Source organism: Streptomyces cavernicola (assembly GCF_029968035.1).
Lineage (GTDB): Bacteria > Actinomycetota > Actinomycetes > Streptomycetales > Streptomycetaceae > Streptomyces > Streptomyces cavernicola.
On the sequence record NZ_JASCIQ010000040.1, the window covers coordinates 1 to 81,645 of the forward strand.

General features: G+C 71.2%; 77 protein-coding genes. 44 read left to right on the forward strand and 33 right to left on the reverse strand.

What is annotated here, in order from left to right; all coding sequences use genetic code 11:
- Positions 1-221 precede the first annotated feature (221 nt).
- The 4 genes from QIS96_RS29965 (at position 222) to hutH (ending at position 5,592) form a co-directional block, all read left to right on the forward strand.
- On the forward strand, positions 222-1,346 hold the full coding sequence (locus tag QIS96_RS29965) for an adenylate/guanylate cyclase domain-containing protein (RefSeq protein WP_282545938.1): 1,125 nt from the start codon (positions 222-224) through the stop codon (positions 1,344-1,346).
- Between the two features lie 156 nt (positions 1,347-1,502).
- Positions 1,503-2,297: an enoyl-CoA hydratase/isomerase family protein gene (locus QIS96_RS29970; RefSeq protein ID WP_282545939.1), complete on the forward strand. Its 795-nt coding sequence runs from the start codon at positions 1,503-1,505 to the stop codon at positions 2,295-2,297.
- A gap of 531 nt (positions 2,298-2,828) precedes the next feature.
- On the forward strand, positions 2,829-4,010 hold the full coding sequence (locus QIS96_RS29975) for a GGDEF domain-containing protein (protein ID WP_282545940.1): 1,182 nt from the start codon (positions 2,829-2,831) through the stop codon (positions 4,008-4,010).
- A gap of 43 nt (positions 4,011-4,053) precedes the next feature.
- The gene (gene hutH / locus QIS96_RS29980; RefSeq protein WP_282546006.1) at positions 4,054-5,592 is read left to right on the forward strand and encodes a histidine ammonia-lyase; all 1,539 of its coding nucleotides are present in this window, start codon (positions 4,054-4,056) and stop codon (positions 5,590-5,592) included.
- Between the two features lie 22 nt (positions 5,593-5,614).
- Here the strand turns inward: hutH and QIS96_RS29985 are convergent, their stop codons facing one another.
- Positions 5,615-5,932 (reverse strand): hypothetical protein, encoded by a 318-nt coding sequence (locus QIS96_RS29985; RefSeq protein ID WP_282545941.1) that lies wholly within the window; start codon positions 5,930-5,932, stop codon positions 5,615-5,617.
- A 108-nt stretch (positions 5,933-6,040) separates the two neighbouring features.
- Between QIS96_RS29985 and QIS96_RS29990 the strand changes: the two genes are divergently transcribed.
- Positions 6,041-6,439 carry a hypothetical protein gene (locus QIS96_RS29990; protein ID WP_282545942.1) on the forward strand — a complete coding sequence of 133 codons (399 nt, stop codon included), beginning with the start codon at positions 6,041-6,043 and terminating at the stop codon, positions 6,437-6,439.
- A 182-nt stretch (positions 6,440-6,621) separates the two neighbouring features.
- Positions 6,622-7,887, forward strand: coding sequence for a L,D-transpeptidase (locus tag QIS96_RS29995; RefSeq protein ID WP_282545943.1), 1,266 nt, complete (start codon positions 6,622-6,624; stop codon positions 7,885-7,887).
- A gap of 97 nt (positions 7,888-7,984) precedes the next feature.
- Here the strand turns inward: QIS96_RS29995 and QIS96_RS30000 are convergent, their stop codons facing one another.
- Positions 7,985-8,887 (reverse strand): helix-turn-helix transcriptional regulator, encoded by a 903-nt coding sequence (locus tag QIS96_RS30000; protein WP_282545944.1) that lies wholly within the window; start codon positions 8,885-8,887, stop codon positions 7,985-7,987.
- Between the two features lie 127 nt (positions 8,888-9,014).
- On the opposite strand from QIS96_RS30000, the gene QIS96_RS30005 reads away from it, so the two are divergent.
- From QIS96_RS30005 to QIS96_RS30015, 3 genes are all read left to right on the forward strand, one after another.
- A complete protein-coding gene (locus QIS96_RS30005; RefSeq protein ID WP_282545945.1) occupies positions 9,015-10,064 on the forward strand; it encodes an NAD(P)-dependent alcohol dehydrogenase in 1,050 nt (349 codons plus the stop codon).
- A gap of 390 nt (positions 10,065-10,454) precedes the next feature.
- A complete protein-coding gene (locus QIS96_RS30010) occupies positions 10,455-12,587 on the forward strand; it encodes a bifunctional polysaccharide deacetylase/glycosyltransferase family 2 protein (RefSeq protein WP_282545946.1) in 2,133 nt (710 codons plus the stop codon).
- 4 nt (positions 12,588-12,591) lie between these two features.
- Positions 12,592-13,815: an LCP family protein gene (locus QIS96_RS30015; protein WP_282545947.1), complete on the forward strand. Its 1,224-nt coding sequence runs from the start codon at positions 12,592-12,594 to the stop codon at positions 13,813-13,815.
- A gap of 142 nt (positions 13,816-13,957) precedes the next feature.
- Here the strand turns inward: QIS96_RS30015 and QIS96_RS30020 are convergent, their stop codons facing one another.
- The 3 genes from QIS96_RS30020 to QIS96_RS30030 all read right to left on the reverse strand — a co-directional run bounded on the left by QIS96_RS30020 (position 13,958) and on the right by QIS96_RS30030 (position 15,503).
- Entirely contained in the window at positions 13,958-14,368 is a 411-nt protein-coding gene (locus QIS96_RS30020; RefSeq protein WP_282545948.1) for a VOC family protein, read from the reverse strand.
- Between the two features lie 69 nt (positions 14,369-14,437).
- Positions 14,438-14,785: a YciI family protein gene (locus tag QIS96_RS30025; RefSeq protein WP_282545949.1), complete on the reverse strand. Its 348-nt coding sequence runs from the start codon at positions 14,783-14,785 to the stop codon at positions 14,438-14,440.
- 70 nt (positions 14,786-14,855) lie between these two features.
- Complete coding sequence (locus tag QIS96_RS30030; RefSeq protein WP_282545950.1) at positions 14,856-15,503, reverse strand: CatB-related O-acetyltransferase; 648 nt, start codon at positions 15,501-15,503, stop codon at positions 14,856-14,858.
- A 167-nt stretch (positions 15,504-15,670) separates the two neighbouring features.
- Between QIS96_RS30030 and QIS96_RS30035 the strand changes: the two genes are divergently transcribed.
- Entirely contained in the window at positions 15,671-16,597 is a 927-nt protein-coding gene (locus tag QIS96_RS30035; protein ID WP_282545951.1) for a LysR family transcriptional regulator, read from the forward strand.
- 67 nt (positions 16,598-16,664) lie between these two features.
- On the opposite strand, the gene QIS96_RS30040 is transcribed toward QIS96_RS30035, so the two are convergent.
- The 4 genes from QIS96_RS30040 to QIS96_RS30055 are packed head-to-tail and all read right to left on the reverse strand — an operon-like array spanning position 16,665 to position 19,802.
- Positions 16,665-17,273, reverse strand: a complete 609-nt coding sequence (locus QIS96_RS30040) for a DUF3885 domain-containing protein (protein WP_282545952.1) — start codon at positions 17,271-17,273, stop codon at positions 16,665-16,667.
- Positions 17,270-17,941, reverse strand: a complete 672-nt coding sequence (locus tag QIS96_RS30045; protein WP_282545953.1) for a hypothetical protein — start codon at positions 17,939-17,941, stop codon at positions 17,270-17,272. Before QIS96_RS30045 ends, QIS96_RS30040 begins: the two co-directional genes overlap by 4 nt.
- A gap of 10 nt (positions 17,942-17,951) precedes the next feature.
- On the reverse strand, positions 17,952-18,617 hold the full coding sequence (gene msrA, locus QIS96_RS30050) for a peptide-methionine (S)-S-oxide reductase MsrA (protein ID WP_282546007.1): 666 nt from the start codon (positions 18,615-18,617) through the stop codon (positions 17,952-17,954).
- Positions 18,618-18,674: 57 nt separating this feature from the next.
- On the reverse strand, positions 18,675-19,802 hold the full coding sequence (locus tag QIS96_RS30055) for a hypothetical protein (RefSeq protein ID WP_282545954.1): 1,128 nt from the start codon (positions 19,800-19,802) through the stop codon (positions 18,675-18,677).
- A gap of 65 nt (positions 19,803-19,867) precedes the next feature.
- On the opposite strand from QIS96_RS30055, the gene QIS96_RS30060 reads away from it, so the two are divergent.
- Entirely contained in the window at positions 19,868-21,049 is a 1,182-nt protein-coding gene (locus QIS96_RS30060; protein ID WP_282545955.1) for a cystathionine gamma-synthase, read from the forward strand.
- Positions 21,050-21,377: 328 nt separating this feature from the next.
- Here the strand turns inward: QIS96_RS30060 and QIS96_RS30065 are convergent, their stop codons facing one another.
- From QIS96_RS30065 to QIS96_RS30075, 3 genes are all read right to left on the reverse strand, one after another.
- On the reverse strand, positions 21,378-21,626 hold the full coding sequence (locus QIS96_RS30065) for a hypothetical protein (RefSeq protein WP_282545956.1): 249 nt from the start codon (positions 21,624-21,626) through the stop codon (positions 21,378-21,380).
- On the reverse strand, positions 21,623-22,057 hold the full coding sequence (locus tag QIS96_RS30070) for a sigma factor-like helix-turn-helix DNA-binding protein (RefSeq protein ID WP_282545957.1): 435 nt from the start codon (positions 22,055-22,057) through the stop codon (positions 21,623-21,625). Before QIS96_RS30070 ends, QIS96_RS30065 begins: the two co-directional genes overlap by 4 nt.
- Before the next feature lie 68 nt (positions 22,058-22,125).
- Positions 22,126-22,629, reverse strand: a complete 504-nt coding sequence (locus tag QIS96_RS30075) for a MarR family winged helix-turn-helix transcriptional regulator (protein ID WP_408907282.1) — start codon at positions 22,627-22,629, stop codon at positions 22,126-22,128.
- A gap of 134 nt (positions 22,630-22,763) precedes the next feature.
- On the opposite strand from QIS96_RS30075, the gene ilvA reads away from it, so the two are divergent.
- The 3 genes from ilvA (at position 22,764) to QIS96_RS30090 (ending at position 26,107) form a co-directional block, all read left to right on the forward strand.
- On the forward strand, positions 22,764-23,993 hold the full coding sequence (gene ilvA, locus QIS96_RS30080; protein WP_282545959.1) for a threonine ammonia-lyase: 1,230 nt from the start codon (positions 22,764-22,766) through the stop codon (positions 23,991-23,993).
- A gap of 246 nt (positions 23,994-24,239) precedes the next feature.
- Positions 24,240-25,247, forward strand: a complete 1,008-nt coding sequence (locus QIS96_RS30085) for an ATP-binding cassette domain-containing protein (RefSeq protein ID WP_282545960.1) — start codon at positions 24,240-24,242, stop codon at positions 25,245-25,247.
- Between the two features lie 5 nt (positions 25,248-25,252).
- Positions 25,253-26,107, forward strand: coding sequence for an ABC transporter permease (locus tag QIS96_RS30090; RefSeq protein ID WP_282546008.1), 855 nt, complete (start codon positions 25,253-25,255; stop codon positions 26,105-26,107).
- Between the two features lie 75 nt (positions 26,108-26,182).
- Here the strand turns inward: QIS96_RS30090 and QIS96_RS30095 are convergent, their stop codons facing one another.
- Positions 26,183-26,458: a hypothetical protein gene (locus QIS96_RS30095; protein ID WP_282545961.1), complete on the reverse strand. Its 276-nt coding sequence runs from the start codon at positions 26,456-26,458 to the stop codon at positions 26,183-26,185.
- Positions 26,451-27,311 (reverse strand): mycothiol conjugate amidase Mca, encoded by an 861-nt coding sequence (mca, locus tag QIS96_RS30100; protein ID WP_282546009.1) that lies wholly within the window; start codon positions 27,309-27,311, stop codon positions 26,451-26,453. The genes QIS96_RS30095 and mca overlap by 8 nt, the downstream gene beginning before the upstream one ends.
- A gap of 162 nt (positions 27,312-27,473) precedes the next feature.
- Here mca and QIS96_RS30105 point away from each other — a divergent pair, with 162 nt between their 5' ends.
- The gene (locus QIS96_RS30105; protein WP_282545962.1) at positions 27,474-27,878 is read left to right on the forward strand and encodes a DUF4307 domain-containing protein; all 405 of its coding nucleotides are present in this window, start codon (positions 27,474-27,476) and stop codon (positions 27,876-27,878) included.
- Between the two features lie 164 nt (positions 27,879-28,042).
- Positions 28,043-28,540 carry a transcription elongation factor GreA gene (gene greA / locus QIS96_RS30110; protein WP_282545963.1) on the forward strand — a complete coding sequence of 166 codons (498 nt, stop codon included), beginning with the start codon at positions 28,043-28,045 and terminating at the stop codon, positions 28,538-28,540.
- Between the two features lie 97 nt (positions 28,541-28,637).
- Here greA and QIS96_RS30115 read toward each other — a convergent pair whose 3' ends face one another.
- Together QIS96_RS30115 and QIS96_RS30120 are read right to left on the reverse strand one after the other, a co-directional pair.
- Complete coding sequence (locus QIS96_RS30115; RefSeq protein WP_282545964.1) at positions 28,638-31,856, reverse strand: tetratricopeptide repeat protein; 3,219 nt, start codon at positions 31,854-31,856, stop codon at positions 28,638-28,640.
- 320 nt (positions 31,857-32,176) lie between these two features.
- Entirely contained in the window at positions 32,177-34,207 is a 2,031-nt protein-coding gene (locus QIS96_RS30120; RefSeq protein WP_282545965.1) for a thioredoxin domain-containing protein, read from the reverse strand.
- 255 nt (positions 34,208-34,462) lie between these two features.
- On the opposite strand from QIS96_RS30120, the gene QIS96_RS30125 reads away from it, so the two are divergent.
- Positions 34,463-35,098, forward strand: a complete 636-nt coding sequence (locus QIS96_RS30125; protein ID WP_282545966.1) for a hypothetical protein — start codon at positions 34,463-34,465, stop codon at positions 35,096-35,098.
- Between the two features lie 75 nt (positions 35,099-35,173).
- Here the strand turns inward: QIS96_RS30125 and QIS96_RS30130 are convergent, their stop codons facing one another.
- Together QIS96_RS30130 and trhA are read right to left on the reverse strand one after the other, a co-directional pair.
- Positions 35,174-35,797, reverse strand: coding sequence for a TetR/AcrR family transcriptional regulator (locus QIS96_RS30130; protein ID WP_282545967.1), 624 nt, complete (start codon positions 35,795-35,797; stop codon positions 35,174-35,176).
- Positions 35,798-35,827: 30 nt separating this feature from the next.
- Positions 35,828-36,538, reverse strand: a complete 711-nt coding sequence (gene trhA / locus QIS96_RS30135) for a PAQR family membrane homeostasis protein TrhA (RefSeq protein WP_282545968.1) — start codon at positions 36,536-36,538, stop codon at positions 35,828-35,830.
- 289 nt (positions 36,539-36,827) lie between these two features.
- On the opposite strand from trhA, the gene QIS96_RS30140 reads away from it, so the two are divergent.
- Positions 36,828-38,711, forward strand: a complete 1,884-nt coding sequence (locus QIS96_RS30140) for a phosphoenolpyruvate carboxykinase (GTP) (protein WP_282545969.1) — start codon at positions 36,828-36,830, stop codon at positions 38,709-38,711.
- Positions 38,712-38,944: 233 nt separating this feature from the next.
- On the opposite strand, the gene QIS96_RS30145 is transcribed toward QIS96_RS30140, so the two are convergent.
- From QIS96_RS30145 to QIS96_RS30160, 4 genes are all read right to left on the reverse strand, one after another.
- Positions 38,945-39,379: an SCO4983 family protein gene (locus tag QIS96_RS30145; protein WP_282545970.1), complete on the reverse strand. Its 435-nt coding sequence runs from the start codon at positions 39,377-39,379 to the stop codon at positions 38,945-38,947.
- 101 nt (positions 39,380-39,480) lie between these two features.
- Positions 39,481-40,692, reverse strand: a complete 1,212-nt coding sequence (locus QIS96_RS30150) for a pyridoxal phosphate-dependent aminotransferase (RefSeq protein WP_282545971.1) — start codon at positions 40,690-40,692, stop codon at positions 39,481-39,483.
- A gap of 273 nt (positions 40,693-40,965) precedes the next feature.
- Entirely contained in the window at positions 40,966-42,576 is a 1,611-nt protein-coding gene (locus QIS96_RS30155) for an N-acyl-D-amino-acid deacylase family protein (protein WP_282545972.1), read from the reverse strand.
- 321 nt (positions 42,577-42,897) lie between these two features.
- Complete coding sequence (locus tag QIS96_RS30160; RefSeq protein ID WP_282545973.1) at positions 42,898-44,208, reverse strand: amino acid deaminase; 1,311 nt, start codon at positions 44,206-44,208, stop codon at positions 42,898-42,900.
- A 236-nt stretch (positions 44,209-44,444) separates the two neighbouring features.
- Here QIS96_RS30160 and QIS96_RS30165 point away from each other — a divergent pair, with 236 nt between their 5' ends.
- The 5 genes from QIS96_RS30165 to QIS96_RS30185 all read left to right on the forward strand — a co-directional run bounded on the left by QIS96_RS30165 (position 44,445) and on the right by QIS96_RS30185 (position 48,779).
- The gene (locus tag QIS96_RS30165; protein ID WP_408907284.1) at positions 44,445-45,485 is read left to right on the forward strand and encodes a sugar kinase; all 1,041 of its coding nucleotides are present in this window, start codon (positions 44,445-44,447) and stop codon (positions 45,483-45,485) included.
- Positions 45,482-46,240 (forward strand): IclR family transcriptional regulator, encoded by a 759-nt coding sequence (locus QIS96_RS30170; protein WP_282545975.1) that lies wholly within the window; start codon positions 45,482-45,484, stop codon positions 46,238-46,240. The genes QIS96_RS30165 and QIS96_RS30170 overlap by 4 nt, the downstream gene beginning before the upstream one ends.
- 69 nt (positions 46,241-46,309) lie before the next feature.
- A complete protein-coding gene (locus QIS96_RS30175) occupies positions 46,310-46,729 on the forward strand; it encodes a RidA family protein (RefSeq protein WP_282545976.1) in 420 nt (139 codons plus the stop codon).
- A 141-nt stretch (positions 46,730-46,870) separates the two neighbouring features.
- A complete protein-coding gene (locus QIS96_RS30180; protein WP_282545977.1) occupies positions 46,871-48,355 on the forward strand; it encodes a GntP family permease in 1,485 nt (494 codons plus the stop codon).
- A 73-nt stretch (positions 48,356-48,428) separates the two neighbouring features.
- Complete coding sequence (locus QIS96_RS30185) at positions 48,429-48,779, forward strand: hypothetical protein (protein ID WP_282545978.1); 351 nt, start codon at positions 48,429-48,431, stop codon at positions 48,777-48,779.
- Between the two features lies 1 nt (position 48,780).
- Here QIS96_RS30185 and QIS96_RS30190 read toward each other — a convergent pair whose 3' ends face one another.
- Positions 48,781-50,118, reverse strand: coding sequence for a M14 family metallopeptidase (locus tag QIS96_RS30190; RefSeq protein ID WP_282545979.1), 1,338 nt, complete (start codon positions 50,116-50,118; stop codon positions 48,781-48,783).
- Positions 50,119-50,356: 238 nt separating this feature from the next.
- Here QIS96_RS30190 and QIS96_RS30195 point away from each other — a divergent pair, with 238 nt between their 5' ends.
- Entirely contained in the window at positions 50,357-51,658 is a 1,302-nt protein-coding gene (locus QIS96_RS30195; RefSeq protein WP_282545980.1) for an Nramp family divalent metal transporter, read from the forward strand.
- A gap of 721 nt (positions 51,659-52,379) precedes the next feature.
- Here the strand turns inward: QIS96_RS30195 and QIS96_RS30200 are convergent.
- A complete protein-coding gene (locus QIS96_RS30200; protein ID WP_282545981.1) occupies positions 52,380-53,435 on the reverse strand; it encodes a chitinase in 1,056 nt (351 codons plus the stop codon).
- A gap of 250 nt (positions 53,436-53,685) precedes the next feature.
- Between QIS96_RS30200 and QIS96_RS30205 the strand changes: the two genes are divergently transcribed.
- The 11 genes from QIS96_RS30205 (at position 53,686) to QIS96_RS30255 (ending at position 63,365) form a co-directional block, all read left to right on the forward strand.
- A complete protein-coding gene (locus QIS96_RS30205) occupies positions 53,686-54,636 on the forward strand; it encodes a hypothetical protein (protein ID WP_282545982.1) in 951 nt (316 codons plus the stop codon).
- A 157-nt stretch (positions 54,637-54,793) separates the two neighbouring features.
- Positions 54,794-55,504, forward strand: a complete 711-nt coding sequence (cpaB, locus tag QIS96_RS30210) for a Flp pilus assembly protein CpaB (RefSeq protein WP_282545983.1) — start codon at positions 54,794-54,796, stop codon at positions 55,502-55,504.
- A gap of 8 nt (positions 55,505-55,512) precedes the next feature.
- Positions 55,513-57,222 carry an AAA family ATPase gene (locus tag QIS96_RS30215; RefSeq protein ID WP_282545984.1) on the forward strand — a complete coding sequence of 570 codons (1,710 nt, stop codon included), beginning with the start codon at positions 55,513-55,515 and terminating at the stop codon, positions 57,220-57,222.
- A 110-nt stretch (positions 57,223-57,332) separates the two neighbouring features.
- Positions 57,333-57,887 carry a TadE/TadG family type IV pilus assembly protein gene (locus QIS96_RS30220; RefSeq protein ID WP_282545985.1) on the forward strand — a complete coding sequence of 185 codons (555 nt, stop codon included), beginning with the start codon at positions 57,333-57,335 and terminating at the stop codon, positions 57,885-57,887.
- Positions 57,888-57,935: 48 nt separating this feature from the next.
- The gene (locus tag QIS96_RS30225) at positions 57,936-59,273 is read left to right on the forward strand and encodes a CpaF family protein (protein ID WP_282545986.1); all 1,338 of its coding nucleotides are present in this window, start codon (positions 57,936-57,938) and stop codon (positions 59,271-59,273) included.
- Between the two features lie 11 nt (positions 59,274-59,284).
- Positions 59,285-60,205: a type II secretion system F family protein gene (locus QIS96_RS30230; protein WP_282546010.1), complete on the forward strand. Its 921-nt coding sequence runs from the start codon at positions 59,285-59,287 to the stop codon at positions 60,203-60,205.
- Between the two features lie 14 nt (positions 60,206-60,219).
- Positions 60,220-61,110, forward strand: a complete 891-nt coding sequence (locus tag QIS96_RS30235) for a DUF5936 domain-containing protein (RefSeq protein ID WP_282546011.1) — start codon at positions 60,220-60,222, stop codon at positions 61,108-61,110.
- Between the two features lie 236 nt (positions 61,111-61,346).
- Positions 61,347-61,547, forward strand: a complete 201-nt coding sequence (locus QIS96_RS30240) for a hypothetical protein (protein WP_282546012.1) — start codon at positions 61,347-61,349, stop codon at positions 61,545-61,547.
- Positions 61,548-61,582: 35 nt separating this feature from the next.
- Positions 61,583-62,146 carry a pilus assembly protein TadG-related protein gene (locus QIS96_RS30245; protein WP_282546013.1) on the forward strand — a complete coding sequence of 188 codons (564 nt, stop codon included), beginning with the start codon at positions 61,583-61,585 and terminating at the stop codon, positions 62,144-62,146.
- A 19-nt stretch (positions 62,147-62,165) separates the two neighbouring features.
- Entirely contained in the window at positions 62,166-62,741 is a 576-nt protein-coding gene (locus QIS96_RS30250; protein WP_282545987.1) for a hypothetical protein, read from the forward strand.
- Between the two features lie 6 nt (positions 62,742-62,747).
- Positions 62,748-63,365, forward strand: a complete 618-nt coding sequence (locus tag QIS96_RS30255) for an OmpA family protein (protein WP_282545988.1) — start codon at positions 62,748-62,750, stop codon at positions 63,363-63,365.
- A 7-nt stretch (positions 63,366-63,372) separates the two neighbouring features.
- Here the strand turns inward: QIS96_RS30255 and QIS96_RS30260 are convergent, their stop codons facing one another.
- Genes QIS96_RS30260 through QIS96_RS30270 form a run of 3 tightly spaced genes read right to left on the reverse strand, consistent with a single transcriptional unit; the run spans position 63,373 to position 64,927 of the window.
- Positions 63,373-63,756, reverse strand: coding sequence for a hypothetical protein (locus QIS96_RS30260; RefSeq protein ID WP_282545989.1), 384 nt, complete (start codon positions 63,754-63,756; stop codon positions 63,373-63,375).
- Positions 63,757-63,799: 43 nt separating this feature from the next.
- Positions 63,800-64,555, reverse strand: coding sequence for a WXG100 family type VII secretion target (locus QIS96_RS30265; protein WP_282545990.1), 756 nt, complete (start codon positions 64,553-64,555; stop codon positions 63,800-63,802).
- Positions 64,556-64,609: 54 nt separating this feature from the next.
- The gene (locus QIS96_RS30270) at positions 64,610-64,927 is read right to left on the reverse strand and encodes a WXG100 family type VII secretion target (RefSeq protein WP_282545991.1); all 318 of its coding nucleotides are present in this window, start codon (positions 64,925-64,927) and stop codon (positions 64,610-64,612) included.
- A 190-nt stretch (positions 64,928-65,117) separates the two neighbouring features.
- Here QIS96_RS30270 and QIS96_RS30275 point away from each other — a divergent pair, with 190 nt between their 5' ends.
- On the forward strand, positions 65,118-65,426 hold the full coding sequence (locus QIS96_RS30275) for a hypothetical protein (RefSeq protein WP_282545992.1): 309 nt from the start codon (positions 65,118-65,120) through the stop codon (positions 65,424-65,426).
- 122 nt (positions 65,427-65,548) lie between these two features.
- Entirely contained in the window at positions 65,549-66,121 is a 573-nt protein-coding gene (locus tag QIS96_RS30280; protein ID WP_282545993.1) for a Uma2 family endonuclease, read from the forward strand.
- A 97-nt stretch (positions 66,122-66,218) separates the two neighbouring features.
- Here the strand turns inward: QIS96_RS30280 and QIS96_RS30285 are convergent, their stop codons facing one another.
- On the reverse strand, positions 66,219-67,289 hold the full coding sequence (locus tag QIS96_RS30285) for an aldo/keto reductase (protein ID WP_282545994.1): 1,071 nt from the start codon (positions 67,287-67,289) through the stop codon (positions 66,219-66,221).
- 751 nt (positions 67,290-68,040) lie between these two features.
- Positions 68,041-68,394, reverse strand: a complete 354-nt coding sequence (locus QIS96_RS30290) for an ArsR/SmtB family transcription factor (protein ID WP_282545995.1) — start codon at positions 68,392-68,394, stop codon at positions 68,041-68,043.
- A gap of 115 nt (positions 68,395-68,509) precedes the next feature.
- Here QIS96_RS30290 and QIS96_RS30295 point away from each other — a divergent pair, with 115 nt between their 5' ends.
- A complete protein-coding gene (locus QIS96_RS30295; protein ID WP_282545996.1) occupies positions 68,510-70,459 on the forward strand; it encodes a heavy metal translocating P-type ATPase in 1,950 nt (649 codons plus the stop codon).
- A gap of 63 nt (positions 70,460-70,522) precedes the next feature.
- On the opposite strand, the gene QIS96_RS30300 is transcribed toward QIS96_RS30295, so the two are convergent.
- Complete coding sequence (locus QIS96_RS30300) at positions 70,523-71,686, reverse strand: winged helix DNA-binding domain-containing protein (RefSeq protein WP_282545997.1); 1,164 nt, start codon at positions 71,684-71,686, stop codon at positions 70,523-70,525.
- Between the two features lie 382 nt (positions 71,687-72,068).
- Between QIS96_RS30300 and QIS96_RS30305 the strand changes: the two genes are divergently transcribed.
- Positions 72,069-72,815, forward strand: a complete 747-nt coding sequence (locus QIS96_RS30305) for a prepilin peptidase (RefSeq protein ID WP_408907283.1) — start codon at positions 72,069-72,071, stop codon at positions 72,813-72,815.
- Between the two features lie 146 nt (positions 72,816-72,961).
- On the opposite strand, the gene mgrA is transcribed toward QIS96_RS30305, so the two are convergent.
- A complete protein-coding gene (gene mgrA, locus QIS96_RS30310; RefSeq protein WP_282545998.1) occupies positions 72,962-73,999 on the reverse strand; it encodes an L-glyceraldehyde 3-phosphate reductase in 1,038 nt (345 codons plus the stop codon).
- Between the two features lie 115 nt (positions 74,000-74,114).
- Here mgrA and QIS96_RS30315 point away from each other — a divergent pair, with 115 nt between their 5' ends.
- The 4 genes from QIS96_RS30315 (at position 74,115) to QIS96_RS30330 (ending at position 79,119) form a co-directional block, all read left to right on the forward strand.
- The gene (locus tag QIS96_RS30315; protein ID WP_282545999.1) at positions 74,115-74,876 is read left to right on the forward strand and encodes an isoprenyl transferase; all 762 of its coding nucleotides are present in this window, start codon (positions 74,115-74,117) and stop codon (positions 74,874-74,876) included.
- Positions 74,877-75,172: 296 nt separating this feature from the next.
- Positions 75,173-76,495 (forward strand): PhoH family protein, encoded by a 1,323-nt coding sequence (locus tag QIS96_RS30320; RefSeq protein WP_282546000.1) that lies wholly within the window; start codon positions 75,173-75,175, stop codon positions 76,493-76,495.
- 437 nt (positions 76,496-76,932) lie between these two features.
- A complete protein-coding gene (locus QIS96_RS30325; RefSeq protein ID WP_456316891.1) occupies positions 76,933-77,643 on the forward strand; it encodes an aggregation-promoting factor C-terminal-like domain-containing protein in 711 nt (236 codons plus the stop codon).
- Between the two features lie 111 nt (positions 77,644-77,754).
- On the forward strand, positions 77,755-79,119 hold the full coding sequence (locus QIS96_RS30330; RefSeq protein WP_282546002.1) for an AI-2E family transporter: 1,365 nt from the start codon (positions 77,755-77,757) through the stop codon (positions 79,117-79,119).
- A 207-nt stretch (positions 79,120-79,326) separates the two neighbouring features.
- On the opposite strand, the gene QIS96_RS30335 is transcribed toward QIS96_RS30330, so the two are convergent.
- Together QIS96_RS30335 and QIS96_RS30340 are read right to left on the reverse strand one after the other, a co-directional pair.
- Positions 79,327-79,857, reverse strand: a complete 531-nt coding sequence (locus tag QIS96_RS30335) for an alkyl hydroperoxide reductase (protein ID WP_282546003.1) — start codon at positions 79,855-79,857, stop codon at positions 79,327-79,329.
- A gap of 6 nt (positions 79,858-79,863) precedes the next feature.
- Complete coding sequence (locus QIS96_RS30340) at positions 79,864-80,418, reverse strand: peroxiredoxin (protein ID WP_282546004.1); 555 nt, start codon at positions 80,416-80,418, stop codon at positions 79,864-79,866.
- Positions 80,419-80,551: 133 nt separating this feature from the next.
- Here QIS96_RS30340 and QIS96_RS30345 point away from each other — a divergent pair, with 133 nt between their 5' ends.
- Positions 80,552-81,526 carry a LysR substrate-binding domain-containing protein gene (locus QIS96_RS30345; protein ID WP_282546005.1) on the forward strand — a complete coding sequence of 325 codons (975 nt, stop codon included), beginning with the start codon at positions 80,552-80,554 and terminating at the stop codon, positions 81,524-81,526.
- Positions 81,527-81,645: the final 119 nt, after the last annotated feature.

The window sequence follows — 81,645 nt, forward strand, 5'->3', positions numbered from 1 at the left end:
CGGGGGGGGGCCGGCCCCCCGCCGGGGGGGGGGGGGGGGGGCCCCGCCCCCCCCCCCCCCCCCGCGACAGGGGCCGAAAGTGATCGGGCAGTGTGCCCAGCGGCAGCTGTCTCGAATCCCGGACGGACGGGATCCTCCGGCATACGTGAGGCAACCCACACCTGCCGTATCGTTGGGGCCGGTCGTTATCAGACCGCGACAGACCGGAAGGGCAACACGCAGTGACCGTCGACGACACGGGCTCAGGCACGGGCACCCACCCCGCCCCCCGGGATGCCGACGACGCCACGGCCGACCACGCGGGCGATCCGCTGGCGCTCCGGCTCGAGCAGCTGATCCTCGGCGCCGAGCGGCGTTACACGGCCTTCCAGGCGGCCCGCACCGCCGGCGTCTCCATGGAGCTCGCGTCCCGTTTCTGGCGCGCCATGGGCTTCCCCGACATCGGCCAGGCCAAGGCGCTCACCGAGGCGGACGTGCTGGCGCTCCGGCGCCTCGCGGGCCTCGTCGAGGCGGGCCTCCTCAGCGAGGCGATGGCCGTGCAGGTGGCCCGCTCCACCGGGCAGACCACCGCCCGCCTGGCCGAATGGCAGATCGACTCCTTCCTGGAGGGCCTCACCGAGCCGCCCGAGCCGGGCATGACCCGCACCGAGGTGACGTACCCGCTGGTCGAGCTGCTCCTGCCCGAGCTGGAGGAGTTCCTCGTCTACGTGTGGCGCCGCCAGCTGGCCGCCGCCACCAGCCGGGTCGTGCAGGCGGGCGACGACGAGGAGATGGTCGACCGGCGTCTCGCCGTCGGCTTCGCCGACCTCGTCGGCTTCACGCGCCTGACCCGCCGTATGGAGGAGGAGGAACTCGGCGAGCTGGTCGAGGCCTTCGAGACCACCGCCGCCGACCTGGTCGCGGCCCGCGGCGGCCGCCTCATCAAGACCCTCGGCGACGAGGTCCTCTTCTGCGCCGACGACGCGGGCACCGCCGCGGAGATCGCGCTCCGCCTGATCGAGACGATGGCCAACGACGACACGATGCCCGAGCTGCGCGTCGGCATCGCCTTCGGCACGGTGACCACGCGCATGGGCGACGTGTTCGGTACGACGGTGAACCTCGCGAGCCGGCTCACCTCGATAGCGCCCAAGGACACCGTCCTGGTCGACGGGGCCCTCGCCGAGGAGCTCACCAGGACCGGCGACGCCCCGGCCTCCGAGTCCGAGGCCGCAGCGGAGGCCGAGCGCGCCGAGAAGGAGGGCACGGAGCCGGTCGCGTACCGCTTCGGGCTCCAGCCGATGTGGCAGCGCCCGGTGCGCGGCCTCGGCATGATCGAGCCCTGGCTGCTTTCGCGGCGCGACTGAGCCGGGCCCCGGGCTGTCGTTCCGGGCGGTGCGGACGGCGCGGGCGGTGCGGGCTGGGCGGGCGAGGGTTATCCACAGGCCTTGGCCTCGTCGGGCAGGCCTGACATGATCCGTTGGTAACGGTCGTTAACCAGCGTGATCGAGGGCGGAGGCGCCATGTCGGAGCAGCGGTTCGGGGAACACGTCGTCGTGAGGCGACACGAGTACGTCGCCGAGTTCGTGCTCGACCGGCCGAAAGCCATGAACGCCGTGTCCACCGCGATGGCGCGCTCCATCTCCGCCGCCTGCCGCGCCCTCGGCGACGATCCGGACGTACGCGTCACCGTCCTCACCTCCACCCATGAGCGGGCCTTCTGCGTCGGCGCGGACCTGAAGGAGCGCAACTCCTTCACCGACGCCGAGCTCGTACGGCAGCGGCCCACCACGCGCGCCGCGTACACGGGTGTGCTCGAACTGCCCATGCCGACCATCGCCGCCGTGCACGGCTTCGCCCTCGGCGGCGGCTTCGAACTCGCCCTGGCCTGCGACCTGATCGTGGCCGACGCCACCGCCGTGGTCGGCCTGCCCGAGGTGTCCGTCGGCGTCATCCCGGGCGGGGGTGGCACGCAGCTGCTTCCGCGCCGGGTCGGGGCCGCGCGCGCGGCCGAGCTGGTGTTCAGCGCGCGGCGCGTGGAGGCGGACGAGGCAAGGGAGTTGGGGCTCGTCGACGAGCTGGTCGAGGCCGGGCGGGACCGGGAGTCGGCGCTCGCCCTCGCCACGCGGATCGCGGGCAACTCGCCGGTCGGGCTGCGGGCGGCGAAGCGGGCGCTGCGGTTGGGGCAGGGGTTGGACCTGCGGTCCGGGCTCGATGTGGAGGACTCGGCTTGGCGTTCGGTGGCGTTTTCCGGGGATCGGGCGGAGGGGGTTGCGGCGTTCAACGAGAAGCGGAAGCCGGTGTGGCCTGGGGCGTAGTTTCCTCCCCTGACCCCTGCTACCGGGGCTGCGCCCCGGCCCCCGGCTGTCTTTCGGCTGCCGCGCCGTCGTGGTTGTTCGCGCAGTTCCCCGCGCCCCTGAAGATCGGGGGCTGCGCCCCGGCCCCCGGCTGTTTTTCGGCTGCCGCGCCGCTGTCGTTGTTCGCGCAGTTCCCCGCGCCCCTATCGGGGCACTCATCGCAGCCCCAGCCCGCACAGTTCAGCCCCACCTCGCAAGGATCCAGCCCGCGGCATCTGCGGAGCAGGAGGGCCGGGGCGCAGCCCCGGTTTTTAGGGGCGCGGGGAACTGCGCGGCCAGCCACGGCGTAGCTGCAGGTGAAAGACGGCTGTGAGGGTCGGGGCGGTAGCCGCGGTTTTTTAGGGGCGCGGGGAACTGCGCGAACGGCCACAGCGGAGGTGCAGGCGAAGGGCGGCCGTCGGGTTCGGGGCGCAGCCCCGGTAGTGGGGGGCGGGGTGGTAGCCCCGGGTGGGGAAAAGGGCGAAGTGGGGGGAAACTCCCTAGCCTGGGGGAATGGCTGAGGAGGAAGACCGGCTGCGGGCCGTCGTCGCGTTGGCGCAGGCCATGGCCGCCGCGCACTCGCCGAGGGAGTCCTGGCTGGCCGCGGCCCAGGGGGCGCGCAGGGCGTTGGGCGGGAGCTTCGCCGCCCTCTCGGTGTGGGAGCGGCATCGCGGGCGCCTCCGCGTACTCGTGAACGCGGGCGAACGGGCCCCGGACGAGGAGGAGTTCCCCGAGGACGAGGCGTACCCCGTGCACCAGTTCCCGGAGATCACCGAGTTCCTGCACGAGAGGTGGGCCGGCGGCGGCGAGCCCGACGCCTGGGTCGAGACCGCGCAGGGTCCGAGGGAGGACGCCAGGGCCGGCCACTGCCACCTGGGGGCACCTCCCAGCGTTAGCTGGGGGAGGGTCGCCGCGCTGCGCAGGCGCGGTCGGGGCAGCTGCGTGGTCGCCCCGATCGTGCTGCACGGGCGGGCCTGGGGCGAGTTGTACGTGGCGCGGCCGCCCGGCGTCCCCGTGTTCGATCGGAACGACGCGGACTTCGCCACCGTCCTCGTGTCCGTCATCGCCGCCGGGATTGCCCAGTTCGAGCGCCTGGAGGAGGCCCGCAGACTCGCGTACACCGACTCCCTGACCGGGCTCGCCAACCGCCGGGCCGTGGACGCCCGCATGGACGAGGCGATCGAGCGGCACCGGGCGGACCCGGAGGGCGTCGTGGTCTCCCTCGTCGTCTGCGATCTGAACGGGCTGAAGCGGGTCAACGACACCCGGGGCCACGCGGTCGGCGACCGACTGCTCGAACGTTTCGGCTCGGTGCTCTCGCTGTGCGGCGCGATGCTGCCCGGTGCGCTCGCTGCCCGGCTCGGCGGCGACGAGTTCTGCCTCCTGTCGACCGGGCCGAGCGCCGACGAAGTGGTCCGGGTCGCCGATGAACTCTGCGTGCGCGGGGGCGAGTTGGAGCTGGGCGAGGGCGTCGCGTGCGGGGTGGCGTCGACCGGCGACCCGATCGGCCCGGTGCGCTCGGCCCGCCGCCTGTTCCGGCTCGCGGACGCCGCCCAGTACCGGGCCAAGGCCGCGCGCTCCCAGAAGCCCGTGGTGGCGGGGCGTGAGGGCCCGGACGATCCGGTCGTGCGGCTCGCGGACGAGCCGGGCCCGGCACTTCGCCAGGGCGAGCGGCGCCGCTTCCGGGGGCGCTGAGCACATGCGTGAGGGTGAGCATTCCGTGGACGGTGAGCATCCCGTGGACACGGTCGTCCTTGGCCCTTCGGGGGTCACCGCGGCCGAGGTCGTCGCCGTCGCCCGGGGCGGCGCCCGCGTCGAGCTGTCGGACGAGGCGCTGGCGGCGCTCGCCGCGTCCCGCCGGATCGTCGACGCGCTCGCCGCCGAGCCCGCGCCGGTCTACGGCGTCTCCACCGGCTTCGGCGCGCTCGCCACCCGGTACATCGACCATGAGCTGCGCACCCGGCTGCAGCGCAACATCGTCCGCTCGCACGCCGCGGGCATGGGCCCGCACGTGGAGCGCGAGGTCGTGCGCGCCCTGATGTTCCTGCGCCTGAAGACACTCTGCTCCGGGCGCACCGGTGTCCGCCCGGAGGTCGCCCTGGGCCTGGCGGGGCTGCTCGACGCGGGCATCACGCCGGTCGTCCACGAGTACGGCTCGCTCGGCTGCTCCGGCGACCTCGCGCCGCTCGCGCACTGCGCCCTCACGCTGCTCGGCGAGGGCGAGGCGGAGGGCCCCGACGGCACGGTGCGGCCCGCCGCCGAACTCCTCGCCGAGCACGGCCTCGCCCCCGTCGAACTGCACGAGAAGGAAGGCCTTGCGCTGCTCAACGGCACGGACGGGATGCTCGGCATGCTGCTCCTCGCCCTCGCCGACCTGGAGTTGCTCTACCGCAGCGCGGACGTCACCGCCGCGCTCTCCCTGGAGGCGCTGCTCGGCACCGACAAGGTCCTCGCGCCCGAGCTGAACGCCGTCCGCCCGCACCCCGGCCAGGCCGCCGCGGCCGCCAACATGCGGAAGGTGCTTGACGGTTCGGGCCTGACCGGCCACCACCAGGACGACGCGCCGCGCGTCCAGGACGCCTACTCGGTGCGCTGCGCCCCGCAGGTCGCGGGCGCGGGCCGGGACACCCTCGCGCACGCCCGTACGGTCGCGGAGCGGGAGTTGGCCGCGGCCGTCGACAACCCGGTGGTTCTAGACGACGGCAGGGTCGAGTCGAACGGGAACTTTCACGGGGCGCCCGTCGCGTACGTACTGGACTTCCTGGCCGTCGCAGCCGCCGACCTCGGGTCGATCGCCGAGCGGCGCACGGACCGGCTGCTCGACAAGAGCCGGTCGCACGGGCTGCCGCCGTTCCTGGCCGACGACCCGGGCGTGGACTCGGGCCTGATGATCGCCCAGTACACGCAGGCCGCCCTGGTCAGCGAGATGAAGCGGCTCGCGGTGCCCGCGTCGGTCGACTCCATCCCGTCGTCCGCGATGCAGGAGGACCACGTCTCGATGGGCTGGTCGGCGGGGCGTGAACTACGGTCGTCCGTACGGAACTTGTCGCGGATCCTGGCCGTCGAGCTGTGTGCCGCGACGCGCGGGATCGAGCTGCGCGCGGGCCTCGAACCCGCGCCCGCCTCGCGTGCCGTGATCGCCGCCGCGCGGGCGGCCGGCCTGCAAGGTCCGGGCCCCGACCGGCACTTGGCGCCCGATCTGGCGGCGGCGGAGGAGTTCGTGCGCACCGGGGCGCTGCTCGCGGCGGTGCAGTCGGTGACGGGACCGCTGGCCTAGAGCCCTTGCGGGGCTCCGGCGGTCAGGAGAGCTGCTCCTGGCGGGCCGAGTACGCGACGAAGCCGACGCCCGCGCCGAGGAAGAGCAGCCCGCCGATCACGTACGGCGTGGTGTTCACCGCGCCGGTCTCCGCGAGGCGGGTCCCGGCAGGGGCGGAGGCGGTGGAGGCCGGGGCGGCGTCTGGGCGCGGGGTTGCCGAGGCGGCGACGGGAGCCCGCTCCGTACGGTGGCGTTCCTCGTGCCGGTCGGCCGTCGCGTTCGCGGAGGGGACGAACCACAGGGCGCCGAGAACGGAGGCCGCGGCGGCGGTGGTGAGCAGCGAGCGACGTGCGGCGGACACGGGATCGATCCCCCTTGTGTACTGGCGATTTGGCCGTGTGAGCTGATGCTAATGAAAGCCGCGGGTCGTGGGAAAGCCGGGAGGGGGCCACGCCTTACGCTCCGTCATATGAGCACTCCTGAGACATCCCGTTATGTCCGGCTGAAGGTCGAACTGGTCCTGGACATCACCGAATCCGAAGCCCTCACGGGCGCCGCTCTCGACCGCATCGGGCACGACGAATTCATGCCCGACGAGGAGCGTGCGCATGCCGAGTCGGCGGTGCGTGAGGACGCGGCGGAGGCGCTCGCGTATCTGGTCGACCCCTTCGGCCTGGTCGGTGAGGTGCCGGGCGTCGAGCTCGCGCAGGCCTCGTGGAGTAGTGAGCCGGTGGACTTCGACCCGGAGGCCCAGGACTGGGACGACGACGAGGTGGACGACGAGGTCGACTGGGAGGTCGACGAGGACGAGTCCGAAGATTACGAAGAGTCCGCAGAGGCTGACGAAGAGGCCGACGAGGAGCAGTGACCGGGGCCGGGTTCCGCCACCCCGAGACGTACTGCTAGAAACGGCAGGGTTACGGGCATACGCACGTGGCCTTCCCCACATCTTCCGCACACCTGGAACCGGACGAACCGTCATGGGTGTTCTAAAGCATGACGGGATCGCCTCCGCGGGCGCCCGCACGGGGACATGGGGATTCGGCAACGATGGAGAAGCGTGTGATGACGGTCGGTAACCGGCGCAGGGGTTTCATAGCCGCGTCTGCCCTGGTCAGTGGCGTTCTGGTGCTCTCCGCCTGTAGCGGCGGCGACGAGGGCGGCAAGGCGGGCGACGGCAACAGGAAGTCGCAGAGCCAGGCCGACGAGGCCGCCGCCAAGGACGCCTCGGCCGCCCAGATCAAGATCACGCCCAAGAACGGCGAGAACAAGGCCAGCATCAACAACGCGGCCAAGGTGACCGTCAGCGATGGCACCCTCACCGAGGTCGAGATGCAGACCACGGACGGCACCGAGGTCGCCGGGTCCCTCGCGGCCGACAAGAAGAGCTGGAAGCCCGACGCCCAGCTGGAGCGCGGCACGACGTACAAGGTCACCGCGGTCGCCGAGGACGGCAAGGGTCGTGAGGCGCACGAGAACGCCAAGTTCACGACCGTGTCGTCCGCCAACAGCTTCATAGGCAACTTCACCCCGGACGACGGCAAGGAAGTCGGCGTCGGCATGCCGGTGTCGATCAACTTCGACAAGGCGATCACCGACAAGGCCGCCGTCCAGGGTGGCATCAAGGTCAGCTCCAGCAGCGGCCAGGAGGTCGTCGGCCACTGGTTCAACGCCAACCGCCTGGACTTCCGCCCCGAGGACTACTGGCAGGAGGGCTCCACCGTGACCCTCAAGCTGGACCTCGACGGCGTCGAGGGCGCCGACGGCGTGTACGGCGTGCAGCAGAAGACCGTGACCTTCAAGATCGGCCGCAACCAGGTCTCGACCGTCGACGCCAAGAGCAAGACGATGACGGTCACGCAGGACGGCAAGACCGTCAAGACCATCCCGATCTCCGCGGGCTCCCCGGACAACCCCACGTACAACGGCCAGATGGTGATCTCCGAGAAGTTCAAGGAGACCCGGATGAACGGTGCGACGGTCGGCTTCACCGACGACGACGGCAAGGGCGAGTACGACATCAAGGACGTGCCGCACGCGATGCGCCTGTCGACCTCCGGCACGTTCATCCACGGCAACTACTGGGGCGCCAAGTCGATCTTCGGCTCGGCCAACACCAGCCACGGCTGCGTCGGCCTCTCCGACACCAAGGGCGCGGACGACCCCAAGACCGCGGGCGCCTGGTTCTACGACAACTCGCTGATCGGCGACGTCGTGATCGTCAAGAACTCCCCGGACAAGACGATCACCCCGGACAACGGCCTGAACGGCTGGAACATGAGCTGGGACGAGTGGAAGGCCGGCTCCGCCGTCTGACCCCCACCCTGAACGCCTGCGGGCCCGCACCGGAACTCCGGTGCGGGCCCGCTCTCGTACGTACGCCCGCGGTCGTACGTACGCGTCGTCGCGCGGCTCAAGCCGGTTGTGTGCTCCAGGAGTTGAGCAGGCGCAGCGACTCCGCCGCGTGCGAGCCGGGCTCCGCGTGGAACGTGACCAGGTGCTGGTCGTGGTTGTCGGGCAGCGCGAGCGTCTCGTACGCGAGGGTCAGCTCGCCCACCACCGGGTGCCGGATGAGCTTCGTGCCGTGGCCGCGCTTCTGCACCGTGTGCGCCGCCCACAGCCGCCGGAAGTCCTCGCTCTTCACCGACAACTCGCCGACCAGGGCGGAGAGTTGGGGATCGTCCGGGTAGCAGCCCGCCTCCAGGCGCAGCACGCTCACCACCTCGACTGCCTTCGCCTCCCAGTCCCCGTACAGCTCGTGCGCCACCGGGTCCAGGAAGGTGTGCCGGGCCATGTTGCGCTCCTCGGGCGGCAGCGCCGCGAAGTCGCCGAGCAGGGCGCACGCCATCCGGTTCCAGCCGATCACTTCGAGGCGGCGGCCCAGGACGTACGCGGGGATGCCCTCCATCGCGTCCAGCAGGTGTTGCAGCTGCACCCGCACCTGCTGCGGCCGGGCCGAGAGCTTCTTCTTCTTGCGGATCTGCTTGGGCTTGGCCAGATGCGTCAGATGCGCGTGCTCGGTCTCCGAGAGCTGCAGCGCCCGCGCGATCGCGTCGAGCACCTCCACCGAGACGTTCTGCCCGTGCCCCTGCTCCAGGCGCGTGTAGTACGCCACCGAGACGCCCGCGAGCTGCGCCAGCTCCTCCCGGCGCAGCCCCGGCACGCGGCGCCGGCGGCCGAAGTCGGGCAGCCCCACGTCGCCGGGCTTCAGGCGCGCCCTGCGGGTCCGCAGGAACTCGCCGAGCTGGGACTCCGCCGAGTGCCTTGCCGGCTGCGGGCCGTCCGGACGGGGGGCGGGCGGGTCGATGGGGGCCATTCGGCCAGTATCGCGCCTGAGCGTGGGACGTACGACGGCGAGCCTGTCCTTGCCAGTGGTAGGAACCGCAGACGTACGCAGAGCAGAGGTCTGGGTACGCGCGGGCAGCTCCGGCAGGCTCGATGCCATGACAACCAGCACTTCCGTTCCCGCGTACGCCGCCCCCGCCGCCAAGGCCCCGCTCCAGCGCACCACCGTGCCGCGGCGCCCGGTCGGCGAGTTCGACGTACTGATCGACATCAAGTACGCGGGCATCTGCCACTCGGACATCCACCAGGCCACCGACGGCTGGGGCGAGGGCATCTTCCCGATGGTGCCCGGCCACGAGATCGCGGGCGTCGTCGCCGAGGTCGGCCCCGGCGTGACCAAGCACGCGGTCGGCGACCACGTGGGCGTCGGCTGCTTCGTCGACTCCTGCCGAGAGTGCGAGTACTGCCTGCAGGGCCTGGAGCAGTACTGCACCCAGGGCAACGTCGGCACGTACAACGCGCTCGACAAGAACGGCGAGCCGACGTACGGCGGCTACTCGACGCAGATCGTCGTCGACGAGAACTACACGCTCCGCATCCCCGACAGCCTGCCCCTCGACGTGGCCGCGCCGCTGCTCTGTGCCGGCATCACGCTGTACTCGCCGCTGCGCCACTGGAAGGCCGGCCCCGGCAAGAAGGTCGCGATCGTCGGCCTGGGCGGCCTCGGCCACATGGGCGTCAAGATCGCGAACGCGCTCGGCGCCGAGGTGACCGTGCTCTCGCAGTCCCTGCGCAAGAAGGACGACGGCCTGCGCCTGGGCGCGTCCGACTACCACGCGACGAGCGACCCGGCCACGTTCGAGACCCTCGCCGGGCGCTTCGACCTGATCGTCTCCACGGTGTCCGCGCCGCTCGACATGGACGCGTACCTGCGGCTCCTGAAGACGGACGGCGCGTTCGTGAACGTGGGCGCCCCCGAGGAGCCGAACTCGCTGAGCATGTTCTCGCTGATCGGCGGCCGCAAGACGCTCGCCGGTTCGATGATCGGCGGCATCGCGGAGACCCAGGAGATGCTGGACTTCTGTGCGGAGCACGGGTTGGGCGCGGAGATCGAGGTGATCCGCGCGGAGCAGGTCAATGAGGCGTACGAGCGGGTGCTTGCCAGCGATGTGCGGTACCGCTTCGTGATCGACGCCTCGACGATCTAGGGCCGCCGCCCTTTTCTCCCCACCCCTCCCCTTCCCGAAAGACTGCCGTCGGCTGTCGTTCATCTGCCCCGCCGTCGTGGCTGGTCGCGCAGTTCCCCGCGCCCCTTGAAAACCAGCCCCTCCGGCGTTTGAGGAGCGGGGGTCCGGGGGCGGAGCCCCCGAAGCTGCCGCAGGCTTTCGGGAAGGGGCGGGGTGGGGGGAAAGCACGAAGTGTGGGGCAGGTCACGCTCCTTGGTGGTCCTGGTTCTTCGGTAAATGCCCCAATTCTCGGGTCACGAGATCAATACACTCGCCTCCCATGTGTGATTGGCGCGTGAAGAAAAAGTGGCTGATATGGCCATCGAATGAAGGCCTGAACGAACCGGACGCCCCCGCCGCGTCTGGCGCCTGATGGCGGCACGGCACAAGCAGGCACGGGATCCGAGGGCGCACTGGCCGCTCCTCTTCGTCACCCTGTCCGTCCTCTTCGGCGCCCTGCTCTTCCACGGCTGGGTGCAGAACGAGGTCGACGGGGCCAAGGACAAGCAGGACTGCACCGCACCCGTGCCCCGGGCCGCGGCCGACGCCGGGCCCGTCCTCTCCATCCAGGGGGACCGGGTGCGGTCGGCCTCCATGCCCGCGGGCACCGTCGCCCTCACCTACGACGGCGGCCCCGACCCGGAGTGGACCCCGCGGCTGCTCGCCCTGCTCAAGAAGCACGACGCGCACGCCACGTTCTTCCTCAGCGGCGCCAAGGCCGCCGAGTACCCCGACCTGGTGCACCGCATCCGGGCCGAGGGCCACGAGATCGGCTCCAACACCTACACCGGCGCCGACCTCGGAACCGCCTCCACCGTCCGCGGCGCCATGGAGCACCACCTCACGCAGTCCGCCTTCGCGGGCGCCGACGGCTTCCGCACCTCGCTGCTGCGGATGCCGATGACCACCACCGTCCCCACCCTGTGCGGCGCCGAGTGGCCCGCCGCGCGCAGCGCCTCGGAGGACGACGGCTACCTCCTGGTCGCCGCCGACCGGCCCGGTCGCAAGCCCGCCGCCGGGCTCGTGCGCCAGTTCAGCCAGACCTCCCTCGCCTACCGCGAGACCGGTCAGCTGCTCGCCGACCCGGACGCCCGACGCTTCGCCACCGTCTCCGAGGGCCTCCGCGATGCGAAGGGCGGGCCGGCCCTGGCCGCCGGGCCCGCCATGACCCCGGCGAGCCAGCCGCAGCAGTGGCTGGGCACCGCGCTGATGCGCTTCCAGGACCTGGGGCGCAGCTTCGTCGCCGCCCTCGGCGTGATCCTCACCGCCGCCGCCGTGCTCGGCCTGATCCGCCTGTTCGTGCTCGTCGTGTTCGCCCGCGCCCACGTCAAGCGCCTGGAGCGGTACCGGCCCGGCTCGCCCTGGCTGCGCGAGATCCGCGACCCGGTGACGGTCCTCGTACCCGCGTACAACGAGGAGGCCGGGATCGGCGGCACCCTGCGCTCGCTGCTCGCCTCCACCCACCGGCAGCTGCAGATCATCGTCATCGACGACGGCTCCTCGGACCGCACCGTGGAGATCGCCCACGAGTACGCCGACCGCGACCCGCGCGTGCAGGTGATCTGCCAGCCCAACGCGGGCAAGGCCGCCGCCCTCAACCACGGCCTGAAGTACGCCCGTTGCCCGTACGTCGTGATGGTCGACTCGGACACCGTCTTCGAGGCCGACGCGATCGAGCGCCTCGTCCAGCCGCTCGCGCATCCGGCCGTCGGCGCGGTCAGCGGCAACACCAAGGTGGGCAACCGCCGCCGTTTCCTGGGGCGTTGGCAGCATCTGGAGTACGTCTTCGGGTTCAACCTGGACCGCCGGATGTTCGAGGTCCTGGAGTGCATGACGACCGTGCCCGGCGCGATCGGCGCGTTCCGGCTCGACGCGCTCATGGGCGTGGGCGGCCTGAGCGAGGACACCCTCGCCGAGGACACCGACCTCACCATGGCGCTGTGGCGGGCCGGCTGGCGGGTCGTGTACGAGGAGACCGCCATCGCCTGGACCGAAGTCCCCACCTCCCTGCGGCAGTTGTGGCGGCAGCGCTACCGCTGGTGCTACGGCACCCTGCAGGCGATGTGGAAGCACCGCAGAGCCGTCTTCGAGGTCGGCCCCGCAGGGCGCTTCGGCCGCCGCGGCCTCTCGTACCTCTTCCTCTTCCAGGTGGTGCTGCCGCTGCTCGCCCCGGTCATCGACGTCTTCATGCTCTACAGCGCCCTGTTCACCGACTCCCCGGTGAAGTCCATGGCGACGTGGATCGGCTTCCTGGCCGTGCAGATCGCCGTTGCCGCGTACGCGCTGAAGCTCGACGGCGAGCGCCGGCGCACGCTCTGGTCGCTGCCCTTCCAGCTGTTCGTCTACCGGCAGTTGATGTATCTCGTGGTCATCCAGTCGGTGGTCGCGTTCGTCGGCGGCAGCCGCCTGAAGTGGCAGCGCATGCACCGATCCGGTACGGCCGCCGCCGCGGCCAAGCACATCGGCGCCGAGGCGGACCGCCGCGGCCTGCCGGTCTCGAGGTGAGGTCTTGAACTCCAGCCCTGGCTCCCGCCCGCTGACTCCGATATCCCTCGGCTCCCCGGAGCCGTACGACGCACACGTCTCGTACACGTCGCACGAGACGTATGACGCGTACGACAGCCACCCGCCCGAACCGGTCCGCGAGCCGCACGAACCCGCGGTCTCCGGGGCGGCGGGCGGCGGCCCCCGCACCGGCGGCGCCGGCCCACGGCCCGGCGGGCGGCGGCCGAAGCGGCGGCGCTCCCGCTTCCGCCGGGTGCTGCGTGCCCTGTGCCTCCTGGTACTCCTGAGCGTGCTCGGCGGCGCGGGCACCTATGTGTGGGCCGACTCCCGCCTCGGCGGCGACGTCGACCTCTCCGCGCTGCCGGACCGGCCCGCCCCCGGCAAGGGCGCCAACTATCTGATCGTGGGCTCCGACAGCCGCGAGGGCCTGAGCGAAAAGCAGACCAGGGACCTGCACACCGGCTCGTCCATCGGCTCCGAGGGCCGCCGCACCGACTCGATGATGGTGCTGCACACCGGCGCCCACGGCACCAGCCTGGTCAGCCTGCCGCGCGACTCCTGGGTCACCGTCCCCGCGTACGTGGACCCGCGGACCGGCATCCACCACAAGGCGGCGAAGAACAAACTCAACGCGGCCTTCTCCCTCGGCGGGCCCGAACTCCTCGTCCGCACCGTCGAGTTGAACACCGGACTGCGCATCGACCACTACACGGAGATCGGCTTCGCCGGGTTCGTCGGCATCGTGGACGCGGTCGGCGGCGTCCGCATGTGCGTGGACCGGCCGCTGCGTGACGAGAAGTCCGGCCTGAACCTGGCCAAGGGCTGCCACACCCTGGGCGGCCGCGACGCCCTGGCCTTCGTACGCCAGCGGCACCAGGAGAAGGAGGGCGACCTCGGCCGCTCCCGCAACCAGCAGAAGTTCATGGCCGCCCTGGCGACGAAGGCCGCCTCCCGCGACGTGCTGCTGAGCCCCTCGGCGGTGGTCGGCACGGCCGAGGCGGGCCTGGACACCCTGGTCGTGGACGAGTCCACCGGGCTGCGTCAGCTCACCCGGCTGTTCAAGGCGCTGCGCGCGGTGTCCGGCGGCGACGGCAGGCAGCTGGGCGTCCCGGTCCGCACGGTCGGCCTGGCCACGTCGAAGGGCAGCGCGATCGTCTGGGACAAGGAGAAGTCGAAGCTCCTGTTCGCACAGCTGCGGGAGGACCGCCCGGTCACGCTCTCGGACTGAGCGGCCTGCGTCTCGCGCTGCATCTCGCCCTGCACCTCGGGCTGTGCCTCGCCCTGCACCTCGGGCTGTGCCTCGCGTTGGGCTTGCTGCTGGGCCGCGGTGCGGGCGCGCGCCCACGCGGGGTTGCACATGGGGCGCCTCCTCAGCGGAGTTCCTGGATGCGGATCAGATTCCCCGCGGGGTCGCGGAAGGCGCAGTCGCGGATGCCGTACGGCTGCTCCGTCGGCTCCTGCACGACCTCCCCGCGCCCGTCCCGCACCTTCGCGAAGACCCCGTCGAGGTCCCGCGTGGCGAGCAGGATCCAGCCGTACGTGCCCTTCGCCATCATCTCGGCGATGGTCCGCCGCTCGGCCTCGGTGATCCCGGGGTCGGCGGCGGGCGGCGCGAGCAGGATGCAGGTGTCGGGCTGTCCGGCCGGTCCGACGGTGATCCAGCGCATCTCGCCCTGCCCGACGTCGCTGCGCACCTCGAACCCCAGGGTGTCCCGATAGAAGGCGAGGGAGGCCTCGGGATCGGTGTGCGGCAGCGCGCTCGTGTGAATGGTGAGGTCCATGCCCCGATGCTAGGTACCGGGCGGTGAGCCGCGCTTCTCGAATCCTGCTCGACCGGAGGGGCGTGCGGGTCAGGCGGACTCCAGGAGCGGGCGGACCTCGACCGTCTCCGGCGTCGGCAGGCTCTTCGCCACCCCGACGGCCTCCTCCCGGTCGGCCACCTCGACGACGAACCAGCCGCCGAGGCTCTCCTCCCCGACGTACGCGGGGCCCTCGGTCACCTCCGGCGTGCCCTCACCGGTCGTACGGACGGTGACCGGGCCGGCCGTCCCGGTGTCCAGGGCGTCGCCGCCGACCAGCCTCCCGGACCCGGCGAGCTCGCCGATCCACGCCTCGTAGGCCGAGCGGTACGCGGACCGGTCCTCCTTGATGCGGCGGCGGGACTCGTCCGTCTCGAAGATGACGAGGGCGAACTTCATGGCAGGTGCTCCTTGCCTTGTCGGACCGTCGCGGGGACGGCGCTGTCGTTGAACTTCCGTGTACTGCCGGTCAGTTGGAGGCGCGTGCCGTCGCGATGCGGGCGATGTCGGCCGGGGCGCCGGCCATGATCGTGCGGGCGTGCTCGGTGATCAGCTCGACCGGCCAGTCCCACCAGGCCGCGCCGAGCAGCTGCTCGACCTCGGCGTCGGAGTACCGCTGCCGGATCGGCCGCGCCGGATTGCCGCCGACGATCGTGTACGGCGGCACGTCCGCGGTGACCACCGCGCCGGCCGCGACGATCGCACCGTCGCCGATGCGCACGCCGGGCATCACGGTCGCCCCGTAGCCGAACCAGACGTCGTTGCCGACGACGGTGTCGCCGCGGCTCGGCAGGGACGTGACGATGTCGAGCGTCTCCTCGGCCCAGCGCCCGCCGAACATCGTGAACGGGTACGTGGACACCCCCACCGTCGGATGCTCCGCCCCCGCCATCAGGAACCGCGTCCCGGTGGCGATCGCGCAGAACCTGCCGATGACGAGCCGCTCGGGGCCGTACGCGTACAGGACGTTGCGGTGCTCGAACTCCGTTGCCCCGGAAGGGTCGTCGTAGTACGTGTAGTCGCCGACGGCGATCTGCGGCGAGGCGACCAGAGGCTTCAGGAACACCACGCGCTCGTGCGCGGGCAGCGGGTGGACCGCCCGAGGGTCGGGAGACACGCGAGGGCCTGGAGGCACACGAGAGTCGGGAGGCAAGGTGCGGGTCCTTTCGGCGTTCGACCGTGCTGCGTACGAGCCTGCTCTAGGCTTCCGACCTGATCAACGCCGATGGCCGCAACACCGCCATAAGCGGGAGTGATCGACGGGACGGGGGCGGCGCACTCGGGGTGCGCCGCGAGGGGGCGGCGGCGGACGTGGAACTGCGGGACATCGAGATCTTCCTGGCCCTCGCCGAGGAACTGCACTTCGGCCGCACCGCACAGCGGCTGCACCTCTCGCAGGCACGCGTCAGCCAGTCCATCAGCCGGCAGGAACGCAGCCTGGGCGGCGCGCTGTTCGACCGCAGCACCCGCACCGTCACGCTCACCCCGCTCGGCCGCCGCCTGCGCGACGAGCTGCGCCCCGGCTACCGGATGATCCGCCAGGCCCTGGCGGGCGCGGCGGCCGCCTCCGCCTCCTGCTCCGGGACCGTACGGCTTGCCGTGATGGGGGTGCTCCCCGTCGAACTGGGCGCGCTGGTCGAGGAGTTCAGGGCCCGGCACCCCGGCTGCGACGTGGCGTTCACGGAGTTCCACTTCAGCGACCCGTTCGCCCGGATCCGCTCCGGGCAGGCGGACGTCCAGCTGATGTGGGCCCCCGTGCCGGAGCCGGGGCTGCGGGCCGGGCCCGTGGTGTTCACCGAAGGGCGGGTCCTGGCCGTGGCCGAGGGCTCCGAGCTCGCCTCGCGCACCCGGGTGTCCCTGGAGGACCTGGCCGGGCGTACCGTCCCGGACCCGGGCGGCCGCGCCCCGGACGAGTGGCGGCGCGCGATGTGCCCCGACCGCACGCCGGGCGGCCGGCTGATCCACCGCGGGCCACCGGCGCTGACCTTCCACGAGATCCTCGCGCTGGTCGCCGCGGGCCGCGCGGTCTGCCCCCTGAACTCCCATGTGTCTCGCTACTACACGTATCCCGGCGTGGTCTTCGTCCCCATCGAGGACGCCCCCGCCACCCGCTGGACCCTGGCCCTCCCGGACCTCACTCCGCCCCCGCACGTCCGAGCCTTCCTCGACACGGCCCGAGCGCTGGGGCCTCGGCGCATCGAGGCTCGGTGAGCCCCCTCGGCGGGATTTCGTCTGCCGGGCCGTCGTGGGGTGGTGGGGGCGTGGCGTCGTGGGTCGTTCAAGAGCCGGACGGGCTGAGGTGCGGGAGCCACGCGCGGTGTCGCTCGCGCAGGCGGTCGCGCTCCTCGGGAGTGGCGAGGACGACGTCCGCGCCGCCGTCGTAGGGGTGGTGGATCCGTCGGAGCCCGCTGTCGGTGAGGAACACGCCGGCGAGCTCGTCACCGGCGACGGCACGCAACAGGCCGTCCGCACACCCGCGTTCCCACCGGCGCACGTCCGCATACATGTGCACGTACGTGTGGAACCCGGAGTCCGGGTCGTCGTCGTCCGCCTCGGTCCACCACAGGGCGGCGCCGGGGTGGAGTGCCCGGCGCGTGGGGTGCGCGGCGGGGCCGGTCGGGCTCGTGGACCAGTCGGTGGTCACCACGAACACGTCCTGCCCGGCGAAGAGTTCGTCGAGGACCGTGTTGTACCGGGCGAGTACGGTCGCGTACTCGCCCGGCGACTCCGGGTACCGCTTCGACCCAGGCAGGCTGTGGAAGCGCACCCAGCGGTCCGCGTACGAGCCCCGGAACGCGTGCGCGACAGGCGGGCCCGAGGGGCGTCGCGCCCGCCAGAGCGCCGCCAGGCGGGCCGGGACCGGGTACGGGTCCTCAGCTGATGTCATCGCTCGATCGCCGAGGAAGCCCCCGCCGCATAGGCGAGGAGGTCAGCGAAGCGCAGCCATGGGAACTGGTGCTTGCTCAGCGGTGCGTGGCCGGCACGGGCAAGGCTGTGGAGGCCGTGAACGGTGGCTGCCAGTTGCTCTGCCGCCGGGCGGTCGAGGAGGCCGAGGGCTTCGAGGTACGCGGCGCCCGAGGCGTCGAGCCGGGTGTGGAGGTCGACGAGCCGGCATCCCTGAACGGTGCGGGAGAGCGCCTCGCCGGGGCGGGGGAGTCGCCGGAACTCGGCGTGGCGGTTGGCGACGGCGGCGACCAGCCCCAACCGGGAGGGCGGCGCGGCACTCGGCCATCGAGGGCCACGCAGGGCGGCCACATCGGAGGCCCGCGGATTTCGACGGCCGGCCGCCTTCTCCGTACGACGACGGGCGGCGAAGCGCTCCCCCTCGGCCAGCCGGACCTCTCGGCTCTCCTCCAACGTGTCCAGTGCGCGCAGCAGGGCCACCGGATCCCTCCGCAGATCGGGCGCGGGGCACGCGGTCGCGGCCAGGTACGCCCATGTGGCGTTGAATCCGAGCGGACCGTACTTCCCGACGGCGCACCTCAACGCCGTGTGCCGTCGGGCGAGCGGCAACCGCTCGTCGCGCACTCTGCGCGCGTCCGTTCCGAAGCCCACCCCGGTGACGTCAGCCTTCGGCTCTCGCCACGCCGATCGGGCAGGAGACCCCCGTCCCGCCGATGCCGCAGTACCCGCCCGGGTTCTTGTCGAGGTACTGCTGGTGGTACGCCTCCGCCGGGTAGAAGGGGCGGTCCTCCGCCGGGAGGATCTCCGTGGTGATCGTGCCGTGGCCGGAGGACGTGAGGACCTGCTGGTAGGCCGCCCGCGAGGACTCGGCCGCCGCGGCCTGCGCGGGGGAGTGGGTGTGGATCGCCGAGCGGTACTGCGTGCCCACGTCGTTGCCCTGGCGGAAGCCCTGCGTCGGGTCGTGGCTCTCCCAGAAGAGCTTCAGGAGCTGCTCGTACGAGACGACCTCGGGGTCGAAGACGACACGGACGCCCTCCGTGTGCCCCGTCAGGCCCGAACAGGCCTCCTCGTACGTCGGGTTGGGGGTGAAGCCGCCCTGGTAACCGACGTGGGTGGTCCAGACGCCCGGGGTCTGCCAGAACTTGCGCTCCGCCCCCCAGAAGCAGCCGAGCGCGAAGTCCGCCACCTCCAGCCGCTCCGGGTACGGGCCGAGCAGCGGGTTGCCCAGGACGGTGTGGCGCTCGGGGACCGCGTAGGCCCGCTCCGGGCGGCCGACCAGGGCCTCCTCGCGGGTCGGCAGGACGGGCGTACGTCCGAACAGCATCAGGTCCTCCAAGGGCAGGGGTGTGCGTACCGTCAACGTCCGACGGCCGGGCGGAATTCCTCAGTGCGGAAGCGTGGCCGGGCTGCCGCCGTTCGCCTCGTACCCGGCGACCGCCAGGGCTCTGAACACCGCGTACTCGGCGGCCGGATCCGGGGAGAGCGTCCACGGCAGCGCGCCCACGTGGCCGTCGACCGCGATCAGCTGGTGCATCGCCTCGGCCCAGCGCTCGGAGCGGACCAGGAAGTACACGAGCAGATGGCGCACCGGCGCGAGCATCGGGTCGTCGGGCCGGACCGCCTGCGTGGAGTGCTCCGCGAACTGGGCGCCCTCGACGGCCTTGCGGACCACCTCGCTCTCCCAGAAGCTGCGCACCAGGTTGACCTCCGGCAGGTGCTCGAAGACCGCGAAGAGGGGCAGGGCGGAGAGGAGCGAGCCCTGCGGGGCGCGCGCCGCGGCCGCTTCCGCGAACTCGTACGCCCGCTCCCGCGAGCCGTGCCACTTCTCGCTGAACCAGGGCAGCGCCGCCAGGTGCGCGCCCATGTGCTGCGGGGCGCGGTCGAGGATCTTCAGCCAGAGCTGGTCGAACTCCTCGCGGGAATAGCCGAGTCCACGGGCCACGGCCAGCTCCGTGAGGTGCGGAACCACGTCCTCCGGGGCGAGCAGGGCCGCCTCCGCGCAGGCCTGCTTGGCCTCTTCGAGAATGATTCTGTACTCGTCGGTGCCGGGCATCGACGTCCGGAACGCCTGCTGGACCAGGAACTCCGCGTGCACCGCCGCGCCGCCCGCGTCCTTCGGCGACTCGGCCCGCCACACCCGCAGCCACTGGCCGCCGGGGGAGGCGGAGACGCCGCCCGGCTGCTGCGCCAGCTCCAGGGAGGCCGCGCCCGCGAAGGCCTGCACGCGCTGCCAGCGCACCTCGCCCTCCTTCTCCGTGCCGGCGAGGAGCTGCGCCGCGTACTTCCAGTCCTGCGTGCGCTGCACGACGTCCAGGACGTCGAGCAGGTCCTGGTCCGGTCCCGGCATGCGGATGTCCAGCTCCTCCTGGAGCGCGAAGCCGTAGTTCGCCGGGTCCGCGGCGTCCGGCGAGCCGGGGGCGGCCAGTTGGATTCCGCCGCGCCTGCGGAACAGGAACGGCCCGAGCGCCGCACCGAGCATGAGGAGGCCCAACAGAACCCAGAGAATGTCCATGCGTACAAGCGAACCAGACGCCACTGACAAACGACGAACCAGTCCGAGGACTACGCTCGGGCCGCATGACCGACACGCACAGCAGTGACAGCAACGGGCCCGCCCACAGCGGCCGTGGCTTCGAGACGATCGCCATCCACGCGGGCAACACCGCGGACCCGTTGACGGGTGCCGTCGTGCCGCCGATCTATCAGGTCTCGACGTACAAGCAGGATGGCGTCGGCGGCCTGCGCGGCGGCTACGAGTACAGCCGCAGTGCCAATCCGACGCGTACCGCCCTGGAGGAGAATCTGTCGGCCCTTGAGGGCGGCCGGCGCGGCCTCGCCTTCGCCTCGGGCCTCGCCGCGGAGGACTGCCTGCTGCGCACGCTGCTCGTGACCGGCGACCACGTGGTGATCCCGAACGACGCGTACGGCGGCACGTTCCGCCTGTTCGCGAAGGTCGTCTCGCGCTGGGGCGTGGAGTTCTCCGTCGCCGACACCAGCGACCCGGCGGCGGTCCGTGCGGCCGTCACGGACCGTACGAAGGCGATCTGGGTCGAGACGCCCTCCAACCCGCTGCTCGGCATCAGCGACATCGCGGCCCTCGCGGCGGTGGCCCGCTCGGCCGGCGCGCGGCTCGTCGTCGACAACACCTTCGCGAGCCCGTACCTGCAGCAGCCGCTCGCGCTCGGCGCGGACGTGGTGGTGCACTCCACGACCAAGTACATGGGCGGCCACTCGGACGTCGTCGGCGGCGCGCTGATCGTCAACGACCCCGATCTGGGCGAGGAGTTGGCGTACCACCAGAACGCGATGGGCGCGGTCGCCGGGCCCTTCGACGCGTGGCTGGTCCTTCGCGGCATCAAGACGCTCGCCGTACGCATGGACCGGCACAGCGAGAACGCGGAGCGGATCGCGGAGATGCTCACGCAGCACCCGCGCGTGACCCGCGTCCTCTACCCGGGCCTCGCCGACCACCCCGGACACGAGGTCGCGGCCAAGCAGATGAAGGCCTTCGGCGGCATGGTGTCGTTCCAGGTCGAGGGCGGCGAGGAGGCGGCGGTCGAGGTCTGCGACCGGGCCTCGGTGTTCACCCTCGGGGAGTCCCTCGGCGGCGTGGAGTCGCTGATCGAGCACCCGGGCCGGATGACGCACGCCTCGGCGGCGGGCTCGCCCCTGGAGGTCCCGGCCGACCTGGTGCGACTCTCGGTGGGCATCGAGAACGCGGCCGACCTGATGGCGGACCTGCGGGTCGCTCTGGGCTGAGGTCCGCGCCGGACGGGCTGGTTCTTTTCCCCTCCCCGCCCCTTCCCGAAGTCCTCAGCGGACGGCTTCGGGGCCGGCGCCCCCGGGCCCGGTTGTTGTTCGGCTGCTGCGCCGTCGTGGCTGGTCGCGCAGTTCCCCGCGCCCCTGAAGGGGCACGTGAATTCAGCCCCTCCGGCGTTTGAGATGGGGGTCCCCCCTGCTCGAGCGCAGCCGAGAGCTTGGGGGAGGGGTCTGGGGCGGAGCCCCGGTTCGGGAAGGGGCGGGGAGGGGAAGAGCAGCCCGCGGCGGAAGGCCGGGGGCTGGGGCGGGGCCCCGGTGGGGTCCCGTGTCACCAGCCCTCCAGGGGTGGTGTGCGGTTCGCCGGGGGCTGGGTCCAGGGGTGGTTCAGGGTCGCCCAGACCATGAACCCCACGAACGCCGCGCCGAGCAGCAGCCACAGCACCCACCGCCCCCGCGCCCGCCGCCGCGCCCTGCGGGCCCCGCGGCGCACCGCCTCCGGGCACAGCTCCGGCGGGACGACGGGGTGCGGCCCGTCGAGGAGCCGCCGCACCTGGTCCTCCGCCCGCTGCGCGCTCACGACCGCACCAGCTCCGCGACCGAGCGGGCGCAGATCGCCCGTACGCGCTCCGCCGGAAGCCCGAGCAGCGCGGCCACCTGCTCCTCGGCCACCCCTTCGCCGAGCCGCAGCACCACGACGAGCCGCTCCTGCGGGCCGAGCGCGCCGAGCACCCCGCCCCGGCCGCGGTGTGCCCGCCAGGCCGAGCGGGCGAAGCGGGCGGCCAGCTCCTGCCGCGCCCGGTCGTACGGGTCCTCGCCGCGCAGCCGGTCCCAATCGGCGTACGTCCGCGCGAGGGCGTCGGTGAGCAGGCGGCGGGCGCAGGGGTTGGCGTCGGGGGGTTCGGCGGTGAGCAGCGTGGCGGCATGCAGCAGCCGGCCGGCCGCGCCCGCGACGAACGACTCGAACTCCCGGGCGTGCAGGACCTGTTGCCGTGCCTGGCGTGGACGCATCGCGCGCCTCCCGTTGCCTCGCTCCCATATAGGCGCGGGCGGGGGCGCGAGGTCAAGAGGCGGCCCCGCTACTCCGTACCGGAACCGTGCCGGGCCGAAAGGGCCGCGTTGAAGCGCGTGAGCAGCGCGCAGAACTCCTCGCGCTCCCGCGGCGCCCAGTCCTCCGTCAGCTGCGCCATCAGCTCGCGCCGCGAGGCCCGCACCTCGTCGAGCCTGGACTGCCCGCGCGGCGACAGCTGCAGCACCACGGCGCGCCCGTCCTCCGGGTGCGAGGTCCGCTTGACCAGGCCCGACTCGACCAGCGGCGCGACCTGCCGGGTGACCGTCGACGAGTCGATGCCCATGCTCGCGGCGAGCGCCTTGACGCCCATCGGGCCCTCGGTGTCGAGGCGGTTGAGCAGCAGGTACGCGGCGCGGTCCATGGAGTTGCGCACCTGGCCGACCCCGCCGAGCCGGGTCTGCTCCGCACGGCGGGCGAAGACCGCGACCTCGTGCTGCAGGTGGTCGAGGAGGCCGGGAAGCTCCGGGGTACCGCTCTGAGGTTCGGTCGTCATGTCCGAAGGTGTGGGCATGGCCGGGGGCTCACTTCGTGCGTCGTCGGTGGGTTGGGGGACAGGGTACGCGGCGATCGGCCTCGTCGTACCTGCGCTGCACAAACCGGCCGCCGGTCGAGCCCCGCCCCGCGCGGGCTGCGAGACTTGGGGGCATGAAGTACAGCACGGCTCCCTCCTGGCCGACGGTGACCCTGGACGACGTGCGCGGTGCGCAGAAGATGCTGAACGGGGTCGCGCGGGTGACCGCGATGGAGGGCAGCAGGCACCTGTCGCAGCTGGTCGGTGCCCCGGTTCACTTTAAGTGCGAGAACCTGCAGCGCACCGGTTCGTTCAAGCTGCGCGGCGCGTACGTCCGGATCGCGGGCCTGATCGCCGAGGAGCGGGCGGCCGGCGTGGTCGCGGCGAGCGCCGGCAACCACGCGCAGGGCGTCGCCCTCGCCTCCTCGCTGCTCGGCGTGCGCTCCACGGTGTTCATGCCGAAGGGCGCCCCGCTGCCGAAGGTCGCGGCGACCAGGGAGTACGGCGCGGAGGTGCGGCTGCAGGGCACGGTCGTCGACGAGACGCTCGCCGCCGCGGAGGACTACGCGCGCGACACGGGCGCGGTGTTCATCCACCCCTTCGACCACCGGGACGTGATCGCGGGGCAGGGCACGGTGGGCCTGGAGATCCTGGAGCAGTGCCCGGAGGTCCGCACGATCCTGGTGGGCGTCGGCGGTGGCGGGCTCGCGGCGGGCATCGCGGTGGCGGTCAAGTCGCTGCGCCCCGACGTGAAGGTGATCGGCGTGCAGGCGGCGGGCGCCGCGGCCTACCCGCCCTCGCTCGCGGCCGGGCGGCCGGTGGCGATCGACAGCCCGGCGACGATGGCCGACGGCATCAAGGTGGGCCGCCCCGGAGACGTCCCGTTCGGCATCGTCGCCGACCTGGTGGACGAGGTGCGCACGGTCTCCGAGGACTCCCTCTCCAGCGCGCTGCTGCTCTGCCTGGAGCGGGCCAAGCTGGTCGTGGAGCCGGCCGGGGCGAGCCCGGTGGCGGCGCTGCTGCAGGACCCGGAGTCGGTGCAGGGGCCGGTGGTCGCGGTGCTCTCCGGCGGCAACGTGGACCCGCTCCTGATGCAGCGCATCCTGCGGCACGGCATGGCGGCGGCGGGCCGGTACCTGTCGCTGCGGCTGCGCCTGGCCGACCGGCCCGGCGCCCTGGCGACGCTGCTCGGGGTCCTGACGGTGGTGGACGCCAACGTCCTCGACGTGGGCCACGTACGCACCGACCCGCGCCTCGGCCTCACGGAGGTGGAGGTCGAGCTGCACCTGGAGACGAAGGGCCCCGAGCACTGCGTCGAGGTGGCCGCGGCCCTGCGGGAGGCGGGCTACACGGTCATGCCGTGAGGCGGGCTGCACGGTGATGCACTGAGCAGCCGTGCGCCCTTGAGCTACGCGCTCGCGATATACGTCATATACGTCGCGCAGCTCGCGTACGCCCCAACGCACGCCTGGCGAAAGTCACTTGAGGGAACGCGATGTATCGCGTTACGGTGAGGTTCTGAAGGCTCCGCCCCTGGGCAGCCATGGGCGGAATGAATCCGGCATACCTAAAATTCGCTTAGGAATTCACCCAAAAACTGGGGGACCCACATGCCAGGCGCCATCCATGCCGAGGGCTTGGTCAAACACTTCGGCGACGTCAAAGCTCTGGACGGCGTCGACCTCGACGTCCCCGAGGGCACCGTGCTCGGCCTCCTCGGGCCGAACGGAGCGGGCAAGACCACCACGGTCCGCTGCCTCACCACCCTCCTCACACCGGACGCGGGCAAGGCGCAGGTCGCCGGCATCGACGTCCTCAAGCACCCCAACGAGGTCCGCCGCTCCATCGGCCTCTCCGGCCAGTTCGCCGCCGTCGACGAATACCTCACCGGCCGCGAGAACCTCCAGATGGTCGCCCGGCTCTACCAGATGAACGCCAAGGCGGCCAAGCAGCGGGCCGGTGAACTCCTCGACCAGTTCGACCTCGCCGAAGCCGCCGACCGCCCCTCCAAGACGTACTCCGGAGGCATGCGCCGCCGCCTCGACCTCGCAGCGGCCCTGGTCGTCAGGCCGCCCGTGATGTTCATGGACGAGCCCACCACCGGCCTCGACCCGCGCAACCGGCAGGCCCTCTGGGAGGTCATCAAGGAACTCGTCGGCGGCGGCACGACCCTGCTCCTCACCACCCAGTACCTCGAAGAGGCCGACCACCTCGCGCACGACATCTGCGTCGTCGACCACGGCCGCGTCATCGCCCGCGGCACCTCCGACCAGCTCAAGGCCCAGACCGGCGGCGAGCGCGTCGAGGTCGTCGTGCACGAGCGCGGCCACATGGCCACCGCCGAGGAGGTGCTGCGCGGCTTCGCCAAGGGCGGCGGCGCCACCGCCGTCGAGGAGCACACCCGCAAGCTGACCGTCCCCGTCACCGGCGGCGCCAAGCTGCTCGCCGAGGTCATCCGCGAACTGGACGCCCACGGCATCGAGATCGACGACATCGGCCTGCGCCGCCCCACCCTCGACGACGTGTTCATCTCGCTCACCGGCCACGCGGCGGTGACGGACAGCGCCCCGGCCGACGCCGAGACGCCCGAAAGAGCGGAGAAGGGAGCCGTCCAGTGACCGCCCTGCCCGAGACCGCCCGCCCCGGAACCCCGGTGAGCGGCGGCGGCGTCACCGGGTCCGTACGGGACTCGCTCGTCGTCGCCAAGCGCAATCTGATCCGGATGAGCAGGATCCCCGAAGTGGTCCTCTTCGGCCTCATCCAGCCGGTGATGTTCGTCATCCTCTTCACGTACGTCTTCGGCGGCTCCATGAAGATCGGCGCCAGCACCGACGCGGACGTCTACAAGAACTTCCTGATGGCCGGCGTCTTCGCGCAGACCGTCACCTTCGCCACCGCGGGCGCCGGCGCCGGCATCGCCGACGACATGCACAAGGGGCTCATCGACCGCTTCCGCTCCCTGCCGATGGCCCGCGGCGCGGTCCTCACCGGCCGCACCGTCGCGGACCTGGTGCAGACCGCCCTGACACTGCTCGTCCTCGCCGTCGTCGCCCTGCTCGTCGGCTGGCGCCCCGGCTTCGCCGAGCCCACCGACCTCGGCCGCATCCTGGCCGGCTTCGGCCTGCTGCTGCTCCTCGGGTACGCGTTCACCTGGATCGGCGCGCTCATCGGCCTCTCCGTGCGGACACCGGAGGCGGCGACGTCCGGCGGGCTGATCTGGCTGTTCCCCGTCACGTTCATCTCGAACGCGTTCGTGGACTCCAGCCAGATGACCCCGTGGCTGCGGCACATCGCCGACTGGAACCCGTTCAGCGCGACCGTGCAGGCCTGCCGCACCCTCTTCGGCGACCCCGGCGTCTCCCAGTCCGCGGCCTGGCCGATGCAGCACCCGGTGTGGGCGTCGCTGATCTACTCGATCCTGATCATCGCGCTCTTCCGCACGCTCGCGGTCCGCAAGTACCGCAAGGCGGGCGGCTGACCCCGGCGACGAGCGGCGGCCGAACGCACGACAACGGGCCCCGGTGCTGCGAGCACCGGGGCCTTCGTCGTACGCCTACTTCTTCTTGCCGCTCTCGGTCTTGGCCTCTGCCTTGGCCGCTGCGGCGCCGGATGCCTCCGCGGGGGCGCCCTCCGGGGCCTCCTCGAAGTTCACGCGGCCCATGTGCCGGTTCATCGACTTCATCAGCATCCACACGCCCGCGGCCAGAGCCGCGAACACGATGAAGCCGAGGACACCGGGGGTGACCTTGTCCTCGTCGATCTCCTTGGCCAGCGGGACGAGGTGCGTCATGGCCAGATTGGCTGCTGCGCTTGCGCTCATGTCAGGCATTGTCCCGGATGCCCGCGAAGAGGTCGTCCTCGGGGAGGGAGGTATCGACGAGCGACTTCGCCAGCTCGTACTCCTCCGTCGGCCAGACCTCCTTCTGGATCTCCATCGGGACCCGGAACCAGCCGCCCTCGGGGTCGATCTGCGTGGCGTGCGCGATCAGCGCCTTGTCCCGGATCTCGTAGAAGTCCGCGCACGGGACGTGCGTCGTCAGCGTGCGCTCCTTGCGCTCGAACTCGTCCCAGCGCTTCAGCCAGTCCTCGTACGGCGACTCCAGACCGCGCTCCAGGAGGGCGTTGTGCAGCGCCTCCGTACGCGGGCGGTTGAAGCCCTGGTTGTAGTACAGCTTCTGCGCCTGGAACACCGGACCGAACTCGGACTCCGGGAACTTCTCCGCGTCCGCCGCACCCTCGAAGGCCACCATCGTGATCTTGTGGGTCATGATGTGGTCCGGGTGCGGATAACCGCCGTTCTCGTCGTACGTGGTGATCACCTGCGGGCGGAACGAGCGGATCTGCTTGACCAGCTCGCCGGCCGCCTTGTCCACGTCCTCCAGGGCGAAGCAGCCGTCCGGCAGCGGCGGCAGCGGGTCGCCCTCCGGCAGGCCGGAGTCGACGAAGCCCAGCCACTCCTGCTTGACGCCGAGGATCTCGCGCGCCTCGTCCATCTCCTTGCGGCGGACCTCGTGGATGTTCTCCTCGATGAACTTGTCGCCCTGGAGCTTCGGGTTGAGGATGGAGCCCCGCTCACCGCCCGTGCAGGTCACCACGAGCACGTCCACCCCCTCGGACACGTACTTGGCCATGGTGGCCGCGCCCTTGCTCGACTCGTCGTCGGGGTGCGCGTGAACCGCCATCAGTCGCAGCTGCTCAGTCAAGACTCGATCCTCATGTGTACGGCGCCCTCGGTCAGGGGGCGGCCCTCGGTCTTCGGGTGCTTCAGGGGGCTTCTATAGTGACCGAATCGGGGACTCGATAATTCCCGGACCCCCGGCCGAAGCCATCTTGAGAGGTCGATCATGAGCGCGGTGCGCGAACAGCTCCCCGAGGGCCGGTACGGCCGCTCCGCGGACGCCCGCGCGGACCGCAAGCTGAAGATCGTCGGCTCGGTGCTCGGCGTGCTGCTGCTCGGCGTCGTCGCCTGGATCGGCTACGGCTACATCTCCGGCAAGAGCGCCTTCAGCGGCGAGCTCATCAAGTTCAAGGTCGCCTCCGCCTCGGCCGTCGACGTCCACCTGGAGGTCCGCAAGGACCCCGACGTCTCCGGTACGTGCACGCTGCGCGCCCTCGCCGAGTCCGGCGTCGAGGTCGGCCGCAAGGACGTGACCTTCGAGCAGCGCGAGGACCTCGTCAACCAGGTCGTCACCCTGCGTACGACCGAGCGGGCCACCGCCGCCGAGCTGGTCTCCTGCGACGCCCGCTGAACCGGCGCTGACCTGCTGAGACAGGTTCCCGGCGGTTTTCGAGCGATTAACGTCCTCCCCCTTTTGCCCCTGAATTGTTAGGCTCGTGGTTTCGCCCACCCGTTAGGGAACATCCTTCTGGGTAGGGCGATGCTTTGTATTCCCAGTACCGACGAGGAGCACCTGTGACCCAGACCAGCGACAACGTCACCTGGCTGACCCAGGAGGCGTACAACCAGCTCAAGGCCGAGCTGGAGTATCTGTCTGGTCCCGCGCGCACCGAGATCGCCGCCAAGATCGCGGAGGCCCGCGAGGAGGGCGACCTGCGGGAGAACGGCGGGTATCACGCAGCCAAGGAAGAGCAGGGCAAGCAGGAGCTCCGCGTGCGCCAGCTCACGCAGATGCTCGAGAGCGCCAAGGTCGGCGAGGCCCCGGCCGACGACGGCGTGGTGGAGCCCGGCATGGTCGTGACGATCGCCTTCGACGGCGACGTGGACGACACCCTCACTTTCCTCCTCGCCTCGCGGGAGTACGCCTCGGAGGGCACCACGACGTACTCGCCGCAGTCGCCGCTCGGGCAGGGTGTGAGCGGGAAGAAGGTCGGCGAGGAGGCTCAGTACGAGCTGCCGAACGGGAAGATGGCGATGGTCAAGATTCTTGAGGCTAAGCCTTACCAGGGCTGAGCTTGTCGTTCTTGTGCCCCGGCACCGTGGTTCCGCCTCGGTGTGCCGGGGCACAGGCGTGTTTACAGGGCCCGGTGCCGGGGTGCCCACAGAGGGGTCAGGGGACCCGGACGCCCATGATTTCTCTTGCCTGCCTGTTCGGGACCATGCCCAGGCGCCAGGCCTGCCAGCCTGCGTCGAGTTCGACTCCGCGGTCGAGCATCAGGGCGTACGCGGGCAGGTAGCCCTGGAGCTTCGGGTCGCGGGCGGGGTGGGTGGCGCGGGTGAGCTGGGCGAGCTCCTCGGCCGCGACCGCCGTGCCGATCTCCGAGCCGCCCGGTGAGGCGTACGGCAGGAGCGTGCAGCGCAGGAAGCGCGCCCAGTCCTCGCCGCGCCGGTCGCCGTACGAGGAGAACAGCGCCGCCGCCTCGTCGCACAGGGCGAGCGCCTGCGGGGAGCGGGCGTTGCCGGCGTCGACGACGGCCAGCTCCAGGCAGGTCCAGGCCTCGCCGTGGGCGACGCCGATGCGCTGGAAGTCGGCGCGGGCGTCGACCAGGAGCTGGCGGGCGAAGCCGGAGTTGCGCAGCGAACCCGTCTGGGCGGCGCGCTGGTCGCGGGTGACGCGGGCGGAGTGGTGGCGGGCGCAGGCCAGGCCGTACACGTCGCGCATGCGGGAGAACATCGTGCGGGCGCGCTCCAGTTCGCGTACCGCCTCGGTGAGGTCGCCGGTCTCCTCCAGGGCCTGGCCGAGGTGGTACAGGGACCAGGCCTCGCCGCGCGCGTCCTCGTTGTCCCGGTGCCGGGCGACCGCGCCGCGCAGCGCCTCCACCGCGGCGGTCGGGTCGCCGTCGACCAGGCGGGCGCGGGCCTGCTGGGTCAGCGCCCAGGCCTCGCCGCGCGGGTCGCGGGTGCGGCCGTACAGGTCGAGGGCGGTGCTCAACTCGGCCTCGGCGCGCGGCACGTCGCCGAGGCGCAGGCAGAGCTGGCCGAGCTGGAAGTGGGCCCAGGCCTGGCCGTGCACGGACTCGCTCTCGCGGTGCAGGTCGAGGGCGGTGGTGAGCAGGTCGAGGGCCTCGGCGAGGTGGGCCCGGTCGCGCTCGACGGCCGCGAGGGCGTGCAGGTTCCAGGCGCGGTCGCCCGCGAGGTGCTCGGCGGACTGCAGGTCGAGGGCCTCGCGCAGCTTCGCGGCCGCCTCGGTGAGCTGGCCCTGGTGGTGCAGGGTGATGCCGAGGGAGCCCAGGGCGCGGGCCGCGCCGGCCTCGTTGTGGGCCTCGAAGTACAGGTCGACCACCGAGGTCAGCGTCGTACGGGCCTTGTCGAGCTCGCCGAGCTGGCGGGCCGCGATGCCCGTGCGCCACTGCACGGAGCGGCCGAGGAGGCCCTGGGCCCTTGCTTGACGGTCTTGGCTCAACTCGCTGATCTCGCCGAGGCGGTAGAGGTCGCCGCGCAGCAGGCAGTAGTCGCAGAGCGCGCCGAGGAGGTTCAGTACGGCCTGCTCGTCGACGCCCTCCGCGTGCCGCAGGGCCGAGGTGATGAAGCTCGACTCGTCGTCCAGCCAGCGAAGCGCCGCGTCCAGGGACGTGAAGCCGTGCGGGCCGACCGCGCTCGCGTGGAAGGAGGTGTCGGCGCGCGTCGACGTCTTGCCGTCGACCAGGCGGATCACCGAGTCGGCCAGCTCGGCGTAGTTGGCGATGAGGCGTTCCTGTGCGGCGGTGCGGTCGGCCGGCTCCTCCTCGTCGAGGAGGCGGGCGTGGGCGAAGGAGCGGACCAGGTCGTGCAGGCGGTAGCGGCTGCCGCGCACATGGTCGACGAGGCCCGCGCGCGCGAGCGCCGTCAACTCCCGTTCCGCCTCCCGCTCGTCGGTGCCCAACAGGGCCCCCGCAGCGGCCGCGCCGAGCGAGGCGTGCCCGGCGAGCGCGAGCCGGCGCAGGAGCGTGCGCGCCGGGTCGGCCAGGTCCGCGTAGCGCAGCCGCAGAGCCCGCTCGACCGGTTCCGCCCGGTCCGACGAGGCCAGGTCGGTGGCCAGCTCGCGGGTGCTGCGCGGGCCGAGTGCGGAGCCCGCGATGCGCAGCGCGAGCGGCAGGCCCCCGCACAACTCCCGTACCTCGTCGGCGGCTTGGGAGTCGTACGGGCCCGAGGCGTCCTCGGCCGCCGCGCGCAGCAGGTCCTCGGCGCCGCCCGCGTCCAGGGCCTCGACGGGCAGTTGGTGGACCCAGGCGGGCAGGTCGTCCGGCAGGTCGAGCGGGGCGCGCGAGGTGACCAGGACGAGGCTGTCGGAGCGGTCCGGGACGAGGGTGCGGACCTGCTCGGCGTCGCTCGCGTCGTCCAGGACCACCGTGACCGGCAGGCCCGTCAGATGCTGGTGGTAGAGCTCGGTGAGCCGCTTCAACTGCTGGTCCTGCGAGGAGCGTTCACGGAAGAGCAGCTGCTCGCGCGGGGCGCCGAGACGGTTGAGCAGGTGCAGCAGCGCGTCCCGGGTGGAGCGGGGCTGCTCGGTGGTGCTGTCGCCGCGCAGGTCCACCAGGCAGGCGCCGCGGAACTGGTCGCGCAGTGCGTGCGCGGCGTGGATCGCGAGGGTGGAGCGCCCGGAGCCGGGCGCGCCGTGCAGCACCACGACGGTCGGCCGGGTCTCGGTGGAGGCGCGGGCGGCGTGCACCCACTGCCCGATCTGCGCGAGGTCCGCGCGCCGCCCCGCGAACGGCCCGCCGGGCTCCGGGAGTTGGGCGAACGACCGCTCAAGGACGCTTCGCCGCCGCGCCGCCGCGCTCTTGTCGGTACGCCGCAGCGGCACCGGCTTCTTCGTGGCCGTACCGGCACCGGCGGCGACGACGCGCTGCTGGTCCAGGTACGGGCGGATGCCCCGTACCTCCAGGGCGGTGAGCCACTGCAGCCGCAGCTGCTCGGGGCCGCCGGGCTGGCCGAGCGCGCCCGCCCGGCGGTGGGCGGCGGGCAGGTGCGCCGCGGTCACCTTGCCGACGGTGGCCGCGGCGCCCGCCACGGCGACGACCGCGCCCGCGCCGAGTGCCGTGCCCGTGCCGGTGCCGAAGGCCAGGTCGGCGAGGGCGGCGGCGACGGCGGCGACGGCGGTGACCAGGGCGGGAGTCGTCCCCTCCCGGCCGAGCCGCTGCCCGAACGACTGCTGTCCGGCCTCGGCCTCGTCGAGCGCCCGGGAGTACGCCGCGTACTCCTCCGCCGCCGACTCGGCCATGGCGTCGAGGGCGCCTCGGGCCCGGCTCAGGAGGACGTTGCCGTCGGTGCGGCCGCCGGAGCGGCGTACTTCCTCCTCGACGGCTCGGGCCAACAGGCGCTCGGCCTCGCCCCGATGAGTCTCCCGCATCACGCGTCCCCCTCCACCTCGGCCACTGCTCCCCCAAGTGTCCTGCGGGCGGGGCGTGTTGGGGGAGGGGTTGGGCGGATCTTGAGGTTGGGGGGCGTGCGGTCGGTTATTTTCCCCTACCCGCCCCTTCCCGAAAGCCTGCGGCGCTGTTCTTCGGCTGCCCCGCCGTCGTGGCTGGTCGCGCAGTTCCCCGCGCCCCTGAAAAACCAGCCCACCCCGCCAAATCCAGCCCCTCCGGCGTTTGAGGAGCGGGGTCCGGGGCGGAGCCCCGAAGCTGCCGGAGGCTTTCGGGAAGGGGCGGGGTGGGGAAAGCAACCGCCCTAGGCGCGCCTCAACCGCTCCTCCAACTCCCCGACCCCCGTGACCGGCGCATCGCAAGTGAAGTTGCGGCACACGTATGCCGCGGCCGACGCCCCGACCAGCGGACGGTCGGCAAGCAGCGGAAGCTCCTCCGAGTCCGGCTCGCCGACCGCCACCACCGCCCCCGGCGCAGGCGAAAGCAACGCCGCTCGGTGCAGCGCACCCCGCGCCGGGTCGGCGGGCGGGCCCACCACCGCGACCTCGCGCGGCCCGTCGAGCAGCGCCTCCGCCACCGCGAGCCCGTGCCCGATGAACCGCGGGGCGCGCGGCCCGAGCGCCGTGACGACCCCCAGCGCCCGCTCGGCGGCGGTGCGATGCGGCTCGGAGCCGGTCTGCGCCGCGTACGAGAGGAGTGCTCCGGCGGCGGCCGACCAGCCGGACGGGGTGGCGTTGTCGGTGGGGTCCTGCGGGCGCCGGATCAGCGCCTCCGCGTCGTGGGCGGTGTCGTACAGCGCCCCGTTCTCGCCCACGAACCCGACGAGCACGTGGTCGAGCAGGAACCCGGCGAACTCCAGCCACACGCCTTCCCCGGTGACCGAGGCGAGCGCGAGGAAGCCCTCGGCGACGTCCGCGTAGTCCTCCAGAACGCCTGCGTGCGTACCGGCCCTGCCGTCCATCGAGGTCCGCACGAGCCGCGCGTCAGGCCCCATGTGCAACCGTACGAGCAGGTCCCCGGCGCAGAGGGCCGCGTTCACCAGGTCGGGCCGGTCGAAGTACGCGCCCACCTCGGCGAGCGCCGCGATCGTCAGGCCGTTCCAGGCGGCCACCACCTTGTCGTCGCGGCCGGGGCGCGGCCGCTCCTCGCGGGCGGCGAGCAGCCGGGCCCGGATCGAGGCGAGCCGCTCGGAGTCCAACAGGCTGTCGCCCTGCGGGAGTTGGAGCACGGAGGCGCCCTCCTCGAAGGTGCCCTCCGCGGTCACGCCGTAGTGCACGGCGGCCAGTTCGGCGTCCGCCTCGCCGAGCACCTCGCGCAGCTGCGCGGGCGTCCACACGTAGTACGCGCCCTCCGCGTGGCTCCCTTCGCCGTCCTCGCTGTCGGCGTCGAGCGCGGACGCGAACCCGCCCTCGTTCGTACGGAGTTCGCGCACCATGAAGTCCGCCGTCTCCAGGGCGATCCGCTTGGCGAGCTCGCTGCCGGTCGACCGCCACAGATGCGCGTACGCGCGGCACAGCAGGGCGTTGTCGTACAGCATCTTCTCGAAGTGCGGCACGACCCACTCGCGGTCCACGGAGTAGCGGGCGAAGCCGCCGCCGAGCTGGTCGTAGATCCCGCCGCGGGCCATCCGCTCGCAGGTGTCGGCGGCCATCTGCAGCGCGCCCTCGGAGCCGGTGCGGGCGTGGTGCCGGAGCAGGAACTCGACCACCATCGAGGCCGGGAACTTCGGTGCGCCGCCGAAGCCGCCGTGCGTCGCGTCGTACTCCCGGGTGAGCCCGAGCAGCGCCTGGCCGAGCTGCTCCTCGCCGGGCGGAGTCGTGTCCCCGTACGGGAGTTCACGGCCCGCGAGGTCGCGCACGATCTTGCCCGCGACCTCGGCGACCTCCTCGCGGCGGCCCGTCCACGCCTCGTGGACGCCCTGCAGGACCTGCCGGAAGGAGGGCATGCCGTGGCGGGCCTCGGGCGGGAAGTACGTGCCGAAGTAGAAGGGTTCGGCGTCCGCGGTGAGGAAGACGGTCATGGGCCAGCCGCCCTGGCCGGTCGCGGCCTGCACGGCCTCCATGTAGACGGCGTCGACGTCGGGCCGCTCCTCGCGGTCGACCTTGACGCTGACGAAGTGCTCGTTGAGGTACGCGGCGGTCGCCTCGTCCTCGAACGACTCGTGCGCCATGACGTGGCACCAGTGGCAGGAGCTGTACCCGACGCTCAGCAGCACCGGCACGCCGCGCCGCCGCGCCTCCTCGAACGCGGCGGGCTCCCACGGCCACCAGTCCACCGGGTTGTCGGCGTGCTGCAGGAGATAGGGGGAGGTCTCTTGGGCAAGGCGATTGGGCATGGCGCCCATCCTCCATCACGGCCTCGGGTGGGCCCACGGAACCTGTAGGGGTACACGGGTGATAAAGGCGATACAGAAGATATTGAAGGCTTTCGACGGGCGAGTGGGCGTCGCGGGGGCGAATGGGGCGGTGCGGTGCCCTGCTGCTCCTCGGTTCACAGGGAGTTCATAGGGTTCGGTCCGCAAGCCGTTCGCGCGCCGGTCTCCGTTCAACTGGCAGGCGCGCCGGGGGAGATCGAACAACAGGAGCCGCTCATGTCCCGCCGTACGCCCACCCGCACCCGCGCGCTGCGCGCCGCCGCGCCCGTCGCCGTCCTCGCGCTCGCCCTGACGGCCTGTGGCGGGGGTTCCGACTCCGGTGGCGGGTCGACGGGCAAGAAGGAGCAGGGCTCGTCCGAGAGCAAGCCGAAGGGCGACAGCCCCGAGGCCGGCGAGGGGGAGTCGGGTGCGATGCAGGCCGGCGAGGCCGTCACCGCGGCCTTCAAGGAGGACGACGCCAAGATCACGTACGAGATCGCCGCGCAGAAGGTCGACCTGAGCACCGAGGCCGAGGCGCAGAAGATGGTCGAGGACCCCAAGGACGCCAAGGGTCTGGTCGCGGCCACCGCGCACGTGAAGTTCACCAACAAGGCCGGTGGCGTCGTGGAGAGTTCGCCGAGCGTCGGCATGGAGACCGAGATCTACGCGGACGGCGCCCCGGGCGCGCGGCTGATGTTCGCCTCCGAGGACGCGCCCGGCTGCGACGACACCATCGACATCGACAACTGGAAGGCCGGGCAGAGCTACACCATCTGCCAGACCTACATGGTCCCGGCGACGGCCAAGAGCATCGAGGTCCGCTTCCCCGAGGAGGGCGGCGCGACGCACACCTGGACCTTCGCCGCCAAGTAGTCGGCCGAGCACGTCGATTGCCTCGAACCCCCTGTGGGCATCCGCCCGCAGGGGGTTCGGCGTGTTCCGGGCCGTCTACAGCCCGTCCGCGAACACGTCGAGGGCCGCGTCCACCAGCGAGAGCAGCTCTCCGGGCCGGTCGTGCGCCCTGGCGTGCTCCGCCCAGTGCTGGACCGTCTCCACCAGGGAGCCGATGACGGCCGCGGTGAAGACCCGCACCTTGAGATCGTCCGCGTCCCGGCCGGTGCGCTCGGCGACGACCGGCCGTACGAGGCGGGCGGTGTCGGCGAGGGACTCGTGGAACCGGGCGCGCACGGCGGGCACTTCGCGGATCAGGCGGGCGCGGAGCAGCAGTTCCGTGCGCTCCGCCGGGTCGTCGAGCACGGTCCGCAGCCGGTCCTCGATGACGTGCCGCAGCGAGTCGAGTACCGGCTCGTCGGCGGGCCTGGCGCGCAGCGCGGCGTCCGCGGCCGGGTCGTGGCCGTCGCCGAGGACGATGTCCTCCTTGGCCGGGAAGTACCGGATGACGGTGGAGGGGGAGACCTCGGCGGCCGCGGCGATCTGCTCGACGGTGGTGGCCTCGTACCCCTGCTGTGCGATCAGTTCGTACGTCGCCCTGCGGATCGCCGCGCGGGTTTTGATCTTCTTGCGCTCGCGCAGGCCGGGCCTGGCGGGGGACGAGGTGTGCGTGACCGTCATGTGCTCATTCTCCCGCCGCCGAGGGCGGGATCAGCCGTGCTGGTACGCGACCAGCGAGATGCCGACGTAGTGCACGACGAACGCGGCGAGCGTGAACGAGTGGAACACCTCGTGGAAGCCGAACCAGCGCGGCGACGGGTCGGGCCGCTTCATGCCGTAGATCACGCCGCCCGCGCTGTAGAGCAGCCCGCCGACGATGACCAGGACCAGTACGGCGATGCCGCCGGCGCGCATGAAGTCCGGCAGGAAGAAGACGGCGGCCCAGCCCATCGCGATGTAGCAGGGCGTGTAGAGCCAGCGCGGGGCGCCGACCCAGAAGACCCGGAACGCGATGCCCGCCGCGGCGGCGGCCCAGATGCCCCACATCAGCCACTGGCCCTTGGACTCGGGGAGCAGCAGCATCGTCAGCGGGGTGTAGGTGCCCGCGATGATCAGGAAGATGTTGGCGTGGTCGAGCCGGCGCAGGACGGCGGTGGCGCGCGGGCCCCAGTTGCCCCGGTGGTAGACCGCGCTCACGCCGAAGAGCAGGCAGGCGGTGAGTACGTAGATCCCGCAGGCGATGCGGCCTCGGGTGGAGTCGGCGAGCGCGGTGAGCACGAGGCCGGCGATCAGCACCGCCGGGAACATGCCGGCGTGCAGCCAGCCGCGGAGCTTCGGCTTCGCGGGGAGCGGGAGCGGTAGCGCTATCGGCGTCGACCCGTCGGTGCTGGGGCCGGAGGACGGGAGGGCAGGCGCAGTCATAGGCGGAATGGTAGCTACGCGCCCGTAGGTTGCGTATCAGAGCGTTCCCGTCAAGATCGTCCTGAGCAGGATCCGGAGGTGTTACCGCAGGTCCTGGGAGGCCTTGAGCGGGGGTGGTGATGCTCACTTCTGCTCACGTGTGCGACCCTCTGGACATATGGGCACTCGGGTCGGATGATCAAATGAGTGCGGTCGGCACCGGATGAGCAGCCATGACGCATCCGGGTCGCAGCCCCCACGGGGCACAGATGAACACACCCCTCATAAGCCCCCTCATCAAGGAGCGATCGTGGCGCGCGACAACGCGGCTCCCAGCACTGTCCCGACCAACCACCGGGAGCTGATCTCCTGGGTCGAAGAGATCGCCGAGCTCACCCAGCCGGACCGCGTCGTCTGGTGCGACGGCTCCGAGGCCGAGTACGAGCGCCTGGCCGAGGAACTCGTCGCCAAGGGCACGTTCAAGAAACTCGACCCGATCAAGCGACCCAACTCGTACTACGCGGCCTCCGACCCGACGGACGTCGCGCGCGTGGAGGACCGCACCTTCATCTGCTCCGAGAAGGAGGAGGACGCCGGCCCGACCAACCACTGGAAGGACCCCGCGGAGATGCGCGAGGTCTTCCAGGGCAAGGAGGGCAGCGAGAGGGGCGAGGCCGCAGGCCTCTCGGGCAAGGGCGGTGGTGGGCGACGGGAGGGAGTCTTCCGCGGCTCGATGCGCGGCCGCACCATGTACGTGGTGCCGTTCTGCATGGGCCCGCTCGGTTCCCCGCTCTCCGCGATCGGCGTGGAGATCACCGACTCGGCGTACGTCGCGGTGTCGATGCGCACGATGACCCGGATGGGCCAGCCCGTCCTGGACGAGCTCGGCGAGGACGGCTTCTTCGTGAAGGCCGTGCACTCCCTGGGCGCCCCGCTCCAGGAGGGCGAGGCGGACGTCCCGTGGCCGTGCAACCCCACCAAGTACATCTCGCACTTCCCGGAGTCCCGCGAGATCTGGTCGTACGGCTCGGGCTACGGCGGCAACGCGCTGCTCGGCAAGAAGTGCTACGCGCTCCGCATCGCCTCCGTCATGGCGCGCGACGAGGGCTGGCTCGCCGAGCACATGCTGATCCTCAAGCTGACCCCGCCGCAGGGCGAGGCCAAGTACGTCGCGGCGGCGTTCCCCTCGGCCTGCGGCAAGACTAACCTCGCGATGCTGGAGCCCACGATCTCCGGCTGGACGGTCGAGACCATCGGCGACGACATCGCCTGGATGCGCTTCGGCGAGGACGGCCGCCTGTACGCGATCAACCCGGAAGCCGGCTTCTTCGGCGTCGCGCCCGGCACCGGTGAGCACACCAACGCCAACGCGATGAAGACGCTGTGGGGCAACTCGGTCTTCACCAACGTCGCGCTCACGGACGACGGCGACGTGTGGTGGGAGGGCATGACGGAGGAGACTCCGGCGCACCTCACGGACTGGAAGGGCAACGACTGGACGCCCGAGTCCGACGTTCCGGCCGCACACCCCAACGCCCGCTTCACCACGCCGGCTTCGCAGTGCCCGATCATCGCGCCCGAGTGGGAGGACCCGAAGGGCGTGCCGATCTCGGCGATCCTGTTCGGCGGCCGCCGCGCCTCCGCCGTACCGCTGGTGACCGAGTCCTTCGACTGGAACCACGGCGTCTTCCTCGGTGCGAACGTCGCCTCCGAGAAGACCGCCGCGGCCGAGGGCAAGGTCGGCGAGCTTCGCCGCGACCCGTTCGCCATGCTGCCGTTCTGCGGCTACAACATGGGCGACTACATGGGCCACTGGGTCGACGTCGCCAAGGGCAAGGACCAGTCGAAGCTCCCGAAGATCTACTACGTCAACTGGTTCCGCAAGAACGACGCGGGCAAGTTCGTGTGGCCGGGCTTCGGTGAGAACTCCCGCGTCCTGAAGTGGATCGTGGACCGGCTCGACGGCCGCGCGGAGGGTGTGGAGACCCCCATCGGCGTGCTGCCGACGCCCGCGGCGCTCGACACGGAAGGCCTCGAACTGGCCGACGCGGACCTGGAGTTCCTGCTCACGGTCGACAAGGAGGTCTGGCGCGAGGAGGCGGCGCTGGTTCCTGAGCACCTGAACACGTTCGGCGATCACACGCCGAAGGAGCTGTGGGACGAGTACCGGGCGCTCGTGCAGCGCCTGGGCTGATTCTTCAGGGGCCCCGGGCCCCGTTAGGGGCGCGGGGCTGTGACATTTGCGGCTCTGCCGCGTGGGCGCGAGCAACCCACGACAAACCGCAGTCGCATCTGCTCATGCACCACGCAGACGCGACTGCGGCTTTCGTCGCGGCTGAGCGCGCAGTTCCCCGCGCCCCTGGGGCTATCGCCCCTGCGGGGCAGTGGCTCCCGGCCCGTAGCCTCCCCGGCTGCGGGCCGGGGCCGTCAGTGGGCCGCTGCCGGCTCCCGCTCGCGCAGAGCGGCCTCGTGCGCGTCCATCCGCTCCGCGGCGAGGATCGCCGCGGCGGTGTCGGCGCGGGAGGCGGCCACCACCAGGGCGCGGCCGGCGAGGGCGTGGGCGCGCTGGTGCAGGCCGGACAGGTGCGGTTCGTGGATCGCCGCCGCCACCGCGGAGCGCACCGGCGGGTGGCCGCCGCGCAGCCGGGCGATCTGGCGGGCCAGCTGCTCGGCCGCGTCGGTCAGCTCCGTGGCGGGGGCCACCGCGCGCAGCTCGTCCGTGACGGCGAGCAGGGCCGCGAGATGTCCGGCGAGCTGGATGTCCAGCTCCTCCTCGCGGGAGCGGTGCGGGAAGTCCTGCCGCCGGTCGCGTCCACGGGCGGCCATCGTGTGGACCGACTTGCTGCGGATCGGTTCGTACATAGGACGGCCTCCTGAGGTTTCCAGGAAGCCATCCTAGCTTAGATTCAATCTAAAGTTGAGCCGAGTGTGAAGTGGCAGGTCAGGGCTGCGGGTGGGGTCGGTCAGGGCTGCCCGTACCCGTCCAGGAACCTGCCGATCCGGGTGACCGCGTCCGCGAGGTCCGAGGCCTGCGGCAGGGTCACGATGCGGAAGTGGTCGGGCTCCGGCCAGTTGAAGCCGGTGCCGTGCACCACCATGATCTTCTCGGCGCGCAGCAGGTCGAGCACCATCTGCCGGTCGTCCTTGACCTTGTAGACCTTCGGGTCGAGGCGCGGGAACAGATAGAGCGCGCCCTTCGGCTTCACACAGGTCACACCGGGGATCTGGGTGAGCAGCTCGTACGCGGTGTCGCGCTGTTCGAGCAGTCGGCCGCCGGGGAGCACCAGGTCGTTGATCGACTGCCGCCCGGTGAGCGCCGCGACCACGCCGTGCTGGGCCGGCATGTTGGCGCACAGCCGCATATTGGCCAGGATCGTCAGGCCCTCCAGGTACGACTCGGCGTGCGCGCGCGGCCCCGAGATCACCATCCAGCCGGTGCGGTAACCGGCCACGCGGTACGCCTTCGACATGCCGTTGAAGGTCAGCGTGAGCAGGTCGGGGGCGAGGGCGGCGGTCGGGGTGTGGGTGGCGCCGTCGTACAGGATCTTGTCGTAGATCTCGTCCGAGCAGACCAGGAGGTTGTGGCGGCGGGCGATGTCGGTGAGGCCGCGCAGGACGTCGTCGCTGTAGACCGCGCCCGTCGGGTTGTTCGGGTTGATGATCACGAGCGCCTTGGTGCGGTCGGTGATCTTCCGCTCCACGTCGGCGAGATCGGGCATCCAGTCGGACTGCTCGTCGCAGCGGTAGTGCACGGCGGTGCCGCCGGAGAGGGAGACCGCGGCGGTCCACAGCGGGTAGTCCGGGGCCGGTACGAGGACCTCGTCGCCGTCGTCGAGGAGGGCCTGCATGGCCATGACGATCAGCTCGGAGACGCCGTTGCCGATGTAGACGTTCTCCACGTCCGACTCGACGCCGAGGGTCTGGTAGTGCATGACGACCGCGCGGCGGGCCGCGAGCAGACCCTTCGCGTCGCCGTAGCCGTGCGCCGAGCCGACGTTGCGCAGGACGTCCTCGAGGATCTCCGGGGGCGCCTCGAAGCCGAAGGCCGCGGGGTTGCCGGTGTTGAGCTTGAGGATGCGGTGGCCTGCTGCTTCGAGCCGCATCGCCTCCTCGAGAACCGGGCCCCGGATCTCGTAGCAGACGTTCGAGAGCTTCGTCGACTGGATCAGCTGCATGCAGCAACTTTACGAGGGTGTTTCGGGGCGGTGCTCGTGCTTTTCGGCTGACTGGGCTCGGGGGGTGCGCCCCTGCGGGGCGGGGCCTTCCATCGCATGGGTCGGCTGGGGGGTGCGCATGGAATGCCGGGTTCGGGTGGGGGTGTGGGCTTGCGATGAGGGGTTGGGGCAGGGCGAGTGATTTACCCCACCCCGCCCCTTCCCGAAAGCTTGCAGCAGCCTCGGGGGCTCCGCCCCCGGACCCCCGCTCCTCAAACGCCGGAGGGGCTTGTTTTAAGGGGCGCGGCGGATGGCCCGGCCCGCCAGGACGTCTGTGCGCTTGCCGTCCCGCATGACGAACTTGCCGTCGATCAGGACGTGCGGGATGCCGATCGGCAGGGTGCGCGGGGACTCGAAGGTGGAGCCCGCGGCGACCGTGGTCGGGTCGAAGAGGACGAGGTCCGCGCGGTAGCCCTCGCGGACGAGGCCGCGGTCGGGGAGGCGGAGGCGGGCGGCCGGGCGGGAGGTGAGGTGGGCGACGGTCTCTTCCAGGCCGAGGACGCCCAGGTCACGCGCGTACCGGCCGAGGTACTGCGGGAACGTCCCGTACGCCCGCGGGTGCGGCTTGAAGCCCTGCAGGATGCCGTCCGAGCCGCCGGTGTGCACCCGGTGCTGCATGATCGCCTGCACGTTGTCCTCGTGGCCGACGTGCTGGAGGATCGTCGAGCCCAGCTTGTCGTTGATGAGGAGGCGGCGGGCGGTGACCCAGGGCTCCTCGCCGCGCATCTCCGCGGACTGGGCGATGGTCTTGCCGACGCAGGAGGCGAGGCCGGGGTCGGAGACGCCCGAGATCTCGATCGTGTCCCACTCGATGGGCACGCCGTGGCAGCCGTCGGCGCCGATGACCTCCATGTGGTGGCGGATCTTCGCCGCCGTCTCGTCGTCCTGCAGCCGCGCCAGGATCGCGTCGGGCCCGCCCTCGCTCGCCCAGCTCGGCAGCATCGCGACGAGCGTGGTGCAGCCGGGGGTGTACGGGTACGTGTCGAGGCTGATGTCGGCGCCGGAGTCGAGGGCGTCGTCGATGAGCGCGAGCAGGTCCGGGGCCTTGCCCTTGTTCACGCCGAAGTTCATGGTCGCGTGCGCGAGGTGCAGCGCGCAGTCCGCGTCCCGGGTGAGGTCCACCATCTCGCAGTACGCGTCCAGGGCGCCCGCGCCGTACGAGCGGTGGTGCGGGCAGTAGTACCCGTCGTACCGCGCGACGACCCGGCACAGCTCGGCCAGCTCGGAGTCCTTCGCGTACATGCCGGGCGTGTACGTCAGGCCCGAGGACATGCCGACGGCGCCCTGCTCCATGCCCTCGGCGACCAACTGCCGCATCCGGTCCAGCTCTTCGGCCGTGGCGGGGCGGTCGTCCCAGCCGACGGCGTACATCCGGACGGTGCCCTGCGGGATCAGGTACGCGGCGTTCACGGCGATGCCGCGGCCGCCGTGGGCGTGGTCGAGGGCGTCGAGGTAGCCGCCGACGGTGCGCCAGCTGAAGTCGATGTCGGAGCCGTCGCCGTTCCAGCCGGTGATGGCCTGGCGGACCTGGGCGAGGGTGCGGTCGTCGACGGGCGCGTAGCTGAGGCCGTCCTGGCCGATGACTTCCAGGGTCACGCCCTGGGCGGCCTTCGCGCTGTGGTCCGGGTCGCGGAGGAGGGCGAGGTCGCTGTGGGCGTGCATGTCGATGAAGCCGGGGGAGAGGGCGAGGCCGTCGGCGTCGACGGTGCGCTCTCCTGAGGGCCGGGGGCCCTCGCCCTCTTTGCGGATCTCGGCGATCCGGCCGTTGTCGATCGCGATGTCCGCGCGGTACGAGGCGTCGCCGGTGCCGTCGATGACGCGGGCGTCGCGGATGACCAGGTCCATGGGTGCTCTCTGCCTCTCTGGGTTCTTTTCTCCCCTCCCCCGCCCCTTCCCGAAGTCCTCGGCGGACGGCCTCGGGGGGCTCCGCCCCCGGCCCCCGGGCTGTCTTTCGGCTGCCGCGCCGTCGTGGCTGGGCGCGCAGTTCCCCGCGCCCCTGACGGGGCACCCCCCCCAGCCAAAACCAGCCCCTCCGGCGTTTGAGGAGCGGGGGCTGGGGCGGAGCCCCGGTTCGGGAAGGGGCGGGGTGGGGAAGGAAGCCGCCCCGCAGGGGGGGGAGCGGGGGCGTGGGGGTTCGCCCCCGCGGTTCAGGGCGGGTGGGTGGGCTCAGAAGTACGTGCGGATGTAGTCCGTGACCGTGCCGTCGGCCTGGACCAGGGGGATCAGCTGCCACTTGTCGAAGGACGTGCAGGGGTGGGACAGGCCCATGCCGACCCAGTCGCCGACCTCCAGGTCCGCCTCCGGCGTCGTACGGACCCAGCCGTGCTGGTCGGAGAGGCCGGTGACCGTGACACCGGCGGCCTCCCGCACCTCCCCGGAGCGCGCGTCGCGCACGACCTGCGCCTCGGGCAGGTCCAGGTCGTACGCCGCGTCCCGCTTGCCCGCGTTCACGAAGGCCTGCTCGGCGTTGGGGCGGGACACCACCTGGGCCCAGAGGCGGAACGCGGGCTGCAGCGCGCCCTCGTCCGGGACCCGGTTGAACGGGGTGAGGTGCTTGTAGTGGCCGTCGTCGTGCGAGACGTACGCACCGGAGCGGAGCAGCTTGAGGACCGGGACCGAGAGGGACGGGATCTCGGCGAAGACGTCCGCGACCGCGTCGAACCAGGCGCTGCCGCCCGCGCTGACCACGATCTCGTCGAGCCCGGCGAAGCGGCCGGCCTTGTCGAAGTCCGCGGCGAGTCCGGTCAGGCGGCGCAGCCAGGCGTGGACGCGCTCGGGGTCGGCCTGCGGCACCTCGCCCTCGTACCCGGCGACGCCGACCAGGCGCAGCGTGGTCGTGGCCGCCACCGCGTCCGCGACCGCCGCGCACTCGGCCTCGGTGCGCACGCCGGTACGGGCCGTGTCGCCCGCGCCGAGCTCCACCACGACCTCGACGGGGCGTGAGGAGCCCGCCGCGCGCAGGGCCGCGTCCATCAGCTCGACGCCGCGCACGGAGTCCACGTAGCAGATGAAGCGGAAGTCGGGGTCCGCGTCGAGCTCGGCGGCGAGCCAGCGCAGGGCGGCGGCGTCGACCAGCTCGTTGGCGAGGAAGACCCGGCGGACGCCGTACGCGCGCGCCACCCGGACCTGGTGCGGGACGGCGAGCGTGATGCCCCAGGCGCCGTGCTCCTCCTGGCGGGCGAAGAGCTCGGGGGCCATGGAGGTCTTGCCGTGCGGGGCGAAGGCAAGGCCGTGGCGGGTCGAGTAGGTCTCCATGAGGGCGAGGTTGTGCTCGACGCGCTCGGCGGAGAGGGCGAGGACGGGCGTGGTGAAGCCGTCCGTGAAGAGGTTGCGGCGCTGTCCGGCGAGCTCGCCGACGGTCAGTCCCGCGGCGTCCGGGGGCAGCCCCTTGAAGCGGAAGTCGACCCGCTCGTCGGCGAGTTGGGTCCGGGACGTGTGTCCCGCCGCGCGCTGTCCGACTGCGTTGTCGGCTGCCATAGGGGGCCTCCTCAGGGCTGTTCGCAACGGTCCGCTGCCGTTCCTTGGATTGCGTTGCACGCTCTGCAACGGCCATTGCGCATTTCGCTTACTGCTGTCTAACATCCGAGCCAATACCGGGTCAATGGCGCCCGGCCCAGCGTCGAAGGAGAACGAGCGTGCCCACCGTGAACGCGTCAGGGCCCCTCCAGGGGGCGGACCACGTCGGTACCGACGTCGTCTGCCTCGGCGAGTCCATGGTCACGTTCCGGCCTTCCCGCCCCGGGCGGCTCGCCGACGTCCCGTCCTTCGACCGCGGCATCGGCGGCGCGGAGTCCAACGTGGCCTGCACGCTGGCCCTGGCCGGGCATCGGGCACGGTGGGTCAGCCGGGTCGGCGCGGACGGCTTCGGCGAGCACTTGATCTCGGCGATCGGCGCTTGCGGGGTCGATGTCTCGGCCGTCGCCGTGGACCCCTCTCGGCCTACGGGGATCTACTTCCGTACGGCGGGAGAGCGGGCCGTTAATTCAGCCCCTCCGGCGTTTGAGGAGCGGGGTCCGGGGCGGAGCCCCGAGTCCGCAACTGAGCCCACGGCTGAAGTCGCCTACTACCGCGCAGGCTCCGCCGCCTCGGCGATGGCCCCCGGGAACCTGAACCCGGACTCCCTCGCCGACGGCGAGATCCTGCACCTCTCCGGCATCACCGCCGCCCTCTCCGCCGACTGCCTCGCCCTGATGCGGGACCTCACCGCACCCCGGCCGGGTCGGCCCCTCGTCTCCTTCGACGTCAACTACCGCGTCCACCTGTGGGCCGACCCCGCGCAGGCCGGGCCCGTGCTGCTCGACCTGGCGCGCGGCTGCGACCTCGTGTTCGTCGGCGAGGACGAGGCCGAGGCCGCCTGGGGCATCACCGGCGGGCCCGCCGCGATCCGCGCCGCGCTGCCCGAGCCCGCGACCCTCGTCGTCAAGCAGGGCGCCCAGGGCGCGACGGTCTTCAGCGGTACGCAGGCCACGTACGAGCCCTCTCTGAAGGTGGACGTCGTCGCGTCCGTCGGGGCGGGCGACGCCTTCGCCGCCGGGTTCCTCTCCGCCACGCTGCGCGGACTCACCGACTCCGAGCGGCTGCGCCACGGCCACCTGATGGCCGCCGCCGCCCTGCTCGTTCCCGGCGACCTGGGCGCTCCGCCCGCCCGCGCCGAGGCCGACCGGCTCGCCGCGCTGCCGGCCGAGGCGTGGGGGACACTGCGCCTTGGCCCGGACACGATCAAGAACTGGGCCGGGGAGGTAGTGACCACATGAGCCAGACCGTCGACCGGGCGCTGAGCATCCTGCCGCTGCTCGCCGAGGGGCCCGCGGACCTGGGGCAGGTCGCCGAGCGGCTCGACGTCCACAAGTCGACCGCGCTGCGCCTGCTGCGCACCCTGCACGAGCACGGCCTCGTCTACCGCCAGTCGGACCAGCGCTACCGCCTGGGCGCCCGGCTCTTCGCCCTCGCCCAGGAGGCGGTGGAGAACCTGGACGTACGCGAGATCGCCCACCCGCACCTCGTCGAGCTGAACGAGCAGATCGGGCACACCATCCACCTCGCCGTGTACGAGGAGAACGAGGTCCTCTACATCGACAAGGTGGAGAGCCGCTACCCGGTGCGGATGTACTCCCGCATCGGCAAGCCCGTCGCGATCACCGTCGCCGCCGTGGCCAAGCTGCTGCTCGCCGACCTGTCCGAGCCGGAGCGGCGCGCGGTCGCCGAGAAGCTCGACTACCCCATGTACACGGCCCGTTCCATACCGAACGCCGCGGCCTTCCTGAAGGAGCTCGCGACCGTACGGGAACAGGGCTGGGCCACCGACCTCGGTGGCCACGAGGAGTCCATCAACTGCATCGGGGCCCCGATCCGCGGTGCGGACGGAAGGGTCGTCGCCGCCATGTCGGTCTCCGCGCCGAACGTCGTCGTCACCGCTGAGGAACTCCTCACCCTGCTTCCGCAGGTGCGCCGCACCGCGGACGCCATCAGCCGCGAGTACTCGGGCCACACCCCCGGGGGCACCCCCTAGGCCCGTCGACCCGGACCCGACTCGACCGACCCGCTCGCTGTTCAACACCCCTCAGAAAGTAGGCAGTTCATGTCCGAGAAGCTCGAGAAGACCGCCCTCACCCCGGCCACCCACACCACCCCGCCGGCGAAGTTCTCGCACGGTGTGAAGAAGGGCAACATCCTTCAGGTCGCCGGCCAGGTCGGCTTCCTGCCCGCGGAGGAGGGCAAGGCCCCCACCCCGGCCGGCCCGACCCTGCGCGAGCAGACCCTCCAGACCTTCGCCAACGTCAAGGCGATCCTCGAAGAGGGCGGCGCGAGCTGGGACGACGTGATGATGATGCGCGTCTACCTCACGGACGTGGACCACTTCGCCGAGATGAACGCCATCTACAACGAGTACTTCGAGGAGCAGGGCCTCAAGGCCCCCGCCTCCGCGCGTACGACCGTCTACGTCGGCCTCCCCAAGGGCCTCCTCATCGAGATCGACGCCCTGGCCGTCCTCGGCTGACATGCCGTTAGACATGCCGTTAGACATGCCGTTAGACCTTCCGCTCCACCCGAGCGCGGCACGGCGCACCGCACCCCCGGCGCGCCGTGCCGTGACCCCCCGCTCTCCCCAATCCCCCGTTTGGACAATGGAGTTACTCCCATGTTGCCCACGCTGCTCGCCGCCGCCCCGCCCCCCACCGAGCCGCCACCCCACACCGGTGGACTGCTCACCCTGATCGACGGCACCGCCGGACTGCTCACCGTCGCCGTCCTCGGCATCGCCCTGCTGCTCTTCCTGATCATCAAGGTCCGGCTGCAGCCCTTCGTCGCCCTGCTCTCCGTCTCCATCGCCGTGGGACTCGCGGCCGGCCTCTCCGTCACCGAACTCTTCGGCACCGTCCAGAGATCCGACGCCGTCTCGATGATCGAGACCGGTATGGGCGGCATCCTCGGCCATGTCGCGATCATCATCGGTCTCGGCACGATGCTCGGCGCCATACTCGAAGTGTCCGGCGGCGCCGAGGTGTTGAGCTCCCGCCTGCTCGGCCTCTTCGGTGAGAAGCGCGCCCCGCTCGCGATGGGCATGACCGGCCTGATCTTCGGCATCCCCGTCTTCTTCGACGTCGGCATCTTCGTCCTCGCGCCGATCGTCTACGCCGCCGCCAAGCGCTCCGGCAAGTCGATCCTCCTCTACGCGATGCCGCTGCTCGCGGGTCTGTCCATGACCCACGCGTTCCTGCCGCCGCACCCCGGCCCCGTCGCCGCCGCCGGACTGTTCAAGGTCTCGCTCGGCTGGATCATCATCATGGGCATCGTCTGCGGCATCCCCGCGGTCCTCGCCGCCTGGGCGTACTCGACCTGGATCGGCAAGAAGATCTTCGTGCCCGTCCCGCACGACATGCTGGAGGCCACCGAGGAGGCCAAGGCCGCCGTCGCCGCCGAGCGCAAGGAGACCGGCGATGTGAGCAAGGAGAAGCCCGTCGCGCTCTCCACGGTCTTCACCATCATCGGTACGCCGCTGATCCTGATCCTCGCCGCGACGTTCTCCTCGATCGCGCTCGACCCCTCCACGCTGCGCTCGGTCATCGAGTTCTTCGGCCACCCCTTCGTGGCCCTCACGATCGCGCTGCTGCTCGCGTACTACCTGCTCGGCATCCGCCGCGGCTGGCACCGCAAGTCCCTGGAGCAGGTCTCCACCGCCTCCCTGAAGCCGGTCGGCAACATCCTGCTCGTCGTCGGCGCGGGCGGGGTCTTCGGCGCCGTCCTCAAGGGCTCCGGCATCGCGGACGCGCTCGCCGACGCCTTCAACGGCATGGGCCTGCCGGTCATCGTGCTCGCGTACCTGATCTCCGTGGTGCTGCGCGTCGCGCAGGGTTCGGCGACCGTCGCGATCGTCGCCACCGCCGGCATCGTCGTCCCGCTGGTCGAGGGCGGTGGCCACTCGCAGGCCTTCCTCGCCCTGGTCATCATGGCCATCTCGGCCGGCTCGATCTTCGCCTCGCACGTCAACGACGGCGGCTTCTGGATCGTCTCCAAGTACTTCGGCATCTCCGAGCGGGACACGTTGAAGTCCTGGACGGTCCTCGAATCGGTGCTGTCCGTCGCCGGTTTCGCGGTGGCCGCGCTGCTGAGTCTGTTCTTCTAGCCGGGCTCCCACGCACGACAAGCGCCGGACGGGCTGAATCCAGCCCGTCCGGCGCTTGCTTAGAATCGGGGCCATGTCCTTCGGCCCGCCCCCGCCCGCCTACCCTCCGCAGCCCCCGCCCCAGGGGCCGCCCCAGGGCCCGGACTTCCTGGCCAGCGACCGGGGCCGGGCCGTCGTCGTGGACGCGGCCGGGGTCTGCTTCGAGAACTACGGGCACACCGCCGAGTTCGGCTGGGCCGAGATCGGCAACGTCCACTTCACCGGCCAGGGCACCTGCCTGCGCGTCGGCGTGACGCACGCGAGCGGGGCCTTCGTCGAGTGCATGGTGGAGGCCAAGGCGCCGGAGCGGCTGCAGCAGTGGTTCGCCGAGCTCGCCCCGGTCCTCGGGTACTACCTCAACGGCCGTGCGGGGCACGGGGGTTGAGTCACTTGCAGTACTCCTCCTCCTTGCCGATGGAGCGGTACATGCAGTCGGCGTTCTCCAGGAGTTGCAGCACCGCGTCCTTGTTGCGGCTGGTCTCCTTCTCGATCACCTCGTCGGGCGGGTAGAAGCCGCCGCCGCCCTGCGAGGACGGGTACATCTCGAAGGTGTACGCGAAGATCTTCTGGTCGCCCCACAGCCAGTCGTCGATCGAGCCGTCCGTGACGTACAGATCGCTGGACTGCTGCGGCGTGTAGCCGTTGGACTCGGCCATCTTCTCGCCGATCGCCGCGTGCGCGTCCCGGTCGTCCTGGGTCAGGCCCTCGGCGGTGTCGTCGGTGGTCCAGCCGTACGGCCAGAGCACCAGCTCGCTGTACGTGTGGAAGTCGATGGCCGCCTTGATCTGCTGCTTCCCGTCGACCACCCGGCCGCGCACGAAGTCCGCGACGACCTTCGTCTCGGGCGCCGACTCGGCCTCGGCCCCGCGGTACGTCTCCGATCCCGGCTCGTCCGACGAGCCGCCGCAGCAGCCCCACTTGTACGCCCAGTTGCGGTTGAGGTCGGTGCCGGTGGCCGCGCCCTCGTTGGGCTGCCGGTTGAGGCGCCAGCTCTGGTACTCGCCGGTCTTGATGTCGTACTCGCCGCCGTCCGGGTTCACGTCCGGGACGATCCACACCTCGCGCTCGTCCAGCATCTTCGTGACCCGGTCGTCGGAGCCGTACCCGTCGCCGAAGGTCTTGACGAGATACAGCGCCATCTCGACGGTCAGGTGCTCGCGCGCGTGCTGATGGTGCGTGAACAGGACCTCGGGCTCGGCCTCGTCCTCGCCGACCTTGTCGCTCAGCTTCACCGCGATGATGTCCCGGCCCTCGTGGGACTTGCCGATGACCTTCTTGCTGATCAGGTCCGGGTGGGCCTTGATCTGCTCGTCGATCGCCGCGTTCATCTCGTCGTACGTGTGGTACTTCGCGTCCTCGGCCGGGAAGTCCCTCGGCTCGGCCGCCTTGCCGCCGAGCCGCTTCGGCGGACCTGCGAGGGCCTTCAGCTTGTGGCCCTGGGTGCGCAGGAGTTCGGCCTGCGCGGCGGTGGCCGAGACGACCACGGAGTGGTCCCGGGCCTCGTCGACGGAGACGCCGGACGAGGCGATCTTCGTGCGGTCGGCGGCCGTCGACGGGCCGTGGATCTCGTACTGCCTGATCTTCTGGTCGTCGGCCGACGCGGCGGCCTTCGGCTGCGGATCGGCGTCGGGCGGGGCGGCGTTGGCGGTCAGCGGGGCGGCGATCGCCACCGCTATCAGCGCCGCCATGGCGGCGCCGCGTTTGCTGCGTACGCGTAGACGCATGAGCTCTCCTGAAATGTGGGGGGTAGAGCCTGAGTTGGTCTGCTCGCTCTTCCGGGTCCTGCTTGGGGGGTGGTGCTCAGCGGCTCATCGTGGGCCCCTGGCATGGACTGGTCAAGAGGGGTCGGGCGCGGTCAAGGGGGGCCTCGGTGAAAACCCTTGTGCGAACAGCGGGTTCGCGCTTTGGTGACCACGATCACTGACGTACTCGGGGACGAGCCCCGGACGACGGGGAGGCGCCATGGCGGACACCACCGGCAACACCACAAGCAGAGCGGGGGCCATCTCGCAGCCACGCAAGTCGAGTTGGAGGTACATCGGACCTGGCATCGTCGTCGCCGCGACCGGCGTCGGCGCCGGTGACCTGGTGGCCACGCTGATCGCGGGCAGCAAGTTCGGATACACCCTGCTGTGGGCCGCCGTGATCGGCTGCCTCGTGAAGATCTCCCTCGCGGAGGCGGCCGGCCGCTGGCATCTCGCCACCGGCCGCACCCTCTTCGACGGCTGGCAGAGCCTCGGCCGCTGGACGACGGGATACTTCGCGATCTACGTCGTCATCTGGGGCTTCGTCTACGGCGCCACGGCGATGTCGTCCTCGGCCCTGCCGCTCGTCGCGCTCTTCCCCGAGGGGCCCGACCTCAAGGTGTGGGCCATCGGAATGGGCCTGGTCGGCCTCGTCTTCGTCTGGTTCAACAAGTACGCCGTCTTCGAGAAGGCCATGACGGTCCTGATCGGCGTCATGTTCGTGGTCGTCGTCTACGTCGCGATCCGCGTCACGCCCAACCTCGGCGAGGCCTTCGTGGGCCTGGTGCCGGTCCTCCCGGACGGGTCGCTGCTCTACACCCTCGGCCTGATCGGCGGCGTCGGCGGCACCATCACGATGGCGGCGTACGGGTACTGGGTGAACGCCAAGGGCTGGACCGACACCGGCTGGATGAAGGTGATGCGGCTCGACAACCGGGTCGCGTACGTCACCACCGGCATCTTCGTCGTCGCCATGCTGATCGTCGGCGCCGAGCTCCTGCACACCTCCGGACTCGCCCTCACCCAGGGCGACAAGGGCCTCGTCGACCTGGGCGTGATCCTGGAGGACCGGTACGGGGCCGTCACGGCCAAGCTGTTCCTGATCGGCTTCTTCGCCACGTCGTTCTCGTCCCTGATCGGCGTCTGGCACGGCGTGAGCCTGATGTTCGCCGACTTCGTGGGACGGCTGCGGGGCGGGTCCGGCACGGGTGCGGTGGCCGAGGTGGCGACGGGGGAGAGGGAGCGGTCGGGGGCGTTCCGCGGGTACCTGCTGTGGCTGACGTTCCCGCCGATGGCGCTGCTCTGGCTGGACCAGCCGTTCGGGCTCGTGATCGCGTACGGGGTGCTCGGGGCGTTCTTCATGCCGTTCCTCGCCCTGACCCTGATCTGGCTCCTCAACTCCTCGCGGACTCCTGCGGAGTGGCGGAACGGGTGGGTCAGCAACGGGATGTTGGGGGCGGCGGGGTTGTTGTTCATTGTCCTTTGCGTACAGCAGGTCCGAGAGCTCCCCTGGTCGTAACGGGGGGCACGCCCCCCGTCCCCCTGCGTCGGGGCTCCGCCCCGGCCCTTCTCCAGGGGCGGCCCCCGGCCCGTGCATCGGGGCTCCGCCCCCGGGCCGTGCGTTGGGGCTCCGCCCCTGGGCCGTGCGTTGGGGCTCCGCCCCTGGGCCCTTCCCCGGGGCTGTCGCCCCTGGGGCCCGCTTTGGGGGTCCGCCCCCGGGTGGGTGAGGGGCTGGTTTGATCCCCTCCCCGCCCCTTCCCGGCTGTGTCACTTTGCGGCTGCCGCCGCGTGGCCTGCGGACAGCTACGGGGGCTGCGCCCCGGATTCCGGTCGTTGTTCGGGTGCCTGCTTCGTCGTGGCCGGTCGCGCAGTTCCCCGCGCCCCTGTCAGGGGCTTAGCCCCCAGCCCTTGGTTGTTGTTCGGGTGCCTGCTTCGTCGTGGCCGGTCGCGCAGTTCCCCGCGCCTCTGTCAGGGGCTTAGCCCCCAGCCCTTGGTTGTTGTTCGGGTGCCTGCGTCGTTGTGGCCGGTCGCGCAGTTCCCCGCGCCCCTATTGGGGCACTCACCCCGCCTCGCCGCGCCAAATCCAGCCCCCACCCCGCAAAATTCAGCCCCTCCGGGGTTTGAGATGGGGGTCCCCCCTGCTCGAGCGAAGCCGAGAGCTTGGGGGAGGGGGTTCGGGGGCTGGCCCCCGAGGCCCGGCGGCGGTCTTTCGGGAAGGGGCGGGGTGGGGGAGAAGACAGCTACGGGAGGGCGTGGACGTGGGGGCCCACCGTGGTTGACCAGGAACTGCCGGACGCCGCGTCCCAGTTCGTGGACCATGTCATCGCGCCCCGGATGTCCGGGTACGTCTTCGACGGCTTGAACGAGCCGCAACTCGTGCCCTTGGCGAGGCAGTCGAGGGCCGCGTTGACCACGGACGGGTCGACATACCCCCCGCCCGCAGCCTTCGCGGAAGCCGGCGTGCCGAGGCCGACCTGGGACGGGGCGAGGCCGTTCTCCAGCTGGATGCAGGCGAGGCCCGTCAGGAAGTCCACCGTGCCCTGCGAGTAGACCTTGCCGTCGCAGCCCAGCATCGAACCGCTGTTGTAGTACTGCATGTTGACGACGGTCAGGATGTCCTTGATGGCGAGGGCCGTCTTGAAGTACTCGTTCTGCGGCGACTGCATGTCGATCGTCTGAGGCGCCATCGTGATGACGAGGCCGGGTGCTTTTGCGGCCAGGGACTTCAACGCCTGGGACATATAGGTCGAGTTGAGGCCGTTCTCCAGGTCGATGTCGACCCCGTCGAAGCCGTACTCCTGCATCTGCGCGTACACCGAATCCGCGAACGCCGCCGCCGACGCCGCGTCGTTGACCGCGACCGTGCCCTTCTCGCCGCCGACGGACAGGATCACGGACTTGCCCGCGGCCTGCTTCGCCTTGATGTCGGCCTTGAAGGCGTCGACCGTGTAGCCGCCGAGCCCGGCCGAGTCGAGGTTGAACTTCACCTCGCCGGGAGTGCCCGTGGCGTCCGCGAAGGCGACGGCGATGATGTCGTACTCGTCCTGGACGTCGGCCAACTTCTGCACGGTCGCGCCGTTGTTGAAGTTCTGCCAGTACCCGGTCACGGCGTGCTTCGGTACGGCCTCGGCGCCGACGGCGACCTGGAAGCCCGCCTCGTCGACGCCCGCGGCGCCGGCCTGCGTGGCCGTACCGGCGAGAGCGAGCGCGCCCGCGGCGAACGCCGCGACGGTCGCGCCGAGACACCTGTTCCTGACCTTGTGCGTGGAGCGCGTGGAGTGTGTGAAGCGGTGCACTGCTGCCTCCTGTGGGGGATGTATGGGGGAGTTCAGGAGCCGTGCTGGGGCGGTGGCCACCGCTGGTGCTGCCCGTACAAGCTGGTCTAGGCCAATGCGCTTGTCAAGGTCTGGGCCAAGGTCCGGGCCAACGTCCGGGCCAAGGGAAGTCCCCGTGCGGAGTGTTGAGCCGCCTCCGCGCTGGATATGGTGCAGAGGCGGGCGATTGGCCGCATCTGCCGAAGGGAACGGGGTGTGGGGGTGTGGGGAAGTGCCGACCGCGATAGCCGTCACCAGTGCGGACCTCGTGCTGCCGCCGCCCGACGGGCAGACGCCGAACGCCGCCGTGCTCCGGCCGGCCGGCAAAGAGCACACGCTTGAGCACACGCTCGCCGAACTGCAGACCCTGCTCGACCAGCACGGGTACGTGGTCGTCCTGTACCCCGCGTCGCTCCCCGACCGCACCGTGCACCGACTGCACACCGCGCGCGCCCTGTTGGAGTCCGACCGGATCGCGCTGCTCCGCCTCGACCTGCCGCCGCTCGGCCTCGCCACGCTCGCCCTGCAGCTGCGCCAGCTCGCGCTCTGCGACTTCAGCCCCGGCGTGCTCGCCTCCGCCGCCCGGCTCCTGTCGCACTACATCTACGCGGGCGCCCTCCTCGGCTCCGTAGCCAAGCTCGACCGGGTCCCCGTAGGCCTCGGCTCGCACGCCAAGTCCTGGGTCCCCGGCTCGCAGTTCGCGGTCCTCGCCACACCCGCGCCCCAGCTGGTCAAGGTCAGTGGCGGCAACGCCGCCGTCCAGGGCCCGGCCCTGCTCCAGGGCCCCGGATTCGGTACGCAACTCCTCATCGCCCGCAGCCAGTTGAGCTCCGACTGGGTCACCGCGCAGCTCGCCCCCGCCTGGCGCGTGCAGGGCGTCGCCGAGGCGCCGCTACCCGCCGAGTCCGCGCGCTGGTGGGCCACCGGCAAGCTCGTCGAGTTCGCCGCCGCCATCCCCGACATCACCATGCTCTACCAGCTGGTGTCCTCCGTACAGCGCGAGGACTGCCACTGGTGCGGGCTCGAACTCATCGGGGGCCGCTGCGGATTCTGCGCCGCACCGCTGCTCCCGCGCGACCAGCGCACCCGTACGCACGCGGTGGGCCGGCGTGAACTGGCCGAAGGGGGCACGAGGGTGCTCACCCCGGGGCCCGCGCAGGCGAGAAGGGCCATAGGACCTTGATCCCAGCCGCCGTCCCCTGACCCCCGCCGTGCCCGGAGCCGCCGCCCTCCCCTGAGCCGATCAGTCGAAGGGCCGCCGCCCGCCCGGCCGCCGAACCCGCCCGCCTCGCCCCTGCCCGCCCCGCCCGTACCCGTTCTCGATCGAGGTAGTTCGCAGCATGAACTCTCGCCAGCGCCGCGGCGTCATACTCCTGCTCCTGTCGGTCCTGTGCGCCCTCGGCGCCTTCGCCGGGGTGTTCACGGTGATCCGCGACGTGAACTCCAAGGTGGGCCCCGAGGTCTCCGCGTACCGGCTGAAGAGCGACATAGCGCCCTACAAGCCGCTCAGTGCGGGGCAGTTCGAGAAGATCGAGATGCCCGAGCGGTGGCTGTCCGAGAACGCCGTCACCGACCTCGACGACATCCGCGGCAAGATCGCCGTCACCCGGCTCAAGGCAGGGTCCCTGCTGCAGAGCGACATGGTCGTGGACCGGCCCGCCGTCGGCGAGGGCCAGCAGGAGATCGCCATCATGATCGACGCGGCCACCGGCGTGGCGGGCAAGATCACCCCGGGGGCCAAGGTCAACATCTTCGCCACGTTCCAGGGCGAACAGCAGGGCCAGAAGGACCAGTCGAAGGTCATCGTCGAGAACGCCGAGGTCGTCGACGTGGGCAAGCTCACCGCCCTGGAGCCGCGCACGGACGACCGCACCCGCCGCGCCGAGACCGAGGCCGTGCCGATCACCTTCGCCCTGAACACCGCGGACGCCCAACGCGTCGCCTACGCCGAGTCGTTCGCCACCCACGTACGTCTCGCCCTGGTCGGCGGCGGCACCGGAACCCCCGTGTCCGCCGACGACCGGAGCTACACCCTCGACGAGGACAAGTGAGGGCACCCGTGACCACCAGAATCCTCCCGGCCATCGGCGACGCGGACGCCGCGCGCAACCTGACGTCCCTGATCGGCCAGCTCCCCGACGCGGAGCCCGCGCTGCCCGTCACCGACTCGACCGCGCTGCTCGACACCCTCGCGCAGCTCGCCGCCGAGTCGATCGACGAGCTGCCGGAGGTCGTCCTGGTGCACGAGCGCATCGGGCCCGTCCCCGCGCTCGACCTGATCAAGGAGGTCGCCCTCCGTTTTCCGGCCGTCGGCACCGTCCTCATCACCTCCGACGCCAGCGCCGGCCTCTTCTCCGCCGCCATGGACTCCGGCGCCCGCGGCCTCGTCGGACTGCCCCTCGGGTACGAGGAACTGGCGGCCCGCGTGCAGAGCGCCGCGTCCTGGTCCCAGGGCGTACGCCGACACCTCGCCGGCGGGCAGGAGGCGAGCGGCGGCCCCGGCGGCACGGTCGTCACGGTCACCGGCGCCAAGGGCGGCGTCGGCGCTACCCTCACCGCCGTCCAACTCGCCCTCGCCGCCCGCGCGTCGGGCCGCAGCGTCGCCCTGCTCGACCTGGACCTGCAGTCCGGGGACGTCGCCTCCTACCTCGACGTGCAGTTCCGGCGCTCCGTGGTCGACCTCGCCGGGATCGGGGACATCGGCACGCGCGTCCTGCAGGACGCCGTGTTCAGCCACCCCACCGGGCTCGGCCTGCTGCTCGCGCCCGCCGAGGGCGAACGCGGCGAGGAGGTCACCGACCGCGTCGCCCGCCAGGTGATCAGCGCCCTGCGCAACCGGTACGAGGTGGTCGTCGTCGACTGCGGCACCCAGATGAACGGCGCCAACGCCGCCGCCGTCGAACTCGCCGACCGCGCGCTGCTCGTGGTCACACCCGACGTCGTCGCCGTACGGGCCGCCAAGCGCATGGTGCGGATGTGGGACCGGCTGCAGATCCGCAAGGCCGAGGAGACCCTCACCGTGGTCAACCGGAACTCGCGCCTCACCGAGATCCAGTCGCCCCTGGTCGAGCGGATCACCGGCACCCGCGTCGCCCGGACCGTCATCCCCTCCCAGTACAAGGAGCTCCAGGCCGCCGTCGACGCGGGCCGGATGCAGGACCTCGACAGCCGCTCCACGGTCAAGCAGGCCCTGTGGGGCCTCGCCGCCGAACTCGGCCTGCTCGCGGGCGCGTCCGGGTCCGCGTCAGGGGCGGGGTCCGGTTCCGGCTCCGGCTCCGGGCGTAAGGCGCTCACCCGATTCCAGGGCGACCGGGGCGCGCTCGGGCCGTTCGGTCCCTTCCGCCGCCGGGCCGCCGACGGCAGCCGGTCCTTCGACGGCAGCCGGTCCTTCGACGACAAGGGCGCCGCCACCCTTGAGTTCGCCGGGCTCGCCCCGCTGATCCTCGCCGTGGTCGCGCTCCTCTGGCAGTGCGTCCTCTTCGGCTACACCTGGTCCCTCGCCGGGAACGCCGCGGACGAGGGCGCCCGCGCGGGGGCGGTCGCGGCCGTACGCGGGGACGACCCGGCGAGCGCCTGCGCGGATGCCGCCCGAGCGCACCTGCCGAGTGCCTGGGAGGGGAGCTTCAGCCCGTCCTGCGGTACGTCGGGAGGTGTGTACCAGGCCCATGTGGAGGTCGACGTACCGCTGTTCCTGCCGGGCTTCGACGCCGGCTGGCACGTGAGCGGGGACGCGGGGGCGGCACAGGAGGGCGGGGAGGACGCGGAATGAGGGCGTCCGGTGTTTGTGGTGCTGGTGCTGGTGCTGGTGCTGGTGCTGGTGCTGGTGCTGGTGCGGCCGACCGTTGTGTGGCCGGCACCTGTGTGGCCGGGACCCGTGTGATGGCTGACCTCTGTGTGGCCGGCACCTGTGTGGCCGGGGCCCATGTGCTCAGCGCACATGTGCCTGGCCCCCATGTGGTCGGCCCACATGTGGTCGACCCCTATGTGCCCGGCAGACATAGCTCCGGCACACATAGCTCCGACCCACATAGCTCCAGCACCCATAGGCCCAGCACCCATACCCCCGGCCTACGCACCCTCCTCCGTACCCGCCTCCGCGATGACCGAGGCGCGATCCTCCTGGAGTTCACCGGCTTCCTGCCGACCCTGCTGCTCGTCGGGCTGGCGGTGATCCAACTCGGCCTGGTCGGCTACTCGTTCCAGCAGGCCGGTTCCGGTGCGCGCGCCGCCGCCCGCGCCGAGGCCCTGGAGCCGGGTGCGGGTCAGGGCGCCGCCGACGCCGCGATGAGCGCCTGGTACGAGCCGCAGGTCGCCGTCGGCGGGACCGAACTCGTCCGTGCCGAGGTCACCGTGGACATCCCGACCCTGGTGCCGTTCGTCGACCTGGGCTGGACGGCGACCCGCACCGTCACCATGCCCGCCGACGAGGACTGACCGCGCCGTGGGCACGCAGACCGCGGACCGAGAAGGAGTGAGTACGCGATGAGCCTGAGGTCCCGTATGGCCCCGCCCGAGGAGGTCGGGCCGGGCCACGAGGACGACCACATCGTCGCCGCGTACCGGTCGAAGCTCCTGGAGGAGATCGACCTCGCCGAGATGTCGAGCCTCGCCGCCGCCGACCGCCGCGCCCGCCTGGAGCGGGTGCTCGGCCACATCATCAGCCGCGAGGGCCCGGTCCTGTCGACCGTGCAGCGCTCCCAGCTGATCCGCCGCGTCGTCGACGAGGCGCTCGGACTCGGCGTACTCGAACCGCTCCTCGAAGACGCCTCCATCACCGAGATCATGGTCAACGGGCCCGACGCGATCTTCGTCGAGCGCTCGGGCCGGGTCGAGCAACTGCCGCTCCGCTTCGCCTCGCAGGAGCAGCTGATGCAGACCATCGAGCGGATCGTGTCGACCGTGAACCGCCGCGTCGACGAGTCCACGCCGATGGTCGACGCCCGCCTGCCCTCCGGCGAGCGCGTCAACGTGATCATCCCGCCGCTCAGCCTGACCGGGCCGACCCTGACGATCCGCCGCTTCCCGCGCGCGTACAGGCTGAGCGAGCTCATCGACCTCGGCACGCTCGACCAGCCGATGCTGATGCTGCTCAGCAGCTTCGTACGGGCCCGCTTCAACGTGATCGTCGCGGGCGGCACCGGCACCGGCAAGACCACGCTCCTCAACGCCCTCTCGGCGCTGATCCCCGAGCACGAACGCATCATCACCATCGAGGACTCCGCGGAGCTGCGGCTCCAACAGGCCCACGTCATCTGCCTCGAATCGCGTCCGCCGAACGTCGAGGGCAAGGGCCAGATCACCATCCGCGACCTGGTCCGCAACAGCCTGCGCATGCGGCCCGACCGGATCATCGTGGGCGAGGTCCGCGGCGGCGAGACCCTCGACATGCTGCAGGCCATGTCCACAGGGCACGACGGCTCGCTCGCCACGGTGCACGCCAACTCCGCCGAGGACGCCCTGATGCGGCTGCAGACCCTCGGCTCCATGTCCAACGTGGACGTGCCGTTCGAGGCGCTGCGCGACCAGATCAACTCGGCCGTGGACGTGGTCGCCCAGCTGACCCGGTTCGCCGACGGCTCCCGCAAGATCACCGAGATCTCGCTGCTCGTCTCGCACGGCCGCGAGCCCTTCAGGACGGTCCCGGTGGCCCGCTTCGCCCCGGCCCCGATCGGCTCCGACCGGATCGTCCGCGGCACGTTCGAGCATCTGCCGCTGCCCCGCCGCGTCGCCGACCGCCTCTATCTCGCGGCGGAGCCGATCCCGCCCTCGTACGGGGTCATAGACGGCGTCGACGTCCTGAACGCGAGGGAGACCCCGTGAGCCCCCTGGTGATGCCGGCCCTCGGCGCCACGCTCCTGTGCGGCGTGCTCGCCGTCGCCGGAGTCCACTCGTACGCCTCCGGAAGGGCCCAACGGCAGGCGCTCGTCGACCGGTTGACGGACGACGGGCCGCTGCCGCTAGGCCGGCAGCGGCGCTTCACGACCGTCGACCGGCGCCTGCGCGGCACCCGGGTCGGCCGCCGTATCCAGCTGAAGCTGGCGGCCACCGGGCTCGACGTCACGCCCGGCGAGTTCTTCGTCTACCTGCTCGTGGGCGCGGCGGCGCTGTGGCTGCTCGCGGGGGCGCTGCTCGCCCCGTTCTTCGGCCCGATCGCGGCCGTGGCGGCGGTGGGCGGGGCGAACGCGTTCCTCAACTGGCAGCACCAGAAGCGCATCGAGGCCTTCATCAACCAGCTGCCCGACCTGGCCCGGCTGCTCGCCAACGGCACCTCGGCGGGCCTCGCCCTGCGTACCTCGCTCGCGATGGCCGCGGAGGAGCTGGAGGCCCCGGCGGGCGAGGAGCTGACGGTCGTCTCCAACCAGCTGTCGGTCGGCCGCTCCATCGACGACGCGCTCGGCGAGCTGGCGGAACGGCTGCCGTCCCGCGAACTGAGCGTCCTGGTGACGACGTTGATCCTCTCCAACAAGGCGGGCGGCACCATCGTCGACAGCCTGCGCAACCTCACGCAGACCCTGGAGGAGCGCAAGGAGACCCGGCGGGAGGTCCGCACGATGCTCTCCGAGGTCAACGCCACCGCGTTCACCATCCCGTGCCTCGGCATCGGCGCCATGCTGATGCTGAACGCCATGAACGACGGCGCCCTCGCCAAGGTCACCGGCTCGCCGCTCGGCCAGATCCTGATCCTTCTCTCCCTCGGCCTGTACGCGGCCGGGTTCGTCGTCATCCGCCGCCTCGGCAAGATCGAAGTGTGAGGGCCTGAGCTGTGATCTGGGCACTGCTGCCGGCCGTCCTCCTCGCCCTGTCCGTCCTGGGCGCCTTCATCGGCGTACGCATGTACCGCGCGGAGACGAAACTCCCCGACGACCTGGCCCTCGCGCTGGAGGTGGGCTCCTCGCGCGTCTCGGCCGCCGACTCCGCCGTGGACCGCCTCGGCATGCGCTTCGCCCCGGCCGTGCTCCGCCTCATGGGCCCGAAACGGGTCGACGCCAAGCGCCGCAAGATCGACCAGGCGGGCAACCCGGGCGGCCTCACGGTCGACCGGTACGCGGCCCGGCGCGCCGTCTACGGCATCTTCGGCGCGCTCTGCGCCCTGTCCCTGTTCGGCGGCGGCGTCCCCCTCCTCGGGTTCTGCGCGCTCGCCTTCGGCCTGTTCGCCGCCGACGCGCTGATCTGGCAGGCGGTCCGGGAGCGCAAGGACCAGATCGAACGCATACTTCCGGACTTTCTCGATGTACTGGCCGTCGTCGTCTCCGCAGGACTCGGCTTCCGCCAGGCCCTGGAACGCGTCGCGGACCGCTACGAGGGTCCGTGGGCGGACGAACTCTCCATCACCCTGCGCCAGATGGACATGGGCGTCTCCCGCCGCCAGGCCTTCGAGGAACTGCGCAGACGCAACACCAGCGAACAGGTCAGCCAGTTCGTGACGGCCCTCCAGCAGGGCGAGGAGCTGGGCGCCCCCATCGCCGAGACGCTGATCCAGATCGCCGCCGACATGCGCCGCACCGACGCCCAGAACGCCCGCCGCCGGGCCGCCAAAACGGTCCCCAAAACCACGCTCGTCACCCTGATCTTCATGGTCCCGGCGACGCTGATCCTCATCGTGTGCGGAATGTTCCTCGGCTCGGACACGGACTTCTTCTCGGTCCTCGGAGGCTGAGCGTGTCTCGAATCGGCATCAACTCCCGGAAGCCGCTTCGCGGTTGCAACGCGTTGTGCGACAGTCTTGCCGAGCGTCGTCTCTGCGAGGCGGATCCGGGGAGGGGGCCGCGATGAAGCCAACGGCACACACCCGTGACCGGAGTTGGCCCAAGGCCCCCTCTGGAAAACGCCGGTTTTCGGCGTACGTTTCTCCTGTACGGGCGAAGTGGGCCCGAGGGGCCGGAGGGGAAGACCATGTCGAGGATCCGCACCTGGAAGAGCGCGGTCATCGCGCGCATGCGCGGCAGAACATCCGACGCGGGGGCGGGGTTCGTCGAGTACGCGGGGCTGCTGATTCTGATTGCGGCGATCGTCACTGCGGTTATGGGGTTGGGGTTGGACGACACCATCTCGACCGCGATCAGCGACGCCGTCGACGAAATCACCGGCAACTAGTCGCCGCCCGCCTGCAGGGGGACCAGGGCTCAACCATCCCCTTGTACATATGGCTCGTCACGGTCCTGCTCTTCGTCGCTTTCGTCTTCTTCGTCTTCGCGAAGGGGACTGTGGCGCGCAACGGTGCCCAGTCCGCAGCCGACGCTGCGGCGCTCGCGGCCGCCCAGGAGGTACGGGACGAGCTGACGGACGGATTCCTCGACGGCGTTGAATCGGGAGGCTGGGAGAACTGGCTCGGCGGCGACGAGTTCCTCGGCGACGGCCGGGCCGCGGCCACCGACCTGGCGGCTGCGAACGAGTCGACTCTTACCGGTCTCGACGTCGGCTCGCTGAATGGAAAACCTTCCTTCGAAGCACGAGTCGAAACCGATTACACCGTCGGCGAGTCCCTGATTCCCGGTACGGAAAACACCCGTGCCAAGGCCGGAGCGACCGCTGTGATCGAACCCCGCTGCACCATCGACCTGGACGTCGACCCGTCGAAGGAAGTGAAGTTCACCTGCGACGGCAGCGGAGACTGGGAGATTGATCCGAAGGACCCGGGGGATGTCGAACTCCCCGAGGCCAAGGACCTGTTCGCTGTCCACCTGGCCGACTGATGTCTACGAAGGAGTCTCGATGAAGGCCCGAAGGGCTCTGGCCGCTGCGGCGCTCGCGACCGGCCTGGTACTGACTATGGCCGGCTGCGGCACCGAGGGCGACGGCGGGAAGAAGACGAGCTCGGAGTCGAACGCGTCGCCCGAGGGCGGGGACGCCAAGCAGGAGGACAAGCCTCAGGAGCCCGCCGAGGACAAGGTATTGGCCGAGGTGACCGGCGCGGATGACATCACGCTGGTCATCAACTCGGCTGTCCGCGACGACGGCGGATTCCTCACTGTCTCCGGAACGGTCCGCAACGACGGCAGCAGCCGCTGGATCGCACCCTCGTGGCGCGGCGACGAGAAGGAGCTCTCCGGCAACGGCCAGTCCATGGCCGGAGCGACACTCGTCGACCAGGCCGGGAAGAAGCGATACCTGATCCTTCGGGACACCGAAGGCCACTGTCTGTGCACCCAGTTCACGGGAGGGGTGAAGGGCGGCGAGTCGGCGACCTGGTACGCCCAATTCCCCGCCCCACCCCAATCCACCACAGACATCACGTTCCAGATCGCGGACATGCCCCCCGCCGACATCAAGATCACCGAGGGCGAGTGATCGCCCATGCCCGTATCGAGGAACCGCACCCTCACCGCCCTGACCCTGACCCTCCTCGCCGCAGCGACCCTCACCGGTACCGCGTACGCCGACGACGAGCCCAGTGTGCCGCCCGGATCGGTGACGAGTGAGCCGCCGCCGGAGGTGGACCCGAGTGCGCCGGGGCTGAAGCTCGCCGACGGGGCGAAGCTCGCACCGGCCAAGGTCCTTGACATCAAGTCCGTCGTCGAGGACATGGGCGGCGCCGAACGCCGCGAGGACACCAACACCGACGTGAAGTTCGCGCTGCAGGCCGAAGTGCTGTTCCCGAAGGACAGCGCGAAGCTCAACCCCGAGGCGGGCGCGCGGATCCGGGCGATCGCCGAGGAGATCAAGGCGCAGGACTCGACGAAGGTCCGCGTCTTCGGCTTCACGGACGACCTGGGCACGTACGCGCACGGCAAGAAGCTCTCCAAGGAGCGCGCCGACGCCGTGCACGACCAGCTCAGCAAGGACCTGGGCCCGGAGATCACCTTCGAGGTGCGCGGCTACAGCGAGGACTACCCGATCGCCGACAACTCCTCGGAGGAGGGCCGCAAGAAGAACCGCCGCGTCGAGGTGTCCTTCCCGCGCGGCACGGAGTGAGGCGCGCTCAGCGGTTGTGCTTCTGGCCGCGCCGCAGCGCCGCCTCCGACCGTTCGCGGTCGATCTCGGCGCGCTGTTCGGCGAGGTAGCCGCGGGCCGCCTCCATCTGGCGCTCGCGCTCCTCGCGGGGGATCGCCTCGTACGCGCGGCGGCCCTCGGCGAGCTTCTCGCCGAGCGCGTCGGCGTACGCGCCCACGCGCATCGCCTCGCGCAGGCCGACCCGGCCGGCGAGGACCTCGCGGGCCATCTCCTGCAGGGCGGGCCCGGCCTTGTCGCTGTCGGCGAGCCGCTGCAGCGTCTTGCGCAGGGCGCGGGCGCGCGCCTCGTCGCCGCCGGTCATCGAGGTGAGGTCGGCGTCGCCGATCTGCCGGTCCTGGCGCTCTTCCGTCATGAGGGTCTCCTGGGTCTCCAACTGGTCGCGTACGTACGCGAGTTCAGGCGATGGCCTTGTTCGGGTGGTCGTACGAGGCGCCGGGCACGGGGAAGTTCTTGAACGAGTTGCTCAGGTCGTTGGCGAGGTTCTCGACCGCGCTCGCCGTGAGCTGGGCGAGCTGCTGGGCCTGGGTGATGGCCTCGGTCGCGGTGCCCCACTGGCGCAGGATGTTGGCGATCTCCAGGGCGGCGAGCCCGTACCCGACCGCCGCGCCGACACCCGTCCACGACAGGGCCGTGCCGGCCGCGATCTCCAGGCCGACGATGAGCAGCCCGTCGATGATCCCGGACAGGATGCCCTTCACGCCCTCGGCGCTCAGATACGCGGAGTGCGCCATGTGCTTGTAGGCGTCCTGCAGTTGGTCCAGGGTGTCCTGCTGCTCGCCGAGCTTCTTCGCGAGCTCCTCGAAGTAGACGTACGCGGCGTCCGCGGCGTTGCCGTTCCAGGTGGCGTCGAGCGAGCCGTTGCCGGCCTTCACGTTGGCGGCGACGGCGTCGCAGGCCTTGCCGACGTTCGTCCAGACCTGGCCGCACCTGAGGAAGGTCTCCCAGTCGCCGCTGTACCAGTCGATGACCTCTTCGAGCGGATTGAATCCGAAGACGAGGTTGATGGCCTCGGTGACGTACCAGGTGGGGCTCATCAGATCGCCGAGATCATTGAATACGTCGACGAGAACGCCCTGCGAGAATTCTTCCGGGGTCTCGTCGGGGGCCGTCAGATGGCTCGACGGTTCGGAGACGTCACTGAATCCGGACATGCGGGTTTCGAACTCCTGGAGAATTAAAGGCGATGAGCTGACCGAAGAAGCGAACTACCGTTTGCTTTCCGGGTACTTGGCGTCGAGGTCGGCTGCATTCCCGCGGTCGGTCTCCGCGTAGTACCGGGAGACCGCGGCGAGTTCGGTCCGGCAGGCGCGGAGGATGGACTCGGTCTTGGCGAGGGCCTCGCCGAGCTGCTGCACCAGGCTGTCGTGGGAGTTGGCGAGGTTGCTGATCAGGCCGTTGTCGTACCAGCCGACCTCGGTGTGCGAGTCGACGTACTTCTTGGCGGCCTGCAGGTCGTCCGCGGCGCGGCCGATCTGGGTCGCGTAGCCGCCGATGTCGCCCGGCTCGACCTTGAAATCCGTCACGTCGCCCCTCGCTCTGTTTCCCGCACGTGATGATCGCGGCGCACTCTTGATCGCGAATCCGGTGATCGTGAATCTGGTGATCGCGTATCCGGACGTGTGATCTTGAAATGCGGTGGTGCTGCGTCGCGCTGCACTGTGCCGCGCTGTCCGGCCTTTCGACGGTCAACGGAAATCACGTAGCCTGCCGGACATGCTGATGAACGATATGGGTGACAACTCGCGGGCACAAGTTTGGGATCGCATTTGGAATCGAATGGCGATGCTCGCGGGCGGCATCGGGGGTCTGCTGGCTTTCGCCGGAATTGCCGCGTTGGTGTCGCCCGGCAGCTCGACCGGGGCCCGGCTCGCCGGTCTGGCGCCGATAGTCGTCGGCGGCCTGGCGATCCTCTGCGCGGTACGGGCGCACCGCACGCGCAGCCGCAAGGTGATGACGCTGGCGTTCGTCTGCGCCTTGGGCGGTGGCGCGCTCACCGGAATCCTGCAGGGCCTCACGGCTTGACGGCTTGATGGCCCGATCAACCCGCTCGCGCGCCCACGGCCGGGCTCCCGCTTCGAGGCGAGCGCGCAGGTGAGCCGCGCTGACCCAGGAGACCCGCCTACAGTGGGGCGGAGGAGGAGACCATGACCGCAGAATTGCCCGACTGGATGTATCCCCCCCGCCCGAGTGGATGGGAGGCGGACGACCTCGACAATCTCTCCCAGGCGCCCCGGCACACCGAACTCATCGACGGAGCGTTGATCTTCATGATGTCCCCACAGCGGTCCTGGCACTCTCGCCTCGTCGAGAACCTGACCTTCGCCCTGCGTCAGGCCGCTCCCGACGGCTTCGAGGCGGAGCGGGAGATGACCGTCCGCCTGGACAAGAAGAGCCGGCCAGAGCCCGACGTCCTGGTTGCCACCGCGCCGTACGAACCGGACAGGACAAGCTACCTCCCGGACGAGGTCGCACTCGTGGTGGAGGTCGTCTCCGAGGAGTCCGCCGACCGCGACCGCAGTCTCAAGCCGTTCAAGTACGCGCAGGCCGAGATCCCGCACTTCTGGCGGGTGGAGGACGAGGAGGGTGAGCCGGCCGTGCACGTCTACGAGCTCGACCGGCTCACCCACTCCTACGTGGCGACGGGCATCCACCGAGGCCGCCTCAAGACGACGGTGCCGTTCCTGATGGATATCGACCTGGAGAGCCTGACGCCCTGAGCGGCTCGGCCCCGGCCGCCCGACTCCTCGGTCTCAGCGGCCGCCGTCGGCCCCGGTGGCGGTCGCGGCACTCCGGACGCCCGTCAACGCACCTCCGTCAACGCACCTCCGTGACCGTCCGCCGGTACGTCGAGCGCCGGTCGACGATCTCCGCGCCCCGGTCCCCGTACACCGTCTGTACGACCTGCGGGTCGCGGAGGAACGCGTGCGGGAAGCCGAGCGGGATCTCGCTCGCCTCGTCGAGGCGGCGGACGGCGGACTCGTCGAGGGTGACGTCGACCGCGCCCAGGTTGTCCGCGAGCTGCTCCGGCTTGGTGGCGCTGATCAGCGGGATCACGGTGCCGGGGCGGGTGCGCAGCCAGGCCAGGGCGACCTGGGCCGGGCTCGCGCCGGACTGCTCGGCGACGTCCAGGACCGCGGTGATCACGGCCTCCTCGCGGGCATCCTGCTCGGCCGAACCGGAACCGCCCTCGGCGGAGCCGCTGAGTCGGCCGCGCTCGCCCCGCCAATACTTGCCGGTGAGCCTGCCCGCGGCGAGCGGCGCCCAGGCGAGCACCGCCTGGTCGAAGGCCCGCGCCTGCGGCAGGAGTTCCCGCTCCGGGGTGCGTTCGAGCAGGTTGTAGCGCAGCTGTGAACCGGCGAACGAGGTCCAACCCCGAAGCTCGGCAAGGGTGTTGGCGGTGGCGATCTCCCATGCGGGCCAGTCGGACACCCCGAGGTAGAGCACCTTCCCGGCGCGTACGACGTCGTCGAGGGCGCGCATCACCTCGTCGACGGGTGTGAAGTTGTCGCGCGCGTGCACCCAGAGGACGTCCAGGTGGTCGGTGCGCAGCCGGGTCAGGCTGTCCTCGACCGCCCGCACCAGGCTCTTGCGGTGATTGCCCCCGGAGTTGACGTCGCCGGGGTGGGTGGCGCAGGTGTACTTGCTGGCCAGTACGTACGACTCGCGGCGCCCTTCGAGGAGTTCGCCGAGGATCAGCTCGGAGTTGCCGCCGGTGTAGATGTTGGCGGTGTCGATGAAGTTGCCGCCCGCGTCGGTGTACGTCTGCAGGATCTTCGCGCTGGCCTCGGCGTCCGCGCCGAACCCGGCTTCGCCGCCGAATGTCATGGCGCCCAGGCTGAGTTCGCTGACCCGCAGACCGGTCCTGCCGAACAGTGTGTAACGCAAGATGTTCCTCTCGTCGCTCCCGAACCCCCACCGACGCTAGGCGCTGAAGTCCACTCCAAGGCAAGCGAGTTGGCCCAACGCTCGGTTTCCTCCCCACCCCGCCCCTTCCCGAAAGTCCTCAGCGGACGACTCCGAGGGCTGCGCCCCCGGGCCCCCTTCTGGGCTTCGCCCGCCCCGCCCGTCTTTTCGGCTGCGGCTTCGCCGTGGCGGGTCGCGCAGTTCCCCGCGCCCCTGTCGGGGACGCCGGGTGCTTCGCCCTGCACCCCGCCCGCCTTTTCGGCTGCCGCTGCGTCGTGGCGGGTCGCGCAGTTCCCCGCGCCCCTGACAGGGGCGGTCGCAGCCCACCAAATCCAGCAGCGGAGGGCTCCGAGCGCTGCCGCCCCTGGGCCCCGCTTCGGTGCTTCGCCCCGCCCCCGCCCGCCTTTTCGGCTGCCGCTGCGTCGTGGCGGGTCGCGCAGTTCCCCGCGCCCCTGATCCACCCGCCCCGCCACGGGGCCAACGCCGGAAGGGCTGGATTCGCGTGCCCCGACAGGGGCGCGGGGAACGGCGCGACCGGCCACGATGGCGCGGCAGCCGAACAACAACCGGGGGACGGGGCGGAGCCCCGCAGCCGACCGCAGGTCTTCGGGAAGGGGCGGGGAGGGGAGCAAAAGCAGCCCGTCCGGCGTTTGAGGACGAGCCCGGAGGGCGATCGGCGGTCCCCGAGTCGACGGCGCCGGACGCGGGTCCAGAACCTACCCCCCCAGGAAACCTACGCCTCGTCCCGCAACCCCAACCGCAGATGCTCGACGTGGAACAGCGCCTGGTCGAGCAGCTCGGCCACGTGGTGGTCGTACAGCGCGTACACGATGGACCGCCCGCGCCGCTCGCCCGTGACCAGGCCCAGGTTGCGCAGCAGCCGCAGCTGGTGCGAGCAGGCCGACTGCTCCAGGTCCGCCGCCTCGGCCAACTCGCTCACCGCGCACGGCCCTTCCTGCAGCCGGGCCAGGATCCGCAGCCGGGACGGCGTGGCCAGGGCCTGCAGCGTCGCGGCGACGTCCGCCGCGCCGACGGTGTCCAGACGTGCGCGGGTGCTGGCGCGCTCCTTGTCGACTCCGTGGCCCATACGCACATCGTAGCGAGCGAAAGCGATCACCCATCGGAATGAATGAAGACCTGTTCATGCATGCGGGTATGGTGAAAGGGTCCTGCTCGCCGCCAAGCTGAGGGGCTCCTTCGCCATGCCCTCCTCCGTACGGGAAACGACCGTCGAAGAACCGGCGGCCCCCGCCGCACCACCCCGCGCCCCCGCCCCCGTCCGCCGCACCAAGCTCCTCGCCCTCCCCGAGGTGCGCTGGGCCGGGGCCGCCACCCTTGCGTTCCTGCTCGCGCTGCCGCTGCAGCTCGCGGGCCTGAGCGCCTGGTGGTGGGCGCCGCTGTACGCCGTGGCCTACGCGGCCGGCGGCTGGGAGCCCGCGCTCGAAGGGCTCAGGGCGCTCCGCGAGCGCACCCTCGACGTGGACCTCCTGATGATCGTCGCGGCCCTCGGCGCCGCCGCGATCGGGCAGGTCATGGACGGCGCGCTGCTCATCGTCATCTTCGCCACGTCCGGCGCCCTGGAGGCCCTGGCCACCGCCCGCACCGAGGACTCCGTACGCGGACTGCTCGACCTCGCCCCCGAAACGGCCACCCGCGTCACGGGTGCCGACGGTGGCACGGCGCAGGTCCCCACCTCCGAACTCCGCGTCGGCGACGAGATCCTGGTGCGCCCGGGGGAGCGGATCGGCGCGGACGGCGAGGTCGTCGACGGCGGGGGCGAGGTCGACCAGGCCACCATCACCGGCGAGTCCCTGCCGGTGCCGAAGGGGCCGGGCGACGAGGTGTTCGCCGGCACCGTCAACGGCCCGGCCGGCGCCCTGCGCGTACGCGTCCAGCGCGACCCCTCCGACACGGTGCTCGCCCGCATCGTCACCCTCGTCGAGGAGGCGTCCCGCACCAAGGCGCCGACGCAGCTGTTCATCGAGAAGGTGGAGCAGCGGTACGCCGTGGCCGTCGTCGTCGCCACGCTCGCCGTGTTCGGGATCCCGCTGGCCTTCGGCGCGGACCTCACCGGCGCCCTGCTGCGCGCGATGACGTTCATGATCGTGGCGTCCCCGTGCGCGGTCGTCCTCGCCACGATGCCGCCGCTGCTCTCCGCGATCGCCAACGCGGGCCGGCACGGCGTCCTCGTGAAGTCCGCCGTCGCGATGGAACGCCTCGGCCAGATCGACACGGTCGCGTACGACAAGACCGGCACCCTCACCGAGGGCACGCCGCGCGTGGTCGCCGTAACCCCCGAAACCGGTTTCGACGAGCGGGAGTTGCTCACCCTCGCGGCGGCCGTCGAGCACCGCAGCGAACACCCCATCGCCCGCTCGGTCGCCGAAGCGGCCCGCGAGCGCGACCTGAAGCTCCCGGAGGCGTACGACTTCACCTCCACGCCCGGCCGTGGCGTCGCCGCCACCGTCGACGGCCGCAAGGTCGAGGTGGGCGCCCCCGCCCGCCTCCTCCCGGACGCGACCGAGCAGGGCACCGCGCCGGAGGCGGACGGCACGACCACCGTCCTGGTCCTGGTCGACGGCGCCCCCGCGGGCCGCCTCGCCCTCGCCGACCGGCCCAGGCCCGACGCCGCCGCGGCCGTGGCTGACCTGGCCCGGCTCACCGGCACGCCCCCGGTCCTGCTCACCGGCGACGGTCCGGGCGCCGCGGCGAACGTGGCCGCGGCGGTCGGCATCGAGGACGTACGCGCGGGTCTCCTGCCGCATGAAAAGGCCGCAGCGGTGAGCGAGTTGGCGCAGAGCGGTCGCGCCGTCCTCGTCATCGGCGACGGAGTCAACGACGCCCCCGCCCTCGCCGCCGCCCACACCGGAGTGGCCATGGGGCGCGCGGGCTCCGACCTGGCCCTGGAGACCGCGGACGCGGTGGTCGTACGCGACGAACTCGCCGCCGTGCCAAGGGCGGTGTGGATCTCCCGGCGCGCCCGCCGCCTGGTCGCCCAGAACCTGGTGATCGCCGGCGTGTGCATCGCGATCCTCACGGTCTGGGACCTGGTGGGCCACCTCCCGCTGCCGCTCGGCGTCGCCGGACACGAGGGCTCGACGATCCTGGTCGCGCTCAACGGCCTGCGACTGTTGCGGGAGAAGGCCTGGTGACCTGGGGGCGTCTCCTCAGGGGGCGTCTCCTCAGGGGGGGGCTCCCCAGGGGGGCGGCAGGTCTCAGGCGTGCGGCCCCACCGTCACCTCGCCCACGGTGAGCTCGGCCGCCCCCTCAAGCGCCTCGCCGACCCGCCGCACCCGCCCCTCCAACTCCCGTGACCGCCCTGCCGAAAGGGGCCGCAGCGGCTCGACCGTCACCGCGATCCGCCGCCCCGACCTGCGCTGATGCCAGACACCCGCGACCGCGTCGGCCACCAGCAGAAGCGGGAAGTTGCCCGCCTGGCCCCCGGCGAGGGCGCGTTCGCGGGCGGCCCCGGCGAAGAGCCGCTCCCTCGGGTACGCCGCGATGCCGAACGCGTCGAAGTACGGAAGCAGCCACACCCCGTCCACCGCCCCGCCGTCGAACTCCGTGTCCCCGGCCGCCACCCACGCCCGCTCGCCCTCGAAGTCGACCTCCTCGATCCGCCCGCCGAGCGAACCGAACAACGAGACGGCCCAACTCGGCGACACCGCGAGCCACTTGGCGAAGGACTGCGGCGTCGCCGGGCCGTACGCGTGCAGATAGCGCCGCACCAGCTCCGCGAGCGCCGCGTCACCGGGCTCGGGCACCACTCCGCGCGGCCGCGTGTACGTCACCTTGCGGCCGCGGTTGGGGCCGAAGCAGAGCGCGCCGCGATGGGCCGCGGTGTGCAGGGCCTGCCGCCAGCGCGGCCACCTCCCCTGGAACGCGGGCACCGTGAGCTCCCCGGCCCACGGCCCGGTGCGCGCGACGACCGCCTCGGTCAGCTCGTCGGCCGTCAGGCACGCCCCGTCGAGGGCGTCCGCGACCGCCGCGACCACCTCGTCGGTCTGCTTCCCGGTGAGGCGTACGCCCTCCGGGTGCGGGCTGCGGCCCATCGGCAGCGCCGACAACGCGCCGGTCCACAGCGGGAGTTCGGCGGTCGGAAGCAGATGCACGGTGCCGCGCGGCCCGTACGTCTTCGTCAGCGTGCCCGCCTCCCACAGTGCCGCCCGCACGTCCGCGCGCGTCGCCCCCGCGTGCCGCAGACACAGCGACAGCTCGGCGGCCGAGAGCACCTGCGCATGCGCCCCGAGCATCGCCCCCGCCGTACGGGCGAGGTCCGCGCTGATCGACGGGGGTGCGCTCCCGGCGGCGGGGGAGCCGAGGAACTGCCGGGTCAGGCGCCGGGCGTGGGCGGCGGTCCAGGAGACGCTGAGAGTCATGGCACGAGTATCGACGCGGCCCGCCGAACGAACCCGCCGAACGAACGAACCGAACGCACCCGCAGCTCGCGACGGCCAGCGGTAGTTCAAAACGGAACAACATGGAGAACCCCACCCAGGAGCACGCCATCGCGCACTCGCAAACGCGGGCAATACGGACAACTCCCCCTCTTCGATTCCGCATTGTTATCTGAACCGGTCGATCACCGTGTAGGCATCACGTAAGTTCAGACCAAGGCTAATTCGCGTCGGCAAAGCCACGCGGTGCGGCACCGCGCGGTGGAGGGGGCCGGGCGGTGCCGCAAGCCGCTCTCCCTCCCCGACGGCCCGTCGCCGTACGGGCTCTCTACCCCGCCGCCCGCGACGCCCTTAAAGTCACCACGTGCCCGCGCTGCTCGCCGCCCTCGCCGCCGCCTACGGCGCACTCACCGGAGTGCTCCTGCCGCGCGCCGCCCACCGCCTCGCCGTCGCCTACGACGAACCCTGGCGCGCCCACTGCCCCCAGGGCCACCCCCTCACCGGCCCCGCCGGCGGCTGGCTCGGCACCGCCCGCTGCCCCAACTGCCCACCGCACACGCCCTGTTGGTACGGCCCCAGCACCCCGCTGCTCGCCGCGCTCACCGCGCTCCTGTGCGCCGCACTCGCCGCCGCGGCCGGACCCCGGCCCGAACTCGCCGTCTGGCTCGCCCTCGTGCCGTTCGGCGTGCTGCTCGCCGTCGTCGACCACGCCGTGCACCGGCTGCCCGACGTCCTCACCCTGCCGCTCGCCGCCGCCGCCCTCGTCCTGCTCGGCGCCGCCGCCGCACTCGACGGCGCGGCCGGCTCCTGGACCGGCGCACTCCTCGGCGGCCTCGCCCTCGGCGGCACCTACCTGCTGCTGTTCCTCGCCCACCCCACCGGCATGGGCTTCGGCGACGTCAAGCTCGCGGTCGCCCTCGGCGTAACCCTTGGGTGGTACGGCTGGGGCGTCCTCGTCCTCGGCTTCCTCGCGGGCCTCGGATACGGCGGCGGATACGCGCTCACCCTTGTCCTGCGCGGCCGAGCGGGCCGCAGGACGGCGATGCCGCTCGGCCCCTGCATGCTCGCCGGAACCGTCACCGGCCTCCTCTGCGGCGCGCTCGCGGCCTAGCCCGCCACGCCGCTGCACGCGACGGCGCTCACGAAGGGTTATGGTGGAAACCCCCCCTCGGGCCGGTCCATCTCCCCCCCCATGGACCGGCCCGTTTTTCATGCCCGCACACAGACGTCGACAGACGTCGTACGGGCTCCGCGCCGTTACTGCCGCCCGGCCCAGATGTTCGTCCCCGGCGTCGACACCGCGAACTCGTCGATCTCGGCCAGCTCCTCGTCGGTGAGCTTCGCACCGCTCAGCGCCGCGACGTTCTCCTCCAGCTGCTTCACGCTGGACGCGCCGATCAGCGCCGACGTCATCCGCTCGTCCCGCAGCACCCAGTTCAGGGCCAGCTGCGCCAGCGACTGGCCGCGCCGGGCCGCGATGTCGTTCAGGCCGTTCAGGCGGCGCAGCACCTCGTCGCTCAGCAGGTTCGGGTCGAGCGACTTGCCCTGCGTCGCCCGCGAACCCTCCGGAATGCCCTTCAGGTACTTGCCCGTGAGCAGCCCCTGCGCGAGCGGCACGAACGAGATGCAGCCCATGCCCGACTCCTCCAGGACGTCGAGCAGCCCGTCGTCCTCCGTCCAGCGGTTGATCATCGAGTACGAGGGCTGGTGGATGAGCGGCCGCACCCCCATCTCCCGCAGGATGCGCACCGCCTCCCGCGTCTGCTCACTCGTGTACGAGGAGACGCCCACGTACAGCGCCTTGCCCTGCTGCACCGCCGACGCCAGAGCGCCCATCGTCTCTTCCAGCGGGGTGTTCGGGTCGAAGCGGTGCGAGTAGAAGATGTCGACGTAGTCCACGCCCATCCGCTTCAGGGAGGCGTCCAGGGACGACATCAGGTACTTGCGGGAACCCCACTCGCCGTACGGGCCCGGGTGCATCAGATAGCCGGCCTTGGTGGAGAGGACCAGCTCGTCCCGGTACGGCGTGAAGTCCTGCTGCAGGAGCTTGCCGAAGTTCAGCTCCGCCGAGCCGGGCGGCGGGCCGTAGTTGTTCGCCAGGTCGAAGTGCGTGACGCCCAGGTCGAAGGCGCGGCGCAGGATCGCGCGCTGGTTGTCGAGGCTCTTGTCGTCGCCGAAGTTGTGCCACAGGCCGAGCGAGATCGCGGGCAGCTTCAGGCCGGAGCGACCGGTGCGCCGGTACTCCATCGAGTCGTAACGGTCACCGGCGGCGCGGTACACACGGTTGTCGTTCATGGGGACGAAGCTACCTCCAGGGCAGAAGCACCCTTGGACGGAGAGGCCCGCGACCGACGGTAAGGTGGCGCCTTCGGGGGCCGCATCTGCCATCTGCACGGAGGGGCTGAAGAGAGTGAACCTGCGCGACCTGGTGTACGGGCTTTACGCACGCCGGGTGGAAGGCCGCCTCGACCACTCCGCCGTGCCCAAGCACATCGGCGTCATCATGGACGGCAATCGGCGCTGGGCGAAGGCGTCGGGCAGCACGACCGTGCACGGCCACCGGGCCGGGGCCGAGAAGATCTCGGAATTCCTCGGCTGGTGCTCCGAGACCGATGTGGAAGTCGTCACTCTCTGGCTGCTCTCCACCGACAACTTCGACCGCCCCGCGGACGAACTCGGCCCGCTCCTCGGCATCATCGAGAACGTCGTGCGCACCCTCGCCGACGACGGCCGATGGCGCGTCCACCACGTCGGCACCCCGGACATCCTGCCCGCCCAGCTGCGCGGCACGATCAAGGACGCCGAGGAGTCCACGGCCCATGTCGACGGCATAACGGTCAACGTGGCGGTGGGCTACGGCGGCCGCCAGGAGATCGCCGACGCCGTCCGCTCGATGCTCCTCGACCACGCCGAGAAGGGCACGTCGATGGAGTCCCTCGCGGAGATCGTCGACACCGACCTGATCGGCCGCCACCTCTACACCAGCGACCAGCCCGACCCGGACCTCGTCATCCGCACCAGCGGCGAGCAGCGCCTGTCCGGCTTCATGCTCTGGCAGACCGCGCACTCCGAGTACTACTTCTGCGAAGTCTTCTGGCCCGCGTTCCGCAAGGTCGACTTCCTGCGCGCGCTGCGCGACTACGCCGCCCGGCACCGGCGTTACGGATCCTGACGCTCAGTCACGATCCAGCAGGTCACCGGAGGTTCACCGAGGCGTCGCCGTCCCCGGCTGCATGGCTGAGGTTGTTCGAGGGCATACCCATGTCAAGTGACCCCCCGGCCAGGGGAGTCGCCCTTCAGCGGGTGGCACGGGGCCATCCGCCCGGGAGGCCCTTTGCACCAGAAGGACCGTATTCCGTACGGGACTCGTGGAGGGCCGGCGCTCGGCCCGTGCAAGCGGCCCGAGCCCGGTCCAGTCCTCCGCGACACCGTCGCTCCCCTACCTCATCCGAGGGGGTACGTCCTTCCGTGGTGACCAGCACAAAGCGCCGCACTCCCGACAGGCGCACTTACGTTCTCGACACCAGCGTGCTGCTGGCTGACCCGAACGCCATGAACCGCTTCGACGAACACGAAGTAGTGCTTCCGATCGTGGTGGTCACGGAACTAGAGGCCAAGCGGCACCATCCCGAACTCGGCTACTTCGCCCGGCAGGCCCTGCGCATGCTGGACGACTGCCGGATCAGGCACGGGCGGCTCGACGCCCCGATCCCGATCGGCGAGCTGGGCGGGACGCTGCGGGTCGAGCTCAACCACTCGGATCCCGGAGTGCTTCCGGCCGGCTATCGAATGGGGGACAACGACTCCCGCATCCTCGCGGTCGCCCGCAACCTGCAGGCGGAGGGGTACGACGTCACGGTCGTCTCCAAGGACCTGCCGCTGCGGATCAAGGCGTCCTCGGTGGGACTGCTCGCCGAGGAGTACCGCGCGGAACTCGCGATCACGGACTCCGGCTGGACCGGAATGTCCGAACTCGGCCTCTCCGGCGAGCAGGTGGACCTCCTCTTCGAGCAGGACACCCTGTACGTACCGGAGGCCGCGGACCTGCCCGTGCACACCGGGCTCACGCTCCGCTCGGAGAAGGGCAAGGCCCTCGGCCGGGTCACGCCCGAGGGCAACGTCCGGCTCGTACGCGGCGATCGCGAGGCGTTCGGACTCAAGGGCCGCAGCGCCGAACAGCGCATCGCCCTCGACATGCTGCTCGACCCGGACATCGGCATCGTGTCGATGGGCGGCCGGGCCGGCACCGGCAAGTCGGCGCTCGCGCTCTGCGCGGGACTCGACGCGGTGCTCGAACGCAGGCAGCACCAGAAGGTGATGGTCTTCCGGCCGCTGTACGCGGTCGGCGGGCAGGAGCTCGGCTATCTGCCGGGCAGCGAGGCCGAGAAGATGGGCCCGTGGGCGCAGGCGGTCTTCGACACGCTCTCGGCGGTGACGAGCCGCGAGGTCATCGAGGAGGTCACGGCGCGCGGCATGTTGGAGGTCCTGCCGCTCACCCACATCCGCGGCCGCTCGCTCCACGACGCCTTCGTGATCGTGGACGAGGCCCAATCCCTGGAACGGAACGTCCTGCTGACCGTTCTGTCCCGAATCGGGGCCAATTCCAGGGTGGTTCTCACGCACGACGTCGCCCAGCGCGACAACCTCAGGGTCGGCCGGTACGACGGAGTCGTCGCCGTCGTCGAGAAGTTGAAGGGGCATCCGCTCTTCGCGCATGTGACCCTGACCCGCTCCGAACGCTCGCAGATCGCGGCGCTCGTGACCGAAATGCTGGAGGACGTTCATATCTAGCGGGGTCTGACGGGGCATGTGCGCGATGCCCGAAATGCAGTACCTCCACATATCTACGCGGCAGTTGGCGCCGTCCGGCGAAGCCGAAGAGCTTAGCCGGGCGGCGTCGCGCCGTACGCGCATTTCCGCAAAACCCCTGGGGCAAACGGGGTGTGAGCTTTCACACGCAACGGAGAATTGCCTCGCGGCATCCCGTTCCGGCAGAGTCGTGGTCCTGTCAGGCCCCGCATGCGGCACTTGCGCACCCCCAGCGGTGTGGAACACCAGAACTTCATAGAGACCGCCGCATGCCACCCGATTCACAGGAGGCCGCTCTCGTAAGGGAGTTGCTTCCTGGGGTCCGTGCTGCCCGTGACCATGTATCAGTGGGTGGCCAGCGTCAGGGGCACGATTGCGCCCGAAAGGTCACCGACCGGGCGATGCTGGAAGGAATGCATGTGAGCCGGATTTCGGTCCGGGGATTCGCGGTGGCTTCGGCCACGGCGGTCACCACTGTCGGCGCCGTCGTGGGCGTTGCCTCGGGCAGCACCCAGCCCTCCAACGACATGGAGGCGACGGCAGCGTCGGGCGAAGGGACGCTGCTCGCCGACATCCCCGCGGGCCAGCAGGCCGAGGTGCAGACCGCATCTCTGGCCCAGCAGGCCGACGCACAGGCTGTCGCCGCCGATGCCGCCGCGCAGAAGTCCGCGGAGGAGTCGGCGCGCAAGAAGGCCGCCGAGGACGCGGTCGCCAAGAAGGAAGCCGCGGAGCAGAAGCTCGCCGAGGAGAAGGCCGCCAAGGAGCGCGAGGCGGAGCTCAAGGCCAGCCGCTCCGAGGCACGCGCGGACATCTCGGACATCGCGCAGCAGTCCTCGTACTCCATCGCGGAGACGCAGGCGATCGCCCGTCAGATGGTCCCCGCGGACCAGTTCCAGTGCTTCAGCAACATCGTGGACCACGAGTCCAGCTGGAACTACCGGGCGTCCAACCCGTCCTCCGGTGCGTACGGTCTCGTGCAGGCGCTGCCCGGCTCCAAGATGGCCTCCGCCGGCTCCGACTGGCAGACCAACCCGGCCACGCAGATAAAGTGGGGCCTCAACTACATGAACGACCGGTACGGCAGCCCCTGCGGTGCCTGGGACTTCTGGCAGGCCAACAACTGGTACTGAGATACCGGCGTTTCGCCTGACGCTCAACTTCGTGGAGCCCTTCACCGTCCTACGGTGAGGGGCTCCACGCATGTACGGTCACAAAGAAAATCCGGGGGACGAGGAAAGCTGATGACGAGAGTGCCAGGGTGGTTGGAGCGGATCGGGGGCCGACTGACCCGGATGGGAGAGCGCTTGGAAGAGCGCCGCGCCGCAGCGGAGGGTGAGCCGCACCGACCCGTCGAGACGGGCGCGCCCGCGCCGTCCGGCTCCGCGCCCGCCTCCGCCGCTTCCGCCGCCGACTCCGCGCCCGAACCGGTGGTGCCCGCACCGCCGGCCTACGCTCCCGCTGTCGCCGCCAGACCCGAGCCCGTGAACGCCGTGCCCTGGGGGCTGCGGGTCGCGGCCGAGGCCGGCTGGCGACTGCTCGTACTGGCCGCCGCGCTCTGGGTGTTGGCCTACGCCATCACCTCCGTCCAGCTCGTCGTCATGGCCTTCCTGGCCGCGCTCCTCATCACCGCGCTGCTGCAGCCCGCCGTCGCACGGATGCGTGCGCTCGGCCTGCCGCGCGGCCTGGCCACCGCCGTCGCGTTCATCACCGGCTTCGTCATCATGGGGCTCGTCGGCTGGTTCGTGGTCTGGCAGGTCCTGGAGAACGCCGACACCCTCGCCGAACGCGTGCAGGAGGGCATCGACGAACTCCAGAAGTGGCTCCTGGAGAGCCCCTTCCACGTCACCGAGGACCAGATCAAGGAGATCGCGAAGAACCTCCGCGAGGCCGTCGGCACCAACACAGAGGAGATCACCACCGCCGGGCTCGAAGGCGTCACGGTCATCGTGGAGTTCATGACGGGCATCCTGCTCGCGATGTTCTCCACGCTGTTCCTCCTCTACGACGGCAAGCGGATCTGGAACTGGACCCTCAAGGCCGTTCCGGCGCAGGCCCGTCCGGGAGTCGCGGGCGCAGGACCCAAGGCGTGGCGCACCCTCACCGCGTACGTCCGGGGCACGGTGATCGTCGCCCTGATCGACGCGATCTTCATCGGCATCGGCATCTACTTCCTCGACGTGCCGATGGCCGTGCCGCTCGCCGTGTTCATCTTCCTGTTCGCGTTCATCCCGCTGGTGGGCGCGGTGATCTCGGGCGCGCTCGCGGTGGTCGTCGCGCTCGTCACGCAGGGCGTGTTCACGGCGCTCATGGCGCTGGTCGTGGTGCTCGCGGTGCAGCAGATCGAGGGGCATGTGCTGCAGCCGTTCATCCTCGGGCGGGCTGTGCGGGTGCATCCGCTGGCGGTCGTGCTGTCCGTTGCGGCGGGCGGAATGGTGGGTGGTATCGGGGGAGCGGTGGTCGCCGTTCCGCTCGTCGCCGTGGCGAACACGGTGGTGGGGTACTTGCGGGCTTACTCCCATGAGCAGGCGCTTCGGCATGGCACGCCTGTGCCAGAGGTTGAGTCTGCGTCTGCGTCTTCGTCCGCGCCTTCGCCTTCGGCGGATTGATCCCCTCCCCGCCCCTTCCCGAAAGCCTCCGGCGGTGTTCGTTCGGCTTTCCCGCCGTCGTGGCTGGGCGCGCAGTTCCCCGCGCCCCTATCGGGGCGCGTGAAATTCAGACCCTCCGGCAGGACTTTCGGGAAGGGGCGGGGTGGGGGAGAGAAACGCGGCGGCCCTCCACCGGGGAGTACCGGTGGAGGGCCGCGACATGCGTTGTTACGCGAGGACTTCCTCGGCGTCGAGGGTCGCGCCGACCGCCTGGAGGACGGCCGCGATCTTGACCGCCTCCTGGATCGTCTCGCGGTCCACGCCCGCCTTGCGGAGCACCTGCTCGTGCGAGTCGAGGCACATCCCGCAGCCGTTGATCGCGGACACCGCGAGGGACCACAGCTCGAAGTCGACCTTGTCGACACCGGGGTTGCCGATGACGTTCATCCGCAGGCCGGCGCGCATCGTGCCGTACTCCGGGTCGGAGAGCAGGTGGCGCGTGCGGTAGAAGACGTTGTTCATCGCCATGATGGCGGCCGCGGACTTGGCCGCGGTGAACGCCTCCGGCGACAGGTTCGCCTTCGCCTCCGGCTCCAGCTCACGCAGCACCCGCGGCGAACGCGAGGCTATGGCGCAGGCCAGAACCGTGCCCCACAGCTGCTGCTGCGGCAGGTCCGAATTGCCGATCACCGAACCGAGGTTCAGCTTCAGGTCCTTGGCGTAGTCCGGAACGGCGGACTTCAGCTCGTCGAGTGCCATGTCAGATCACTCGCCCGAGAGCAGCGCGACCGGGTCCAGGGTGTTCTCGCCCTTGGACCAGTTGCAGGGGCAGAGCTCGTCGGTCTGCAGGGCGTCGAGGACCCGCAGGACCTCCTTCGGGTTACGGCCCACGGAACCGGCGGTCACCATCGTGAACTGGATCTCGTTGTTCTGGTCGACGATGAACACGGCACGCTGCGCGAAGCCGTCCTCGCCCTCGACGCCGCAGTCGCGCATGAGCTCGTGCTTCGAGTCGGCCAGCATCGGGAAGGGCAGGTCACGCAGGTCGTCGTGGTCCTTGCGCCAGGCGTGGTGCACGAACTCCGAGTCGCCGGAGACGCCGAGGATCTGGGCGTCGCGGTCGGCGAACTCGTCGTTCAGCTTGCCGAAGGCGGCGATCTCGGTGGGGCAGACGAAGGTGAAGTCCTTCGGCCAGAAGAACACCACGCGCCACTTGCCCTCGTAGGACTTGTGGTTGATCTGCTCGAACTCCTTGCCGCTCTCCAGCGACACACAGGCGGTCAGGTCGTACGTGGGGAACTTGTCACCGACAGTGAGCACGCGCTCTCCTTGCGAGGATCGGAAACCCCAATTCCAGGGTTTCCTGAGGGTTGGACGTGGCCCGATACTGGCACGGCCTGCATTGATTGTGGAAATAGCTAGACTTGGCAGTGTTGATCGGAGGTGGTTATCAGTGACCTTCAGTAAGGGGACGGCGGCCGGTAAGGGTGTGGCCCGCAGCGGTAAGCAGCCGAGCCTGGCGCAGCTGCGCGCCTTCGACGCCGTCGCCGAGCATCTGCACTTCCGGGACGCGGCGGCGGCGATCGGCATGAGCCAGCCCGCGCTGTCCGGGGCGGTCTCCGCCCTGGAGGAGGTCCTCGGCGTGCAGCTTCTGGAGCGCACCACGCGCAAGGTGCTGCTCTCGCCGGCGGGGGAGCGGTTGGCCGCCCGCGCCAAGGACGTACTGGAAGCGGTCGGCGCGCTGATCGAGGAGGCGGAGGCGGTGCGCGCGCCGTTCACCGGGGCGCTGCGGCTCGGCGCGATCCCGACGGTGGCGCCGTATCTGCTGCCGACCGTGCTGCGGCTCGTGCACGAGCGGTACCCGGAGCTCGACCTGCAGGTGCACGAGGAGCAGACGGCCTCGCTGGTCGACGGGCTGCTCGGCGGGCGGCTCGACCTGCTGCTGCTCGCGGTGCCGCTCGGTGTGCCGGGGGTGAGCGAACTCCCGCTGTTCGACGAGGACTTCGTGCTCATCACGCCGCTCGACCACTGGCTCGGCGGCCGCGAGGGCATCCCGCGCGAGGCGCTGCGCGAGCTGAACCTGCTGCTTCTCGACGAGGGGCACTGCCTGCGCGACCAGGCCCTCGACATCTGCCGGGAGGCGGGCCGCGGGGATCTGCCGGTGACGACGACCGCGGCCGGGCTCTCCACGCTCGTGCAGTTGGTGGCGGGCGGCCTCGGTGTGACGCTGCTGCCGCGTACGGCGGTCAAGGTGGAGACGTCCCGGTCCAGTCAGCTCCTCACCGGGTACTTCGCGGAGCCCGCCCCCACCCGCAGGATCGCCCTCGCGATGCGGACGGGGGCGGCGCGGGGGGCGGAGTACGAGGCGCTGGCCGCGGAGTTGCGCAGGGCGATGGCGGCTCTCCCCGTGCGCGTCGTGCCCCGATAGGGGCGCGGGGAACTGCGCGACCGGCCACGACGAAAGCTGCAGTCGCGTCTGCGTGGTGCATGAGCAGACGCGTCTGCGGCTTTTCTGTGGCTGAGCGCGCAGTTCCCCGCGCCCCTAAG

Coding starts and splice junctions, on each gene's coding strand:
- QIS96_RS29970 (WP_282545939.1), top strand. CDS start 1,503: ATGTCGGAGCAGCGGTTCGGGGAACACGTCGTCGTGAGGCGACACGAG.
- QIS96_RS29975 (WP_282545940.1), top strand. CDS start 2,829: ATGGCTGAGGAGGAAGACCGGCTGCGGGCCGTCGTCGCGTTGGCGCAG.
- QIS96_RS29990 (WP_282545942.1), top strand. CDS start 6,041: ATGAGCACTCCTGAGACATCCCGTTATGTCCGGCTGAAGGTCGAACTG.
- QIS96_RS29995 (WP_282545943.1), top strand. CDS start 6,622: ATGGAGAAGCGTGTGATGACGGTCGGTAACCGGCGCAGGGGTTTCATA.
- QIS96_RS30000 (WP_282545944.1), bottom strand. CDS start 8,887: ATGGCCCCCATCGACCCGCCCGCCCCCCGTCCGGACGGCCCGCAGCCG.
- QIS96_RS30005 (WP_282545945.1), top strand. CDS start 9,015: ATGACAACCAGCACTTCCGTTCCCGCGTACGCCGCCCCCGCCGCCAAG.
- QIS96_RS30010 (WP_282545946.1), top strand. CDS start 10,455: ATGGCGGCACGGCACAAGCAGGCACGGGATCCGAGGGCGCACTGGCCG.
- QIS96_RS30020 (WP_282545948.1), bottom strand. CDS start 14,368: ATGGACCTCACCATTCACACGAGCGCGCTGCCGCACACCGATCCCGAG.
- QIS96_RS30025 (WP_282545949.1), bottom strand. CDS start 14,785: ATGAAGTTCGCCCTCGTCATCTTCGAGACGGACGAGTCCCGCCGCCGC.
- QIS96_RS30040 (WP_282545952.1), bottom strand. CDS start 17,273: ATGACATCAGCTGAGGACCCGTACCCGGTCCCGGCCCGCCTGGCGGCG.
- QIS96_RS30055 (WP_282545954.1), bottom strand. CDS start 19,802: ATGGACATTCTCTGGGTTCTGTTGGGCCTCCTCATGCTCGGTGCGGCG.
- QIS96_RS30060 (WP_282545955.1), top strand. CDS start 19,868: ATGACCGACACGCACAGCAGTGACAGCAACGGGCCCGCCCACAGCGGC.
- QIS96_RS30070 (WP_282545957.1), bottom strand. CDS start 22,057: ATGCGTCCACGCCAGGCACGGCAACAGGTCCTGCACGCCCGGGAGTTC.
- QIS96_RS30075 (WP_408907282.1), bottom strand. CDS start 22,629: ATGCCCACACCTTCGGACATGACGACCGAACCTCAGAGCGGTACCCCG.
- ilvA (WP_282545959.1), top strand. CDS start 22,764: ATGAAGTACAGCACGGCTCCCTCCTGGCCGACGGTGACCCTGGACGAC.
- QIS96_RS30085 (WP_282545960.1), top strand. CDS start 24,240: ATGCCAGGCGCCATCCATGCCGAGGGCTTGGTCAAACACTTCGGCGAC.
- QIS96_RS30095 (WP_282545961.1), bottom strand. CDS start 26,458: ATGCCTGACATGAGCGCAAGCGCAGCAGCCAATCTGGCCATGACGCAC.
- mca (WP_282546009.1), bottom strand. CDS start 27,311: ATGGCGGTTCACGCGCACCCCGACGACGAGTCGAGCAAGGGCGCGGCC.
- QIS96_RS30105 (WP_282545962.1), top strand. CDS start 27,474: ATGAGCGCGGTGCGCGAACAGCTCCCCGAGGGCCGGTACGGCCGCTCC.
- QIS96_RS30115 (WP_282545964.1), bottom strand. CDS start 31,856: ATGCGGGAGACTCATCGGGGCGAGGCCGAGCGCCTGTTGGCCCGAGCC.
- QIS96_RS30120 (WP_282545965.1), bottom strand. CDS start 34,207: ATGCCCAATCGCCTTGCCCAAGAGACCTCCCCCTATCTCCTGCAGCAC.
- QIS96_RS30125 (WP_282545966.1), top strand. CDS start 34,463: ATGTCCCGCCGTACGCCCACCCGCACCCGCGCGCTGCGCGCCGCCGCG.
- QIS96_RS30130 (WP_282545967.1), bottom strand. CDS start 35,797: ATGACGGTCACGCACACCTCGTCCCCCGCCAGGCCCGGCCTGCGCGAG.
- trhA (WP_282545968.1), bottom strand. CDS start 36,538: ATGACTGCGCCTGCCCTCCCGTCCTCCGGCCCCAGCACCGACGGGTCG.
- QIS96_RS30145 (WP_282545970.1), bottom strand. CDS start 39,379: ATGTACGAACCGATCCGCAGCAAGTCGGTCCACACGATGGCCGCCCGT.
- QIS96_RS30150 (WP_282545971.1), bottom strand. CDS start 40,692: ATGCAGCTGATCCAGTCGACGAAGCTCTCGAACGTCTGCTACGAGATC.
- QIS96_RS30155 (WP_282545972.1), bottom strand. CDS start 42,576: ATGGACCTGGTCATCCGCGACGCCCGCGTCATCGACGGCACCGGCGAC.
- QIS96_RS30160 (WP_282545973.1), bottom strand. CDS start 44,208: ATGGCAGCCGACAACGCAGTCGGACAGCGCGCGGCGGGACACACGTCC.
- QIS96_RS30165 (WP_408907284.1), top strand. CDS start 44,445: ATGGTCACGTTCCGGCCTTCCCGCCCCGGGCGGCTCGCCGACGTCCCG.
- QIS96_RS30170 (WP_282545975.1), top strand. CDS start 45,482: ATGAGCCAGACCGTCGACCGGGCGCTGAGCATCCTGCCGCTGCTCGCC.
- QIS96_RS30175 (WP_282545976.1), top strand. CDS start 46,310: ATGTCCGAGAAGCTCGAGAAGACCGCCCTCACCCCGGCCACCCACACC.
- QIS96_RS30180 (WP_282545977.1), top strand. CDS start 46,871: ATGTTGCCCACGCTGCTCGCCGCCGCCCCGCCCCCCACCGAGCCGCCA.
- QIS96_RS30185 (WP_282545978.1), top strand. CDS start 48,429: ATGTCCTTCGGCCCGCCCCCGCCCGCCTACCCTCCGCAGCCCCCGCCC.
- QIS96_RS30190 (WP_282545979.1), bottom strand. CDS start 50,118: ATGCGTCTACGCGTACGCAGCAAACGCGGCGCCGCCATGGCGGCGCTG.
- QIS96_RS30195 (WP_282545980.1), top strand. CDS start 50,357: ATGGCGGACACCACCGGCAACACCACAAGCAGAGCGGGGGCCATCTCG.
- cpaB (WP_282545983.1), top strand. CDS start 54,794: ATGAACTCTCGCCAGCGCCGCGGCGTCATACTCCTGCTCCTGTCGGTC.
- QIS96_RS30220 (WP_282545985.1), top strand. CDS start 57,333: ATGGCTGACCTCTGTGTGGCCGGCACCTGTGTGGCCGGGGCCCATGTG.
- QIS96_RS30225 (WP_282545986.1), top strand. CDS start 57,936: ATGAGCCTGAGGTCCCGTATGGCCCCGCCCGAGGAGGTCGGGCCGGGC.
- QIS96_RS30230 (WP_282546010.1), top strand. CDS start 59,285: ATGCCGGCCCTCGGCGCCACGCTCCTGTGCGGCGTGCTCGCCGTCGCC.
- QIS96_RS30240 (WP_282546012.1), top strand. CDS start 61,347: ATGTCGAGGATCCGCACCTGGAAGAGCGCGGTCATCGCGCGCATGCGC.
- QIS96_RS30250 (WP_282545987.1), top strand. CDS start 62,166: ATGAAGGCCCGAAGGGCTCTGGCCGCTGCGGCGCTCGCGACCGGCCTG.
- QIS96_RS30255 (WP_282545988.1), top strand. CDS start 62,748: ATGCCCGTATCGAGGAACCGCACCCTCACCGCCCTGACCCTGACCCTC.
- QIS96_RS30260 (WP_282545989.1), bottom strand. CDS start 63,756: ATGACGGAAGAGCGCCAGGACCGGCAGATCGGCGACGCCGACCTCACC.
- QIS96_RS30265 (WP_282545990.1), bottom strand. CDS start 64,555: ATGTCCGGATTCAGTGACGTCTCCGAACCGTCGAGCCATCTGACGGCC.
- QIS96_RS30275 (WP_282545992.1), top strand. CDS start 65,118: ATGCTGATGAACGATATGGGTGACAACTCGCGGGCACAAGTTTGGGAT.
- QIS96_RS30280 (WP_282545993.1), top strand. CDS start 65,549: ATGACCGCAGAATTGCCCGACTGGATGTATCCCCCCCGCCCGAGTGGA.
- QIS96_RS30290 (WP_282545995.1), bottom strand. CDS start 68,394: ATGGGCCACGGAGTCGACAAGGAGCGCGCCAGCACCCGCGCACGTCTG.
- QIS96_RS30295 (WP_282545996.1), top strand. CDS start 68,510: ATGCCCTCCTCCGTACGGGAAACGACCGTCGAAGAACCGGCGGCCCCC.
- QIS96_RS30300 (WP_282545997.1), bottom strand. CDS start 71,686: ATGACTCTCAGCGTCTCCTGGACCGCCGCCCACGCCCGGCGCCTGACC.
- mgrA (WP_282545998.1), bottom strand. CDS start 73,999: ATGAACGACAACCGTGTGTACCGCGCCGCCGGTGACCGTTACGACTCG.
- QIS96_RS30330 (WP_282546002.1), top strand. CDS start 77,755: ATGACGAGAGTGCCAGGGTGGTTGGAGCGGATCGGGGGCCGACTGACC.
- QIS96_RS30335 (WP_282546003.1), bottom strand. CDS start 79,857: ATGGCACTCGACGAGCTGAAGTCCGCCGTTCCGGACTACGCCAAGGAC.